This is a genomic window from Photobacterium leiognathi (assembly GCF_030685535.1).
In the GTDB taxonomy this organism is placed as follows: Bacteria; Pseudomonadota; Gammaproteobacteria; order Enterobacterales; family Vibrionaceae; genus Photobacterium; species Photobacterium leiognathi.
Genome location: NZ_CP131601.1, coordinates 2,076,172 through 2,191,514 on the forward strand (window position 1 = coordinate 2,076,172; position 115,343 = coordinate 2,191,514).

Consider the following 115,343-nt stretch of genomic DNA (forward strand, 5'->3'; position numbering starts at 1 on the left):
TCAACTTACATTTCCCAAAAACCTAGGCTAATCTTTTTTTTTGTAGTCTTATTTGCTTGGTTATTGGGCAAGAAAGCGGATTGCTAGAATAAAAAGCAAGCGAATAACGATTTAATTACGCATAGCTATGTTCTGATTGACATAAGTAGTGCTATAATCCGCCACCTCACATGTGACAGTAATTGTTTATAGAGAAAAACAATGACAGATTTATCTAAATACAGAAACATTGGTATTTTCGCGCACGTTGATGCGGGTAAAACTACTACTACCGAGCGTATCCTTAAGCTTACTGGTAAAATCCACAAGATCGGTGATACTCACGACGGTTCAACTACTACTGACTTCATGGAGCAGGAAGCTGAGCGTGGTATTACAATCCAGTCTGCAGCAGTTAGCTGTTTCTGGAACGATCACCGTCTAAACGTTATCGATACTCCAGGACACGTTGACTTCACAGTTGAAGTTTACCGTTCTCTTAAAGTACTTGACGGCGGTATCGGTGTATTCTGTGGTTCTGGTGGTGTTGAGCCTCAGTCTGAGACTAACTGGCGTTACGCTAACGAATCAGAAGTATCTCGTCTGATCTTCGTTAACAAACTTGACCGTATGGGTGCTGATTTCTACCGCGTTGTTGACCAAGTTAAGAACGTACTAGGTGCTACACCTCTAGTTATGACTCTACCAATCGGCCGCGAAGAAGACTTCGTAGGTGTTGTAGACGTTCTAACTCGTCAAGCTTTCGTATGGGATGACACTGGTCTTCCAGAAAACTACTCAATCCAAGAAATCCCTGCGGATATGGTTGATGACGTTGAAGCTTACCGTGAAGAGCTAGTTGAAACTGCTGTTGAGCAAGACGACGACCTAATGGAAGCTTACATGGAAGGTAACGAGCCTTCTATCGAAGAGCTTAAGCGTTGTATCCGTAAAGGTACTCGTGACCTAGCATTCTTCCCAACTTTCTGTGGTTCTGCATACAAGAACAAAGGTATCCAGCTTGTTCTTGACGCTGTTGTAGATTACCTACCAGCTCCAGACGAAGTTGACCCACAACCTCTAACTGATCCAGAAACTGGTGAAGAGACTGGCGAAGTAGCAACTGTATCTGCTGACGAACCATTCCGCGCACTAGCGTTCAAGATCATGGACGACCGTTTCGGCGCCCTAACTTTCGTACGTATCTACTCTGGTAAGCTAAACAAGGGTGACACTATCCTTAACTCAGCTACTGGTAAGACTGAGCGTATCGGCCGTATGGTTGAGATGCAAGCGAACGATCGTAACGAACTAACTTCAGCTCAAGCTGGTGATATCATCGCTATCGTTGGTATGAAGAACGTTCAAACTGGTCACACTCTATGTGATGTTAAGCACGAGTGTACTCTTGAACCAATGATCTTCCCAACTCCAGTAATTTCTATCGCTGTAACTCCTAAGGACAAAGGCGGTTCTGAGAAGATGGGTATCGCTATCGGTAAGATGGTTGCAGAAGATCCATCATTCCAAGTTGAGACTGACGAAGAAACTGGTGAAACAATCCTTAAAGGTATGGGTGAACTTCACCTAGACATTAAGGTTGATATCCTTAAGCGTACTTACGGCGTAGACCTAATCGTTGGTCAACCTCAGGTTGCTTACCGTGAAACTATCACTCAACCTGTTGAAGATAGCTACACGCACAAGAAACAGTCTGGTGGTTCTGGTCAGTTCGGTAAGATCGACTACCGCATCAAGCCTGGCGAGCAAGGTTCTGGCTTCAAGTTCACATCAACAGTTGTTGGTGGTAACGTGCCTAAAGAATTCTGGCCTGCAGTAGAAAAAGGCTTCGAAGTCATGATGGACAACGGTGTTCTAGCTGGCTTCCCAACGCTAGACGTTGAAGTTGAGCTATTCGACGGTGGTTTCCACGCAGTTGACTCATCAGCAATCGCGTTCGAAATCGCAGCGAAAGGTGCATTCCGTCAATCTATGCCTAAAGCTGGTCCACAGCTTCTAGAGCCAATCATGCACGTTGACGTGTTCACTCCTGAAGATCACGTTGGTGACGTAATCGGTGACCTTAACCGTCGTCGTGGTATGATCAAAGACCAACAAGCTGGTGTTACTGGCGTACGTATCAAGGGTGATGTACCACTTTCAGAAATGTTCGGTTACATCGGTACTCTACGTACTATGACTTCTGGTCGTGGTCAGTTCTCTATGGAGTTCGCACACTACGCACCATGTCCTGCAAACGTTGCTGAAAAAGTAATCGCTGAGCAGAAAGAAAAGAACGCTAAGAAGTAATTTTTAATTACTCTAAGTAATCTTTTTAACCCCGAGGGCTTTGCTCTCGGGGTTATTTTTTGTCTGCAAAAATACGCTTTCATCACAATAACAAACCTATCATTAAGTCTTTTCTGGCATATCTTCTTTCTCTTCTTGTACACTCCTCTCCCACTGCAATAGGAAATGAACACAAAGGATAGTGTATGAAACATCGAAAACAGGTTGGCTTTACCTTAATTGAATTAGTCATTGTCATAACTATCCTCGGCATCGTCACTGTGACTGCAGCACCTAAATTTCTCAATATATCCAGTGATGCCAGAGTGGCCGTACTCAATGGTATTGCTGGTAGCATCAAAACAATCAACACGATTGTAAATACCAAAGCAATTATCCAAGCCGTACCTGATACAGGGGATGATAAAAACAGAACCATCACAACTAATTTAGGCCCTGTTGATACTTGGTATAAGTATCCGGAAAGTGTGGCAGAGAAAGGCAAAGGGTTGAGAATTGCAGAGCTCATTGAGCTTGAAGGGCACAATATTACTATCTTTAATGAAGATAAAAATAATCCGCAATGCTATTCGATTAAAATGGGTTATAACGAAACAACCTGCTACGTAAAATACACAGAAGCATGTAGTACAACGGTACCAGCCAAAGTCGAGACTATTTCAAGTCAGTGCTAACTCAGAAACACATATTTCAGATAGTAAAAAGGGACGCTAGACGTCCCTTTTATTTTTAATGTGCAACCTAACGTTTAACTGTTAATAAATGTTGTTTCCAATATCGCGACGGATTGATCAAAGATAGTTTGCAATAAACTTGAATCTAACCCATCAATCGAGCCTTCTTTAGCACCTTTTTCAAATTCTAAACAGATCTGATGTAACTGCATTAAGCCCATCGTACCAGCAGCGCCTTTTAATGTGTGCGCATCTTTTGCTACATCTTGCAGATTATTATCTACAATCGCTTGTTGTAGCTTGGACAATGTTTTATTAGAAGACTCACCAAATAAATGAATTAACTGTTTAACTTGTGCCTCACCCAATACTTTTAAGTCACTGCCTAACACTGACTCTTGTAGTAAAGGAATTGAGTTTTCAGTTTGCTCTCGCTCTATCACTTCGCCTCCAATACCTTTTTCTATTATCACGCGCTTCTCACCTTTTAAGATACTGTTCATCGTATCAATCAGCTGTTTTTCGACTAATGGCTTAGGTAAGAAACCTGCAAAGCCTGCATTTAAGTAAATTTCCACTTCTTCGCGGAAGACATGAGCTGAGAATGCGACCATTGGTGTCGGCTCTTCCCATGATTCATGGTTGTTATCTTCTAAGCGACGTAAGCGTGATAACAATTGTACGCCATCGGTATCTGGCAAATTAATATCTAACAGTGCGATATCAAAGCGTTGATTTTTATATATCTCTTCCGCTTCAGCACCGTCAGCAGCAGTAACAACCGTATGACCTAATCGAGTTAAGAAACCTTCTGCAACCATACTGTTTACTGGGTTATCTTCCACAAGAAGAATGTGAGCTGATGGCATACGAACACGTTGATCATCAGATTCTAATGAGCCTTCACCATGCTCTAACGGTAATGCAAACCAGAAACAGCTACCTTCACCAACAACAGAATCTAAGCCGATTTCACCATCCATTGCGGCAACAATATGCTTACTTATCGCAAGGCCTAAGCCTGTACCTTCGATGGACTTCCGCCCTGCTTCTGCCTGTTTAAAGGCACTAAAGAGTAGGTTTTGCTCTTCTTCATCAATACCGATACCAGTATCTCGTACCGAGAATAATAGTTCATCTGGCATATCTGGGTGAGGCTCTACGGTGATAGACACCTTACCGTTATCAGTAAATTTGATCGCATTACCAACAAGATTAACCAGCACTTGGCGAATTCGGCTCTCATCGCCATACCACATGCCCTCCACTTCAGGTGCAATGTGATATTCCAAACCAATACGTTTTACCATTGCTCGCCCTTCAAGCATATTGGCAACATCCGTCACCATACGTGATACCGAGAAGTCACTAGGTCGAATATCAAGATGCCCTGCTTCGATTTTTGAGTAATCAAGAATATCGTTAAGAATATCAAGTAGGGTTTCACCACTACGGTTAATTACATCAAGATAACGTTTTTGCTGTGGCGTTAATTGTGTATCAGCCAATAATGATGCCGTTCCTAGTACCCCGTTCATTGGGGTACGGATTTCATGGCTCATGGTTGCTAAGAACGATGATTTCGCACGGTTAGCTTTTTCTGCCTCATCACGGGCTTTATAGTGGTTATACACTTCCTCGTTAAGACGACTATTGATCTTCTCTAGCTCACCTGTGCGTTTTGCCACTAAGCGCTCTAAGCTTGCTTTATGTTGTTGTAACTCTTGACGAGCTTTCGATTCTGCTTGTGCCAAACGATACCTTTCATTAGCTGTATCACGAGCCACTAAAATCGCCCGTCCCATTTGCGCCAATTCATCATCACCGCGCACGTTAATCCGTACACCCAAATCACCACGGGTTAATGCTGATAGCGCACGGCTGTATTCATTAATTCGGCAAATCACACGAGCATAAACAAAGCGCCACATGATCAATACCAGTGCCATTAAACCAATCGCTGAAATCACAATCAGCGTATTGCGGGCAAGGGTTAAGGTATGATCAACGCGTTTAACCGCTTGTTGAGTATTCACATTGGCTGCATCAATGATGTCATCTACCGTGTTATTTAATTGCTGGAATAACACTAAATTTTGCTGATCGAGACGCTCTACATCTTGTTTGGCATAAATCAGTTGCTCAATCACACCAAACAACAAACGTCCACGGTTTAGCTTGGTGGTTAATTCTGTGAGTTGCTCTGAACGGCTAGGATCTTCGACCGATTTCACCCGCTGCGTCATAATACGAACCGCATCGTTATAACGTTTTTTAAGCGCCACTAACGATTTAATATCCGTAATACGATTTGAATCATCGAGCATATTGATCACTTGAAGTGATAAAAAGCGCAATTCAAACAAACGCTCAGATAAATCCATATCCACTTCAACCAGACTATCAAGCGCTTTATAAACAGCAGGCTTATTACCATCTGCTACAAGATCATAAATACGCGAAACGTTGGCAACCGCAATGGTATTAGCATTGGATACTTGCGACTGGGAAAGGTTATCGATTTGGTGAGTTGCCTTAGTCATGTCCGTCGTCAGCTTATCGAGCTGACTTTGAAGATCGATCTGTCGCCCCACCAATAAACCCAGTAAAGCTAAGTTATCAACAATGCGTTTTACATCATCTTCAAGCTTTACCATTAATGGCTGATCAAAAGAGTATTGCTCTAATGACTGTAAGCTACGGTTCAAAGCTTCAATATGAATCGTTAATGCTCGTCCTTGGCGCATTCGTTCAGATTCTACTTTCGATTTCGCGAGTACTTGAGCATTAAAAATAATACGAGAACTTAAATCAGAGAGTTGGCGAGCCTCTGCCAAAGAGGGAACAGCAGAGTTGATTACGGTTCTTTCTGTTTTAGCCACTAATGAAAAGCCAGCTACACCTATCATTACAGCGATGATCATAAGGCCAGCCATTGCGGAAAAGGCTAATAGCAATTTTGCTCCGATACCTTTTCGGGTAAACGTCATAAATAGTCTCTACATCAAAATGGTTGCAACCCATATATAATATCGTATATCTGTCGTTGCTCAGTCATGCTTTCTATTTCACCTCAGGAAATAAAGCGGTACTATTTTGCCAGCGATACCGCTTTAAACCTAAAATAATGTTGGTAAAAATGCGCATTTTTTGTCTTTTTATATTTCTATTATCGATCCAATCAGCTTTTGCTAGAGAAGTGATTTCATATCAACCGCCTTTTCAAGCAAATAAAAAAGCCACTAAAATTCAATATGATTTTTTAACATCCGTCACTAAGCCATGGAAGATTTGCGCAGTTTACCCGCATTTAAAAGATCTTTATTGGTTGTCGATCAATTATGGGATGGTTAAACAGGCAAAAAAATTAGGAATAACCTTAAAAGTGATGGAAGCAGGCGGCTACCCTAATTTAGATAAACAGACTTGGCAGTTACAAAATTGCCGTGAATGGGGTGCTGACGCGATTATTTTAGGCACGGTAGATAGCCAAGCGTACAACGGTAAATTATCCCAGCTAATTGGTGATATTCCGGTGTTCTTGATGACAAATAATATCGACTTTTCCGATCCTGACATTCGTGAACATGTTAAAGCAAAAGTGGGTGTCAATTGGTACGATATGGGTAAAGCTGCGGGAGAGTATTTAGCCAAACGTCATCCTAAAGGATCAGGTGTAGTGAAAGTAGCATGGCTACCAGGTCCTCAACTACGTGGTGGTACAAAACCTGTTTCTCGCGGTTTTAGAGATGCGATTAAAAACAGTGATGTAGAAATCGTAACTACCCTTTGGGGCGATAATAGTAAAGAGCTTCAACGCAACCTTATTCAACATCTGTTTACAACCAAAGAAGACTTTAATTACATCGTCGGTGGTGCGGTAGCTGCGGAAGTCGCGATCAGTGAGCTACGAACACACCATATTCATGATGTAAAAATCATTTCGACTTACTTAAGTCATGGTGTTTACCGTGGTCTGCGTCGTAATCGTATTTTGTTCGCGCCGACAGATAAAATGGCAGAGCAAGCAATGCTATCGGTCGACCAAGCTGTGCGTTATCTCGAACATAAGCCAGTGGTACTTGATGTTGCGCCATCCATTGTCGATTTAACACCAAACTACTTACCACCAAAAGTGATTGCGGAATCGCTATCTCCAGCAGAGTTTCGTCCATCATTTTATGTGAAAGATCATGAAGTAAAACATTAAGGCTCTCCCCTACGTGATCTTTTGATCACGTAGGAAAATACCTGTCTCAAATAATATCTGTGTCACCACAAAGATTTAATCTATTGTGTTTTACTCGTAACTAAGGTTCTGCTATTCATACGTGGCAACAGTTGAATATAGAACCTCTTCGCAAGGAAGTATGATGGATAGAACAACCCGTACAATGGCACGCTCAAAGCATATCGCTCTTGTTGCTCACGATAACTGTAAAAAAGATCTTCTTCGCTGGGTAGCTGAGCACAAAGATAAGCTCGCATCTCATGAGCTTTATGCGACAGGCACAACTGGTCATCTTCTATCGAAAGAAACGGGCTTACCAATTACCTGTTTGATCAGCGGCCCAATGGGTGGTGACCAACAATTAGGTGCACTGATCTCTGAAGGAAAAATCGATATGATGATTTTCTTCTGGGACCCACTCAATGCCGTTCCACACGATCCTGATGTAAAAGCACTACTACGTATTTCCGCCGTTTGGAATGTTCCTGTAGCAACCAATCGTGCGAGCGCTAACTTTATGATCACCTCTCCACTGCTTGATCAAGAAGTAGCGATTGAAGTGCCTGACTACGATTCCTACCTCGCAGAACGCATTAACTGATCCCTTTCCTCTCTAAAGAAGCCTTTTATCGATTTCCTCATTGAAATAATCGTATAAAAGGCTTTATTTGCTTTTTCTATGTGAGAATCCTCTCATTAAGCTAAATTTCATTGTGTTTTAACACTTTTTCAACAACTTCATCATGAAAACCTGTGTAATGCGTTATATTGTTATTTAGATTAGCAGCATAGTAGAGGAAGTTGCCTATGAAAGCGTGGATGTTAAAACAGCCAAATGGAATGAGTGCACTATCCCTCGAAGAAACCGACAAACCAACACCCGCATCTAATGAAATCTGCATTAAAGTTGCCGCTGTCGGTGTTAACCCAATGGATTACAAATTAACGGAGTGGGGGTACGCAACATGGAGCTACCCTCAAGTCATTGGACTAGATGTGGCAGGTACCGTTGAAAGCATGGGGAAAGATGTAAAACAGTTTTCAACCAGTGACAGAGTGATCTTTTTTGCCGATCCAAGAACAGCAGGAGGCTTTGCCGAATACGCTTGTGTGAAGGCCTCTGCTGCCAGTCGTATACCGATGACATTATCATTTACTGATGCCGCGGCTCTACCTTGTGCAGGCTATAGTGCATGGATAGCAGTACACGACAAACTTCAAATTCAAAAAGGTCAACGCGTTGCCATCACTGGTGCTGGCGGTGGTGTGGGTGGATTCGCAGCACAATTGGCAAAAAAAGCAGGTGCGACCGTTTATGCAATCGCAGAGCGTCAACACCATCAACGCTTACTAAGCTATGGTATTGATGCGGTTATCGCTCCTGAACAAAACGTTGCACTAGAAATTATTAACCTGACTGAAGATCAAATGCTACACAGTGTGATTGATTGTGTTTCAGCCCGTTCTGGCAGCATGATGAGTGCCTTGATCCGTTATAACGGACATATCGTGATGGTGGCCGATCAATTTGACCAAGTGCCACTACTTGCTACGACCAAAGCACTGAGTATTCATGAAGTAGCGTTACACGGCACTTATGCCCATGGCGCACCAGAACATATTGCACATCTTGCCAATATTGGTAACAAACTCAGCGAACTTGTTGCAGATAATGAACTTAAAAGCATGGTGGAAAAGATCCTACCATTTGAAAAACTGCCTGAAGCACTGAACTGCATTAAAGAGAAAAAACATAGCGGAAAAGTGATCGTGTATGTTAACGGCTAAGACAAAACGATTATTTGTTAAAAGTACGTTATATACCCAAGTGACTTCAATATGCCTGATTCAGAGCGAAGTCACTGAGTTGAATTCAAGGAAGACAACGAAACGGAATAGCGAGCTCTTTCCGAGTTGTCTGACGCAAGAAGTCGGCTCAGTGACACGCTCCCAAAGGGCGAGCGTCCTTAGCTCTCAGACTTTGTTAACGATTCTCAATGTAGAACCACTATATCTTCGAATCGTTGCCGCGCCTGAGAACTAAGGTCGTCTCGCTGAACACTGCATCTTGAAGTTACTTGGGTATACAGGACTCTTGAAGAGTCCTTTTTATTTGCCTCCCTCTCCTACTTCTAAATCATCTCTATTCATCACCTATACCTTTTAAGCTTCGTAGAGCAAATATCCATACGCTAAAAACCATGAGCGAGTTAACAATTCAGATACATCAAATGATAATAAAATGCTCGAACGCTCATTTTTAATGTCTTTTTGTTTTCGAAATGTGAATATTGTGGAAAATACTTACCGTGCTCAACCAATAACGAAACATTCGGTATAACAAGGATAATAAAGATGAAAACAACGAAACATCCCTCACTCCTCGGCGAATGCATTGCTGAGTTTATAGGAACCGGACTGTTAATATTCTTCGGCGTAGGCTGTGTCGCCGCTTTAGTATTGACGGGGGCTGACTTTGGTCAATGGGAAGTCAGTATTATCTGGGGTTTAGGTGTCACAATCGCAATCTATTGCACTGCTGGCGTTTCTGGGGCGCACATCAACCCCGCCGTGACTATTGCACTCGCTGCTTTTCATGGGTTCAATAAAAAGAAAGTTGTTCCATACATTATTAGCCAACTTTTAGGTGCATTTTGCTCGGCAGCCCTTGTATATGCACTATATAGCAACTTATTTACCCAATACGAAATCACTCATCAATTTGTTCGAAGCAGTAATGAAGCCCTCGCTACTGCTGGTATTTTTTCCACTTACCCACATGCAAGTCTTTCATTCTTTGGTGCTTTTGCTGTTGAGTTTGTTATCACAGCTGTGCTGATGTTTGCCATTCTTGCTCTAGGTGATGAGCATAATGGTGCTTCTCGTGGTGCGTTAAATCCATTACTTATCGGTATTTTAATCGCTGTGATCGGCAGTTCTTTAGGTCCATTAACAGGATTTGCTATGAACCCTGCTCGCGATTTTGGCCCTAAATTGTTTGCCTATTTTGCTGGCTGGGATAAAGCACTGTCAGGAGGCTTAGATATTCCTTACTTTATTGTACCAATTTTAGCGCCAATTGCAGGAGCCTGCTTTGGTGGTTGGCTATATCCAAAAGTCATTTCTCAACATCTGCCACAAGAAGGCCAAGGATGTACGATCCCCAATCAATGTGAAGAAAACAAAGACGTAGAAGTTCGCGTATAAAACAAAAACGACTGACTAACTATAATAATAATGCTCTGAAATAAAGGACAAAACATGAACGAACAAAAATACATCGTAGCGTTAGACCAAGGTACAACAAGTTCACGCGCCGTTATTCTTGATCACGATGCCAATATCGTTAGTGTGTCACAACGAGAATTCACCCAAATTTATCCTCAGGCAGGTTGGGTTGAACATGACCCTTTAGAAATTTACGCGACACAAAGTTCGACACTCGTTGAAGTACTGGGTAAATCCGGCATTCGCAGCGATCAAATTGCAGCAATTGGTATTACAAACCAACGTGAAACCACTATTGTGTGGAACAAAGAAACAGGCAAACCAGTATATAACGCTATAGTTTGGCAATGCCGTCGTACGGCAGAGATCTGTGAAGAACTCAAAGACCATGGTTTAGAAGAATACGTCCGAGATAACACCGGTCTTGTTCTCGACCCCTACTTCTCTGGCACCAAAGTAAAATGGATTTTAGATAACGTAGACGGCGCACGCGAAGATGCCGAAGCTGGTAAGCTATTATTCGGTACCGTTGATACATGGCTAGTATGGAAGATGACACAAGGTCGTGTTCACGTAACTGATTACACTAACGCCTCTCGTACCATGCTATTTAATATCAACACATTAGAGTGGGATCAAAAGTTACTCGATGAGCTTGGCATTCCAGCCTCTATGATGCCAGAAGTGAAACGTTCATCTGAAATTTACGGCCAAACAAATATTGGTGGTAAAGGCGGTACCCGTATCCCTATTGCAGGTATTGCGGGCGATCAACAAGCTGCACTGTACGGACAAATGTGTGTAGAACCAGGACAAGCAAAGAATACTTATGGTACTGGTTGCTTCTTGTTAATGAACACTGGACAAGAAAAAGTCTCGTCAAACCACGGTCTTTTAACAACACTAGCTTGTGGTCCTGCAGGCGAGCCATCTTACGCGCTTGAAGGCGCGGTCTTTATGGGTGGCGCATCCATTCAATGGTTACGTGATGAAATGAAGCTACTGGCGGATGCAAAAGATTCTGAGTACTTTGCAACAAAAGTAGACACTTCAAATGGTGTTTATGTGGTGCCAGCCTTTACTGGATTGGGAGCACCTTATTGGGATGCTTATGCTCGCGGCACAATTGTTGGGTTAACCCGTGGCGTGAACTCAAATCATATTATTCGTGCAACCCTTGAAAGCATCGCTTATCAAACCCGTGATGTTATTGATGCCATGAAAGCAGACTCAGGGATCCAGCTTGCCGCATTACGTGTTGATGGCGGTGCTGTTGCCAATAACTTCCTAATGCAATTCCAATCAGATGTGCTTGATACTGAAGTACACCGCCCAGAGGTTACCGAAGTGACTGCTCTTGGTGCTGCTTATCTTGCTGGATTAGCCGTCGGTTTTTGGGGAAGTCTTGATGAGCTAAAAGATAAAGCCGTACTCAATCGCACATTCTACCCTCACGCATGTGACGATAAACGAGATCGTCGCTATAAAGGTTGGAAACGCGCGGTTAAATGTGCGCAAGTTTGGGCTGAAATGCATGATAGCGAAGATTAATCGTTAAAAATGCGCGTAAACGATAAAAAGAGCGTTCTTTGTAACGCTCTTTTTTCATTTGAGTACAGATAAGAGAATTGAATCACTTCAATGACAAGGAGAATTGACGCACAATGGATCAACGATAAACGAGCATTTGGCAATGCCAAGTCATACAAGGAATAGGTTTTGAAACAAATACCAAGACACCAAGAGATTGTAGAGTTGGTGATGAAACAAGGTTACGTTAGTACAGAAGAGTTAGTGGAGCGTTTTAACGTCAGTCCACAGACTATACGACGTGATCTTAATGAATTAGCCGACGCCAATAAAATACGTCGCTATCATGGTGGTGCTACAACACCGCTAAGTTCTGAGAATACCTCTTATAACACCCGAAAATCGCTGCACTTCAGTGAAAAAGATTTGATTGCCGCAAATCTGGTTAAACATATCCCTGACGGCGCTTCACTATTTATTGATATTGGTACAACACCCGAAGCCGTTGCACGCGCCTTATGTTTACAACACAAGCAATTACGTGTCGTCACCAATAACTTAAATGTTGCCACTATCCTACTCCCTAACCCCGAGGTTAAAGTCATTCTCGCAGGTGGTGAAGTCCGCGATCATGATGGCGGTATTATTGGCGAAGCTACCCTCGACTTTATCCAGCAATTTCGTCTAGATTTCGGCATCTTAGGTATCAGCGGTATTGATAATGATGGCTCTTTACTCGACTTCGATTACCATGAGGTTCGCGTGAAACAGGCGATTATTGAGAATAGCCGACGCGTATTCCTAGCCGTTGATCATTCAAAGTTTGGTCGCAACGCCATGGTAAAATTAGGCAATATTTCACAGGTTGATGCTCTATTCACAGATATGTCTCCACCTGAACATATTTTATCTATCATTAATGAACATCAAATCCGAGTTGAAGTGACCACTTCAAGCGACATGGATGAATAATTGCACCCAAATTCACGACTAAAATCGGTGCATTCTTTTATATAAATCACATAAACGAGCAAAAACGAACAATAAACGAAAACTTAACATGATCATAATCGAAACTTACTCTATGATTGAATCATGCTCATTTATGTTCGTTTGCTCATTTAAGGTCGATTTATGGATATCTCTAAAAACAAAAACGCAACAACTCTATTTGATATTATCGTTATTGGTGGTGGTATTAATGGTGCGGGTATTGCCGCAGATGCTGCAGGTCGCGGTTTGAAAGTAGGGCTATATGAATCCAACGACTTTGGCTCTGCAACATCGTCCGCAAGTTCAAAGCTTATCCATGGTGGTCTGCGCTATCTTGAACACTATGAGTTCCGTCTAGTTTCAGAAGCCCTTGCAGAGCGTGAAGTATTATTAAAGAAAGCCCCACACATCGCTCAACCAATGCGTTTCCGTCTACCACATCGCCCTTTTCTTCGCCCAGCTTGGATGATTCGCTGTGGTCTCTTTCTTTACGATAATCTTGGTAAACGAACAACATTGCCTGCCAGCAAAAAAGTAAACCTTGCTCAATCAGGCTTGCTTAAGCCTGAAATGAAAATCGGTTTTGAATACTCCGATTGCTGGGTTGATGATGCACGTTTAGTCTTGCTCAATATTATTGCGACCCAAGAAAATGGCGGCGAAGTTGCTAACTATTGCAAAGTAGAACGTGCTGTAAGAGAAGGTGATATTTGGCGTGTCACTATGGTAGATCAGCGCACAGGCGAAACCTTTGAGCGTTGTACTAAAGCATTAGTTAATGCAGCTGGTCCTTGGGTTAAGCAATTCTTTGATAATGGTTTAGATACTCCATCACCACGAAATATTCGTTTGATCAAAGGCTCACACATTGTCGTTCCTCGTATTCACAATGAAGAACAAGCATATATTCTACAAAATAAAGATAACCGCATTGTTTTTGTGATCCCTTACCTTGATGACTTTTCAATTATTGGCACCACGGATCTTGAATACAAAGGTGATCCACGCACTGTTGCTATTAACGACACTGAAGTTGATTACTTAATTGATATTGTGAATCAACACTTTGTTAAACAACTGGATCGAGAGGATGTGGTATGGACATTCAGTGGTGTACGCCCATTGTGCGATGATGAATCGAATTCCCCACAAGCCATTACGCGTGATTACACATTGGAACTTGAACAAGAATTAGATCAAGCTCCACTGCTCTCTATTTTTGGCGGTAAATTGACCACATACAGAAAACTGTCAGAATCAGCAATGAAACACCTAGCCCCTTTCTTCCCACAAATGGGCGCTTCATGGACTGCAACACAAGCCTTACCTGGCGGTAATTTCAGCTGTTCACGAGAAGAATTGGACAATAGTCTGCAACAGCGCTACCCATGGTTAACCACCAAACAAGCATTACGCTATGTAAAACAATTTGGCAGCTACTGCCACAAAATGCTTGCAAATGTGGACTGCATTGAAGATATGGGAATACAGTTTGCTGATGGTGTTTACCAGAAAGAAATTGACTACATGATCCATCATGAATACGTGAAAACAGCGGAAGACTTCTTGTGGCGTCGAACCAAGTTAGGACTTTATTTAAATCAAGAGCAACAAGATCATATTCAATCGTATATTGAAGCTAACGCCCCATCAAACAACATTGTGAGCTTACATAAAGTTAGCTAAAACAGACATTAGATTAATGAAAATAAAAAGCCGACCATCAGGTCGGCTTTATTATTACTTAATACGTTTGATCTTATTATTCACAGGGTACTTATCATCAATGAGTTCATTAACAAATGATGAGGTATTGTGTGAATTAGCACATACCCAAACATGTTTACGGGCACGCGTTAAAGCAACATAGAACAAACGACGCTCTTCTGCATCAGTGTAGTTCTCAGTACGAGGTTGCATTACAGCAGCAAGGCCTGTTTCACGATCCGGTGATGGGAAAATACCTTTGTTCACATCAACAATGAACACATAATCGGCTTCACGACCTTTACTTGCATGACACGTCATGTATTCCAAATTAAGTTGCGGCCACTGTGCTTTCCAGTCATCTAACTTCGCTGGTCGCTGTTTGTTATTACGACCTAAAATCAACACGGTTGTTTCTTTATTTTCATAAAGTTTGGCTAAACGTGTTAGATCTTGCAGCATTAGATCGCTATCTAGCAAGGTTACCGCTTTCTTACTTTGCTTAGTAAAGCTGGTAAGATCCTTTTTGATTTGGCTTGGGTTTTGTTGAATAAACAAGTTTGCTACTTCGCCAATCATGCTATTAAAGCGATATGTCGTTGATAACTCAGTAATATGAGATGAACCAAAACGACCTTCAAAGTCTGTGGTTAAGTTAACATCGGCTCCCGCAAAACGGTAAATTGCCTGCCAATCATCACCCACAGCAAACAGCGTTGGGGTTGATTGACCTTCTGGTTGCTGCTCACATATCGCTTCAATTAATGCTAAACGCTGCGGTGAAATATCTTGGTATTCATCAACCATGATAAAGCGCCAAGGTGAAGTAAACTTACCTTCTTTCACATACTTGGTTGCTACATCAATCATGCTGTTGAAATCAATTTGCTTCTTCACTTTTAAGTGCTGAAGGTATGCTTGATAACACGGCCACAATAGCTCCAGCTCACTCTTCATACGAGGGCGCATTGCTGGGTTATTGTTATTTTGGATCTCTTCAATAAGCGCTTCTTTACCAAGGCTTGATTGACCAAGCAACTCAATGTGACGCCAAATCCAAGCTTGTAACTGCTCGTTCTCAGCCTGCTGCTCCATTGAGTTTTCTTTACTGAAGCCCGGAACACGCCATTGCGTTAAGTGACGCTGCCACTTCTTCGCCGATTCCGTTTTGTTCCACTGCTCAATCAGCATACGCGCGATCCAAGCAGAACGAACGCGAGGATCAAGGGTAACCGCAGCAACGTTAGGCTTCTCACCTTCAACTTCAGTGATGATCTGCGAACCTAAGCTGTGGAATGTTGCCACTTTAACGCGATCACTGACTTTTTCACGCATACGCTCAGACATCTCTTCTGCAGCTTTTCGACCGAAAGCCAGCATTAAAATATCTTCAGGTACTGCTTGCTGGCTCGCAATCAAGTAACCAGCACGCGCTACTAATACGCTTGTTTTACCTGTACCAGCACCTGCTAATACAAGGTTGTGATCTTGGTTAATTAACGCAGCTTCACGTTGTGAGTCATTTAATGGTGAGCTTTCAAAGCTATCAAACCATGAACCCCACTTTTCAGATTGTTGTTGAATCCACTTAGTATTGTGCTCTTCAACCCAATCTTGATGTTCTTCTAACCAAGGTGAGATTTTTTCAAAACTACGAGGACGGAATGACGCAGCAAGCTCTGGCGTTAAATCTGTTTCAGCCAGAGAGTGATGTAAGAACTGATGCAAAGATTCATGCTCAGAACTACGTAAATATCCCGGTTGCGATGAGAACTTGCCAATACGCTGGAGAATTTCAGGCAGTACTGAATCAAGTTTATCAACACGGTTTCTCGCCCAATCTTGATAAGTTCGGATAAGGAAAGCTGCAAACGGTTTACATTCACCCCATGGCAAGCCATGAATAGTCCAACAATATTGTTGATCGGAAGAGGTAAGCTCTAACGCTCCCCATAATACGCCGCGGTGAATTTCAATTGAGCCATCCCAATCATCGAATGAGATCACTTCAGAACCCACTTGGCTGTCTAATACCAAGGAGTTGTCATCTAAAGCAATACTGTAATAATCACCCTGCACTAACCACTGTGCTAGCAAACTGGCACTTAATTGCATTGTCTCACCAACTTTTCCATATTCTTATATGGGTGTAATACTGAATATAGCCGCGTAAAATGTGCCGCTAAAATAGAAAAAGTCCAATCCGCCTTGGGATCGGAGTCCCCAAAATCGCTTGGGGTTATATCCCTATAGAGTACCAATAACTCATGCTCAGCCATAGCACTCTAGGCTTTATTTGCTGATTAATTCTTCGAGAAAAGTAAATCTACAATGGCTTTTGATCCCATGCTTTCAACAAAGTTCAGCAACTGAACAAATCTTATCCATTTTTACTAAAACTAATCTTTTCAGCCTAAATGGATCAAGTAACAAACGTTAAATTCTGTTATCGTTAACGCTGTTTTTTAACAACAAAACGCAAATAATTGGGTTATTTAGATAACCTTATTTGGAACAAGTTTATTACTAGATTATTCTAGTTGTTTCGTTGTAAGTCTTTATCAGAAGATTGTTAATATCTATATGCAAACTAACAGGTTACATCTTAATTTTCGCCGTTATTGGGTCAACGACAGAATTAATTATTCTATCCGAGTACTCATTGCATTAGTTGGCGTCGTTCTACCATGCTGGTATTACAATTCAAACAATGAAGTCACACCGTTAGTACTTGGTGTTATTGCTGCCGCATTGGCTGAAACCGACGATAACTTAATGGGTCGTATTAAAGCCCTGACCCTGACTTTACTGTGTTTTCTCATCGCTTCTGTTTCCATTGAAGTACTGTTCCCTTATCCGATTTTATTTGCGTTAGGATTATTTGCTTCAACCTTTGGTTTTATCATGCTGGGCTCTATGGGGCCGCGCTATGCCAGTATCGCTTTTGCTTCATTGTTACTGGCGGTTTACACCATGCTCGGTGCCGATCATAGTGTGAACTTGTGGTATCAACCAATGCTCTTACTAGGCGGTGCATTCTGGTATGGCTGTTTATCATTAACATGGCATATTTTGTGGCCTAACCAACCAGTACAACGCAGCCTTGCAAACGTATTTAGTGAGTTTGCCGATTACCTTGATCATAAAAGTCAGCTTTTTGAACCTGTTGCTGATTTAGTGCCTCAACCATTACGCTTAAAAGCAGCAAGCCAAAACGCGCGGGTGGTAAATGCCTTAAACACTGCGAAAGCGACCCTATTGCATCGTGCTCGCCGTGGACAGCCTAATACCACAGGCGATCGCTTCTTGACCATCTACTTTATGGCGCAAGATATACACGAACGTGCTAGTTCTTCGCATTATCGCTATCAAGATCTGGCAGCCAATTTTAACCGCAGTGATGTGCTGTTTCGTTTCCAACGTTTATTACGTTCCCAAGCGGTTGCATGCCGTGATATTTCAACAGCATTAGCTATGGGAAAATCATATACCCACGATGAGAAGAGCCTAAAAGCATTAAACGAGCTACAAGACTCACTGCAATATTTGCACGATCAAAATAAGCCTGAGTGGAAGATGTTGCTGATCCAGCTCGATTTTCTATTCAACAATTTAGCGACCGTTGAACGTCAGCTAATGAATATCAATAACCCTGATGCCACGCATACAGAAGAAGAAAATGATATCCAATTATCTGATAACGAAGCCCATGGTGTTAAAGAGTTAGCAAAACGTATCAGTGCGCAATTTAATACTGATTCGATGCTGTTTCGTCACGCTATTCGTATGGCGATTGCATTAACTATCGGTTATGGCTGTATTCAAGTATTAGATTTACAACGTGGTTACTGGATTTTGCTCACCACACTATTTGTGTGTCAGCCCAACTACAGTGCTACTCGCCAAAAACTTCGCCAGCGTGTGATAGGTACTATTGCTGGTATTTTAGCGGGTATTCCCCTGCTCTATCTATTTCCGGGGCAAGAAGGTCAGTTAGTGCTAATGGTGGTGGCTGGCGTGCTGTTCTTCTCGTTTAGAATGGTCAAATACGGTTGGGCAACGGCGTTTATTACTTTGCTGGTATTGTTCTGTTTTAACCAATTAGGTGAAGGTTATGCGGTTATTCTGCCTCGTTTAGGCGATACCTTGATTGGCTGTTTACTGGCAGTGTTAGCAGTAACCTTTATTCTGCCTGACTGGGAATCTAAGCGTTTACACAAAGCAATGTCTGGGGCGATTAATGCCAATAAAGATTACTTGGCGCAAATCATTGGTCAGTACCGTATCGGCAAACGCGATAGCTTGAGTTACCGTATTTCACGTCGTGATGCCCATAATACCGATGCACATTTAAATACTGCGATCAGTAATATGTTAGCAGAGCCTGAACGGTACCAAATTGACGCGAATGAGAGCTTCCGTTTCTTAACCTTAAACCATGCCATGCTGAGTTATATTTCGGCACTAGGTGCTCACCGAACACAACTTGATGATGATAAGACGCACCAGCTAGTGTCAGAAGCACACCGCATTATTCACACTCACTTAGAATGTTTAGCGGCGCAACTGGCAGGTAACGCATGTCAACAAGCACCTGCGCTAGATGTCGATTTAGATCAGCGTTTAGGACAGTGGCGTGATGAAGACTGCACCTCAGTACGTATGGTGTTGCAGCAACTTCACTTGATCCACCGTATGCTACCTGAAATGCACAAACTGGCAGATCAGCTTGCGCCTCAAGTGAAGAAGCAAGAAGTAACTGCGTAAAGCAAGTTAGCGAGATAAACAAAAGGACTGGATGGTGACATTCAGTCCTTTTATATTTAAACACCTATACAGGAACGCATACTACGTATAGCTTCGCTGAGCTTTTCTCTATCACTTATAGAAAAAACTTCATCAACAGCACGTTCAGGTTTAGACATAACAGTGGTTATAGAGTGAGTTGCAACTGTTTTAAGAGCACGAATATCAGCATCATTTATTGCTAAAGAACCACCAAAATATTTAATACCCCTTGGCTCCATTAGCCAACTTCTTGTTTGTAAATGTACATAAATAGCTTTGGTTAAACTTCCTTCATGAGCTATCTGAAGGCGGCGATCTGGGCGTAATGATGTTTTAAGAGAAAAGTAACCAACAATATCATCAAGCTCACATTTACCAACAATGTTTTGATAGATCTTATCAAGGTGTTCAAGTGATTCTTTTGTTAACTCAGTAATTTTTTTTCGTTCAAAATACTGTTCTAAACGAGTCGTATCAATAATTACGTAATCAGGATTAGATGTAATCATTTGAATATCTAAACCACTTTCAAGTTTACTACGTAAATCTTGGACAAAATCATAAACTTCAGCCACATATAGAGATGAAGAGTCAAACCTACTTATATTAGGTAAATTTAATAATAATAAATTATGGTTATGCTCAACCCAGTGATTATAAGCATCAACTGATACCATCCACTCAAACCAGGTACCTCTAACATTAGAGAAAGCCCCACTGGTTATAGAACGATCCTCATTAAGTATATTATTTTGTAAACACTCTAATGATTCTTTGTAATCCCAGTTATCTAGAGGAACAGAATTAATTAAATGAACAAAGCTTTCAGCAACTTTAATAGAAGGTTTATTATTTATATAAGTTAAGATTTCAGACACAATGCAAACTCAATGTAAAACAAGAAGCTACATTGTATCCGATATACAAAACTGTTATTTGATCTTGTCTATAAATTCATAAATTGTTTTCGCTACACCTAAAGCAGCTAAATACGGAACACCATTACCAATTGTCTTAAATTTATCACTTAACGTCATTGTGGCTGGCAACTCAAATTCAGCTGGTAATGACTGGATAGCTAATGCCTCTGCTGCGCTAAGACGACGAGCCTTATACGGATGTAAATGCACTTCGTTATTACCATAAGCGGCAGTTGGAGAATATCGCCAACGATGTAAACGTTTAAATGATTTTTTTCCAGTATCACCTTCATCAACAGTCTTAAATTTCTCAGACTTCGGAGTAAAAAAAGCATCTGCATTAGGGTGATTAAGTACATCATTTTTTTTAAACCAATACTCTATCGTTAATGCTTCAAGAATATTTGATGGCTTAGATGTTAACGAACCTTCGTTAAATGGCTCCGTTGTTGTGCACGATGGTTGTTTTAAAGCTTCTGTACGATCATATTGCATTTGAGACTCCCATGAGAATAAAGCCTCAGGAAGAAGCATATTTTTACAAGAAGTATCATCAAGGATAGAACTCATATACTCTTTTTTTATCCCAAACATAAGTATACGATCTCGATCTTGCGGAGCTCCATACTGAATACAATTTATAAGATGATCTGTAAGAATATATCCTGCGTCACGTAATTCTGATTTCAATTGTTCATAAAATTCACGATGTCGCTTTGTTCGCCACAGACCTTTTACATTTTCAAATAAAAAGAAGTCAGGTCTATGCTGGATAATCGTATCAATATACGTTTTAGATAATCGTCCGTTCTCTCCTTCTTGTCCTTTATTCTTCCCTCCAACAGAAAAGTCAGGGCAAGGTGGACCTCCTATGAAACCGACCATTTCACCATCAGTTCGAAGCTGTGCTAAATGTTCTTTTAAAGAGTCAACATATTTACCATCGTTAATAAACTCTTCAATGCTGCAATGATAATGTCCAAACATAGGCTCGGGAAGAGACATTACTTTTCTTGAATGTTTATAAGCATTTAAGAAAGGTGCATGATATTCATTTACTGCTGCAGTTTTAAATCCTGCTTTTTCAAATCCAAGATCGAGAAAACCTGATCCAGTAAAGAAAGAGAATATACTAGCCATGGAAACCTTTGATACAAAAAATAGTGGTGCGATTTTACACTGTATGTACATACAATACTAACATAGTCCCTAATTTTTTTAACCTTAGTGACTTTATACAAAAAAGGGACCTGATTTCTCAGATCCCCTTTCGGTTCTTGGCATTGCGTTTAACGCAAGCTATCTATTTTTCAACGAGTGATTTACTCAGTTGCTTGCTCAGCTACAGCTTCTGCTGGTGCATCTTTAGCGTGAGCTTGTAGATATTTAAGTAGTACACGCTCTTCGTTCTTATCAAGTGTGTAGTACTGTTGCATTGCTTTTAGACCATCAACCCATGCGTTTGCAGTTAGGTGTTTTGGATCTGGCGTTGCGTGACACTGATTACAGCTTGAATCTAGGATTTCTTTACCGTAACCCCAGATAGGTTTGATGCTTGCAAGCATGTCGCGTTGTGTCATCCACGCTGCAACTTGTACTTGCTGCCATACTTTGCCATCAGTCGCTGTTTGTGTGTTTAACACTTTCTGTGTTTTTTGTAGTTCAGGATCGATAGACGCAGTTTGGATTTGCTTCGCCATGTCTTGAACTAGCATGCCAGCTGTTGAACCTTTGATTTCCCAACCAGTGATTTCAACTTTTAGCATGTCGCCACTTTGACCAACCACTTTCACTTCAGATGCTGGGTATAGTTGACCTTGTGCATCGTCAGAAGCTGCATCTTTCACAAATAGTTGCTTAGATGTTAATGAGTAAAGCGTTGTTGCTTCAGGTGCTTTCGCTGCATTAATGCTTAGCTGCTTAAATGTTGCTTGGAAGTCGTTATTAATGTGAGGTAGCTGATGAGCAATACCTTTGTGACACTCGATACAGTTCATGTCTTTCGCTGCAGCACCTGTCATTGCAGCCGCTGCTGCTGGTGATTGCTTAGCGTGATCCATTGCTGAGTAAGAGTGACAGCTCTTACAAGGCGCTGAATTTGTATCTTTCATCATTTTCCAAACATTTTGCGCCATACGTAGACGGTTCTCTTCGAACTTCTTAGGCGTATCAATATCTTTACCAATGAATTCGCTATAGATATCGCCGATACCACCCATTTTCGCTTTCATGAATGCGATTGGGTTGTTTTCTGGGATATGACAATCACGACACTGAGCGCGTACACCATAAGCGTTCTTAAAGTGGATGCTTGTTTTATATTCGTTGTAGTTTTCCTTCATTGAGTGACACGACGTACAAAACTCGTTTGTTGATGTGAACTCAATTGATTGGTGGAATGTAAATACGCCTGCAAGTGTGATTAATATACACACAACAGCAATCGCTAATACAGAGTAGCGACTACTTGGCTTAATAAGAAAGTGCCAGAGCTTCTTCATTGGTGGTCCAAAATGAATTAAACGTCAAACTAACGTTAAAAGAAAATGTTATAGATAAAAATAGCAGTCGGATATGAATACGGCAACGCAATCTATTAATAAAAATAAATTTATCATTAATATAATTATTTACCTGCAATTAACGCATAATTATCATAGAAAAAAGCTTAGACCTCTAAATACTTATTTAGTGTCAATAGACTTTTACCATCTGTTACATAATGAAAAAACATAGAAACAACAACACATTTTAACCTTAAATATCATAATGTTACCGTTATTACGTTAGATATAAACTTTCTTATTTGATATAAATCAACATGTTATTGATAATGATTTTCAATTAAAGTTTGCTTAATACGCTAAATATTCTACGATTTATATCGACCATTAAACATATTGATATATAGCGATTAATAATGAAAACTAATTTTCCAATTCACCCTATAATATATTTCTTATTTCCGTGTAGCCTATCAAGAATTAATAAAAAAATAGGCATCAAAACCGAATAAATATTAAGCACTAATTGTGCTCTCGTTTATTTATTCCTCGGACTGTCTCGGAATTAAATTATGACCCTATCACGTCGAAACTTTTTAAAAGGTTCGGTAGCAACAGCGATTGCTGCTAACGGACTTACCCTTTTCCCAGCAGGTAAAGTATTTGCAGACGACACGCAAGTTATTCCATCTGCCTCCCACTATGGTCCGTTCAAAGCTGTTGTTAAAAACGGTAAATTAATTGGTGTTCAACCACTAAATGATGTTGACCCATTCCCAACAGAAATGTTGACTAAAGGTGTGTTAAGCCGTACTTACTCTGACACACGTATTAAGTACCCTATGGTGCGTAAGTCATTACTGGAAGATCCACTCGGTAATCACAACCCTCACCTACGTGGTAAAGAACCGTTTGTTCGTGTTGATTGGGACACGGCAATTGCACTAACTGCTTTCTGTATTGCACGTACAATCGAAAATCACGGTAATGAAGCAGTATTCAGTTCTTCTTACGGTGGTTGGTCTCACAGTGGTCTTAACCGTCCACAAACCCTACAGGGCCGTTTCTTCAACCTGATCGGTGGTCAAAGTATCTGTGCGGGTGACTACTCTGCAGGTGCATCTGAAGTTATTCTTCCTCACGTTATTGGTGATATGGAAGTGTACTCACCACAAACAGCGTGGAAGATTGTTGAAGAGAACACAGAAGCAGTTCTATTCATTGGTTGTGATCCTTGGAAAACAAACCGTATTGAATTCCGTGTTGCAGATCACTCAATGCAGAAACACTGGGAAGCGTTTAAAGAGAAAGGCATTAAGTTTATCTCTATTAATCCTCAGAAGACGCAAACTGACAAAGCCCTTGGCAGTGAGATGATCAATATCCGTCCTAACACGGATACTGCACTATTTACTGCAATGTCTTACCACCTATGTAAAACAGGTAAGAACGATCAGGCTTACTTAGATAAGTACACTGTAGGTTTTGATAAGTACCTTGATTACCTAATGGGTAAAGAAGACGGTATTGAGAAAACACCTGAGTGGGCAGAAAAGATCACTGGTCTTCCTGCAGCTAAAATCGTTGAGATTGCAGAGCTTTGTGTAACTAAACGTACTCAAATCGCAGCAGGTTGGGCACTACAACGTGCTGACCACGGCGAAATGATCCACTGGTCTATCATCAACTTTGCCGCTATTGCAGGTAAGATTGGTAAGCCGGGTGAAGGTGCAGGCTTTAGCTGGCACTATGGTAACGGTGGTATGCCAACGTCTGGTAAGCGTATGCCTATCGGTCTATCTCAAGGTCGTAACCCAATAACTAAAACATGTCCGGTTGTAATGATTTCAGACATGTTGAAAAATCCGGGTAAAGAATACACCCGTGATGGCGCGAACCTTAAGTTACCAAAAGCGAAATTAATCTATAACGCAGGTAACAACCTTCTTTCTCACCAGCAAGATACTAATGAGTTAATCCAAGCGCTTAACGAGAATATTGACACAATTATTTGTCAAGACCCTTGGTGGTGTGCAACAGCGAAGTACTCAGATATCGTGCTACCAACAACTACAACACTAGAGCGTGACGATATCACTTCTGGTGGTACTTACAGCAACAACAAAATTTATGCGATGCGTAAAGTGGTTGAGCCTGTAGGTGAAAGCCTAGACGACTACGAAATCTTCTCTCGTCTTGCATTCATGTTTAACGTACATCAAGAGTTTACTGACGGTAAAACCATGTACCAACACATCAAAGCCTCTTACGAAGCTTCTGATGCAACAGATGATTTCAAAACATTCTGGCAAAACGGTATTACTCACCTATCAACACCTGCTGATGCTAACAGCTTTGTTCGTCATGGTGATTTCTACGCCGATCCTGAGAAAAACCCACTTCATACACCAAGTGGTAAGATCGAGCTTTACAGTGAAACACTTGCGAAGTTTAAAGCGTTTGAGTGTCCACCAATGCCACAATGGATGCCTCCATTTGAATGGTTAGGTAATGCGAAGAAAGATCAGGTTCACGTACTAAGCCCACACCCATGGATGCGTCTGCACTCACAAATGGCTAACGCTGATGTGAATAGCTACGAGTCTGTTGATGGTCGTCAGATTGTGCTTATCAACAAAGATGATGCGGCAGCACGTGGCGTGAAAGATGGCGATGTGGTTGAAGTGTACAACGACCGTGGTGCGCTACTTGCAGGTGCACGCATTACTGATGAAGCAATGCCGGGTGTTATTTACATTCACGAAGGTGCATGGCTACAGCTTGATGAGAAAGGCCGTTGTAACTCTGGTTCTATCAACATGCTAACCAGCAGTAAAACAAGTAGTGGTTTAGCACAGGCAACCAGTGCGAATACCTGTTTGGCTTACTTCAAGAAATGTACTGATGTATTAACACCAAACAAAGCTTACGAGCCACCACAAATTGTTAAGTCTAAATTCCAAGTGGATATTTGGTCACTACAGTTAGGTAAGCGCTTAAAAGCGGTTGCAGCAGAGCAAGGTCCACAGCAATCTCCTGGTGAGAAACTGTTCTACGGTAGCTGTACTCTATGTCACGCAGCACCACACCCAAGTGATTTCACTTACAAGCAGTGGAAAGGTATTACAACAAGTATGTTCCCACGCGCAGGTCTAAACGATAAAGACCGTAAGCTTGTACTTGATTTCTTAAAAGAGAATGCAAAAAAAGAGTGATTTAACCCACTCTCTTTAAACGCTGAAATATTATCGGTAACAAGATAATAAAAACAAAACGCAGCCAACTTGGCTGCGTTTTTCTTTATCTCTAACACACTACTGATACGTTAAGATTCGTGAGCGTTAATGTTCTTTTTACGCTTTAGCTTTTGCACCATCAAATACACACTTGGTACGACAAACAATGGATCGACTATTCCTAATGCCATACCTGCGATAATAATGATCCCCAATGAGCCCATTGCATTCGCCCCAGGTCCTGCTTCCCACAATAATGGCAAAGAGCCTAATATCATGGTCAGTGAAGTCATTAGTATTGGACGCAAACGGGTTTTCGTCGCTTTGAGTATCGCTTCTCGCGGTGCTAACCCTTCTCCTTGCAGTTCATTAGCAAACTCAGTAATTAATATACCGTGCTTACAAATCAAACCAATGAGTGTGACCAAGCCTATTTGCGAATACACGTTTAAAGTGAAATCACTAAAATACAATGCCCAAACCGCTACAGATAAGGTAATCGGCAATGACAACATCACCACTAATGCATCAACCACACTTTCAAATTGCGCACTCAGTACCATGTAAATAAAAACAAGTGCAGCCACAAAGACAAACAGCATTTGTTGGTTTGCATCCAAATACTGTTTCGCCTCATCGACATAAGCATAACTTGCATTCGCTGGTAAAATATCAGGCAGCATTTGGTTTAACGCTGCAATCCCTTCTCCCATACTTACACCACCTTCTAAGCGAATAGATAACGATGCAGACGTAGCTCTGTCGTATTGCTCAAGTGAACGTGGCCCAACTTCATTTTCAATATTTATCAGCGCCGACATCGGCACTAACTGCCCTTGTTTATTGGCAATCATCAATTGTTTTAATGAGTCTGGGGTTAACGTAAATGCTGATTCTAGCTGTACATGCAACGGATAATTTGCCCCTTGATAACTCATATCATTACTGAAACTTTTACCACTCATCGCTAGTTTCAAGATTTGCTGAATGTTACGTAGTGGCACATCATATTGCGAAGCTAGTACCCGATTAATGGTGATCTTAAATTGGTTCTGATCGAATTTAAGGTTACTTCGCGCATTAGAAAATAGCGGTGATTGCTGAATTTTATAGGTAACTTCAGTGAGCTCTTTTGCCAGCACTTGCTCATCAACACTACTGCTAACATTAATGTCGATACCACCACTGTTACCTCGACGACCACCGCCGGTTTCAATAGCTGGGATCACATCGGTATAAACACGATTACCACCCTCTTTAAGCCTAGCGTTGATCATTTCACTGATTTTCTGTGCTGATAAATTACGTTCTTGCCACGGTTTTAACGTCACAAAACCACGGATAAAATCGCTACTAGTAAGGATAGCGACATGAGCAATATCAGGAATATGCTTTAACTGCGTATTCATGTTATCGATCATCTTTTGCTGACTGGCTTCATCACTACTTCCCACCAATGGCTGAAATAAAAAGATTTGCCCTGAATCCTCAGCGGGTAGCATTTGTGACGGTGTCTGAGTGAAAGGCCAATAACTACTCGCAAAAATAACGACCATAACCAACAATGTTGTTTTACGCCAATCAATGGTGGCAGAAAGCACATTATGATAAGCATGAGAAAGACGATCTAACTGTTTATTCACCCAATTTTCAAAACGTCCAGCAGGTTTATGATTCATCATTGTGCTGCACATCATGGGCGATAATGTCAGTGCAACAACACCAGAAATAATCACAGTACCCGCTAAGGTAAAAGCAAACTGCTGGAATAATTGCCCTGTAATACCGTCAACTAAACCCACCGGAATATATACCGCAGCCAGAGTTAAGGTGGTGGCAATAATGGCAAAACCAATTTGACGACAAGCCACTGCGGTAGCTTTAAATACCGAATCATGATGACTTAACTGACGGTGAACGTTTTCTACCACAACGATAGCATCATCGACCACCAGCCCCACGGCTAATAACATTGCGAGCAAGGTCAGGGAATTAATGCTAAAACCTGCCAACTTAAGAATGATAAATGAGCACGATAAACAAACAGGAATGGTAACAATTGGAATTAACGCAATTCGCAAATTACCAAGGAACAGCCAGATAACACCAGCAACCAGTATGACCGCTAGACCTATCGCAACATACACATCTTCTAATGCGGTAATAATAAAGGTCGATTTATCCAGTAATACCTTCGCTTGCATGCCGCTCGGTAGTGTCATTGACTCTAATAAATCATGTACTTGCTCAGATAATACAAGTGGATTTGCCGTGGCGGTGTATTGTGGGTTTAACACGAACAACATGGCATTTTTCTTCGAGAAATCCACCAGCGGCTTTACTTCACGTTGGCTACTTGGCGTGCCGATTTTTATATCAGCCACTTGCTCTAATCGGATAGGTTGCTGCTGATAAGTAGCAATAATGGTGTTTTTAATATCATCGAGGCTTGCGATCGCCCCTGTCGCAATCAGCTGATACTGGCTTTCTGTTCCTGAAGTTTTACCACTGATAGTTGTAATGCTATCAACATCGGTAATTTTATTAATCACGCTAGTTAGCGTTAAGCCATAAAAATAGACTTTGTCAGGATTTAAGGTGATCAGTACTGATTGCCCCGCACTCGGTGCCACACTTACGGAGCCTGCGGCAGGTAACTGCTCTAATTGTGGTAATAAGGTATCAGTACCATATTGATGAAATTCATATTCCGCTTGATGAGGGCCGGGGGTTAAGCCAATCAACATTGCAGGCATACCCTGATCGTCAGATTTGGTCACTTTCGGCAAAATATCATCAGGCAATTTATTTTCAATGTTACCAATGTCGTTATGAATTTCACTGACTAGCGTATCGATTTCACTGTCATTAATACTCGATGCCACATCAATAATGATATTGCCTCGCCCTTGTCGCGCTGTCGCAGACATATGGCTGATCCCTTCTGTTCCTGCAATGGCATTTTGAATAGGAATTAGCACTTCCGTCATCATGTTTTGTGCCGCTAGCGCGCTATCATGAACAGTGACTTGAATTTTAGATTGGCTGATTTGTGGGGTATAACGCCAAGGTAATTTTTGACAAAAAATCAAACCAATAAAGACAGGGATCAACCACAGCACAGTACATAGCACCGGACGACGCAAACACAGCTCAGTTAACTTCATTATTTACCTGCCGTATTTGACTGTAATGATTGCGTTGGTTGATCTTGTTTATGAGCAGAGAACACTTCAACTTTTTGATCGGTACGTAGGTAGTTTTGACCATTAACCACTAGTTGATCGCCAACCGCCAATCCCGACACGATCTGCACATAACCATCATAGTATTGCCCAACTTTCACATCACGTAGGCGTGCTTTGTTATTCACGACAATAAACACCTGTGCACCTTGGATATTAGTCATTAACGCAGCAGTAGGAATCGTAACTTGTTGTAATAAGTCTCGTGTTTGTTGAACCACTTTAACGTTTTGTCCTGGTGAGAACTGTTTAACATCAGATAACTGCGCTTTTAAACTCACCAACCCCAATGCAATATTAGGTGAAACATAGCTCACCGTACCTTGAGCGTGCTCTGTCGGTGTTAACTCTGAATAAACCGTCACTTGCTGCCCCAGCTTATAATCTGATTTTTGTACTGCTGGCAGTTGATATTCAATGGTTAACTGATCTGGTGTGTATAAGGTGGCAAGGGTGTTTCCGACTGTAATAACATCACCAACATGATAATCCGTTTGGCTAATCACCCCATCGAAAGGCGCTTTAATAGCAAGCTCAGCAAGCTGCGATTTATCTTGCTCTAATTGCGCTAATGCCTGTTTGTAATCACTCTCGCTATCATCATACGTACTACGAGCGACAACACCTTTATTCACCAACTCTTTTTGGCGTAACCATGTTTGTTTAGAGGCATTGAGTAAGGCTTGATCACGAGCAACTTTGGCTTTTGCGGCACTAGGATCAAATTGCACTAGCACCTGCCCCTTTTTAACCGTTTGCCCAGCTTTAAAATGAATAGCTGTAATTTGGCTGGTTTGCAGACTCTTTAACACAACGGAATTATGACTTTTCACCACACCATAACCCGTGATTTGTTCGGTGAGTGTACGTGCTGTCACAGGCTGCGTTTCTACCTGCGCAATTTTAGATGCGTGCTTCTTAGGGTGAGACGCTAATTGGCTATCCTTGTCACAGCCAACAAGCACTAAAGCCATAGCAGCGAAAACCATCGCCGGAATGCATTTTTGTTTCATCATGATCAACTTATCTGAAAATTAAACAATATAAGCAAGTCGCTGATATTAATTTCCAGCACCTCCCAACATACCTTTAAGGAATTATATATTAACAAGGCTGTTAAGTAGTTTAAGTCAGAGTTATGTCGCTTTACGTTTTTTTACATTTATCAATTCGAATACGCATAGAGTCATTAATAATAAATATCGTTACATCGCTTACATTCATCAATTTTATGTGTATCGAATTTATAAATATTGAATATTAAAAGTTATGAGCTAGTTATCAATAAGCTAATAACCAATATTTACTCCTACCGAGAGTCATTTATTTTATTGAAACCAATAAACTAGTAAGGGAATGACATGTTCAGTAAACGTGACAAATACGCACTTATCTTGTCGACGTTAATACTCGTAGGGTGTAACGGTTCCAGCTCTGACTCAACAACCACGACACCAACCGAACCTCCAATTGAAGATTCTGTTGGAAAAGATAAAACATTCACTTCAGTAGATAGTTTTGACAAATACATAGCTGAGAATGGAGAGATTAAAGCAGATCAAACCATAACGCTAGAGCTTGCTGACGGTGAGGCATACGTTTTAAACAAGGATTTAACGGTTAAAGGCAACTTAATCATCAAATAAGGATATTGATAATGACTAAACTTTTTTCTCTTTCTGCAATTGCACTACTAACAAGCCTATCGACTGCCGCCACTGCAGCTTCACTTGATGTTCATGGTGACATTAAAATCAATGGTAAGACAGTTATCGATGCTAAAGGTAATGTAATCCAAGATCAGAGCCACCTTATTAACATCGATGATTATGCGAATGCTGCACCTAATCGTGTTGTAACTTTAACAGCACCAACAGATGAAAATGGTATTTCTAAAGCATACAAAATTTACTACGACGAAACAGGAAGAGAATACAAAGAAGATGATTTCTATAATGATAAACTTGTATGGTCGATAAAGTGGGAAGAGCGTACAACTACACCTCTAGCTCATAAACGTACCGTCACTAAAGGATCGGGTGATACAACCACAACTACAAGCTATAAGGATGAGTTTACGACTTCATCCTCTTACCCATTAGCACAAATTGGTGTAACTATGACTCGTGCAGATATCTACACAAGTGAAGTTCTTGCCACTGACGATCCAGAAAGCAGCGTTGGTGAAATTACCAATAGTTCAGATTACCAAAAGTTAACGATTGTAGATGAAACATCATTTAAATTGGGCGATACGACAATCGAAGAATGTATTATCGTTACTTATAACGCTTCATGGCGAAACGATACAATTAAGCTTGAGGACGGTTCATCCAAAACACTATTACTAAAGAATGAATTCCGTACTTTCTGTAAAGGCTATGGTCTGGTGCAATTTGGTGATTACAAAGCAACTTCAGCTGAGTAATTCATACCTATTTGTAAAAACGACCTTAATCGTAATTAAGGTCGTTTTTATTTTTCTCAAACAAAACAATTAGAAAGTTAGTTACTGTTCTAATATCTGCTCCATGGCTTGGTGCGGAATATTGGCTTCCATAAACTCATCACCGTATGGCATGAAACCTAGCTTACGGTAAAAATCAACAGCATGGGTTTGTGCGCCTAGGTCCACGTGTGGGTAGCCTTGCTGCTGGGCATATTCTACTAACGCTTGAACAACTTTCGCACCTAAGCATTGTCCACGTGCTGATTTCATAATTGCAATACGACCAATATGACCGTCAGCTAAAATACGCCCCGTTCCTAATGGTTGCTCGCCATCCATCACCAGCACATGTACCGCTTCTGAGTCTAAATCATCAAATTCAATCTCAGGATCGATTTGCTGCTCTTGAATAAAGACCTGTTCACGAACTGTGCGGATCAACCCACGATGGGCGTCATCAAAAGCGACAATCTTAATCTCTACCATGATACTTTTCCGTTTTACTTCCTAGCCTAAGTTACCTGATGAATTTACAAGCCTTTCTTATATTGATGATAGATCGTGCCAACAATGGTTTGCTCTAGCGTTTCACGAGCACTCATATCACCGTGAATATACGCATTAAACAGCGATACTAGCGTTGCTTTATCAGCACTGATTTGTGTGTCCGTTTTAATATCACGAAGATCAATCATAAAGCGAGTAAACTTGTCAGGGAAATCTGTAACCGCTTGTAAGTTCATGTAGTTCTGCTGACTGTACAAGGCGTTATGCGCGCCTCTTTGCTTATCTAACACAAACGACGCATCTTTTAAGCTCAAGATAGAGGCAGACTTATCACACTTACGTAAGCACTTATTATCAAAACGCTTTTTCTTACAACCTACAGTTTGATGGAATAAACACTGACGGCTCATTAATATCATTAATGGATGATAGATGCTGTAGTGCAATTCAAAGTTTTCAGGGCACACCAACGGGTTAATTTGCTTACGATTGATCTCGTTAGAAACAAATGCACCCTTCGCGTTAAATTCATCAGCAATACACTGCAAACTAAAGGAGTTAGTTAGGTTCAGATAAGGACCTGCAATCCAATCAATACCTTGCTGGTAAGCAACATACGCAATGCCGTTATTGTTCGTAACGAGTCGAGTCGGTTTAACACGCTCGATAAACGCCACTGCCGCTTGATAGTTTTCACCAATTAAGATCGCAGGGAACCAAGGAATGAGGTGCGGATTTTCTTCAAACAGTGCGACGGTTTTCTCCAACTCCATTGATAAACCTTCAGCAATGGCGTAGTAAAGTGTCGCATCGTTATCTTGATTTAATGCCACATCACTTGGTTCTGAAATCAAAATAGCAAGTTTAGGCTTAATACCTGTAGGTTTACGATGATTTGCACTGTTACGTGGTTTTGGCGTATCAATCGGCGCAACAATCGCTACTTCACCATTTAATACATAACCAATTTGATCTTTAAGCTGCGCTAACTCAGCAAACGGAATCGATGTGTCTTCGGCTAAATCGGCTGTATTAAATTCAGTAATTTGGTATTCACCTTCATTGATCAAACTTTGGAAACGCTTTTCCAACATATCATGGGTTAAGGTGTGTTTATGGCTACCGATCAGTGCCGATTCAGATTGCAGCGTGATATTTTTTTCAGGCGCGGTTACCACAATCGTTAATGGTTGTCCTTCTTTACCACTAAAGACAATGCTTAGCGGTAACGAACTGACATCCATGGTTTTAGTCACATCTTCAACATTTTGGATAATTGCGGTTTTGTCGTCATACAGCTTTTGCTTAACGCCTTTCACATCATCAATGGTGGTCGCTTGATAAATTTGTGAGAAGTGCTTCACCGAGTTATCTCGTGGGTTATCAATAAACATGCTCTTATTGATATCGCCCTGTAGATACGAGTTAGAAAAGTCACGGTTAAAAACGGTAAACAGTGATGTGGTATCGGTTAATAGCGGCTTTTGCTCGCAGTAACTATCAATCTGCTGACGCCATTGATCCACTACGGTATAGACGTAGTGTGATTTCTTAATACGTCCTTCCACTTTTAGTGAATACACGCCAGCATCAGCAAGCTCCGCCATATTGCCGAACGCTGAGTTATCTTTCATGTTCAGTGGGAAGTCTTTACCCGCAGCGGTGGTTTGGTATTGATCGCGACATGGCTGACTACAACGACCACGGTTACCTGAGTTACCATTTTTCACAGAGCTGATGTAACACAGACCAGAAAATCCAATGCAGTAAGAGCCGTGAACAAAGACTTCCATTAACACATCATGCTGATGACCAAACTGCGCCAGATGTTTAATTTCACCAATATTTAATTCACGGGATAAGTTAACACGGCTTGCTTGTAGCTGTTTTAAAAACAGAATTTGACCATCGTTATGGGTATTGATCTGAGTAGAAGCATGCACATCCAAGGTAGGGAAATGCTTTTTAATGATGTGGAACAAACCTAAATCTTGCAAAATCACACCATCAACCTTGGTATTGACTAGCTTGTTTAATAAACGGATCACCGCAGGAATTTCGCTATCTAATACCACGATGTTTAAGGTCAGGAAGATTTTACAATTGTTCTGATGAGCTAAACGAATGATGCCGCTGAGAACATCAAAGGTTAAGTTAGTTGCTCGGTTTCGTGCGTTGAAACTGTCTAAACCACAGTAGATCGCATCCGCACCCGCAGCAATAGCTGCTTTAATGGATTCAATATCACCACCGGGTGCCAATAACTCAAAATTCTCTTTCATCGCAACATTGCTCATCAACAACTGCACCTTTATAACCGCATTTTTTGTATGGACGGCTATTTTACGCGTAAGCTTTTAACAATGTCCAATAGTGAGATTTAAATCACATTAATTTGTCATGATGTTTATTAACACTCATAACAGCAATGTCTGATTACAGATATTCCAACTGATAACTGATCTCGATATGATGAAGAAAATTGGCAAGTAAGCAGCTATCTACTCGCTTGTTCTCACTGTCTGTAGGATAAAAACAATGACAAATGCAAACCAAGTTGAATTAACAGAAGCACAAAAAGAAGCGATTGAAGATATGGTGATCAACCGTGTTAATGCGATGAACAACGACAAAGTGCTTTGCGATGCCATTGATGCCAAAGTTCATGAAATGGAAGAGCATCTAAAAGAATATTTCCACCAGCGTTTCCATCTCCACAGTAACAAAGCGTAATACGCTGAATTGTAAATGTACCAATATTAAAAAGATCACTTCGGTGATCTTTTTCTTTGTGTGTAACCACTGTCCTTACTTATCTCATAAACACCACTAGTAAAAATATTTGAAATGCCTCTTCCTGATCACTTGTTTACTATCAGTAAGCAATTTATCACCAACATTAACAACAACCACACATAAACCCACAAGAAAAGAAAAACACATACACAATATTCACAAAAAATTAAATTAAATAGAAATTAAAACCATTTTTTAATCAAAATGCATGAATTAATCACTATCGATAGGTAAAATACGTTCCCCTGCTCAACTTAGTTAAAAAGCCATGATTGATTTAAACGTATTACCCCTCTATTTAACTGCGGTTATCGCACTGTTATTAATTCCAGGTCCCGACATGCTTCTGATTGCCAGCTCAAGCCTAAGCTATGGGCGTAAGGTTGGTATCTTTGCCAGTTTAGGTAATGCGACATCAGGTATTCTATTAACCATCATGGCGGCTATGGGTGTATCTGCATTAATTGCTGTTAACCCAATCGCCCTTCAAGTACTTCGTCTATTAGGTGGTGCTTACCTATTAAAGATGGGGTGGGATTGTTTACGTACACCACCAGCAGATGCCCCTGAAGAGCTAAAGAAAAGCAATAAAATGGCAGTTACACTTTACCGCCGCGCTGTATTTAGTAACTTGCTTAATCCAAAAGCACTGATTTTCTTCGTTCTGTTTTTACCACAGTTTGTTTCGACTCATGTAACAGCGACTTCTGGTCAACAAATGCTGGTACTTGGCTTACTGCTTAACGTACTTGGCTTATTGTTTAACTTATTCCTAGTGACCACAGTCGGTACGTTTGGTAAATCACTACTGAAAAGTGAGAAATTCCGCGCTAACCAACATAAGTTCATGGGACTCGTTTTCTTTGTACTAGCGATCTGGCTATTAGCATCACAGCTACCTAACCCTGTGACTCACTAATTGAGCAAATAGCACAACGAAGCAACAGCTTATTATTTAATCTATAACGCCATCTTTTTTAGATGGCGTTATGCTTTTTAAGAGCATTAAATTGTTAATTAACAATAATGGAATACGTAGAGATCATTTATCGATATCTAATAATGAAAAATAAAATACCTGCGTGTTTTAGGCTTGAATTTCGCATTCAAAATCCTCATATAACCTATTAAAGTGTGCTGCGTGCCCCTTTATTCACTTCTCATTAATTAATGCGCGCACAAAATATGCCCCCATAAGAATTTGGCGCATTAAGGATTATTATGATTATTCATGTTGGTATTATTGATCAGGACCCCGTCCGTTTGATCACTCCCTTGCTTGATGAAGCAGTCCCCGTTCAGAAAATGGTATTTATCGGGACTGAAGTTCAGCGAGAACAATACGACCGCTTAGCTTCTATTTTGACACCAAGACACATCGATGTTGAATTCTTCGTTATTCCAGACATCATCAACATCACCCAAATTCGAGACAGAATTCACCAACTCGCCGAACAACTAAAAGACACGGGCTGTGAAATTTGGTTTAACGCAAGCTGCGGCTTACGTCACCGTCTACTTTCTGCTTACGAAGTATTCCGCTCTTACCACTGGTCAATTTACGTTATCGAACCTTACAGTGATGAGATGTGCTGGCTATTCCCATCTGATCGTGAACAACAACAAGTTCAAGACCGCATTCAAATTACCGATTACCTGACTATTTTCGGCGCTCGTTGTGAGCTATCAGAAAACCCAATGCCAGAATCCCTAAACGCACAGCTTTGGGAACTAGGACAACGCTGGGCAAGTTCAGCCCTTGAATTAGGCCCAGGTTTAGCGACCTTAAACTACCTAGCAACAACCTGTCGAAAAGAACAAATCCTGCATGTAGAACTGAGTGAAAAGCAGCAAGGCTACAAAGAGCTCGGTACACTATTAGCGGATTTAGAAGAAACAGGCTTAGCCACTTATAGCGATGGCGTTCTAACATTCAAACACGAAGAAGCGCGTCGATTTGCTAATGGCGAATGGTTAGAAAACCTTGTTCACAGCACAGTACGTGCGATTCAAAACGAACTGCCAACAATCCAAGACCACTCATTAGGTGTGCAGGTTTATCGTAAGATCGGTGAGCGTGAGGTACGTAATGAATTGGATGTGGCAACTATCGTTAATAACAAGCTACACATCATCGAATGTAAGACCAAAGGCATGCGTGACGATGGTGATGATACGTTATACAAACTGGAATCACTGCGTGACCTATTAGGTGGCTTACAAGCTCGCGCAATGCTAGTAAGTTTCCGCCCACTACGCCATCACGACTTAGTTCGCGCCCAAGATTTAGGTCTAGCAATCATTGGTCCTGATCAATTAGGCGATTTACAAACGCACCTTTACGAGTGGCTTAAAGGCGCAGGTGGTGAAGCACACATCCACAATCCTGCATAACCTTACGCTCAAAAAATAAAGCACGCATAAACAAAAAGACCTCACATGAGGTCTTTTTTAGTTTCTAACTTAAATTTCTGTTACTTAGATAACATTAAGCTACGCCATGCCCCTTTGAAGCTTCTAATAGGCGATACCATTGCTCATGGGTTAGATCGAGTTGCTGTGCTGCTACAGCGGTTCTCACACGCTCTATCTTGCCCGTTCCAAGTAATAACGCAGGTTTTGTTGGTAAACGCATTAACCATGCAAAGATCACCTGATCGATGCTGTCTGCATTTAACTCTTCTTTTAATACATTCAAAGTGTCACGCACACGACACGCTTGCTCTGAATCTCCGTTATAAATATCGCCACCCGCTAAGCATGACCACACCATAGGACGAACACGATGTTGCTGTAATTGCGCTAACGTCCCATCTTCAATCGCTTGAGTTTGTAGAGGGTTAATTTCGATTTGATTGGTTACTAATGGCTTTTCAACACGCGATTGCAATAAAGCAAATTCGTCTTTCGAGAAATTTGATACCCCGAAATGTTTCACTTTGCCTGCTTGATACAGCTTTTCAAACGCGCTATTAATTTCATCGGCATCCATTAATAAATCTGGACGGTGAATAAGCAGAATATCGAGGTTATCAACACCTAAGCGTTGCAGTGATTCATCTACAGAGCTCAAGATATGACTAGCACGACTATCGTAGTATGCCACCTGAGATGTACCATTTACCTCTTTGCCCGGCACAATGCCACACTTAGAAATAATGGTCAGATCATCACGTACACTTGGCTGTAACTTTAATGCTTCACCGAATAACAATTCACAAGATGGTTTGCCATAAACAGGCGCATGATCAACCGTTGTAATGCCCAGCTCCATATGCTGTTTAATAAAGGTTAATCGCTCTTGCGCTGTCATTCCCCACAGCGCCATGCGCCAATAACCTTGAATAAAGTCAGTAAACAAAGCGTCATTACGTGGTTGTTGGTTCTTCTCAGTCATCTTTACATCCATCTTGTGTTTATCGTCGGCACTATTTGCGCTCATCGAACGTAACACAGGGATACAATGACTAAAGTGACAGGTTTCAAAGAATGAAAATAGTTCGACATGCGAGTTAATAGAGAAAAAGCACTGATAACAGCGCTTTTTCATAACTATACAACTCGAAAATTAATCCGTTAATTTACTTTTCACTTCAGGATCACTGAAGATTTCAACTAATTGCTCTCTATAGGCTCGAAGTACATTATTCTGTGGTGACTCATCACCTTTTTCTTCAATTACATCACGCCCTGCAATTTGTTTTTCTAAGATCTGACCATCATTTACTTCATAAATTTTAACTAACGTATCAGTATCAAAATTAAAAGCAGACACCCAGTTTAAATTAATACTGAAATACCATTCATTAATGTTTAATTGCATTAGCTTATCTGCTTGATTATCAGCTAATAACGTCATGATCTCACTGTCACTTGCCCCCGAAGTAACCTTAACAGCCTCAACATTCCACCCCTGTTTTTGTAAGCCGTGTAAAATTCGATGCTCAAGAAAATCTGCTAATTTTTTCTCTTTGTCGCCTTCTTCAGTCGCTAAAACTTGAGATACATGCCAATCCACGGGAATTCCAAAGGTCGCATGAGCTACGCCAATAAAATCTTCTGGCTTACCTTCTTTTACTCGCTTACGTTGGTCATTGACGGAAATTAATACTTTCTTCGTAACGTTATAGTTAGTATCTGGCGCTTGTTCATGTAAGGGGATAGGACTTACACAGCCAGTAATAAAGAACGCTACCAATAATAAGAAAAAGTACTTCATTTTAATCATGTCAACTTCCATCCTTAGATTTAAAAGCAAAATAGAGCAGGCAAGTTAACATAGAGAGAAAAGCATTTAAGTGATAATTATCATAACATTAACAACTTTATTACTTAGCATTTTCAACTTAATTGATGATACCAGCTGTAAGTACGTCGTAACGTAAACACAGTCAACACTAAGTAATATACCGCTAATACAATCGCAGGTAGCGCGTCACGATCTGACACACTGATAATGGAATACCCACAGTACACCACAATAATAGCAGGAATAACCAAGGCAGGTTTTACCGAAGAATAAAGGTTGGTAGCAAGAAGCACCACATGCGCTATTACTAAAATCAGTGGTAAGGTAATCATCAAAAACCACAACATAATCAATCCCTTTATCTATCAGTGAGCTATACATCATAGCTCTGAACAAGGTTTGCGCCAATACGTTGTGGTTTGGTGATAGGTAACTATATCTAAGTGCTCTGGGTATAAAGGCAATTAAGCTACACCGTTGCCCCCCAAAGGTTATCTAATTTTGCTAATGGCTGATTTATATTAATCGATAATTCCACATAGCTGTGCGCTAACTTAATTTGGTGATCATCGTTAAAGTCACGTCCCCAGATATTTGGATCCGATAAATCAAATGGTTTTGATATCACCTTTTTTAACCCTGCTTCAGGTTTTCGATCATTAAGTTCTAATTGAATCAGTGATTGTTGCGCCGCTTGCTGTGCCAATTCTTTATAGCCTAGTTTATCGAGTAGAAATATTGCGTGAGCATGAGTAATACCATGCAATTTATCGCCAGAGAAAAAATGCTCATCAGTATTATGATGAAGATCTTGTGTGCTGCGAGTCACGGCAAGAATACAGAGTTGATGAATATCTATCTCGCCTTTATTTAATAAGCTTGTCGGCTGGTATTGACGGTAATCCGCTAAGCCATAATAACGCCCCCAATTATCATCCATACAATTAATAATAAGTTTGGCAATATTGGTAACCATACGCTCAGTAACAACAACGTTATTATTAGTAACAGCATTTAAAAACAATGCGCCATAAATGATCCCATGACCTGAATGGCATAACTGCTGTGCGTTGAGCGCAATGGCATTTACCACTTTTCTGTAATTGGTAGTTTTAGGGCTAGCTGCTAATGGATTCATTAAATGCTGATTATCATCAACAAACTGCGCTAATCTTTCTTGCAAACTCTGCTTAGCTAAATCATTAAGCGCCCCACTGTGAAGTAGTGAATCACCTGCCAGTAATGCTGCCCCAGTATGCCCTTGAAACCATGCGTTACTGTCAATTTCCACTACATTCGCTAACGCTAAAATCCCTTTATCAACAAACTGTGTCATTGTTTTTCTCCTTGCTTTAATTTCTGTAATTTCGCCACCAGCGAGATTGATTTAAAGCAAGGATAAAACCTCAAGTTAGATTGAGGTCAAAGGAAATATTCACAATTACCAATCTAAATAGAAGCTCAGTATTCATAAGCCCAACATCAACTGCATCTAAATTACATTTTTATCAATAAACCACAAAGACATTAACATTAACTTACAAAATCAATCAGCATCCCTTAAAGGAATAATGTATCGTTCTCTAAATAATTTGGAGGATAAATGAAATTAAAATACACACCTTTACTACTCAGTTTATTTCTAAGTCAATCTGCGAATGCTTCTGAACCTCAAGCATTTATTGGCTTTGGAATCAATGATGGCATTAGTAGTGTTCATACTGATTGGGTGTCTAACCCTAGCTTCAGAGTTGGCGCTAACTTTAGTGATAAACACAGGCTTTACAGTTACTTAGAGATAGACAAAGATATATACAACCTTGTTGGTTCTTATGATTATTTTATGCCAATTTCAGACAATAAAGACTGGAGATTCTTCGTTGGTGCAAGTACAGGCATTCAAGTCGTTGAATCACATAAAGATGATCTGATTTTAGGAGCACAAACTGGTATTAATTACCGAATAAATAAGAACTTTAATACCGAGCTTGGCTATAGAGTACATGATACAAGAAGGATTTGGAAAGAGCGTAATATGTCACAACTTGATACTTTTTATATTGCTATAGATTTTGCAGTTTAATCTTTAAATCATTTACAAGTCATGTCATAAACCCTTTTTAATTCCCCATTTTTATTCATGACTTTATTACCAAATAAAAAAGCCGCTCCGAAGAGCTAACACCTATCACTTAAGGTGTTTGGAACGAACTGGATAACGAGTTTTATTGATACGAACGGCTCTCTGCTTGGGCCGTTTTTTTCTTTCAGGTAATATGTAACGCTTTACTTGTTTTCTCATTGCTCTCAGTTTTTGAGGAATTGAACCTGGCGAAGCGATGGCACACCACATTAATTCATCTTGAATATCTCTTAACGCCATCATAAAACTTATCCGTAATGGTGAAACATTCGCTTCTGCCGCTATTCTACTTATTTCTAAGCGAACAAGATTATAAGCTATCAATATTCCCCATATTTCTTGCTCAATACCTTCTACTGATTGACTACGCAATAATATTTCATCTTCAAGCATGTCATGTTTTATTTCACCATAACTGTTTTCTATCTCCCAACGTTCGAAATAAACATCAAGCAAAGCTTGATAGCTATAATGCTCACCAACTAAGGAAGTAAGAAGCCCTTGGATATGATATTTTTGAGTTTTTTCTGGATAAAGCACTAATCGAGCTTGCCATTTTTCAGGAAGGCTTGGGTCTTTAGCTCTTGCATATTTGGATACATCCATTTCTACAATCAAATCTCGTCCTGCTTCATCAAGCTGCTTAATGACGGTATATCGCGTATTTGATTTAATTGGAGTCATCCAATGACTCGAATCATGCTGACGTTGCCAATTAATCATCAACTCGGCGCCAAGATAACATCGGTCAAAAATAGTTAAAGAATCTGGCGTTATTGAGGATATAAGCTGTTTAGCATAGTTCTCTTCACCAATATTGCTGGGACCAAATGCTACGTTGTGTATTAATCGACTACGAAGGGAGCATAAAGCACATAACCTGACGATAGGGTATTCTGTATGCTGTATCTTACCGTGTTTGACATACTGAAAGTGACTCGCTAATTCTGGAGTATCATGACTTCTAAATTGAGTTCCATCGACAGAGAAAAGGCGTAAGCCTTTCCATGTGTCTCCGCTATCTTCGGCTTTCGTCCAATATTTGGCAGTGAGTGAGAAAAGTGCTTTTAGAGGCTGTGCTGTCAATCGTTTTCGCGCCTGAGGGATAGCACTTGGTGCAATAGAATCACCTTGTGATCGCGATAATTGCAAATCAAGTTTATTCAAGACATCGGTTATCGATCTATTACGATATAGGCCAATTCCAACGATTAACCAAACAACCAATTCCGCAGGTAATTTTCGTCTGCGTATACTGGCCTTATTGGTTTCATCTAATGCTTGTTGAATCCACTCAAGAGGTAAGTCTCTTTGAAATAATGAGAGTGATTCTGGTGCTGCAAACGCATCTACATCAATGAGCCAATGTGACAACATAAAAAATACCCCCAGTTTTGCAAAACTGAGGGTATTTTTAACTATCTGAAAGATCGTGCAACCAATCAATTTCTTAAGTGATAGGTGTTAGCTCCGAAGAGCGGCTTTCTAATATATTATTTTAAAGAATTAAATCTTATTCAGCTAGCATTTTACGTGCAGCTTCTACCACAATCTTAATAGATTTCGCTTCTGTTTCTTTAAGCGTTGCGTGGTCTGGAATCTCTTTTTGAGTACGGTTGATAATAACACCTGCTACGCAACCTGCACGTAAGCCAGAGCTTGCACACATAGTTAATAGCGTTGCTGATTCCATTTCAAAGTTAAGCACGCCCATTTCCTGCCACTCTTTCATCGAGCCTTGGAAACGACGAACAACACGGCCAGAGAATGTGTCGTAACGCTCTTGACCTGGGTAGAAAGTATCACTTGATGCAGTTACACCTGTGTGTACTACCGCATGTGCTTCATCACACGCTTGTTTCATTGCAGTCGCAACACCGAAGTCTGCCACTGCTGGGAATTCCATTGGAGCAAAGTGCAGACTTGCACCATCTAAACGAACTGAGCCTGTTGTTACAATCATGTCGCCTGGGTTGATGTTTGGCTGGATTGCACCTGTTGTACCCACACGTAGGAACGTCGTTACACCAAGCTGTGCTAGCTCTTCTACTGCGATAGACGTTGATGGACCACCGATACCTGTTGAACATACCACTACAGATTTACCGTCTAGTTGAGCACGGAAAAGTGTGTACTCACGAGAACTTGCAAGAAACTCTGGGTTATCCATTAAGTTTGCAATCTTCTCAACACGTGCAGGATCGCCAGGAATGATGGCAAGCTCAGCACCATTAAGATCAGCTTTATTAACACCTAGGTGGAATACTTTATTGTCAGACATAATGTTACCCTTTAATTTAAACGGCTCTGTTGTAGGTTCAGAGAGGTTCCATGAAACGCATTATTAATAGAATGTTTTGATAGAAAGAGTCAAAAACATAGCAACATGCTCTATCAAAAGACCTAGTTACAATACCCAATGATTTAATGAGTTTTAGTGAGCCCGGTCACACCCGCAAAAAGCAACGAAAATTTTTGTTACATTTAAATATGATTAAAATCACAGGTAAACGTTATCTTATTGCAACAATCACAAAAAATTTTCTCATTCTGCTCGGTTATTTTTCTTAAATTCTCCACTTTTCTAACAAATCAGCTCCATAAAAAAACGGCATAACTCAGCGCTTTGCTCTGTCATGCCGTTTAAAAGATTAGCTCAATTGCTAATAACTATGGTTATTTTTTAGGTTTAAAACGAAGTAAGCGTAGTGCGTTTAACGTTACCAATGCTGTTGCACCACTATCGGCTAATACTGCAACCCAAAGCCCTGTAAAGCCAAGTAAGGTTGTCACTAAAAATACCGCTTTCAAACCAAGTGCTAAAGTGATGTTTTGACGAATATTGCTCAGTGTTGCGCGAGACAATTCAATCATCACTGGCAGCTCTGACACACGGTTATGGGTGATCGCCGCATCTGCTGTTTCTAGTGCTACATCCGTACCACCGCCCATTGCAACACCAATGGTCGCTGTTTTCATCGCTGGCGCATCGTTAATACCATCACCAACCATAGCTACTGTGTGATTGGTATTGAGTTTACGCACTTCAGAGACTTTATCCTCTGGCAGTAAACCTGCGCGGAAATCAATGTTGATCTCTTTCGCAATAGCAGCGGCTGCACGTGGGTTATCTCCTGTTAGCATCACTGAATCAACACCAATACGTTTAAGTTTGGTAATCGCTTCAAGTGCGTCACTGCGTAAGTTATCACGCCATGCCACAAGACCAACCGCTTGTTGATTACGTACGGTAACCACCAAGGTTTTACCTTCACCTTCCAGCGCAATAGCTTGTTGCTCTTGCTCTGCTGTTAAGCTAATAGTTTCTGCTAGACGATCAGCGGCACATAACATGAAGTGATCGCCTTCAGTTGTACCTTGAATACCACGCCCTGCTAATGCTTCACGATTATCGGCTTCAACTACTGGTAGTGATTTTTCTAGCGCAAGGTTCACAACCGCTGTCGCTAATGGGTGTAACGAGCCAGATTCAACCGCTGCAGCTTGACGCAATAGTTTGTCGTCATCGTTATCCCAGCTAATTAAATCAGTCACAACAGGTTTACCTTCCGTTAGCGTACCTGTTTTATCAAACGCCACGGTTTCAATATGACCCAGTTGCTCAAGAGCCGCACCACCTTTGATTAATGCGCCACGACGTGCTGCAGCCGCTAAACCTGAGGTGATCGCTGCTGGTGTTGAAATTACTAACGCACATGGACAAGCAATTAACAATAATGCTAAGCCTTTGTAGATCCACTCATCCCATGATTGACCAAATGCCAATGGCGGAATGATGATGACTAATGCTGCTAATAAGATCATCGCAGGCGTATACCAACGACTGAATTTATCAATGAAGCGTTCTAATGGCGCTTTACGTGATTCCGCATCTTCAATCATATGCAAAATACGGTCGATAGCGTTTTCACCTTGAGCTGAGATAATGGTTAAACGCACCACTTTATCTGACGCCATGCTACCTGCCATAACCTTTTCACCTGGTAGGCGTTCAACAGGTACAGATTCACAGGTTAATGCACTTTCATCAAAGCTCGCAACCACATCTAACACTTGACCATCGGCTGGTAAACGCTCACCCGGTACGACTTCAATCACATCACCCGGTTGTAGCTCGCTCGCTGGGACTTTTTTCTTTTCACCATTAGGAAGCACAACGTTGGCTTCTTCTGGTACTAACTCCATTAATGCTTTTACACCACTACGGGCACGAGAAGCGGCATACCCTTCTAATTGTTCACCAATTAAGAACAGTAAGATAACCATCGCCGCTTCGGCTGTTTCCCCTAAGTACAATGCACCAATGGCAGCGATACTCATTAGGGTTTCAATGGAAAATGGCGAGCCTGATTTACCTAAGCTAATCGCTTTTTTCACAATCGGTACTAAACCGACAATGGTAGTTAAGGTAAAGGCGACTAAACCAACGCTATGAGAGACTTGGTTAAGTAAGAAGGACACAAACATCATTGCCGCAATCACAATGACTTCTAAATGCGTTTGGATAAATGATTTTTTCGGCAACGCTTCTGCTGCCGCAGCATTAGCAACTAAAGTAAAGCCAGTATCTTGCGCTTTATCTTCAATGCGTTTTTTTAGTTGCTCTGTTGTCGCTTGCTGAGATGGCAGCATATTTACGATCAGTTTTTCTGTCGCAAACATCACTTTTGCCGTTTCAACTTCAGCAAGGCTTGAAATCGATTTTTCTAATTTAGCAGCACAGCTTGGACAATCCATGCCAACCACTTTCCAGCTAAAGGTTTGACCATGTGCTGATTGCGCCAGCGTTGCTTCGAGTGCTTGTTCTTGCTCTTTGGTCATACTCGGTGCAGACCATGAGCTACAGCTTTTAACTGCGTTTGAATGAGCATGATCATGCTCTGAATGCGCGTGCTGAGAATGCGTTGTTGCTGATGAAGTAGCAGAGGCTATCTTAAAGGCTGTTTTAGGTGACGCAGAATGGAGCGCATCAACCTGAGGTGATGTTTTCGATGAGCAACAGGAAGCGGGGCCGTCGGTATCAGATTCTCCACAACCTTCCGTGTGTTTTTTCACACCGTCAGCAGGTGTTGATGAGCAGCAAGACGCAGATTCACAAGATTCTACTGTCACTGTTGCTTTGGTTACTGCCGTTGGTTTTGCCGCGTGAATGTGCGGTTTCTTATTATGGCATTGAGCACACATAATCGTTCTCCTTGAGTGCTATTTTGATTATCTATGACTGACTATAAACCTTGGAGTTAAGTCTAAGGTCAATAAAAAAAGCCAAATATTTACTATTTGGCTTTTTCCGCAATCACACTCAAAGAGCTAAACGAGTAGCCTTAATATTAACGTAAACGGCGCAATACCGTAGTGTTATCTAACACTTCACCCCATTCTTGGTAATCAAACCCCATATCGAAAATGTATTCCGTCAACAGTGTTCTGGCGCAGCTTACTAAGGTTTCTGCATCCCACGGTTTTTCAAAATAGCTTTCAATACGTGCATGATTAATTGCAGCAATAGTATCTTGGTGAGTGGCTTGCCCTGTTAGTAGGATCTTTTTGGTTTTGATAAAACGGCTATCGTTAGTAACATCCGTTAATAACTCCACGCCATTTTTACCCGGCATAACATGATCTGAAATCACCAAACCAATGTAGTGCCCTTCCGCATCTAACTCATCCATTAGCTCTAGTGCTTCTTCACCTGAATCACACTCTTCAATCATAAAGGAAGCCTGTAACGGTGAGAGATCTTTTAGCACTGCGCTTAATACTTCTTGTTGATCATCAACACAAATAACGACTATTTTTTCCATAACTCATCCCTTAGATTATCGGTAGCTTAATCCGAAACGTGGTACGTTCTTCATCGCTTTTCACCACCACCGAACCGTCATAGCTTTGTATGATCCGTTGTACAATTGATAAACCTAATCCTAATCCAAACGATAACCCGCCTTTCTTAGTAGTAAAGTTGGGATTAAAGATCTGTCTGCGCGTTGCTTCATCAATCATAGGACCATTGTTGGTAATGGTGACTAAGATTTTATTCTTCACATGGCGTGTCACTATCTCAATTTGCGGTGCTGTGGTGTGCTCCATCGCATCACAAGCATTCTTGATCAAGTTTACCCACACCTGTACTAACTCAGTAGAGCTTGCCATTAATGGCGGCAATACAGCTGGGCGCAATATCACTTCGACAGGACGTAAATTGCTTTGTAGCAGTGCCAGAGATTTATGTAGCGTTTCATTAATATCAACATCAGGTTGTCGAACATGATCGCTACCACCTAGCTGTTTTACCGATTTCACAATGCTGGCAGAATGTTTCGCCGCCAAACGCATATCACGTAAATCACGCCCACAATCCCAATAGCGTAAAGCTTCATCCAAATGGGTTAACCACGGTGCTGGAACTTCACCTTCAGGTATTGCTCTGGCTAAGGTCTTGGCTTGCTCTCGTGGCAAATGATATTGCTTCATCAATACCTTGGCTCGCTCACGCACTTGTTGAGAGCCCGCCGTTTGCCCAACGTTAATACCATGTTGGAGAAAAGGAAGCATTTCAGGCTTTATTGCCGAAACAAAATCCATAATATCGGTTTGGATATTCTCGGTCTTACTGCTGATAACACCAATCGCATTATTAAGCTCATGGGCAATACCAGCTGCAAGTTGACCAAGGGTTCGCATTTGCTCACTTGAGTAAAGTTTTTGTAGCGCCTTTTCTTTCTCTAACGCTTCTATTCCCGTCAGCATTTGTCGACGCGCTAATTCATGTACCATCACAAGCATAAATTGCTCTGCCAGTGAACCATATGTTTCAGGCTCTACCGGTTGAGTGAGCAGATCAATCCATGCAATTTCGCTGTCTTTTTCCGCAACGACTGTAGTGGTTGCCATTAAGGTTTGGGCAAAGAAGCTATGAACCCCAAAGAACATCCCTTCTTTAACCACAAACACTTTGGCACTCGGTCCCTGCTCGTCATGTTTTAAATACCCCGATAGTTCACCGCTTTTCACCCAGTAAAGCTTATCGTTGTAGTCGTTCTGACGCAGCACTTACGTTCCTGCCGCTACTGACATGGTTCGCTCAGAATCACGGAAATAGGTATCAATGATCCGCGTTAATGCTTGAGGTTGAACCATTTTTGTATCCTTATGGTTAAGCAAATACTGAATCATTAAATATGATCAATTAAGTGCAAGACCCAAATCATAGCAAAGCTTAATACAACACCTATCACCCCAATGATCACCCCGACTCTCGCCATTTGGTTACTTTCAACATGGCCTGTTGCGTGTGCCAACGCATTGGGTGGGGTACTGATTGGTAATGACATACCTAGAGAGGCGGCAAAGGTAACAACCAAGATCAAAGTGATCTCTCCACCTAACGGCGTAAGAGAAGTCATAGATGTACCCAATGCTGCCATGATAGGCATCAACAAGTTCGCAGTTGCGGTGTGTGACATAAAGTTTGCCATCACTAAACACAGTGTCGCAGCACCGATTAATACTATATATGGCGAGAAGCTATCAAACGGAATACTGTTGACCACCAGCTTAGCTAAGCCTGTTTTATCTAACGCTAAACCTAATGCAATACCACCCGATACGAGCCACAACACATCCCAAGATATCTTCTTTAAATCTTCTTTATTGATGATCCCTGTCAGCGAGAAAATCGCCACCGGAATAAGTGCCACAGTGTATGAGTTCATACCATGAGTAGAGCCCATTAACCAAAGCAGGATCGTTAATGCAAAGGTGACGTATACCGTGATGGCTTTTGGTGTTTTTAAGAATTTACCTTGAATGGTTAGCTCGATTTTTTCTTGTTTAGCAGGGTAAAACGCATTGATAAGCAGCCATGCAAACACCAACAATACCGCCACAAATGGCACACCAAAGAACATCCATTCACCAAAGGTGATCATGTTCTCTGCTGACAAGTATTTAAGTGCAATTGCATTCGGTGGCGTACCAATTGGGGTGCCGATACCACCAATGTTCGCAGCCACTGGAATACATAATGCAAAAGCAATTTTACCGGGATCTTTCGCACCAAACAGCGCAATCACAGGTGCGAGAATGGATAGCATCATAGCTGTGGTTGCCGTGTTCGACATGAACATTGAGAAAATCGCGGTGATCAGCATTAAACCAAACATTACGTATTTCGGTTGATGACCAAAAGGCTTAAGTAACACTCGCGCTAAGTTGACATCTAAACGGTATTTGGTTGCCGCCATGGCAAGGAAGAAACCACCTAAGAACAGCATGATGATTGGGCTGGCAAAGGTTGCCATGATTGCACTGTAATCAAGCAGTTCACCAAAATGGGGTTGCCCGTGATCCATTCTAAACAGATACAAGCCTTTATTTGAAAGCAGTAACAATTCTAAAACGATGATCACAACAGAAGTCGCATAGATTGGAATTGGCTCTAATACCCAACACAAGGCCGCCAATAAAAAGATCGCAATAACACGTTGCTGAATAACTGTAAGTCCCTCAACCGGAAAAAACGAAGCCGGTAAAAGCAGGACAATTAATGGCAGCAAAATAGGTATGATGTAACGAAGACTTTGACGCATATAGCATTATTCCCTTAACAATAACTACGCCATCACCTTTTGATTCCAAACGTAAAAGATGAAGTAAGTGGCAAAATCACCAGATTGAATAAATGGGCACCAAATGAGACTTTCCCATCATAGTCAACACTGTGATTAAAAGCGTAATTATTGTGTAATGCTGATAGGCGAATTTCACCGCGTTAGATCAATAAAGCGGTGAAATTTAAGTTTTTTTGCAAAGTTTGCGGGCATTAAATTCGGCTTTTTCTGCCAATAAATGAAACGCCATAATTGAAAAATTTCGGTTCAATCACAGTTATCGATTTACTGTGATTGAACGCTACTTTATGACTTTTTTGTTTCACTCTTTTCACTGTCTATTTCTGTCTCGCTATTTATCACCTCTTCCAATACCCCATCAGTACCCATATAGGTACGAGAAGAACAAAATGGCGTAATAGGAACAGCAGGCTCTAAACTCTCGTTATCTTCAATATCTTGATGCTCATGAGCCACGCCCATTTTCTTCACTTGTTGAATAATTAAAGTGAAACCTAAAATACCAAACACAACCGAGCCAACAGCCTGACCGATAAGTACACCACTGGCACCCGCTAAATGACCACCAATAAGCACAAACGGAATCGTACCAATCGTCGCTTTACCCATATTTAATGCTGTTGACCATGTAGGACGGTTCAAATTATTAAACGCAGCATTTGCCACAAACAGTGCGCCATTAAAGATAAAGGTCACGGCAATAAAGGTACAAAATACCCCAACAATTTCAGCAGCATCACAGGTTAAGCTAAATATTGAAATGAGGTAGCCTTGTCCTGCCCATAGCGCCAGCGACACTACTACACAGTAGGCGGCGGTAAAGATCATCGCATCGCGTAAGATTAACTGAATACGATCCCAACGCTCAGCACCAAAGTTCTGCCCGATAATTGGGCCAACAGCGCCTGATAGCGAGAAAACCAAAGCAAAACAGACAGGCATAATTCGACCAATGACTGCGTAACCTGCAACAAAATTCTCACCAAACTGGGCAATATTACTGGTCACCACCGCATTACCAATCGGAGTTGCGGTGTTAGTTAAGATCGCTGGAAAGGCGATTTTAGCGACAGTCGGAATAGCTTGTTTGAATCCTGTAAAATCAGGTTTTGCTAATAGCTGATGTTTATAAATCACCGCATAAAGCGAAAATAGCATCACGGCTAAACGCGCAAATACAGAAGCTATTGCTGCACCTTGGATCCCCATTGAAAAACCAAAGATAAATAAAGGATCCAGCACAGCATTAACAGCGCCACCAATTAAGGTCGCAATCATTGAACGTCTTGCATCCCCCACACCACGCAATGCTGCACCTGCCGCCATGGAAACAGCAATCAGTGGTGCGCTAGGTAATAAAATCGTTAGGTATTGGCTGGCAGCCTCTGCCACATGCCCTTTTGCGCCAATAAGATCGAGTAACAACGGCAATTGCCATAGCATCAAAGAAACCATTACAACACTTATCAATACCGCAAACAACATGACATTAGTTGCCATACTTTTAGCATGTTCACGATCATTTCGACCAAGCGCACGGGACACTAATGCGCCAGCTGCGATAGATGTACCAATGGAAATGGATGTTGAAAAGAAAACCAGAGTACCCGCAAAACCAATTGCAGCGGCAAGTTCAACTTCACCTAATAAACTGATGAAGAACATATCAAGTAAATCGACCAGAAACAGTGCCATTAAGCCAATTGCGCCTGTACCCGACATCACCACGATATGTTTCATCGGTGATCCAGTCACAAACTTGGCTTGATGGGTAGACGCTGTTTCTTGTTCAGAATGCTGTTTCAATATAGACCTCTTTCTCACAAACTATCACTGATCTTTATTATTTTAATGACGCGACCAATGACGAAAAAAGGCGCTAATAAGCGCCTTCATTAACTTTACTGGGTTGTTAATGATAAACAATCATAAGGGATGTTTAAAGCTATCCCCAATTTGGTTACTAATGGCTGTGAGGACGTCTCGACGCGTGATCACGCCTTGAAGTTGCCCGTTATCTACAACAGGATAAATTTTCGGCTTTTGCCCTGTCATGATTTGGGCTAATTCAATAATTGAATCTTCCCCGGTCACGGTGAGTACATTGCTATGCATACAATCTTTCACAGTATGAGAGTCTTGGCAGTGGTAACCGACATGTAACAGCCTGTGAAGCATATCTTGCTCAGAAATAAACCCAACCACCTGTTTGAATTCATTGACCACAGGTCCGCCAATTTGTTTTGCTGTTAAAAGCTTGTCGAGCGCAACAGATAATGACATTGATTCGCTAAATGTCACTGGGCGGACATTCATATAATCTTTTACTTTTAATGATTCCATATATCCCCCAAACACCCTTTTGAGTAACGATTGACTGACAAGCTTTATTATTATTTTGGCTAAAAACCTGTCCCATACATACAAGTAAAGTCCATATTCTTTGAAATTACTAAATTAGAATTTGTATTTTTATCAACAAGTAATGTGATCTGACTCAAAAGTAATACATTTGCATACACTCAGATACAAAAAAGCGCCTCTAAACAGAGACGCTTTTCACGATAAAACCTACGTATTGATTAGTGCATCATTAACATAGATAGCATAGCCAATGGGATCTTAAGGCCAGAGCCAAAAACTAACTGTGAGTTTTCAATCTTCACTGTTAACTGGTAACTATCTTGATCTTCAGTGATCATTTTTTGCTTCAACAGGCTTGGAATTTGCTCTGCTAACAACGGTTCATTAGCAACAAAACCTTTTGGCATTGCAATATTCACATTACCCGCTAATTTACCTGGCAATGCCGCTAAGTTTTCTGACGCGCGCGCTAAACCAGGCTGAAGTTCAAGTAACAGTGATGCATTCACTTTACCTTGCTTCGTCATCACGCTGAGATCAGATAAATCAACTGTTGCACCTTTAGCCACCAGCAGATCAAGTGCCAACATGGCTTCTTGCACTTGCTGTTGTTGCTGCTCTTGGTTAGTCACTTCTTCCATTGCTGCTAAACGACTTATCGCTTTGTAGTTTATGTCTTTCAGTGCTAACGCAAAGTTAAAGTCTGTGTATTCATGACCATCAAGCGTCACAATTTTTTTCACTGACACATTATTAATGTTAGTTACTTGCTGAGTTTCTTCTGTTGGCGATTTCTCATCTTTTGGTTGGCTTAGCTCGTTCTTCATCACGACATTCATGCCATCAAGCTCAACGTGATGTTGATTATCAAAAGAAGCAAAGTTCGCTTTACCTAAAGTGAAAGTTTGCTCACCAATCCAGAAATTACCTTGCATGTGACCGTTGCCTTTACCATCAAGATTAGTCACTTGCATGGTCTCACCACTGTCTGTTTTCACATTCAGTGTTGGTAATGAATAGCTGAAATCACCTGCACCTTTGGTATCTGCACTACCTTGAAGTGTGAATGCTTGGCTCTTAACAGAAGCGTCTGCCTGTTGGTAATTAACTGGACTGATAGTCATGGTGAAATCAGTATTGCCCGTTAGCGATGAATCCGTCACTAAAGTGATTGGCTGAACATTCTCACCCCAGATCTCTTTAATAGTAGGCTCAACACTCTTATCAATCTCTAGCTCACTGGTAGATTTAACACCAAGAAAACCATTTTTAATATGATGCTTAACCAGCCATGTTGTTGGTAACCCTTCATTTTCAAACGTCGTTTTTAACGTATCTTTCAGCTCAATACGAGATATGGCATCAGACGATAAGTAACCACGCTCAAAACTTTGATTAGTGATCGTCATATATGGGCTGTGATAGTTCTTAATTGCGCCCATGTATAAGCTTTCACCAATTTGGCCTGTCGCCAATGGTAAACAAAGGATCACTGCAACCGCACCTGCTCCTGCAACAACGTTCTTCAACAACATATTGAATCCTGATTAATAAAATTTAAGTGCAAATGAATTGCCACATCATCAACTTTTTACAGGGCTTACGTCAACTAGAACTCACTGATTAATAAGAAAACAGATCAAGTTTGCAATTTGTCTTTTTGATCCTTTTTTATGTCAATAGTTGAGTTATTTGATATGGTATTGATAAATACAAATAATAATTATGTTTATTAAGGTAGTCAGTCTTATGAAAATCGCACTCTTTAGCGCCAAGAAGTATGACGAAGAGTCCTTCTCTAAAATGAATCAACAATTCGGTCACGATATTACTTACTTTGATTTTCCACTTAATGAACAAACCGCCAAAATGAGTGAAGGTTTTGATGCCGTTTGTGCCTTTGTTAATGATGATCTTAGTGCGCCAACCCTAAGGTGTTTAGCAAAAAAGGGTATTAAAGTCATTGCAATGCGCTGTGCAGGCTTTGACTTAGTCGATTTAGAAGAAGCGAAAAAACTGGGAATGCAGATCGTGCGTGTACCAGCATACTCGCCAGAATCTATTGCAGAACACACACTAGGCTTAATGCTGAGTCTTAATCGTCATATTCACCGCGCATACCAGCGTACTCGTGATGCTAACTTCTCCCTTGATGGTTTAACTGGTTATAACTTCCACGGAAGAACAGTCGGTGTTATTGGTACCAGTAAAATTGGTTTAGCTACGATCCGAGTTCTTAAAGGCTTTGGTATGAATATCTTAGCCTTTGACCCATACCCAAACCCTGCAGCGGTTGAATTAGGGGTTACTTACGCAAGCCTTGATGAGATTTACAAGGTAGCAGATGTGATCACATTGCACTGCCCTATGTCAGAAGAAAACTATCATATGCTTGATAAAGCGGCTTTCGACAAAATGAAAGATGGTGTCATGATCATTAATACCAGCCGTGGTGGACTAATCAATTCAAGCGATGCTATTGAAGCGTTGAAATCTCGTCGTATCGGCGCGCTAGGTGTAGACGTTTACGAGAACGAAAAAGATTTATTCTTCCAAGACAAGTCTAATGATGTGATCCAAGATGATGTCTTCCGCCGCTTATCATCTTGTCATAACGTACTATTTACTGGTCACCAAGCATTCTTAACTGAAGAAGCCCTTGGCAATATTGCAGAAACCACATTGCAAAATTTATCTGATTTTGAGCAAGATAAAAAATCAGATAACGAAGTATTAAACTAAGCTTATAATGCAAAAAAGTCGCTAACATTAACCTGTTAGCGACTGTTTATTACTCAGCTACAGACTGACTTTGTAACGCTTTAATTTGAATATTCAGCATTAATTTCGCTAAATAACCAGTCTCGAAATGCTTTAATTTTTGGCGTGTTCTGCATGTTATGTCGACACACAACATAGTAGCTAAACGGTGAGCTGGTCATCATATCAAACGGTATTACTAATCGTTGTTGGGCAAGTTTTTCTGCAATGAAAGATTGTCTTCCCATTGCCACTCCCATTCCACACTCTGCCGCTTGCAACGCAAGATCTGAACGATCAAAAGTACATTCAGATTCTGGCAATTGAATACCGTATTGCTCTGCCCATAATTGCCACTCATCATTACGTCCAGCTCTCGCCCACGGTGCTGCATCATGTAATAGTAAACAACTCATTAAGCTTTCGGGATGATCATATAAGTTATGCGCTACTGCATAATCATGACTACATACTGGCTGCATGGATTCATCCATCAACTTGCAAGTATGTAATCCTTGATATTCACCTTTGCCAAAGTAAATCGCACAATCAAAACTTTCCGTTTGAAAATCCACCAAATCGTTTCGTGTTCGTAAATGAATACGTAGTGCAGGGTAAAGATCGATAAAGGATTTTAAGCGTGGTAACAGCCAGGTTTGAGCAAAAGTGGGAGGAACAGAAATATTAATATCACCGCTTAATTCAACATTTTTTAGGTCGCGAATTTCATGGGCAATATCACCAAAATTAGCCGCTAACACTTGCTTTAATCGCACACCTTCATCAGTCAGGAGCAACTTACGAGGCTGACGAATAAAGAGCTGTACACCTAGAGCTTCTTCAAGGTTTTTGATTTTATGGCTTACTGCACTTTGTGTTAAAAATAAAACTTCAGCAGCACGGGTGAAGCTCATTTGCTCAGCTGCAATAAGGAAGCAATGTAAACCAGAGAGGACTGAACCAGACAGGTTAGAGAGTTGCATAATACCGCCACATAAAAAATCGTGTAGCAAGCATAACAAGAAAATGAACGGGGCTCAGCACTAAAATGCTATACCCCGACATTTATCAATTAATTAGCGACGCAGTGGTATTGCTCTAGTAGATTTTCTTTAAAATCATCGGTTAATAATTGCCAATGACAACCTTCTACCGCACCAGCAAAAATCCATAACAGCTTACGATCGAGCTCTTGTCCGTTATGTTCACACACTTTTCGGTAAACATTTAACGCACCTAACTCCAGAAAAGCAGCAACATCCAACACACCTGCTTTTTTCACCATACGCTCTAACGTCAATCTCATATTCGGTAAATCACGTAGACGCTTATTCGCACCAGACTGCTTATACGCTTTATCCTTACATGAGAACTCAATTGATTTAGCAACCAATTCACTACACGTTTGTGGATCTTTTTCAAAAAGCTCTCTTATCTCGTAGTAGTTCACGGTTGCAGTTTTACTTTTTTTAATATGTTTAAACTTTGAGCATCCTAACTTTACTAATTGTGGATCCAATTTTTCGCCGCCACGGATATACATAGACGCTGGGGTCACAATGGCAAACATTGCCCCATCAATAAACACACCCGTACCACCAAACATGGATCGCTTTTCTTGTTCTCCGAATTTATTTAAATAGTTTAAGTAATCGTCCTTAAGTGATGTCACAACTAATTCTCCATAACTCGGTGATAATCAATTATTCCAAACACGTCAAATAACCTAGCCAAACAATAGATTACATTGTCAATTATTCGACGGAGCAATTGTATGCTTTTACATACAATGGATTAAATAACCATCACTCAAATATGAGATTACTCGCATATTTTTTGTCGCAAAATAATGTAATCAAAATAGATTTGCAGCTTTTATCACGCAAGAATCAATAATCGGTTGCATCTCTTATCATCATTATTATCAGCGACGACTATCTTTAAAATATTCAGTCTTATTAATGGTATTCGCTATAGCTATGATGAAAATCCCTCTTCTTCCCCATACCGATCACCTTTTACCCAAAGGACGAGCCAAGCTAACCATCGCTCAAGCCCGTCATATAAGGATGGTAAAGGAAGCCTTATCGTCCAATGAGGGCTTTTTGATGGCGATGATTGATAGCAATCGAGAAGAGAGTGAAATAACTGAAGTTCCTGCGCTGACAACCCGTGTTCAAATTATTGACTTTCATCGTTTAGAAGGGGATTTGCTGGGGATCACCGTTGAGGGCATTGATATTTTAAGGATCGCGAAGATCCATGTGGATTTTGACCATCTTCTTATCGCAGATTGCGCCCCTTATTTTGTTTGGCCGCCGTTCCCTGCTACTTCAGCAAATCAATACTTAGCAGATAAATTAAAGCAGTTACATGCTACCGTTCCTGATCTAGGAGAGCTTTACGCAGAGCCCAAATACAGTGACATGACATGGGTCTGTCAACGCTGGATTGAAGTCCTTCCTATTGATGTGAAATACAAACAATTATTGATCCATCAAGAAAACCCGAAACTGGCTATTCGCTTCCTCATGAAGTTGCTACAAGATAAAAATTTGATTTATTAATGAGATATCAATCCGTAATTTGTTAATTATAAGCAACTCACTTCAAATAAATTACGTGACAAACTACTCGATAACTCGAGAAAACGTTAGAATTTCGAAAATGTCTTATAATATTAGTTTTACATGTCACATTTATCTTTTTTCTGGTTAAAGCATAGCCGTGATCATCAAGTAAAAGCGCTAGAATCTGAGTTTTGTAACTTGGTAAAACAATCTGCGCAACAAAATAAACTTACCCTTCCTCCGATCCCAAATGTTTTAATCAAGCTGCACCAACTTTGTAATAACGATGATACAACGATCCATGATGTTGCCGATTTACTGCTCGACGATCCTGCTTTAACTGCCACCATTATTCGTACCTCTAATACTGTTTTATTCAATCGTCGCAATGTTGTTTGTAATGATTTACTGACTGCCGTTTCTCGTTTAGGTTTACTCCGTGTCCGAGATATTGCAACCGCTCAAACCATTGCTGAATTACGAAAAAGCCAGACAGAAAATATAGAATGTAACCAGCTACTTAACCAAAGTGCGATACGCTCCCGTCTGTTTGCTGGCACCATGGCACTGATTTGCCAAACACTGATTAAGCACAGTGAAAAACCACTTAAGCTTGAACCTGAAAAAGCCCTACTCACTGGTTTATTAGCTGATATTGGTGTCTTTAGTTTGATTTATGAATATCTAAACTATTTAAAAGATGGTAATTACTTAGACATTAATATTGCCAAATTTATCTTCAAAGAAACCTGTACGCAGACAAGTTTGGTGGTACTTAAAGAGTGGGGATTTGATGATGACTATCTTGAAATCGCCTCGAACAAACGTATGGCGTACAGTACACAACAAGACTCACCGACTTATCTAGATATTGCCCGTATGGCTCACCATTTGTTGTTGTTCAAAAATGATGATGAAGCCATTGATGAAAATGACGTCGAGCTGGATTTACTCGGCGCTGAAGTCATGTACGAGCTAACTAATCTCCCTAATGAAGAATTCCACCAGCGAGTTAAAAACATCGCTCGTGAAAGCGGTTTTTAATGCTCTAGCCCATCTATCGTGATGGGCTTTTTATTTACCCACCAGCTTCTCCCTCTATACTCACACTTCGCTGCTGTGTTACATTTCCATTATGTTAAAAATGTAAACAAAGCGCATCAATATCACTGCGTTAGCTTGTTTAGATAAACACATCCACTATCACAGACCATCACACCCGATGATTACATTTAAGGATTGATATGTTTTCAGGGATCTTATTGATTTTTTTGCCACTTATTATTGGCTACCTCATTCCTGTCCATAATAAAAAGCACCTCGACTTTATTAATACTCAAACAAGTCGACTGGTTCTAGTTATTCTAACGCTTATGGGATTAAGTCTTGCGGCACTTGATAATCTTAGTCAAAACCTGAGCCAAATATTGATTTATACCGCTACGTTCTTTATTGCAATTAGCGTGTGTAACTTAGCAGCATTACCCTTTTTAGACCGCTTATGGCCTACCGCAACCGTTGATGGTCATCACCATCTACCCATGAGCAAAATGATGATGGAATCGATTAAGTTAGTCTTTGTTGTTGCGGCAGGATTAATTGTCGGCTTAGTGCTTGATATTGATTTAAGTTGGGTTGATCAAGCCAGTGAAGCGATTTTACTTCTTTTGCTTTTCTTTATAGGGATCCAGCTGCGTAACAGCGGCATGACACTCAAACAAATCGTACTAAACAAAAAAGGCATCATTATTGCGGCAGTGATCATTGTGACTTCGTTTACTGGCGGGATCATTGCTGCGCTGATCCTTGATATTCCAATTACTCATGGTTTAGCCATGGCATCAGGATTTGGTTGGTATTCACTGGCAGGTATTTTGATTGGTGATGGTTTAGGAAGTGTATTTGGTGGTGCCGCTTTTCTTAATGAACTGCTACGTGAAATGCTTGCACTTATGCTGATCCCACTGCTTATTCATCGCTACCCTAATACAGCAATTGGCTATGCAGGGGCAACGGCAATGGACTTTACTCTGCCTGTGATCCAAAACACGGGCGGTGTTCGTTGTGTGCCAATTGCGATTGTCAGTGGTTTTATTCTTAGCTTGCTCGTGCCTGTATTTATTCTGTTTTTCTTATCTCTCTGAACCCGCTTCCCAATAAATACAAATATAAAAAAACCGCAGCTCTTGCTGCGGTTTTCATTTTAACGCTCTACCACATTAGTATGATTTTTCTTGTCATGCCAAGGTGGATTGGTAAACGTAAGGTATTGCACACCAGCGTAGAGGGGGTACAAGCCCAGTGTAGCAATACAAAGATAAATCTTATCAAACTCACGTTTTAAGTAACGTTGCTTAGTGAGTAGCTCATCGTCACTAGATACCACTTTCACGCTTAACAACGCACGTGATAATGACGTACCTAGTAAACGGTAACACAACCAGTGATAACCCATAAAGACACCAATAAATAACGCCATGATGCCAATAATTAACAGTAACAACACTGGTAGCGCCATCGTATCGTTAAGCGATAAGGTGACCCCTGTGCCATTGGTGATATAACCAATCACACCAAGGAAGATATCTTTGGCAATCATTGCAAACATCTGCACGATAGCCATATCAATCATGAATGTACCGACACGCCTATATTTTAACGAAAAGCTACTCATCACTAATTACTTACCTAGTTTCGAGTTAATTTGTGCTTTAAAGCCAGCCGCTTGTGCACCGTAGATAGCTTGGATACCTGTACCACCTACTTTCACTAAGCCTTTCGCACCTAGGTTTTCAGTCCAGTACTTGTTGTCTTTAACCAAGTCACCATCTTTAACTGTGATACGTAGACGTGTAATACATGCATCAACGTCAACGATGTTATCTTTACCACCTAGCGCTTCGATCATCTCATCAACTTGACTGTCGTCAGCACCGCCCGCTTTTGCTTCTTGGTAATCTTTCTTACGAACAACCGCTACAGCACTACCTTTACGACCAGGCGTCTTGATATCGAACTTCACGATAAACCAACGGAACAACAAGAAGTACACAGGACCGTAAATTAGACCTAGTAGTGGGATGTAGTACCAATGGTTCTCAGTACCCGTTAGGCCAGGAAGCATGCCGAATAGTGCGAAGTCAATGAAACCACCACTGAACGTCATACCTACTTTCACGTTTAGTAAGTCCATGATCATGAATGATAGACCTGCTAGTGGCACGTGGATGAAGTAGTAAAGCGGTGCAGATAGGAATAGGAATGTGAACTCGATTGGCTCTGTAATACCTGTTAGGAACGCTGTTAGCGCAACAGAGAACAATAGACCACCTACTTCTTTCTTATTCTCTTTATCAGCTAGTGTGTACATTGCGTATGCAGCAGCTGGTAGACCGAACATCATGAATGGGAATTTACCTGTCATGAAGTTAGTTGAAGAGAACTGAGAGTAATCACCATTAGCTAGAGAGCCAAAGAAGATGTTTTGTGTACCTTTGTAAACTTGACCAGCGATTTCAGCTGTACCACCGATCTCTGTCTGCCATAGTGGAAGATAGAATACGTGGTGTAGACCAACAGGGATAAGCGCACGCTCAATAATACCGAAGATGAATGATGCAATGTAACCGTGACCAGATGCAGTCATTTCACCCAGTGTTGCACCGATAGAACCGAATGCAGCACCGATGTAAGGCCATACGAATACTAGCGCAATACCGTAGAACAATGCAGAGAATGCACTTACGATAGGAACGAAACGCGCGCCACCGAAGAAGCCTAGGAATTCAGGCAGTTTAACGTCATGGTATTTGTTATGCAGAATAACAGTGATACCACCAGCGATCAGACCGCCAAACACACCCATACTTAGCGTATTTTGAATGCCTAGTACGTCTGCTAACACGCCAGCGTAATGGTTACCCATTAACACAACAGTGTTGTTAGTGGTATCTACCATGCCAGCAACAGAAAGCGTTTTCGCAATTGCAACGTTCATTACTAAGTATGAAATTGTTGCTGCTAGTGCTGCTGCACCTTTTTCAGCACGCGCAAAACCAATAGCAATCGCTAATGCGAACATTAATGGTAGGTTTGCAAAAACGATACCGCCCGCTGCGGTCATAACCTGTAAGAAACTATTTAAAAGTGTTCCGTCTTGCAAAATACCAATGTTGTATGCGTCGATCATACTTTGGTTGGTGAAGCTACCACCTAGGCCAAGCATAATACCGGCTGCTGGTAGTAGTGCTATCGGCAGCATTACAGCTTGCGACAGTTTACTAAAGAAGGCTTTCATTACCTTATCTCCTCGATATGGGATCTAAACTTGTATCAAAAAATAACTCAGACTTGATTGGTCTTTTTTAACATTATTTTTACTTCAATAAGCGTAGTAATGAACACTTACGTATACGAGACAAGCTCAAATCACCGAGGCGAATTGATACGTTAGTGAACATTGTGCTCCTGAGTACAATATTGGTTGAAATAACATAGACACTAACGACATACCCCCGTAGTCATAATGTTAGTCTCTATTTTTTGCTATTTCGGCATCAGTATAGGATGCGGCGGCTAATATAACTTGATGAATGTCATATTTACTAATTACATCGATGACTAATATTGCAAAATATAAGCATGATCACAGCCAGTTACATCTGTTAAAAACAAGGAGTTAAAATTTAAGGTGTTGATAATTAAGAAATTAATAATAAATAAAACAATAATGGAACTGCATATTTATTTCACAAAAGCAACAATTGTAACGCTATGTAACATGAAGGATTGTTTTATCAATTTAGAAGGCGTATTAGGCGTGAATAATTAAGAAGAGCGTTTAATGAATAGCTAATATAGTATCATAGTTCTTTCATTGCCAATATTTTATAAATAGTACAAATATCCCCCTATAGATTAACTCAAACACCTATAAGTACTATAAATATCAATTGCTTTAATTAACATATATACCCAGGTAATTTGAAGTGGCTTGGGTATAAAAGAAGGTCGCATTACGCGACCTTCTTAATTTATTGTCTTTTCAACTCAAAGCCATGCTTCAAGCTTGAACCTTGACAATAAGATTTATTTTTTGTTTTCAGCCACTTTTTCTTCTGCCGTACGGTAGTCGAAGAAGAAGATAAGTAGCATAGGTACTGCAAACGCCACTGCAATCGCAATTGCGTATACCCACATAGGGTTAAATACAGGGATGGTTAGCAGTGAAGTAAATGCAAACGCAGTTGTCTTCACACCACCGTATGGTGCACCAAGAATAGCAATCACAAGACCACCCGCTAGACAGCCTGGAAGCATACGAGAGTACACTTTCTTAAAGCGTAGGTGGATACCGTATAGTGATGGCTCAGAGATACCACCGAATAGACCAGCCGCTAGTGCACCTGATGCTGTTTGACGCATTACTGCATTCTTCTCACGTAGTGCAATCAGTAATACACCTGCTGTTGCACCGAAACATGCAAAGTTCCAAACACCCATAGGACCTTGAATGAAGTCATAACCTAATGTCTGAATATTCATTAGCATTAGGGCATTTAGCGGCCAGTGTAGACCTAGTGGTACTAGGAATGGGTATAGTAATGGGATCAGAATCGCAAACACGAATGGTGCGTTAGTATTCAACCATGCTAGACCTGTACCTAGGTAAGTACCAATCCAAACACCTAGAGGACCAATCAAGAACGCAGTTAGCGGTACCATGATAATTAACGACAAGAATGGTACGAATACCATGTGTAGATTATCAGGAATGATTTTCTTTAAGAAACGGTAAACAAGCGCTAACACAGCCACCATGATCAAAGGTACGAATACGTTACCAGAGTAATCATTTAGCTGCATTGGTAAGCCAAAGATATGCGCAACATGGTCAACAGTACCTAATGTTGCATCTTTTACTGATGTCGTTGACGCTAATGTTGATAGCTTGTGGAACTCAGGTGTCATTAATGCACCCATGATCGCAGCACCTAGCCACGGATCCACATTCAGTTTCTTCGATGCGTTATAAGCAACCATGATTGGCAAGAAGTAGAAAACCGCATGCCACATTGAATCAACGAAAATCCAACCCGCTGACTTTTCACCACGGAAATCAACGATATGAAGCGCATCTAGCACTGAAGCCAATGCGATGATCAGTGATGCACCTAGTAAAATACCTAAAATTGGGCGGAATGAATCTGAAAGGTATTCAAAAAAGCTATCAACCCATGCCACTTTGCCACGAATACCTTCTGAGCGCTTAGCAGCTTTAATATCATCAATAGATTTTTCATTATTGGCAGGTGCTGCTGGTGCTTCACCGCCTTCACCTGATTCAATCATTTGCTTTAGCGTGTTATGCATAGATGCAACACCGCCACCCACAACGATTTGGTAACGATCACCACTTTGTGGAATGCTACCCATAACTTCAGGGATGGCATCTAATGCTGCTTTATCAACAATAGATGAATCATTTAATTCAAAACGTAAACGTGTAGCACAGCACGACAAGAACTTAATGTTACTTGCCCCACCAATACCTTTCAGAATTCCTTCTGCTGCAACTTTATTGCCATTCGACATAACTTTTGCCTTTCTATTTAAACCATAACTAATAAGCCAATACGGCTAGTTAATTAAACCTAATTATCATTTTAGCTTGTTGATAAGTATCGAATTATTTATATGCTTATTTACATGAATAAATTCTAGGGAACTCAATGAGTATTAGCACAATATTACCAGCAAGCAATAACAAACTTGATAATAACGATATAGCGACTCGTTAAACTAATTACTGCATTTTACTCATTATAATATCGAATAAAATAAACTCGATTCAGAGTGTGCTCGACAATATACATCAAAGATTAATTTAAAATATAAAACATTGATCACAATAAAATAAACACAGGAAAACATTAAATCATAACCGATTGATAAGAATAAGCTTTTAAGTCAAACCATGACTGAAAACTATTTTTACAATAATGAAAACAAGGTGATTTATATATTTCTCTATTTTTATTATTAAGAAATTTATTTTATTTAAGATACGTTACCAACCAAATAACCATAAAATAAACACTATGCTCATAAATTACACAGCACTGTGAGTGATGTTTATTATCAATAATAACGTCAGAAGATATTCGATAACATTTTTATTAAAAAGTTACATCTGTTACATAAGTAATAATTAAGTATAAATAAGTGGCATTTGATTTTATATTTTAAGTAAAAAAAGAGAAGCCTAAGCTTCTCTCTTGTTTGTTTCATCTGCTAATTAGCGTTGTGCTAATGAAAATAGCGTAAAGAAGTTATTGGTAGTAGCTTCTTCTACTTCTTCAACTGATACACCTTTCAATAACGCAATGTATTGCGCCACTTCACGTGTATAAGCAGGTTGATTTTGCTTACCACGGTATGGAATCGGAGCCAAGAATGGTGAATCGGTTTCAACCAGTAAACGATCAAGAGGTAATTGGCTCACCACATTTTTCAGATCACTTGCTGTATTAAATGTCACAATTCCTGAAATTGAAATGTAGAAGCCTAGCTCAATCGCATCTAACGCCATTTCTAATGATTCGGTAAAACAGTGAAGTACACCGCCACATTTTTCAGCCCCCTCTTCACGTAAGATACGCATAGTATCTTCACGTGCCATACGGGTATGAATGATCAAAGGCTTATTAAGCTCAACGGCTACACGTACTTGCTGGCGGAAAATCTCTTGCTGCAGTTCAGCTGTCTCAGGCTGGTAATGGTAATCCAAACCTGTTTCACCAATCGCAACAACCTTTTCGTGTTGAGCAAATGCCTTGAACTGTTCGTAGTTATAGCCTGACTCAACATCTAATGGGTGAATACCGCAAGATGCAAAAACGTTATCGTAAGGGGCGATCATCTCCATCATTTTTGGAAATGCTGCAAGTGTTACCCCAACAGAAAGAAAGTATTCAACGCCTCTTTCTTTCGCTTTATTAATTACATCATCAATCCCTGTGTGTAACTTTTCATAATCGAGTTTATCGAGATGACAATGTGAATCGACTAACACGGGCCTTCCTCTTTTATTTCAGAATATTGCTTATATAACTATAAATGCTAATGAGTAATATTACGCTTAATCTTGAATAAATCCAGTTAACCACTCAACAACAAGCAATTCAATATTCAACCCAGTATGCTGTTCAAGCTTGCGATACAAGGTATTAATCTTACGTGATTGATCAATTAATAGCGCTGTAGGTACGCTTGATGCCACCTGCTGCACTGATGCAAAGGATTCAACATGAACAAAATGATCGCTCACACCTTGCTGATACTTTATACAATCAACCAAGAAGTAACTCAGCCATTTTAGCGTTACGATACCGTCAGCCGTACACAGTGCCGTCACATCATAGATACCTAAATTGGGCGGCTGAAGAAAATCAGCAAACGCTTTGATCAAATTACCATGACGAATATCCATGCCACTTTCAACAAACGATAATGTGGAAAGTGGCGCACCACTATTAAGGCGGATTGACTCCTGTTTAATAGATTGCATGAGCTTATGTTCAACCCATTGCTTTACATTCACTTCAGCAGGAATAGGTAAACGCCATTTGTTACAACGGCTAACAATGGTTGGTAATAGGCTATCTAAACTTTGGGCGGTTAGAATAAACTGGCAACCTTGCGGTGGCTCTTCCAATGTTTTTAGAATCGCATTCGCACCCGCTTCACCCATGGCATCGGCATGTTCAATTAAAATCACACGTTGACCATTAAGCTGAGATGTTTCCGTTGCCCAGCGGTTACATTGACGTACCGCATCAACACCGATTTGCTTGCCTTCTTGCTCTGGTTTAATCACATGAAAATCAGGGTGGCTACTAGCTTCAAACAATTTACAGCTATGGCACACGCCACAAGGCTCTGTTTCACTGTTTTGGCAAAGCACCGTTTTAGCAAGTTGTCGAGCTAAGACATCACGCCCACTTCCCTTCACGGCTAATAATAAAATAGCGTGGTGTAAGCGACGTTGCTCCAGTAACTGTTGCCAGTTTTGCCATAAAGATTCTTGCCATGGGTACAACATATTATTGTTGCTCCAACCAAGTGTTAAGTGCAGAGCGCAGATCGGTTGTTACTTGTTCTAAGGTTTGGCTTGCATCAATGATGATCACGTTAGGTTGATTTTCAGAAAGCTCAAGAAAACGCGCGCGTGCACGATGGAAGAAATCGATATTCATTTGTTCAATGCGATCTAATGCACCACGACCACGTGCTCGTTGCAGACCTAACTCAGGATCAATATTCATATAGATAGTCAGATCAGGACGAAAATCACCTAATACCGTATCACGTAGATTTTCCATCAAGGCTTTATCAAAACCACGGCCACCACCTTGATACGCTTGTGATGACATATCATGACGATCGCCTACCACCCATTTGCCTTGGTTTAGCGCAGGCTTAATAACATTATCAACAAGCTGAATACGTGCCGCATAAAGAAGTAGTAACTCTGCCATATCTGTTAATGGCTCATCAGGATGCCCTTCTTTAACTAACGCACGCATTTGCTCTGCTAGCGGTGTACCACCCGGCTCACGAGTTGACACAGGATCATTAATGCCATGCTGAGCTAATGTATCCATCACCTGATTAATTGCTGTACTTTTACCAGCCCCTTCTAGGCCTTCGATGACAATAAATTTACCGATCATTGTGCTTGTTTTCTTAATGTTTGCAGGTATGCACGAACCGCGCGGTTGTGCTCAACCAAAGTTGTAGAGAATTTGTGTCCACCTTTACCATTGGCAACAAAGTAGTAATAGTCGCTGGTATCTGGGTTCACTGCCGCAAATACTGATGCCTTACTCGGCATAGCAATCGGCGTTGGTGGTAAACCTTTCATGGTATACGTGTTATACGGTGTTGGCGTTCTTAGATCTTTTTTACGAATATTACCGTCGTACTTATCACCCATACCGTAAATAACAGTTGGATCGGTTTGTAATGGCATGCCTTTACGAAGACGATTCATAAACACAGATGCCACCAAACCACGCTCGGCAGGGACTGCAGTTTCTTTTTCAATGATCGATGCCATGATTAATACTTGATAAGGATCTTTTAACGGCAGATCTTTTTGACGTTGATCCCACGCACTCGCTAGCTCTTTATTCATTGCTGTATAAGCACGTTTTAAAATCGCCAGATCAGTGGTACCAGCAGTGTAATGGTAGGTATTCGGTAGCAAATAACCTTCCACTTTCACATTATCAATACCTAATGCCTTAGCAATTTCAGGCTCTGTCATGCTATCTGTAACATGCTTTAATTCTGGTGCTGCTTGGATCTGCTTTAGCCATTCACTAAAACGTTCACCTTCAACCAAGGTGATCGAATATTGAAACTCTTTACCAGAAGTAATAAGTGCAAGCACCTGTTTCAATGTTTGCTTTGACTCAATACCATAAGTACCAGCTTTAATATCCGTTAAGCTTGGATCGAGTTTACCCACCCAACGTGTCCATGATGATTCAGTGATCACCTTATCTGTAACAAGCTGATTAATTAATCCTCTAAACGATGTCCCTGTTTTAACTGTTAACATTACCTGCTCAGTATTAATTACGGGCTTAACCAGCTCGTTCTTCACTTGGGTATATGCCCAACCAGCAGCACCTGCCGCTAGCGCAGCAAGAATGAAAACAATAAGAATCAACTTCTTTAACACGTATATAGCCTCTTTTGTAATACGTCGAGTAGTAACTGTTCTTGAAAGTGAGTAGTGCTGATGGTGTTCACTGGCACTAGCTCCATTAGCGCATTGGTTATAAAGACTTCATCAGCACAAAGCAAATCAGCTAATGAATAATCACCAAACTCTAACGAATATGGCAACGTTGAAAGCAATTCAATGATGTGTCGACGCATCACGCCTTCAACGCCAGATCCGCTTAAATCCGGCGTATAGACGACATTCCCTTTACGCCAGAATAAATTAGATGCAGTAGTTTCGACCACATGCTGATTCGTATTAAGTACAACAGCATCTAACCACTGATTTTGTTCGACTTCTTGTTTTAAAAGCACCTGCTCTAAGCGATTTAAGTGCTTCATACCAGCAAGCATAGGGCTATAACCTATATGCTGCTGACAAACGCCAAGGGTTATCCCCTCTTGCTGCCATTGCTGATAATGAACAGGCCATGAAAAAGAAGAAAAGATCACTTGAGTATCACAACAACCTACTGGGCTATAACCTCGGCCACCACTCCCTCGGCTAATTAATATCTTAACCCCACCACGTTCAGTGAAAGATTGAGCGAGTTGATTAGCCTTTAGAAATACTTGCTCCCAATCAGGCTCTGTAATACCTAATCGTTTTAGCGTGGTCTGCAAGCGCTCAAGATGAAAAGGCCAAAGCAATAACTTTCCTTGTTTAACGCCTATTGTAGTAAAACAGCCATCGCCATATTGTGTCGCGCGATCGGTGATCGCTAATTGCGGCTGTTGCTGACTGTTAATAAACGTCATAAAACATCCTTTTTCAGATAAAAAACAGCCCGGTATCTATAAAGAAACCGGGCCGCTTATAATATCAGGTTATCAAAGGATTTTCCTGATGGTATTTGTTACGAATGGCGATTAAATCTTCTTAAATAGTAGAGAGCCGTTCGTACCACCGAAACCAAATGAGTTACATAGTGCATACTCTAGGTTTGCTTGACGCGCTTCACCTGGAACGTAGTCAAGATCACAACCTTCACCTGGATTTTCCAAGTTAATTGTTGGCGGAACTACTTGATCTACAAGGCTTAGAATAGTGATGATTGATTCTACAGAACCTGCAGCACCCAATAGGTGACCTGTCATAGATTTAGTAGAAGACACCATTACATTATCAACTGCGCTACCCATAGCACGTTTGATACCTAGTGTTTCAGCAACGTCACCTGCAGGTGTTGATGTACCGTGTGCGTTGATGTAGCCAATTTGGTCAGCATTAATGCCAGCATCACGAATACATGCTTCCATTGCTAGTGCACCGCCTGAACCGTCAGCACTTGGTGAAGTCATGTGGTAAGCGTCACCACTCATACCAAAGCCTACAAGCTCAGCGTAAATTTTAGCACCACGTGCTTTTGCGTGTTCGTACTCTTCTAGCACGATAACACCAGCACCATCACCTAGAACGAAACCGTCGCGATCTTGGTCCCATGGACGAGAAGCCGCTTGAGGATCGTCGTTACGAGTAGATAGTGCTTTTGCTGCTGCGAAACCGCCCATGCCTAATGGCGTTGATGCTTTTTCTGCACCACCAGCAACCATCGCATCTGCATCGCCGTAAGCGATCATACGCGCTGCATGACCAATGTTATGAAGGCCAGTCGTACATGCGGTAGAGATTGCGATATTTGGACCACGTAGACCGTACATGATAGACATGTGTACAGCGATCATATTTACAATTGTTGAAGGAACAAAGAACGGGCTAATTTTGCGCGGACCTTTTTCCATTAAAGCTTGATGGCCAGCTTCAATTAGACCTAAGCCACCAATACCAGAACCGATAGCAACGCCAATGCGTGCTGCGTTTTCTTCAGTAACTTCAATACCAGAATCTTTAAATGCTTGTACGCCAGCAGCGATACCGTATTGGATAAATAAATCCATTTTACGTGCATCTTTTTTAGACATGTAATCTTCACAATTAAAGTCTTTTACCATACCAGCAAACTGAGTCGCGAAACCGCTAACATCAAAATGTTCAATAGTGCTGATACCGCTAGTGCCTGACTGTAAAGCTTTCCAAGAAGATTCAACAGAATTACCAACCGGGGTCAGCATACCCATGCCAGTTACAACTACACGACGCTTCGACACGATTAATTTCTCCGGGAATTGAGGATAAAACAGGTAGTATAAAAAAATCAGGCGGTCATGAAGACCGCCTGGAGGTGTTCGTTATTACTGTGCGCTGTTAACGTAGTCGATTGCAGCTTGAACAGTAGTAATTTTTTCAGCTTCTTCGTCTGGAATCTCTGTATCGAATTCTTCTTCAAGAGCCATTACTAGTTCAACTGTATCTAGTGAGTCTGCACCTAGATCGTCAACGAAAGATGCTTCGTTCTTAACTTCTGCTTCGTCTACGCCTAGTTGCTCAACGATGATTTTTTTTACGCGTTCTTCGATGTTGCTCATACTAATATATTTCCTTAACAAGAATTCGCTAATGCGATTTGCTGTAGTTTATTCATTACGACAAAAGTTGCAACACTCATAGTGCTGGTCAAACCACGATTTTATCATAAAACCCAACCAGTTTGACGTGCGTCATCAAGTATTGCAAATCTTTTGCTTAAATCATGTACATACCGCCGTTAACGTGCAAAGTTTCGCCCGTTACGTAAGCTGCGTCATCAGAGGCTAAAAATGCAACAGCTGCTGCAATTTCACGCGGTTCACCTAGGCGACCAGCAGGTACGTTTGCAAGCGTTGCTGCACGTTGGTCATCGTTAAGTGCTTTAGTCATATCTGTTTCGATAAAACCAGGCGCAACTGCATTCACTGTAATACCACGAGAAGCCACTTCACGTGCCATTGATTTAGTGAAACCTAATAGGCCAGCTTTAGCAGCTGCGTAGTTCGTTTGACCCGCATTACCCATAGTGCCTACCACAGAACCAATGCTGATGATACGACCATTGCGCTTTTTCATCATTGCACGTAGTACTGCTTTAGATAGACGGAAGATCGATGTTAAGTTGGTATCAAGAATATCTTGCCACTCATCGTCTTTCATACGCATCAGTAGATTATCACGTGTGATACCAGCGTTATTCACCAGAATGTCAACATCGCCAAAATCCGCTTTAATTTGCGCAAGAACAGATTCAATTGATTCAGGAGAGGTTACGTTTAACGCAAGGCCTTTACCTTTATCACCAAGATATGCACTGATAGCTTCTGCACCACTTTCAGAGGTTGCAGTACCGATTACCGTTGCGCCACGCTCTGCTAGAATTTCAGCAATAGCACGACCAATACCACGGCTTGCACCTGTAACTAGTGCAACTTTACCTTCCAGGCTCATTATTATTCCTCTTTAAAGCTGAATGATTACTTAGCCATTGCTGCTTCTAATGAAGCAACGTCATTAACTGCAGCACCGCCAAGTGCACGATCAATACGCTTAGTTAGGCCAGTAAGCACTTTACCAGGCCCCATTTCAAGTAACTCTTCGATACCTTCAGCAGCCATACGCTCTACAGATTCAGTCCAACGTACTGGGCTATATAGTTGTTTAACAAGCGCAAGCTTAATCGCTGCTGGATCAGTTTCCGTCGCCACATCTGCGTTATTAATAACAGATACAGATGGTGCGTTAAATTCGATAGATTCTAGTGCTACTGCTAGTTTATCTGCTGCTGGCTTCATCAATGCACAGTGAGATGGCACAGAAACCGGAAGAGGCAATGCACGCTTAGCGCCTGCTTCTTTACATAAAACGTTTGCACGCTCTACAGCTTCTTTATTACCTGCAATAACAACTTGACCTGGTGAGTTGAAGTTCACAGGAGAACAAACTTCACCTTGTGCTGCTTCCTCACATGCTTTCGCAATTGCATCGTTATCAAGGCCGATAATTGCAGACATAGCACCAACACCTGCTGGTACTGCTTCTTGCATAAGTTGACCACGTAGCTCAACCAGTTTAACTGCAGCTTTAAAATCGATAACGCCAGCACATACTAGTGCTGAGTATTCACCTAGGCTGTGACCTGCAAGAACAGTTGGTTGCTCACCACCTTGTTGTTGCCATACACGCCAAATTGCAACAGATGCTGTTAACAATGCAGGTTGAGTGCGTTGAGTTTGGTTTAAATCTTCCGCTGGGCCGTTTTGAACTAGTGCCCAAAGATCGTAACCTAGCGCATCAGATGCCTCAGAGAACGTTTCTTTAACCACATCAAATTGTTCTGCTAACTCAGCTAGCATACCAACGGTTTGAGAGCCCTGACCTGGGAAAACAATCGCGAACTTAGACATTCGAGAATCCTTCTTTATTGACTAGTCATTAGTCGATTAATATGCATTAAAACTAATATATCGCTTACTAGTTTTAATGCACTAAAAAATAGATGCAATTTAGCTATTTGGAAGGTTTTATCTTACTAGATTAAAACTTCACCAATGCTGAACCCCAAGTGAAACCGCCACCAAACGCTTCTAATAATAAAGTTTGGCCTCGTTGAATACGGCCATCACGTACCGCTTCATCTAATGCTGTTGGGACTGTTGCTGCTGACGTATTACCATGACGATCAAGCGTCACTACAACTTGATCCATCGACATTGATAATTTTTTCGCTGTCGCTGAGATAATACGCATATTCGCTTGGTGAGGTACAAGCCAATCTAACTCTGACTTATCCATGTTATTTTCAGCAAGCGTACTTTTTACTAAGTTCGATAACTGTGTTACCGCCACTTTAAATACTTCGTTACCTGCCATGTAAAGCCACTTATTTGGATCAAAGTCTTTACCATGTTCAGGAACAGCAAGGCTTAATAAACCACCAAAATGGCCATCCGCATATAAATGCGTTGAAATAATACCTGGCTCTTCACTTGCGCCAATAACAACAGCACCTGCAGCATCACCAAATAAAATGATGGTTGAGCGATCTTCAGGATCACAGCAATGAGATAATGCATCAGAACCGATCACTAACACATTTTTTGCCATACCTGTTTTAATATGCTGATCTGCAACACTTAACGCGTAAACAAAACCAGTACATGCCGCAGATAAGTCAAATGCAGGACAGCCTTTAATATCTAACATGCCTTGCACTTGGCAAGCTGCTGATGGAAATGTGTGACTTGCACTCGACGTTGCAACGATAATCAGATCGATATCTTCTTTATCAATGCCCGCCATTTCAATTGCTTTTAATGATGCTTGGTAGCCCATTACTGCAACAGTTTCATCTTCAGATGAAATACGGCGCTCACGAATACCTGTTCGTGCTACGATCCACTCATCACTTGTTTCTACCATTTTTTCTAAGTCCGCATTAGAGCGTACTTGTTGCGGCAGGTAGCTGCCTGTTCCTAGAATTTTGCTATACATGAAGACTAATAGTGCCTCTCGAGTAGGACCTCTTCTAAACGGTCACTGATTTTGTTCGGTATCTGTCGTTTAACTTCGTAAACCGCTTCGCTTATCGCGTTGGCAAAAGCGACAGTATCAGCACTTCCATGGCTTTTCACCACAATACCGCGCAATCCTAACAGACTTGCACCGTTATACTGGTCGGGGTTCAACTGTTGTAAACCATCAAATAGCTCACTAAACAGCCATTTAGCAATAATACGTCGAACGGGGTTACGACCAATGGCGTGTTTTATTCGTTCAATAAATAAATTTGCGACCCCTTCACTGGTCTTCAAACTCACATTACCGACGAAACCATCACACACGATCACATCCGCTTTATCGGAATAAAGCTGATGTCCTTCAACGTAACCAACATAATTAATATCAGGAGATTGGATCAACATCTCTGCACAACGTTTGACCAAATCATTACCTTTGATCTCTTCTTCACCAATATTTAGCAAAGCCACACGCGGTTTTTCGCCTAATGATTGTTCCGCCAATACAGATCCCATCACGGCAAATTGGAATAAAGTATCTGAATCACAAGAGACGTTAGCCCCTAGATCAAGCAACCATGTAGGATGTTCACCACGATTAGGAATAGCAGAGATTAATGCAGGTCGTTCAACGCCAGGTAATTGCTTTAACACATAACGAGAAAGTGCCATTAGCGCACCTGTATTACTGGCACTAACACAAGCATCAGCTTGACCACTTGCCACCGCATCTAGAGCCATACGCATGGATGAACCTTTGCTATGACGAAGAGCTTGTGATGGTCGTGTTTCGTTGGCAATGACGCTATCGCAATGCACGATAGATAGCCGAGGATGATTTAGCTTATTGAGGAGAGTTAGTTGTGCTGTGATTGCACTCAGATCACCAAAGAGAATAAGTTTGAGCTCAGGCGAATGCAACAGTGCCTGCACGGCGGCAGGCACTGTTACTTGAGGACCGAAATCCCCGCCCATTGCATCAAGTGCAACGGTAAGACCCATCAAGGTTCAACCTTACTTGTTGATAACCTTGCGGCCACGGTAGAAACCGTCAGCTGTCACGTGGTGACGTAGGTGAGTTTCACCAGATGCTTTATCTACAGAAACTGCTGCTGTAGTTAGCGCATCGTGTGAACGACGCATACCACGTGCTGCACGTGATTTTTTGCTCTTTTGTACGGCCATTAACCCTACTCCTGTTAAATTTAACTCTTAAGATTTTTCAATACTGCAAACGGATTCGGACGCTCATCAGCAACGGGGATCTCACCAAAAGACATGTTTTTCGAGCCGATATTACAATCAGCATCGTCGTGCATTGCGACTTGTGGTAATTCCAGAATCAATTCGTCTTCAACGAGTTGAATCAAGTTGATCTCGCCATTTTCGTCGACAATAGCCTGCTCATAGGCTTCCGGTAACTCATCTACGGCTTCTTCGTTGCGAACCGGACTATAACAGAATTCCACATGAATATGATGTGGAAACTCTCCCTGACATCGCTGACAGGTCAACATCACGTCTACATCGGCGACACCGCTGATGAAAGGGATACGACGTTGGTCAAGGTCAAAAGACAAGTTGACGTTTGCATCACTTATTACGCTCTGGGTTGATTCAGCTAAACGAGACAAAATCTCGGCTTTGATGATGCCATCATAGTCGAGTCTTTTTTGTGCTGCGCGAACCGGATCTACCGTTAGCGGCAATTTTACCTTTTGCATAGGGCGCGAATATTAGCCTTATAGTCTGTTTGAGTCAAAGGAAATGTGTGTGAATTAACAGCTTTTGACCAATTCTCATGCTGTGATGAAAATTACAAAACGCTTATACAGCACATCTCAGTAATAAAATTATAAATGTCTGCCACTCAACCACTTGATGACATCATTATAATCGATGAAATAACACTCACCTTTGCTTAAAGGATAGCCAAATGTCAGCGTAATCTGCTTTAAAACCGGACTTATACATTGTCACAAATTTAACAAAAATCAGCATCACCGAATTATGTTCGCGAACATACACCGAAACGTAAGCAGAGACAACAAACTCTCAGTGATCACAGCACAACAACTTCGGATACAAAAGATACCGCCTAAAGCTTTTGAATTCAGCTATGATAGCGTTAATCTCAATCCTAATCATTTGTATCCTAAGCTTATGACACAACCATTATTGCTTGCTTCTACTTCCCCATTTCGTAAAGCATTATTAGAAAAATTATCGCTGCCATTTGAAACCGCAGATCCACAAACGGATGAAACCATACTAGATAATGAATCAGCGCAAGACTTGGTATGTCGCCTTGCCGAACTAAAAGCAAAGGCATGTGCTAGTCGTTACCCTGAACATGTAATCATCGGTTCAGATCAAGTCTGTGTCATTGATGGCAAGATTTTAGGCAAACCGCACACAGTTGAAAATGCATGCTTACAGCTCAAAGCAGCCAGTGGCAAAACCATTACCTTTTATACTGGGCTTTGTTTATACAACGCAAAAACAAATCAAGCGCAAGTAATATGTGAGCCTTTTCATGTTCACTTTAAATCTCTAACCGAACAGCAAATTCAAAACTATGTAGAAAAAGAGCAACCACTGTATTGCGCAGGTAGTTTTAAGAGCGAAGGCTTAGGCATTGCTCTATTCGATAAGTTGGAAGGTCGCGATCCCAATACCTTAGTTGGGTTACCTTTGATTGCACTGACTGAAATGTTAGCCAATGAAGGTATCTCTGTTTTGTAAGAGACAAGTCTCGTTCAGATAATAAAAAGGCGAGCATTGTAGCTCGCCTTCTTGTTTTACATTTGACGCAATTTTGCTAGACAGCGCTCAAGTACAGGCTCCATTGGCGCGCTAATATCCATTGTTTCATCCGTATTCGGGTGAGTAAATTTGATATTCGCCGCATGTAGGAATAAACGTCCTAATCCTGTTTTCTTTGTGTAAGCATCAAATCGTGGATCACCATAACGATCATCCCAAGCAATTGGGTGACCTTCATATTGGCAATGCACACGGATCTGGTGCGTACGGCCTGTCACAGGGCTTGCTTGTACTAATGTCGCCTGAGGGAAACGCTCTAATACTTTAAAGCGTGTATCAGACGGCTTACCTTGTGGGTTAACGCGTACGATACTATTCACTTCATTTTTCAACAGTGGCGCAGTGACTTTCTTGCAGCTTGCCTTCCATTCTCCCATCACTAAGGCAAAGTAATATTTCTGCACCGTTTTATTTCTAAATTGCTCTTGCAGTTTGCGCAGCGCAGAACGTTTCTTCGCCACCAGTAAAATACCAGAAGTATCTCGGTCAATACGGTGAACCAGCTCCAAGAAACGTGCATCGGGACGTAATGCTCGTAATGCTTCAATCGCACCAAACTTTAAGCCACTACCGCCGTGAACAGCTGTTCCTGATGGTTTATTTAGAATCAGCATGTGATCATCTTCATAAATGATGCAATGCTCTAATTCTGCGACTTTGTTTAATTTAGTGCTCACCTGCTCTTGTTCTTCTTTCTCAGGAACAAAAATTGGCGGTACGCGTACTAGATCACCATCCTGCAATTTATATTCAGGTTTAATACGTTTTTTGTTTACTCGCACCTCGCCTTTGCGCAAAATGCGGTAAATCATGCTTTTGGGTACGTTTTTAAGCCTTGCGCGGAGAAAATTATCAATCCGCTGGCCTGCAAAGTCATCGTTAATGTCGATGAATTGCACTTTAGGTTTATCTTCTGTCATGAGTCTGATTGTATCACGCAAATAAAGCAGATTGCCGCAAAAAAGTGAGCCTGCTATCATTGTGTGCTGAGGTAGGTTTTTTTGCCTATTTCACTGACAAGGCGAGCATGAACTCACCTTTATGGCTATTTTTTATACAACTCAGATAATAAACGCAGCAGATGGCGTAAGACGTTAGGGTTATCAGAGTTTTTTTTAGTACGTCAAATTACACTTTTTTTTGATGTGACAGATACAACCACGTCAATGTGGTGATACCAGCTGTATATTTCAGATCTAACCATCTCACATGCAGTTGGCTGATAAGTGTGGCTAAAGAGCACTCCTGAATTTCCAACCGTGAGGTTGCAACCGTACAATCAGTCTTGGAGTCCGGCGCCATCAAAAAACAGATGTAACTAGCGTACTAATACAACGACAATAAATGAGTACAATATAATGAAAAGAATGTTGATTAACGCAACTCAGAAGGAAGAGTTGCGCGTCGCATTAGTTGATGACTAAAAGCTGTTTGATCTTGATATCGAAAGCCCAGGTCACGAATCTAAAAAAGCAAATATCTACAAAGGCCGCATCACTCGCATCGAACCAAGTCTGGAAGCAGCGTTCGTTGACTATGGTGCAGAGCGTCATGGTTTCCTTCCTCTTAAAGAAATCGCGAAAGATTATTTCCCTGCCAACTATTCTTACCAAGGTCGCCCTAACATCAAGGAAGTCCTAAAAGAAGGCCAAGAAGTTATCGTTCAAGTCGATAAAGAAGAACGCGGAAACAAAGGCGCAGCCCTTACTACTTTCATTTCTTTAGCTGGTAGTTACCTTGTTCTAATGCCTAACAACCCTCGTGCTGGCGGTATTTCTCGTCGTATCGAAGGTGAAGAGCGCACCCAACTTAAAGCAGCACTAAGCACGTTAGAGCTACCACAAGGTATGGGGCTAATTGTTCGTACTGCAGGCGTAGGCAAATCAGGTGAAGAATTAGAGTGGGATTTAAACGTTCTACTTAACCACTGGAACGCAGTAAAAGAAGCAGCAGATTCTCAACCTGCACCGTTTCTAATTCACCAAGAAAGTAACGTTATTGCACGTGCTATTCGTGATTATTTACGCCGTGACATCGGTGAAATTCTGATCGATAGCCCGAAAATCTTCGACCGTGCACGTGATCATATTAAATTAGTTCGCCCTGATTTCTTATCTCGTGTTAAACGTTACGAAGGCGAAGTACCACTATTTAGCCACTACCAAATCGAAAGCCAAATCGACTCAGCGTTCCAGCGCGAAGTTCGTTTACCTTCAGGTGGTTCTGTTGTTATTGACCCAACAGAAGCGTTAACGTCTATCGATATCAACTCTGCTCGCGCAACAAAGGGCGGCGATATTGAAGAAACAGCACTGCAAACTAACCTAGAAGCCGCAGATGAAATTGCACGTCAATTACGTTTACGTGACTTAGGTGGTCTTGTTGTTATCGACTTCATTGATATGACACCTGTACGCCATCAGCGTGAAGTTGAAAACCGTTTACGTGAAGCTGTTCGTATGGACCGTGCACGCGTTCAAATCGGCCGTATTTCTCGTTTCGGTCTACTTGAAATGTCGCGTCAACGTCTAAGCCCTTCTCTTGCAGAAGCAAGCCATCACGTTTGTCCTCGTTGTACAGGTACTGGTGTTGTTCGTGATAATGAATCACTATCACTTTCAATCCTACGTCTGATCGAAGAAGAAGCACTGAAAGATAACAGCTCACAAGTACTAGCGATTGTACCTGTACCTGTTGCCTCTTACCTCCTAAACGAAAAACGTCGTTCAGTACAACACATTGAAAAATACCACGGTGTTCGTGTTATTATCGTTCCGAATTCTGATATGGAAACGCCGCATTTCGAAGTGCTACGTATTCGTGAAGGTGAAGAGCAAGATACGCTTTCTTACCACATCCCGAAAGCACTAGAAGCAATGAAGGAAGCTGAAGCAATTGAATCACCACAGCCTGAGCGTATCGTTAAGAAACGTGAAGAGCCGGTACTTCAAGGTTTCACTGCGCCAAAACAACCAGCACCAGTGGCAAAACCAGCAGCTAAGCCTGCAACTGCAGCAACAACTAAGCCTGCAACAGCACAAAAGCCTGGTTTACTAAGCCGCTTCTTTACTGCTTTAGCCTCTTTTTTCTCTGGCAGTGCAGAGCCACAGCAAGAGAAGCAAGTAGAAGCGAAGCCAGAGCAAGACAATAACCGCAACAACAACCGTCGTAACAATAACCGTCGTAATGACCGTAACGACAACCGTCGCAATAATAATCGCCAAGACAATCGCCGTAACAATCGTCAAGACAACGACGTAGATAATAACGGTGATCGCCAAGAGCGTAATAACGAGCAACGCCAGAATCGTCGTCGCAACGACCGTAATGACAAAAACCGTCAAGACCGTCAGCAGCAAAACGATAAGGCAGCAAAAGCACCTCGCCAAAACCGTAATAACGACGAGGCGAAAGAGCAAAAACGCCAAGCTCGTAAAGAAGAAATTCAAGCTCAAAAGCAACAACGCCAGCAACAAAATGAGCAAAAAGCAGCGGCTCAAAACACTGCAGATACGCAACGTGACAACGAAGAGAAAGCCGTTAAGGTGAAACAACGTCGTCAACGTCGTCAACGTCGTCAATTACGTAAAAAAGTACGTATTACCGATGAAGTAGAAACGCGTGTTGAGCAGCAAAATGTTGTTGAAAACGTTGAAGCCACCGTAGAAAAAACACCTTCTCCACTAATGGCACTAGGTACAAGCATTGCTAAAGAGGCACAAAGCCAACCTGAGCAAGAGCCTACTACTGCAAACGAGCAAGGTGAAAATACTGAGCAAGAATGTACTCAACGTCGTAACCGTCGTTCACCTCGTCACCTTCGTGCAAGCGGTCAGCGCCGTCGCCGTATGCGTGATACTCGTGTTGAAAAACCTGAGTTTGCAAACGCTGAAGCGCCAGTAGAAAACAAGGTTGCTGATACTGTAGAGCATGCTGTTGTTGATGCCACTGATTCAATCAGCGATATGGTGAATGTGGTTTCAATTGTTGAGAAACCAAAAGCGGCTCGCCCAGCAACTGGCGTAGCATCGCCTGAAATGGCAATGGGCAAAGTTTGGTCTCGTATCAAACCTTCTATTGAAGCGCCTGTTGTAGAAAAAGCAGTAGAGCAAACACCAGAAGCACCACGTGTTGAAGCTGAGATCATTGATGAAGTAGAAGTTAACGACATCATTATCAACACGCCTGTTGTAGAGCCTAAAGCTGAAGTAAAAGAAGCACAGCGCCCTCAACTTTCTGGTGTTGCAATGCCTGAAATGGCGATGGGCAAAGTATTCCCTCGCTTTAAGGCTGATCCTGCAGCGGTTGAAGTAGCAGAGACAGTGGCGACTGAAACAGTAACAGAAGAGCCAACTCCTACTATTGTTAAACAATCAGAAGTTGTTGAAGCGGTAGTGGCTGAGCCTGAAGTTATTGAACCAGAAGCAGTTGAACCTACAGCACCTGTTGAAAAAGCAAACAACAACGTTGTTGAGCTTGCAACTAAAGCTGCGGTTATGGCAACTTCTCCTCGGGGTTTCCATGCGGTATCTGGTATGGCTAAAGCGCCAGCACCAGAAGAGAAGATTGTAGCGACTATCGTTGAAGCGGCACCATTACGTGAGCTTGCAAACGCACGCCCAGGCAGTAGCCAAACCGCAACGAACCGAGCTGCTGCACCAATGACGAAGCCTTTATTTGATTAAGCGCTAAGTTAACACTGACAAAAAAGCCATGCTTTTGCATGGCTTTTTTATTTTCTAAATTTGAGTCAATTTCAGCGCACTTTCTGTTTGATTATTACATATACTTCTAAATTTTTGCTTGTAACCAGAGTAAATGTCGTAATAAGACAACTAAAGTTGATGCTAATAACAACTTTCTGTAGCATTCTGTTAACCAAAATGCGCCCATTTCATACAGCGAATAATAGAAGAATTATTAACTCTCATGCTAGATTTTCCCCAAAAAACACATCAATCCGTCAAAAATGACGTTCTTTCAGGTTTGACCGTTGCGCTTGCATTGGTGCCTGAAGCCGTTGCTTTTGCCTTCGTTGCAGGTGTAGACCCAATGGTTGGTCTTTATGCTGCATTCATTGTTGGCTTAGTCACTGCTATTTTAGGTGGTCGTCCTGGTATGATTTCAGGTGCAATCGGCGCTATGGCCGTTGTAATGGTCAGCCTTGTTGCAGAGCACGGAATCCAATATTTGTTTGCCGCTGTCATGCTTGCAGGCTTACTGCAGATCCTTGCTGGTGTCTTCCGCCTCGGTAAATTTATCCGCATGGTGCCACACCCTGTCATGATAGGTTTTGTAAATGGTCTTGCGATTGTTATTTTCTTAGCCCAGTTAGGTCAATTTAAAGTACCTTCTGTTAACGGTGGCTTAGAATGGATGCACGGCACACAGCTTTACATCATGTTAGGCTTAGTTGCGCTAACCATGTTTATCATTCACTTCTTACCAAAGCTAACCAAAGCGGTACCCTCTTCGCTTGTTGCCATTCTGACCGTGACTGCGTTAGTTCATGTATTAGGTTTAGAATCTCGTACCGTAATTGATTTTGTTCGCACCATGAGTGGTGATAACAATGCAACACTTGCTGGCTCTCTCCCAACGTTTGCTTTACCTGATGTAGGCTTTAACCTAAAGACTCTAAAAATCATCTTGCCATATTCATTAATTTTGGCAGCTGTGGGTTTAATTGAATCACTACTAACCCTGACAGTAATTGATGAAATGACTAATACCCGTGGTAAAGGTAACCGTGAATGTGTTGGTCAAGGTGTTGCAAATATTACATGCTCAGTATTTGGTGCGATGGGTGGTTGTGCAATGATTGGTCAGTCAATGATCAACATTAACTCTGGTGGCCGTGGTCGCTTATCAGGTATCACAGCTGCCATCGGTTTACTGTTGTTCATTCTATTTGGCTCATCATTTATTGAAATGATCCCACTTGCAGCACTTGTTGGTGTGATGTTCATGGTTGTGATCGGCACATTTGAGTGGGCAAGCTTTAAGATGATGCGTAAAGTGCCTAAGCATGACTTCTTTACCATTATTCTCGTAACAGGTGTAACCGTTATTGCTGACCTTGCTGTCGCGGTATTAGTCGGTGTGATTTACTCTGCACTTGTGTTTGCTTGGAACCATGCAAAACACATCTACGCATCAAGCTACATTGATGAAAATGGTGCAAAAGTTTATCAAGTAAATGGCCCACTATTCTTTGGCTCTGTTTCGCATTTCCTAGAGTTGTTTGATGCGCCGAATGATCCGAAAGAAGTGATCATTGACTTTGCTAAATCACGTGTTGCAGACCACTCAGCTATCGAAGCGATTGATACCATTGCTGAACGTTACGCTAACCGTGATAAAACAATCCACATTCGCCATTTAAGTCCTGAGTGCCGTAAGCTACTACAAAAAGCAGGTAACTTAGTAGAAGTGAATGTTCTGGAAGATCCAACCTATAAAGTCGCTTCTGACGTACTAGGTTAATATACCAATCAGCCCACTACCTCAGTGGGCTGTTTTCTATCTATTATTTATCTTTTCATTCATTTGCTTTATTCCTTCTCCCTTTCTGTTACTTTTTCTGGAACAATAACTGCATTAAACAATTAATAGTGAAACATTCGGCAAAGGATACTGACAGCTTTTATCGAACTAATAATATGTTTGATCTATAGATATTATTAGCAACTGCTGTATTCACTCTTCTTGTATTACCTTGGCCGATTGCCATTATGTTAGCAATTATAACTCTGCTAGTACGACAAGGCTGCGGTTATTGGTTCCAACGTCAGCTTGGTGGTTATACTGGTGATTGTTTAGATATCACACAACAACTTGCAGAAATCGCAGGCTATCTGACATTATTAGCTATTGCGACCCATTATCATTTTTAAGGAATTTCCATGACAGATACAACGAGCAAGGATGATCGTCATAAAGCTCGCCAACAAAAACTCAAAGAACAAGTAGATGCCAAAGTTGATGCCGCCCAAGAAGAAAAAGGGCTCGTGCTGATCATTACAGGTAACGGTAAAGGTAAATCAACCTCAGGCTTCGGCATGGTGGCACGTGCTGTCGGTCATGGACAGCAATGTGGTGTCGGGCAATTTATCAAAGGTACATGGGATTGTGGTGAACGTAACTTACTAGAGCAACACGGTGTTCAGTTTGCTGTGATGGCAACAGGCTTCACCTGGGAAACCCAAAATAAACAAGCTGATACCGAAGCAGCGCAAGAAACATGGCAACAGTGTAAAGCGATGCTTGCAGATGAAAGCCTTGATGTGGTGCTGCTTGATGAGCTGACTTATATGATCACTTACGATTATATCGATTTAGAAGAAGTGCTCCACGCGATTGAAAACCGTCCCGCGATGCAATCGGTGATCATCACAGGCCGTGCTGCCCATCGTAAGCTTATTGAAATTGCAGATACGGTATCGGAAGTACGCAACGTAAAACATGCATTTGAAAGCGGTATAAAAGCACGAAAAGGTATTGATTGGTAATTTGCTACAGCCATTAAAAGTGATAGATACTTTTAATGGCTAAATATCACACAGTTAATACTTATTTTACATTTATTTACTATCCGTAAAACTATAGCTCCATATAATAGCAGTAGACTTATACCAATCTTGCCTTTAGTTGGAGCTATCATGCCTTCGCACTTACCTAAAGCGTTTAGCAAACCTTTTCTTAAAATTTTTCATATTCTTGAAGCCATTCTTTTAGTTGGCATCACCCTTTCTACTGTCGTGGCTATGTTTAATGAATTTATGCATGTGATTGTAGAAAGAAAGATTTTGCTTACCGATATTCTATTAATGTTTATCTATTTGGAAATTTTAGCCATGGTTCAGCAATTTGTTGCGAATGGTAAAATTCCGGTGCGATACCCTATTTATATCGCCATTATGGCAATCGCTCGCTATATCACCCTTGGCATGAAAGAGCTCGATGGTCCCTTTATTATCTGGCTATCATTAGCAGCTTTTGTTCTCGCTGCAGCAACAGTGCTTATTCGTGTTGGTCATCACTACTGGCCGTATGATACGCCGGAAAATCCACGTCTCAAGCAAACAGATGATTGATAAAGAACATTTAACTCATAATAAAAAAGGCACCTGATTGGCTGTCTCTTATACACAAATCCCTAAGCCAATGCTTGGGGATTTTTTTGAACTAATTTTATGTTTCATGATCTGATCATCTAAGCAATGATAAGGATGATTATGATGACCTATATAGAACCAACTCTTTGGGCTCAAAAACAATTCGGTCAAGCCGATCTTAATGACCCAAGACGAACTCAAAGACTCGTTGCTCTAGCTACCTCTCTGGCTGAACAACCTGGTATCCCTATCTCAAAACTCATCATCTCCCCAGCCGATATGGAAGGGGCTTATCGCTTTATTCGTAATGACCAAATCAAAGCAGAAGATATTGCAGAAGCTGTATTCTATGTCACAGCACAAGAAGCTTTAGAGCAACAAACACTGCTTGCATTGGAAGATACCACTTCTCTAAGTTACTCACATCACAGCATACAAGATACACTCGGGCATTCCAATCAAGGTAATCGACACCGAGCAATGTTCGTTCATTCAACATTGCTTTTTGCTCCCGAAACTCACACTGTGGTTGGTTTAATCGAACAACAACGCTGGACCCGAGATATTGAAAAACGTGGTCAAAGACACCAGCACGCAACTCGACCATACAAAGAAAAAGAAAGTTATAAATGGGAACAAGCATCTCGCCATGTTGCAGAGCGACTAGGCGAGAAAATGTCAGAGGTTATTTCTGTATGTGATAGAGAAGCCGATTTATTCGAGTACCTCACTTACAAGCACGAGCAACAACAACGATTTATCGTTCGCTCAATGCAAAGTCGCTGTATCGAGGAGCATGATAATCTTCTTTATGACTACGCTTCCAAGTTGTTATCAGCAGGAAGCAAAGAGCTAAAAATACCGCAAAAAGGCGGTCGTAAGTCCCGCACGGCTCATCTAGACATCAAATATGCTCCCGTGACACTTAAGTCTCCCGCCAATAAAAAAGAGTTCGATAATATCTCTCTCTACTATGTTGGATGTATAGAGCAAGGTGAGAGTGACGACAAGCTCGCATGGCATTTACTGACATCAGAGCCTGTAACGAACAAAGAGGAAGCACTTAACATCGTCAGTTATTATGAGCGTCGTTGGCTGATAGAAGATTTTCACAAGGTTTGGAAAAGTGAAGGCACGCAAGTTGAACAACTGAGAATGCAAAGTAAAGATAACTTAGAAAGGCTCAGTGTTATTTTGGCATTTATTGCTACTCGTTTACTCCAGTTAAGATTTATGAACGAATCTAAAGAGTTATCTAGTAGCTGTTGTGAACGGGTGTTAAAAGGTAAAGCGTGGAAGCTTATGTGGTTAAAATTGGAGAAGAAAAAGCTGCCCAAAGAAGCACCAAATATATCGTGGGCTTACAAAAGTATTGCACGGTTAGGTGGTTGGAAAGATACCAAGCGGACGGGTCGCGCTTCTGTAAAGACATTATGGCAAGGATGGTTTAGGTTACAAACCATCCTTGAAGGATATGAACTAGCTAAGTCTATTGAACACAATGACTTGTGATCAAGAGACAGCCCATAGGATGCCTCTAAAAGTGTCATAAACTCTTATTAAATAAGCACTTGAGCAATGGCATAACCAATACAACAAGCTGATACAACACCAATTAAGCCAGGCATCATAAAGCTATGATTAAAGTACCATTTACCAATTTTCGTTGTGCCCGTTACGTCAAAGTTAACAGTTGCAATGTCTGACGGGTAATTAGGAATAAAGAAATAACCGTATGTAGCAGGCATTAAACCAATCAATAATGCTGGACTTAGCCCCATTGCTAAACCAACAGGTAACATCATACGTGCAGTTGCCGCTTGTGAATTAACGACCACTGAAACAATAAATAATGCCAGTGCAAACGTCCATGGATACTGCTGAACCATTTCCGTAATGCCTGATTCAAACGATGGCATGGCATACTGGAAATAAGTATCACTCATCCACGCAATACCGAAGATAGCAATAGCCGCGACCATACCAGATTTAAATACCACACCTTCAGGCACTTTCTGCACATTGGTACGCGTTACTAATAAAATTAAACCACCGAAACCTAACATCATCATTTGAATAATCAATGACATAGAAATAGGTTTTGCATCACCAATAGTGCGAATTTCCGGCACCATCGCGACAATGACAATCGTGATTAACGCTAAAATAAACAGCATCACCGCATGCATCGCAGATTTAGGTAACTCTTCATTTAATGATGTTGAAGTAGTATGAAGAATTTGATCGCGCCAAACAGGATCGTTTAAACGACGTTGATACTCAGGATCATCAGCAAGTTCTTTACCTCGACGCAAGCTATACAGTGACAGTAATAACGTACCGCCTAAGGTCGCAGGCACAGTTACCATCAAAATAGATAACAGGCTGATTGATTCATTAATGCCCGAAAGTTGAGCAAGGTAATACACTACAGCGGCAGAAATAGGACTTGCCGTGATCGCTAATTGCGATGCGACAGAAGATGCAGACATTGGTCGCTCAGGACGAATGCCATTTTTCAGTGCCACGTCACCAATGATTGGCATGATTGAGTACACTGCGTGACCCGTACCTAGCATGAATGTCATCACGTAAGTGACTAATGGACCTACGATAGTCACACGTTTTGGATTGCTACGTAGAATGCGCTCTGCAACTTGCAACATGTACTTTAAGCCACCAGCGGCTTCAAGGATCGATGCGCATGTCACTACCGCCAAAATAATCAACATCACGGTGATCGGTGGTGATGTTGGTGGCATACGGAAGATAAACACTTCCACCAACAAACCTAATCCAGATACAACACCAAGCCCAATACCACCGAACCGACTACCGGCATAAAGCACGATAAGTAGGAATATAAACTCAAGGTACAACATTACCCTTCTCCCTGTTAATTCAATATAAAATCCATCTCTAGGGGTAAGGTCGCAATATTTCGCTTAGTGTTTATTGATAACAATCACAGTCTAAACAGGTGAAAAAATAGGCTTTCATCTCTGTGACTCGCACAGCGAAAAAAGCCTATTAGCATTACTAAATCAACACATAAGAAAACAGTTAAAGAAACGTTATATTTACGTTTTTATAACAGTGTTACTGGGACATTCATTGATATGGCATAGATCGGCATTCACATCTCGGCTGCCTAATAGACGTAGCCATAATGCAGGAAGGTGCTTGGGTTTCACTTTTCGCTCTTCCATTTTTACAGGTGCTATTAATTGCCAACCTTGCTGCGGTGACTGTTTGGCAACGATAAAGCGAAATGGCAAATATTCGATTAATCCTAACCGCAGATCTGTCACCACTAATTGATCATCAATCGTTTGATACTGAACAAAATCACTAGCAAACTTGGTTAGCATTGCAACATGCTCTGAAGGCTGCTTTAACGGTAACCTGCCTCGCTCTCGTTGCGCCCATTGTATAGGGTAACCATCATCATCTTTTGGATCGAGCAAAGATGAAAAGCCCTCATAATATTTATCATCATCAAGAATAATAAACCGCCACAATACCGTATTAAACGGAGTTGGGCTGATAAACATGGGCTTATTGGCTAACGGAGTGTGCTTTAACTCTTGCTCAATACGGTGCTCTATAACCTTATAAGCAACGACTAACCATGCTAAGTAAGTCGTTGAAATGATAAGTCCAATACTACAGAGTTTTGCCATTTTCTCTCGCCACATCAAGCTTGCTATCAGCATGATAAGCAAAGGCAATGTATAGAGTGGATCGATAATAAAAATACTCGATACCGCAATACTGTTATCTAAAGGCCAAAACAGTTGCGTGCCATAAGTGGTAAAGGAATCAAGTAATGGATGTGTGATCAAACATGCGGCAACTAAGAGCCATAATCGACCAAATGATAATACTGTAGGTCGATAGTGATGCCACAATGCTGTGAGTAATAAAGAGAACGGTAACAACACAAAAAGTGAATGGCTAAAACCACGATGCTTCACCGTATCTGAAATAGGATCACCATAATCAATAAAAACATCTAAATCAGGTAACGTCCCTAACGCAGCACCAATCAATAATGTTTTAGGCTTACAGTGACGTCCAGCCACAACCGCTGCAACAGATGCCCCTAATGCAGCTTGAGTTATTGAATCCACATACACTCCTTTGTATTTAACTTCATATCTAGCATGAAAAACTATTGCTATAAATACAGAATCATTATTAATATATTAATCAGTTAACTATACCATGACAAAGTTTTTACATTACTCAGTCAAACGATACTGCTACCTTCAGTAATATGACACCACTGATATAGACAAGGATGTAGTTCGCATATCTGGCGTTGTAAGTCTATTAAAGGTAATAAAATGAAGAAAACTTGTCCTTGCTGTCAGCATAAAACCTCAGTACCAACACTCAACCAAGATACCCTCTCTTTTACCTGTGAGAACTGTGGCATCCATCTCCAACATAATGAAAACCAAGTGATCGGTTATAGCATCGCCTATATTGGTATTGTTAGCCTTGTTTTAATTGTACTCAATATCAATGCCTTTATTGCCATCGCTATTGCAACAGTCAGCTATGCCATGATTCGCCGTAAGTTCATCGAGCCAAGAATGGGTCTTCAAGTTAGCCAAATCAGCCATTTTCTAAAACAACTCAATATTGCAGAGTGTAATAAAAAAGGATGACATAGCGTCATCCTTTTTTATATTCATCACAGAATAAAGTCGTTATTCTTCATCAGTGATCGGCGTAATACGATGTTCATTCGCTGTCGCAATCCAAGCGGCGCAAAATAGTGTTAATCGTGCAAAAAAGTAGAAAAACGCCATCAAACCTATAATTGAACCAAAGGCAGCTCCTGATGGAGAGCTCGCTAATTTAGGTAACATAAAGGTCATTGCAAACTTAATCGCTTCAAAGCCAACAGCAGCTAATAACGTCCCTTTCATGAGTGCCCAACGATTAAATCGACGTTTCGGCAGCATCCAGAAGATCCATAAGAACATTAAATAGTTAGCACAGATAGAAATGGTTAATGCTGTTGCCGTTAACACCGGACGTAGCCAAGTAATATCTTCAAGCCCTAATGCATGTACGATGGTTGCTTGAGCAGAACCTGCTACTGAAGTTAACACAACGGTGAAGATCAAAGCGGCAACCAGGCCAGTCAAACCAACAAAATCTTTTAGGTATTGCAGAAGGAAATGATCTTTATCTTCAGGTTTACGCTCCCATACATCACGGGTTTGAGCACGAATTGCTTCTCGTAGATTACCCATCCAACTCACACCAGAATACAGCGCAATAGCTAAACCACTTAAACCTACTGTTGTACGCTGGCTAATCGCTATATTTACAGTATTTTTCAATGTTGTTGCTAAGCTAGGATCTGTTACTCCCGCTACGATTTTATCGATAATGCTATTCAGCAATGAAGCATTAGACGCAAGAATAAAACCGGCTGCAGCAAACAACACCATTAAGATTGGGATTAATGACAAAAACGAGAAATAGGTAATGGCGGCACCGAACTGGCTACCTAAGCGGTCGTTGAAGCGATCTGCAGCTCGAATAAAATGATCAATCGGTGGAAACGCTTTGATCTTGTCTACAACAAAAGTAACAACTTTCATTACTTTTGCCATCAACGTTGTCTTTTCATCGCTTGACGTTGGTTTATCTATCATAGTCCTTCACTATGGCGTCATTTAATACATAATCGGTAGCACTCTATAAGCTACCGTTATTGTTTTTATTACAAAGTCGCCATTTACTTTATAATTTAACTACATACAAAATAGAAAAGGCTTGCCTAATGAAGCAAACCTTTTCATTCATAACGTGAGTAATCTTCAATTAACTCAGTTAAATAGCCCTTTTAGTAGCTGATCAGCAACATTCTTGATCTTTTCATCTTTGGCTTTATCACCAAATAACTTTTCTAGACCACGATTGAGCTCTTTCTTTGCTTTCTGCTCTAATTCGCTATTTTGTTTAAATAAATTCTTTAGATCTAACTGGTATGTTGGCGCTTGCCATGTTCCTTTTATTTTAATCGGAACAGTAATGCCTTTCAATTCATCAAGACCTTTGCCACTAGCAACAATTGCAGTATCGACAGAAAAATCCATTGATTCATTATTTAAATCAGTAACACCACGACCATTAATATCAATCAGCGGTGAAGCAAGATGCAAGTTATCAACCGTTGCCTTGCCTTGACCTAACTTGAGTAACGCAGTTAAAGAAGAGAAATCTGTTTTTTTCTCTTTCTTGTCATCAGCTAATTTCTTGCCCTTCAAACGTGCTTTTGCACTGCGGATCATCTCTGAAATATTAACGCCATAAACAGCACCATCAGTAAGCTTGACATCTATGGTTCCTACAACGCCATTACGTAAGTGCGCCGCAGATAAACCAGTACCTGAAAGATTAGTCGTAATATCGGCACGACCTGCTAATTGTTTATTATCCGCAATATCTTCCAATAATGGTTGTATTTCGACCCCATTGATTTGGTTATGGAATTGATATGTAGCCAGCGGTGTATTTACGTTTAATTTACCCGATGCGGCAATTGTGCCTTGATACAGCTTGGCATTTAATTGACTCAGCTCTGCAATACCATTTTTAATCGACAATGCTAACTGCACATCAGATAAGTGAGCATGAACAACAACAAATTGTTTCGCACTAATAGTACCTGCAACATCAATCCCTTTTAATACAGATAAATCAGGCTCGTGGTTTGCTTTATTAGCTGGAGCAGTCGGTGCTTTCGCCTTAGCGGGTGCAGCACTACTAGAAGTCGCAGGTGCAGCGTTGTTAGATGCTGTTTCTGGTACTTTCTTTTGCTCAGTAGGTGCTGAAGCCTCAGCATTCATCCAGCGATCAAGATCAATCTTATCACTTGAAAAATTAAAGCGGATAACAGGCACATCATGATTAACAAATGATGCATTACCCGATACAGCTAACTCATCAGCATTCGCACTGAACTTCGATAAGGTTGCAGTCTTCGTTGCGACATCATAACTCGCATTGGTTTTCAGGTTTACCTGCATGTTAGGGCGCGGTAATGTTTTACCCGATAGGCTGTTTTCTAACGACAAGTTCTCAAGTGTTAAAATATTTTGATCAGAAGATAAGCTTAATTGCGTCTGGCCTTTGGTTGCAAAAGCAATATCAGATAATTTACCTTCAGCCTGCAATGTTAATGTCGCCCATTCACCAAACTTAAAGTGATCGACATTAATTTGCGCATGCTTGATGTCAGTCTTCGCATCTTTCGCGGTTAAAGATAACTGTAAATCTTTTAATTCACACAGCTTGTATGACGCAGACAAATTGATCTCAGTGCTACCTTGAGTGGTGAACTGTAGTCCATTAGCCACACCTGCCATATCAAATTGTGCTTTAGTCCAAATATTAGGCGCTAGTGTATCTAAGGTGAAGTTCACCTTATTTAAAGCGATATTTGAACCTGTTTTCTCATTGACGACATCAACACTCGCATTCAGTAATTTAACGCCAGCTAATGATACCTGCCATGACTTTTCAGCAGCTTTTGAAGCTGTCTCTTTTGCTGGCTTAGACGCTGGTGCTGCTGTACTTTCTTGCTGAGTAGTTGACGTTGACTGTTTCGTTAAATCGTCAAGATTACTGCGGCCATCTTTTAGGGTTTGAACAAAAACATGTGCGCCATCCAAACTGACTGTACCAATATCTAACTTGTGAGATAACAAAGGTAAAACAGCAACAGACAGCTCAGCTTGTTTAAACTGAATTAAATTCGGTTGTGCGAAGCCTTGTGGGTTTTTTAGTGCGGTTTCACCAACATTCAATCCTAATGTTGGGAAAAAGCGCCAGCCTATATCACCGCTGATCACAAGATCACGACCAGTTTGTTCTTTCACCTGCTCTGCAATAACAGGCTTAAATTGATTTGGATTGACTAGCGTCACTAACGCAACAATCCCAAGTACTACAACAATGATAATACCGAGCAACACATACAGTAATTTTTTCATACTCGCCTCTTTTCACCACAGCACTTATCAATTGTTGTACTGCACTGAAAATTTCTATCCATAAACCTACGAACGATAATTATTTACTGCGACAACAGTAAATCACCTTGCTACGACAACTATTTATAATGATAGTTTCATACGGAACATCTTGTATCGACAACAAAAAAGGCAACCCATTGGATTGCCTTTTCATTTCTTCATTCGCTAATGTTTTGACTTAGCTTGCTTTATCGTCTTCGTTAATACGACTAGCAACGGCACCCTGCTGATTTTTGTATTTTGCATCAACACGCTTGTTATACGGCTTTTCTGCTTCACCAGATAGGGTTTCAAAACTTAGTGCACCAATTGGCATGTGTGGACGTAGCGCCAATGGCAAACGACCTGAGTTATAAAACTCAAGTACAATACGACCAGACCAACCTGGATCAATTCGGTGTGCTGTTACGTGAACCATTAGACCTAAACGTGCTAATGATGAACGACCATCTAACCAACCTACAATGTTTGCAGGTAGTGTTACTGATTCATGTGTAACAGCCAGTGCTAATTGTCCTGGGTGAAGGAAGAAAGCTTCTTCTTCGTCCACAACAATTTCATCACTCATTACTTTATCAAGCTGCGCCGCAATATCTTCTTTCTTTCCTGAAAGATCGATAAAAGGAGCACCATGATCGTTAAAAATACGGAATTTATTACCAAGGGTCACATCAACCGTTAAACCACTAATACAGTCATCTGACGGACGTGGGTCAATGCTGATCTTTCCTTCATCAAGGTACGCCTTGATATCCTTGTCGCAAAGTCTCATTTGAGCTTTCTCCTGAATAGCAAAACACACGTAATATCAACAAAATATAACCTGTGTAGGCAAATCTTAACAGGGTTTCCCCAAAGATAAAAATAAGGCTGGCAATTGCCAGCCTTATAAAACATTAAGAACGTAATAACTTCGCTATATGCGCTTTCAATACGTCGATTGCAATTCGGTTTTTACCACCGCGAGGAACGATGATATCAGCATATTGTTTTGACGGCTCAATAAATTGCATGAACATAGGGCGTACCGTCTTTTGATACTGAACTAATACTGATTCCATAGTACGACCACGCTCTGCAACATCACGTTGTAGACGACGTAGTAAACAGATATCAAGTGGTGTATCCATGAATACGCTAGCGTGCATGATTTCACGAAGGCGTGGATCAGTAAGTAGTAAGATACCTTCTAAAATGATCACCTTCTTTGGTGTCATTTGCGTGGTTTCTTTCATGCGAGTATGTTCGCTATAGCTGTACTGAGGTACTTCTACTGCTTCACCCTTCATCAATTGCTCTAGGTGATCACAAAGTAAATCATGATCCAGTGCGTTTGGGTGATCGTAGTTAGTTTTGACCCTCTCATCCATGGTCAGGTGGCTTTGATCGTTGTAGTAACAATCTTCAGTAATAACACCGATCTGATGATCGCCTACTTTTTCTTTTAACTCTTTGTATACAGTACTGGCAATCAGACTTTTACCAGATGCAGAAGCACCTGCAATACCAATAATTACGCATTGGTGTGAATTTTCAGACATATCAGAAGGCACCTGTTAGATCACGTGGCGAGATAAATAATTAAACCGCCTGATTATAAGCAGTTGTGATGTCAGATGCCAACAAAAATGAGACATCTGACACATTTGACTACAAAACGGACGAAGCCCATCTCATAAATTTGTTACATAGTACGAATAGTAATCTGTTCAACAGCGGTTTTACCCTGCCAGTAAAGTCGACTAGCAACAGAAGCTGCCAAATCAATATACGCAGCAGCTTGTTCTGAGTTCGGCGATGCAGCCACTGTTGGCTTACCATTATCAATATCTTGGCGAACTTTAATATCAAGCGGTAACTGTGCCAACAAGGGTACTGAGTACTCTTGTGCCATTTTCGCCGCACCACCAGTACCAAAGATATTTTCATGATGACCACAGTTACTACAAATGTGGTAACTCATGTTCTCCACAATACCAAGCACTGGCACATCCACTTTATTAAACATGCTGATCCCTTTAATGGCATCGGCTAATGCTAAATCTTGTGGCGTAGTAACCACTAAAGCCCCTGTAACAGGAATTTGTTGGGATAAGGTTAATTGAATATCACCTGTACCCGGTGGCATATCAATAACAAGGTAATCCAGATCAGGCCACCAAGTTTCACTGATAATTTGAGCAAGGGCTTTAGATGCCATTGGACCGCGCCAAATGGTTGCACTTTCTGCTGGTACTAAATATCCCACCGAGTTGGTGTATAAACCGCAAGACTCAATTGGCATCATCATTTTGCCATCTGGTGATTGTGGTTTTTGATCCATAGTACCAAGCATCATTGGTACTGATGGGCCATAAATATCCGCATCAAGTAATCCAACTTTAGCCCCTTGTTGCTGAAGACCTAAAGCTAAATTAACTGATGTTGTTGATTTACCAACCCCGCCCTTGGCAGAGCTCACTACGATAATGTTTTTCACACCACGTAAAGGTTGCTTGTTTTCAACCGCCAGCGTTGCCACTTTACAGCGCACATTAAAAGCAGCATTTGCTGCAATTGCGCCACTGCTTTGTTGGCTTGAAATCCAATCTTCAAGCTCATTAATCAGCTCAGCGGCTGCAAACGGGATGGTGATACTAATCAAGCCATCAGCAGACACAGAAACCAAATTCGGCACATCCGCCCACTCGGGATTAAGAAGAGGGTGTTCAAATAAATTCAGCCATTGGCATATATCACCAACACTCTGAAAACGATGAGTGACATCGTTAGTCATGTTAACGCTCCACATAATGTATTAGCAATTAAGCAACAAATTGATGTTAATTAAAGCAATTAACCCACTGTTGCATCGCTATTTTTACTTGTTTTACTCAATGCTACCATCAAAGCAATACCACTGCCCTATCTCACGTGTTTTTAAACAGAGAAAACCGTATCTGATGCTAGGAATAACGCCTGCCATCAGGTAGTATTTACAGCTACGTTTTTTACCCATCATGAGCGAAATAAGTAATTATGGCTGCAAATCCAAGAAAAATTCTGGTTACCTGCGCCCTACCGTACGCTAACGGTTCTATCCACTTAGGTCACATGCTTGAGCATGTACAAGCGGATATTTGGGTGCGCTACCAGCGCCTTCGCGGCAACGAAGTTCATTTCATCTGTGCAGACGACGCACACGGTACTCCAATCATGCTTAAGGCCCAGCAGATGGGTATGGAACCTGAGCAAATGATTGCAGAAGTTAGCAAAGAGCACCAAGCTGATTTTGCTGGCTTCGATATTGATTTTAGCAACTACCACAGCACGCATTCACCAGAAAACCGTGAATTAGCGTCTTTTGTGTACACTCAGCTAAAAGAAAAAGGTTTTATCACTAGCCGTACTATTTCTCAGCTGTTTGACCCTGAGAAAGAAATGTTCCTACCGGATCGTTTCGTAAAAGGTACTTGTCCTAAGTGTAAAGCTGAAGATCAATACGGCGATAACTGTGATAACTGTGGCGAAACTTACAGCCCAACAGATTTGATCAACCCTAAATCTGCTGTATCTGGTGCGACACCAGTAATGAAAGATTCAGAGCACTTCTTCTTCGACCTGCCTCAGTTTGAAAGCATGTTAAAAGAGTGGACAAAATCTGGCGCTCTTCAAGACGAAACTGCAAACAAAATGCAGGAGTGGTTTGAGTCTGGTCTTCAGCAGTGGGATATCTCACGTGATGCACCATACTTCGGTTTTGAAATCCCAGGTGAAACTGGCAAATACTTCTACGTATGGCTAGACGCACCTATCGGTTACATGGGTTCATTCAAAAACCTATGTGACAAGCGTGGCGATCTAAACTTCGATGAGTACTGGAATAAAGACAGCTCTACAGAGCTATACCACTTCATCGGTAAAGACATTGTTTACTTCCACAGCCTATTCTGACCAGCAATGCTAGATGGTGCAGGTTTCCGTAAGCCAAACAATGTATTCGTACACGGCTACGTAACCGTAAACGGCGCGAAAATGTCTAAGTCTAAAGGTACTTTCATTAAAGCTGGTACTTACTTGAAGCACTTAGATCCTGAATGTCTACGTTACTACTACGCTGCGAAACTAAACAGCCGTATTGACGATCTAGATTTGAACCTAGAAGACTTCACACAGCGTGTTAACAGTGACGTTGTAAACAAGATTGTTAACCTTGCTTCACGTAACGCAGGTTTCATCGCTAAACGTTTTGACGGCAAGCTATCAGACAACTTCGTAGAGCCTGAGCTATACGCAGAATTCGTTGCAGCTGCTGATCGCATCGGTGAACTATACGAAAGCCGTGAATACGGTCGTGCTATTCGTGAGATCACAGCGCTAGCTGATAAAGCAAACCAATACGTTGATGAGAAAGCACCTTGGGTTGTTGCGAAACAAGAAGGCAAAGATCAAGAACTACAAGAAATTTGTACTGTTGGTATTAACCTGTTCCGCGTGCTAATGGCTTACCTAAAACCTGTAATGCCAAAACTTGCAGAGCGTAGCGAAGCATTCCTAAACGAAACACTAACGTGGGAATCAATTGCTCAGCCACTAACTGCACACGAAGTAACGAAGTTTAAAGCACTATTTAACCGCATCGATCCTGCACACGTTGCTGCGATGGTTGAATCATCTAAGGAAGAAGCAGCAGCAGATAAGGCAGCGGCTGAAGCTGCAGCAAAACCTACAAGCCCGCTTACAGAAGAGCCAATTGAAGCTGAAATCGAATTTGACGATTTTGCTAAAGTTGATCTACGTATTGCTAAAATCGTCTCTTGCGAATCAGTACCAAAAGCTAACAAACTGCTTAAATTCCAATTAGATATTGGCGGTGAAATGCGCCAAGTATTCTCTGGTATTAAGGCAGCTTATGAGCCAGAAGAGCTTGTAGGTAAACTAACAGTTGTTGTTGCTAACCTAAAGCCTCGTAAGATGAAGTTCGGCATGTCTGAAGGCATGATCTTAGCGGCAGGGCCTGGTGGTAAAGATCTTTGGATCCTTGAACCACACGAAGGTGCACAGCCAGGTATGCGTGTAATGTAAGTTATTCTTACATAATGATAAGGGCACATCATGTGCCCTTTTTTATTGCCATAATTTACTCTATTCATTTTATTGAATTTTTATGCCTTCTTGTTTTGCCACATAATTGTTAATTTATAAAATATAGCCATTAAGATCTTTCTATAAGACTAAATTACATGACGATTCTCAGACGATGAGACTAGTCATGTCACATATTGCAAAGTAATGAATAGTGAAAATACGTGATATATCCTAAATAAAAACAACCCAATTGTTAATTTTTGGTTATAAAAACCACCAAATAACTTTAATAAAATATAAAAAACGTGACGAGAGCCATATAGTTATATTTTGATCTTATTTTTACTTAGGTTGATAGATTGAACTCCTGATAGTCTCTTTGTGGCTCTGATATACAGATGGACAGAGTGCATAATTATAAGGAAGATCCCATGTCAACAACAAAGAAAAAAATGTCTCTTACATCCCGAGTGATCCTCGGTATGCTACTAGGTATTCTCACCGGATTTTTAATTCGCACCTTTTTTGCTGATATCACTTTTATCCATGAATACATCGTTAACGGTCTGTTCGATGTGGGTGGAAAAATTTTTATTGCCAGCTTAAAGATGCTTGTTGTTCCACTCGTGTTTGTATCACTTGTTTGCGGTACGAGCTCGCTTAAAGATATTGCAACACTAGGCCGCTTAGGTGGTAAAACTGTAGCGTTTTATTTAGCAACCACAGCCATTGCAATTACCCTTGCACTATTTCTAGCTAACGTTTTCAAGCCAGGTGCAGGTGCCGATCTAAGTGCTGCAACGACCTTTGTTGCGAAAGAAGCACCTACGCTAGGTAGCGTAATCGTAGGCATGTTCCCAACCAACCCAATTAGCTCAATGGCAAACGGTAACACCCTTCAAATCATCGTATTTGCTGTGTTATTCGGTATTGCTATCAGTGCTGCGGGTAAACCTGGTGAACGTATTGCCGAAATCTTCAAAGATCTTAATGAAGTGATCATGAAGCTAGTTGCGCTACTGATGAACATTGCCCCATTTGGTGTGTTCTTCTTAATGGCAAAACTGTTCACAGGTTTAGGTCTAGATGCCATCTTTAACCTAATTAACTACTTCTTAGTACTTGTTGCTGCATTACTGATCCACGGTTTAGTCACCTACAGTGCTATGCTAAAAATCTTCACAGGTTTAAGTCCAATTACTTTCCTGAAGAAGATGGAAGATGCCGTGATGTTTGCATTCTCAACTGCATCGTCGAACGCAACGATTCCAGTAACTATGGAAACAGCAACGAAGCGTTTAGGTGTTAACAATAAAATTGCATCATTTACTGTACCGCTAGGTGCGACCATCAATATGGACGGCACAGCAATCATGCAAGGTGTGGCGACAGTATTCATCGCTCAAGCCTTTAACATTGATTTGAGCATGGGCGACTATCTAGCCGTTATTGTTACAGCAACTTTAGCTTCTGTAGGTACTGCTGGTGTACCAGGTGTTGGTCTAATCATGCTTGCAATGGTACTGAACCAAGTAGGTCTACCGATTGAGGGTATCGCTATTATCATGGGTGTTGACCGTCTACTTGATATGATCCGTACAGCAGTGAATATCACTGGTGATTCAGTTGTATCGTGTATCGTTGCTAAAACTGAAAACGAACTTGATATTGAACGTTTTAATGACCCACAAGCCGCAGTTGAAGACGAGAAAGTTAACTTCCATCCTCTAAAGCAAGAATCATAGAAGATCATAAAATTCTTCATCTATAAATAAGGCGCCTTGATGGCGCCTTTTTCCTTACTGCTCTTACCTTATCTCAAACGCGCTATCTTGGTGCAATTGAACAGATATCGTTCAACAAATCGCTTGCAAACTTATTCCGAAACTCTTAATTCATTGTTTTTAAATGATTTTTAAAATAGGCACAAGGATTGCCTATTTAGTAAAAACACATTAGATATCGAGGGAAGCATTATGTGGTTAGTAGGAGCTCTGACTATTGCACTGTTGGCTATTTATTTCTGGTTTCAAAAACTACAAAAAAATAATAACCAATTAAAAAGACAATTTGAACAAATAATGATGCTACGACAATTGATAGAATTCATTCGCTATCACCGTCGTTTTTGCCACCAGAAGCTGGCTCATCCAAACAAAAACGTTGCATTTGATGAATCCGCCAACGTCAAAACGCATATCATGAAGGAAACCTTAACATCATTAATTCATCTGGCTGACAGTAATCACAAGCCCATGTTTCGAATCTTACGTAAAGAGATACAAACCTTATTAACTGAATGCCATGAATATACTTTACAGCGCAGCCAAACCATTCATGGACGTATTATTCGCCATATTATGTATCTTATTGATGATGTCGTGAGCTCTGCCCTATTAACCTCAGAGAAAGATCATGCGTTCGAGCACTATCAAGCGGCTTGGCCTATTATTTTAAACTCGCTAGATAATCTTCACCGTTTTCGATGGACGATAGATCACTACCCAATCAAAAGTAATATTTATCAACGTGAACTTAAGACCCATATCAAAATGATCCAACGGCGTTTAGGGCAAATTCAAATGCTAAGCCAACAACAACCACCGACTTGGCCGATTGAAAAACTGCTCCCTAACTTTTTAGCACTTTCTTTTGAAACGCCTGATGAGAAAGGATTAAAGGAAGGACTGTATCGTTGCTCATTTCAAATCTCAGACACGATTTTCCAGTATTTTGATTTGATCTTAGCGGATATTGCCGATGAACTTACCATTGAAGCTCCGAGCTTAACAGCATGTCTCGCTGATCATGACTGTCAAAAATAAAAAAACCCAGCACGATGGCCTGTCTCTTATACACAAATCCCTAAGCCAATGCTTGGGGATTTTTTTGAACTAATTTTATGTTTCATGCTCTGATCATCTAAGCAATGATAAGGATGATTATGATGACCTATATAGAACCAACTCTTTGGGCTCAAAAACAATTCGGTCAAGCCGACCTTAATGACCCAAGACGCACTCAAAGACTCGTTGCTCTAGCTACCTCTCTGGCTGAACAACCTGGTATCCCTATCTCAAAACTCATCATCTCCCCAGCCGATATGGAAGGGGCTTATCGCTTTATTCGTAATGACCAAATCAAAGCAGAAGATATTGCAGAAGCTGTATTCTATGTCACAGCACAAGAAGCTTTAGAGCAACAAACACTGCTTGCATTGGAAGATACCACTTCTCTAAGTTACTCACATCACAGCATACAAGATACACTCGGGCATTCCAATCAAGGTAATCGACACCGAGCAATGTTCGTTCATTCAACATTGCTTTTTGCTCCCGAAACTCACACTGTGGTTGGTTTAATCGAACAACAACGCTGGACCCGAGATATTGAAAAACGTGGTCAAAGACACCAGCACGCAACTCGACCATACAAAGAAAAAGAAAGTTATAAATGGGAACAAGCATCTCGCCATGTTGCAGAGCGACTAGGCGAGAAAATGTCAGAGGTTATTTCTGTATGTGATAGAGAAGCCGATTTATTCGAGTACCTCACTTACAAGCACGAGCAACAACAACGATTTATCGTTCGCTCAATGCAAAGTCGCTGTATCGAGGAGCATGATAATCTTCTTTATGACTACGCTTCCAAGTTGTTATCAGCAGGAAGCAAAGAGCTAAAAATACCGCAAAAAGGCGGTCGTAAGTCCCGCACGGCTCATCTAGACATCAAATATGCTCCCGTGACACTTAAGTCTCCCGCCAATAAAAAAGAGTTCGATAATATCTCTCTCTACTATGTTGGATGTATAGAGCAAGGTGAGAGTGACGACAAGCTCGCATGGCATTTACTGACATCAGAGCCTGTAACGAACAAAGAGGAAGCACTTAACATCGTCAGTTATTATGAGCGTCGTTGGCTGATAGAAGATTTTCACAAGGTTTGGAAAAGTGAAGGCACGCAAGTTGAACAACTGAGAATGCAAAGTAAAGATAACTTAGAAAGGCTCAGTGTTATTTTGGCATTTATTGCTACTCGTTTACTCCAGTTAAGATTTATGAACGAATCTAAAGAGTTATCTAGTAGCTGTTGTGAACGGGTGTTAAAAGGTAAAGCGTGGAAGCTTATGTGGTTAAAATTGGAGAAGAAAAAGCTGCCCAAAGAAGCACCAAATATATCGTGGGCTTACAAAAGTATTGCACGGTTAGGTGGTTGGAAAGATACCAAGCGGACGGGTCGCGCTTCTGTAAAGACATTATGGCAAGGATGGTTTAGGTTACAAACCATCCTTGAAGGATATGAACTAGCTAAGTCTCTTGAACACAATGACTTGTGATCAAGAGACAGGCACGATGGCTGGGTTTTCAAACAACAAATCAGAAATTAACCGATGTGTGTCATACCGTTCATGTACTTACGTAGCACTTCAGGGATTTCGATACGACCGTCAGCTTGCTGGTTGTTTTCTAGGATAGCAACCATTGTACGACCAACAGCAAGACCAGAACCGTTTAGTGTGTGAAGCAGCTCAGGCTTCTTCTCACCTTTACGGCGGAAACGCGCTTGCATACGACGCGCTTGGAAATCCCACATATTAGAGCAAGAAGAAATTTCACGGTAAGTCTCTTGAGCAGGAACCCATACTTCAAGATCGTAAGTTTTGCATGAACCAAAGCCCATATCACCAGTACAAAGTACTACTTTACGGTATGGAAGCTCTAGAAGCTGAAGTACTTTCTCAGCGTGGCCTGTTAGCTCTTCTAGTGCCGCCATTGAATCTTCAGGCTTAGTGATTTGAACAAGCTCAACTTTGTCGAACTGGTGCATACGGATAAGACCACGTGTATCGCGACCGTAAGAACCTGCTTCAGAACGGAAACATGGTGTATGTGCAGTCATCTTCACTGGAAGATCAGCTTCATCAGTGATGGTGTCACGCATCATGTTTGTAACAGGCACTTCTGCTGTTGGAATTAATGAAAGCGTACGTGGCTCTTCATCATTCACTTTTTCAGTCAGTGGCTGAGTGTGGAATAGATCTTCACCAAATTTTGGTAGCTGACCTGTACCGAATAGGCTGTCTGCATTTACTAGGTACGGTACGTACATTTCTGTGTAACCGTGCTCTTCAGTGTGAAGATCTAGCATGAACTGTGCAATTGCACGGTGTAGACGAGCAAATTGACCTTTCATTACGATGAAACGTGCGCCAGTGATTTTTACAGCACTTGCAAAGTCAAGGCCACCAGCCATTTCACCTAGATCTACGTGATCTTTCACTTCGAAGTCGTAAGTTTTTGGCTCACCCCAACGAGAAATTTCTACGTTCTCTGACTCATCTTTACCTACTGGCACAGAATCATCTGGAATGTTTGGTACAGATTGAGTGATAACATCCAATTCTGCTTGTAGTTCAGCCAACGCTTTTTTCGCTTCATCAAGCTCAGAACCTAGGTTACCTACTTCAGCCATGATACGTTCAGCTTCTTCGTGATCGCCTTTCGCTTTTGCCTGACCAATCGACTTCGATCGCGAGTTACGTAGAGCTTGAAGCTCTTCTGTCTTAACCTGAAGGGACTTACGCTTCTCTTCAAGGTTACGTAAAGTTTCAACATCAAGGGTAAAACCACGACGCGCGAGTTTTTCAGCTGTTTCATCCAGCTCTGTTCGAAGTAATTTAGAATCTAGCATGCTAATCCTGTGCTCTTAATATTCTGAAATGCACGTTATTTAGGCTATTTTAGTGAAAATAGCCTGTAATGTAGGAAGGCAGTTCTCTCATGTCACTGCCAGTGGTTTAACGATACCCAAAAAGCCTTATTATTGGTAGCGCTTTAACGGGCTTTTTGCATCTAAAGAAGCAAGATAATCCAACTTTTCGGATATTTTCATTTCTAAACCACGGTTTGACGGCTGGTAATAAACTCGATCGCGTATTTCTTGCGGTAAATACACTTCTCCTGCCGCATAGGCGCCTGGCTCATCGTGAGCATAACGATAGCCTTCACCGTAACCAAGCTCTTTCATTAGCTTAGTTGGCGCATTACGCAGGTGATGTGGCACTTCAAAGTCAGGAAATTCACGAGCATCGGCTTTAGCTTGATTAAACGCCACATAAACCGCATTACTTTTGGCAGCACATGCTAAATACACAATCGCTTGAGCAATTGCTCGCTCACCTTCGTAAGCACCAACACGGGTATAACAATCCCATGCAGATACAGCGACTTGCATTGCACGAGGATCGGCATTACCAATATCTTCCGAAGCTATCGCTAACAAACGACGTGCGACATACAAAGGATCACAGCCAGCTTGCAGCATACGAGCAAACCAATATAAAGCACCATCAGGGTTAGAGCCTCGAATTGATTTATGTACCGCAGAGATCATGTCGTACCAAAGATCGCCTTTGTTATCAAAACGTGCGACTTTTTCACCCGTCACTTCCGCTAATAGCTCAACCGTAATCAGTTTAACGCCTTTGTCATCTTCTTCAGCCATATCAATGAGCTGCTCCAGATAGTTTAAAGACATTCGCGCGTCACCACGGACAAACTCCGCTAGCTTTTCTTTAATATCATCAACGAAGTGCAAGTTTTTTTCCGTCACACCACGTTCTTGATCGGTGAGTGCTTGCTCTAACACTTGTAATATTTCACTATCTTCCAGCGATTTAAGCTTATAAACACGGGCACGAGACAACAATGCGTTATTAAGCTCAAATGATGGATTCTCTGTGGTAGCGCCGATAAACGTTACTGTGCCATCTTCGATATGCGGTAAGAAGGCATCTTGCTGGCTTTTATTAAAGCGATGCACCTCGTCGACAAACAAAATTGTACGACGCCCTGCCATTTTGTTATCACGTGCTTTGTCAATTGCAGCACGGATGTCTTTAATACCCGATGTCACGGCAGAAACGCGCTCTACCTCAGCATTGGCATAATGTGCCGCCACTTCTGCTAATGTGGTTTTTCCTGTCCCTGGTGGTCCCCATAAAATCATGGAGTGTAAATGACCGGCTTCTAATGCTCGGCGTAAAGGTTTTCCCTCACCTAAGATATGTTGTTGACCGATATATTCTTCTACTGTTCGTGGTCGCATTCTTGCTGCTAGCGGTCTGAAATCAGAAGAAAAATCAAGGCTGAAGTTATTCAAAATAACGACTCCCATAAACAGAAAAAGGTGGCTGTATAGCCACCTATTAAATTCGAATGAAACAATGATGTTAGGCGAAGAGCATTTACCTATTCATTGATTTATCATTGTCGCTGATCATCCAGTTCAACCCCTTTAGGTGGAGTGAACTTAAATAAACTTGCCGCAGGTGTGGTGCGGGTAAATTTCGATAATGTGTAATTGCTGCGTTGACCGTCACTTTCGATCACTGAGAAGTTACGCACTTGTCCATCTTTCGCTACTGTCACAATAAACTTATCCATGGAAGATGTCTTCTCTTTCGGCGTTAGTGTGAAAGTATCAGCAAGTTGTTGAACATTGTAGCGTGCCCAGTCTTTAGGGCTATTTCTTGTTAATAAAACAAATGGCGTTTGCTCTGTCGCATCTTTTAGCCACATTGCAGTTACTTGCTCAACAAATGGGCTGTAATACCAAACAGTTTTACCATCAGATACTAATAAGCTTTCATCTGGTGTTTTAGTATCCCAACGAAATAGATTCGGACGTTTAATAGATAAATCACCCGTTCCATCAACCAGTGTTTCACCCTCAGGGCTGATCACTTTTTGGGTAAAGTTAGCGCTAAATGCATTCACTTTATCAAGGCGGCTACTCAATGCTTGTTCTGGTGTCGCCCAAGCATTGGCTGTTGCCAACATAGGTACGGCAACTAACATACTTAGCCATAACTTTTTCATCATATTCGCTAACCTCTATTAAAGTAAACCGCCGAACATAAATGTCACAGCGGTTTAAGTTACGCTATAAAATCATTAACAACAAGTTGTCGGTGACTTCATTAATCATGTATTTGTACTGGCGCTGGCGCTAATACTTCTCGGTTGGAGTTATGTCCTGGCGGGCTAACAATGCCATGCGCTTCTAATTGCTCAACAATGCGAGCGGCACGGTTATAGCCAATCTTAAAGCGTCGCTGAACACCTGATACCGATGCTCGACGTGTTTCCGTTACAAACGCCGCGACTTCATCAAACAGTTGGTCAATATCATCATCACCACCTGTCGATGTTTCACCAGGAAGTAAACTTTCTGCACCTTGATCGGAGCTTAAGATACTGTCGATATATTGTGGCTTACCACGTGCTTTCCAATCGTTAACCACATTATGAACATCATCATCTGATGCAAATGCGCCGTGAACACGCGTGGTGTGACTTTGACCCGGTGGAAGATACAACATATCACCCATGCCCAGTAGTGACTCTGCACCACCTTGGTCAAGAATGGTTCGTGAATCCGTCTTGGTTGATACAGTAAACGCCATACGTGTTGGAATGTTAGCTTTAATTAAGCCCGTAATCACATCCACAGATGGGCGCTGAGTCGCAAGTACTAAGTGAATACCAGCCGCACGTGCTTTTTGTGCCAGACGTGCAATCAGCTCTTCAACTTTCTTACCTACAACCATCATCAAATCAGCAAATTCATCGATGATCACCACAATACTTGGCATTTTTTCCAGTAATGGTGGGTATTCATCCATGGTATCGCCTGGTTGCCATAATGGGTCATGGATCGGGTGACCCGCTGCTGCTGCTTCTTTTAGTTTCTCGTTGAAACCAGCAAGGTTACGAACACCACATTTCGCCATTAGTTTGTAACGACGTTCCATTTCACCCACACACCAACGAAGTGCATTACCCGCATCTTTCATATCGGTAACAACTTCAGTCAGTAGGTGAGGAATACCTTCATAAATTGAAAGCTCCAACATTTTCGGATCGATCATGATGAAACGACAATCTTCTGGCTTACATTTATATAGCAAGCTTAGGATCATTACGTTTACACCCACTGATTTACCAGAGCCTGTCGTACCTGCAACCAATAAGTGTGGCATTTTGCTTAAGTCAGCAACGACAGCTTCACCAGCAATATCGCTACCTAACACGATTGGTAATGAGCCATTCATGTTCTGGAAGCGATCGCTCGCCACCACTTCTGACATATATACCGTTTCACGACTTTTATTTGGCAGCTCTAAACCGATGTATGGCTTACCAGGGATCGCTTCTACTACACGTACAGCCATCACAGATAGCGCACGAGCCAAGTCCTTAGACAGGCCAGAAATACGGCTAACTTTCACACCCGGCGCAAGATCTAATTCAAAACGAGTAATAACAGGACCAGGGTAGATCCCTTTCACTTGCGCTTTAATTTTGTAATCGGCTAATTTTGATTCAATTAACGCAGCAGTGGCCTGTAGCTCTTCTTCAGAAGCAGGCTCAACAGTACGACGTGCTTCTTGAAGCAAATCTAATGTTGGCATTGGTGAAGTAGGAACAGGAAGATCCACTTCCGTTTGCATTAAGAATGGGTTATCAAGCCCCGCTAAATGCGCCTGCTCTTTTTGAAGATTACGAATATTATTTAAAAAGGCTTCTTGATCCGCTTTCTCTTGCTCTTCTGGTGTTAATGGTGCTTCACCGCGCTCAAGTTCAGACATACCGTCTTGAACCCCAATTTCAATATCGCTGCTTGGCGTTGGTTGGGCAGCAAATGATGGTGTCATTGCAGGTTGAACCGTTGTTGACGCTACAGGCTGAGCCTCAACATTGTGCTCTGATACGGGAGTGACAACCGCTGATTCTGCTGCATTAATTGCACTTTGCGTATATTCATCAACAGGAACAGTAAAATCTTCATTCTTATCAAGTTCACGCTCTAGCTCTTCAATTGACAATCCACGAGGCTGAGATGCTTGAGTCGCTTGCGGTTGAGCCACGGGTTGAGAAACCATTGGTTGTTGTACTGGTGCTTGTGGTTGTGGTTGTGCCGCAGATTGAGAAACCAATGGCTGTTGCACTGGCGCTTGCGGTTGAGCCGCAGGTTGAGAAACCACTGGCTGTTGAACTGCTGCTTGTGGTTGAGCCTCAGGTTGAGAAACCACTGGCTGTTGAACTGCTGCTTGTGGTTGAGCCTCAGGTTGAGAAACCACTGGCTGTTGAACTGGCGCTTGCGGTTGGGCCGCAGGTTGAGAAACCACTGGCTGTTGAACTGGCGCTTGTGGTTGAGCCGCAGGTTGAGAAACTACAGGCTGTTGAACTGGCACTTGTACTTCTGGTTCAGTAATCAGCGTTGATTCAAGTAGAGGATCTCGTGTGCTTGCAGTGTTTGCACGCACAATCTTATAAGGTGATGGTTGGTCTTTTTTCTCTGTCGAGGAGAAATCATCAGAGTAAGAAGATAATAGAGGATCATCTTCAGCATCGAACTCATCTAATTGCGCGATATAAGGCATTTCAGATTCATCAGGAATTTCGGTAGCAAAAGGTCGCATCACCTCATGCTTATCAGAACGGAATTTATTTAAAAACCACGTTAATGATGAAAGAGTCTTCTCGCCAAGAGTATCTGCAACTGATGTCCACGAAACACAGGTAAATAGCGTAAAACCAATAGCCCAAATCGCCATCAATACTAAGGTCGTACCCAGTACATTCAATAATGGCATAGAGATATTTGACACCACATCCCCGACGACACCGCCAGATGAGAAATACCAAATATCATCAAAGTTTAGATCGGCAAGACCACAACTGGTCAGTAACAGTAAAAGAAGACCTAAAATGCGTGTACCGTAGACCATATAGTCGTGAGATAAACTTTTTGAACGTCTACGGAATAGATAAGTACCGAGTAATACAATTAAGGCAGGGAAAACATAGGCTAAAGAGCCAAAACTGAAGAAAAATGTATCAGCAACTAAAGCGCCTAATGCGCCAGCTTTATTCTGTACAACCCCATCCCATGCAGTTTGTGACCATGATGGATCAGCTGGGTTAAATGTTACCAATGCCACCATTAGATAAATAGCGGCTAAAATACTGATGATTAAAAAACCTTCAATGATGCGTTGTGTACCTGACAATCGCATCTGGGACAGTTTTTTACCTTTAATCTTCCTCAAGGATAACTCCGATGTCTCTATAAAAACTCAAAAATTTGCCAGAAATCTAAGACATTCATCGACCAATAGTAACCTTCATAACAGAATGCGCTATAAAGCTTAGCCAAATATCAAAAATACAATGTCATTGTCTCAATGCCACTATTCTATACTAAATGCGCACATTGTCTGTGTACCGAAAAAACTTTTTAGTGAAATATTTGCCTATTGTCCAACAATAACTAAATACAAATAGTTCATATCAAAATCTTATTTTAGACGGAGAATAGATAAAAAAATTCATCATTATGTCAATTTGAAGAACCGTTCGCCCAATTAAACAACAGTGCGTAACAATTTAGGTTTAATAAAAACAAAACGAGCGGCCATAGCCGCTCGTTCATTCCATTATCTCAACGTTTCGCAATCGCTTATCGTGTTTTGATAACGAGATTATTTGATTGTTTCACTTCTTCCATCACAACGTAAGTACGAGTGTCGTTTACTCCAGGTAGGCGAAGTAGTGTTTCACCTAATAGCTTACGGTATGCTGACATGTCAGATACACGTGTTTTCAACAAGTAGTCAAAATCACCAGAAACTAAATGACACTCTTGAATGTCTTCTAGCTCTTGTACTGATTTATTAAATTGTTCAAATACGTCTGGTGCGCCACGGTTTAGCGTAATTTCAACAAACACTAGTAGCGAAGCATCAAGAAATTGTGGGTTCAAAAGTGCTGTATAGCCACTAATGTAACCCTGACGCTCTAATCGACGAACACGCTCAAGACAAGGCGTTGGAGATAGACCAACACGCTTAGATAGCTCAACGTTAGAAATTCGACCATCTTTTTGAAGTTCATTCAGTATGTTACGGTCAATGCGATCCAATTCCTTGGACGGTTTCTTTTTGGTATCTACCATTTTTTATTCCACCTTCTTACTTCCTTGCAAAAAAATATACTACATTCTATCTATTTTTAGAATCAAATACTGAATAAGTCAAAAATAAGAGTAAATAATCACAGCTAACAACTTATATCTGACGAACATGCCTTCTCGCTCTAAACTATGCAGTAAAGTAGATCTTGCTATACCTCTACTCTACATTCCTCGCTAAGTTCGTCACTAGGCAACATTTCCACATTACTCTAAAAAGTGAATACTTATCATTTACTCACAATACAAAATAAAGTGAGGTTTTAAATATAGTTATAGAAATTTTTACCAGATAAGAAAGGATTGTCAAAGTAAAACCTTAGTAAATAAGGTAATAATCACGACGAAAATGTGCTTAAAACTCATTAATCTTATATCTTTAACTTCGCCTCAATTGCAACAAAGTGCACTAATCTTTGCATAAATAAGCGAATAAAAATGCGTTAGTTATGCTTTAAGTCATCATCTGTTTGCTAATAAGCAACCTCAATTCTCTAATTTTCAAATCAGAGCCTCAGAGTTAAAAACTGCAAAATCAATATGTTACAAATATTTTGCTTGTTTGTTTAAATGATTAACAACCTGATGTGTACTGAAAAGACACTAATAAAAAGTAAAAATCAACATGTATAAAAAGACGATCTGATTTTGCAAAATTAACCAATTAAAGCATTCATCATCTTTCGCTTTTTTTTGTGATGAAGATAACATTTTATTTCTTAACTTATTTAATCCTGTTTTGTGATTTTTTGTTATATCTCAGGACGAATTGACAACAAGCTATTCTTAATTCGACTCTTCCTTTACGCCTGCAATTTACCTACAATCAATCTTCTATAACAATAATCTCATTCAGCCTGGAGAAGAAATGAGTAACGTAAAACATTGTAATCTACTCATCCTTGGTTCTGGTCCAGCAGGTTATACTGCTGCGGTTTATGCTGCACGTGCAAACTTAAATCCTGTGATGATCACAGGCATGCAGCAAGGTGGTCAATTAACCACAACAACAGAAGTTGAAAACTGGCCTGGTGATGCGGATGATCTAACCGGTCCTGCACTAATGGATCGCATGAAAGCTCACGCAGAGAAGTTCAACACTGAAATCATCACTGATTACATTGTTGAAACCGACTTTAGCCAACGCCCTTTCCTTCTAAAAGGCGAAAACAGCACTTACACATGTGATGCATTAATTATCTCAACAGGTGCATCAGCAAAATATATCGGTTTAGAATCTGAAGAAGCATTCAAAGGTCGTGGTGTATCAGCTTGTGCAACGTGTGACGGTTTCTTCTACCGCAACCAAAAAGTGGCTGTTGTTGGTGGTGGTAACACTGCTGTTGAAGAGGCGCTTTATCTTTCTAATATCGCTTCTGAAGTTCACTTGATCCACCGCCGTGATACATTCCGTTCAGAAAAGATTCTAATTGATCGCCTAATGGATAAAGTGGCAAACGGTAATATCATCCTTCACACTGATTGCACACTTGATGAAGTGCTAGGTGATGATATGGGCGTAACAGGTCTTCGCTTAAAAGACACTCACTCTGATGCAACAGAAGAGCTAGAAGTAATGGGCGTATTCATTGCAATCGGCCACCAGCCAAATACCGCTATTTTCGATGGTCAATTAGACATGGAAAATGGCTACATCAAAGTGCAATCAGGCTTGAATGGTAATGCTACACAAACAAGCATTGAAGGTATCTTCGCTGCTGGTGATGTGATGGATCATAACTACCGTCAAGCTATCACATCAGCAGGTACAGGTTGTATGGCTGCGCTAGATGCTGAACGTTACCTAGATGCAAAAAAATAAGTAATACCTCTAAACCGCAACCTTTGTGTTGCGGTTTGTTTATCTCATCGTTAAGTGATGCTCACCATTTAACGATGAGCGACCCACCGTTAACCCCCGTAATGAAAACCATATATGGATAAACAATTACAGCGTGATTTAACCAAGTGGCTTAAATCTCAAAGCAAGTTAGCTAAACGTTGGCTATTGCTCAGTGTCGGATTAGGCTTTATGTCTGGTTTGCTGCTGGTTGGTCAAGCGGCTTTACTTGCCAGCATTCTGCATCAACTAATCATCGAACATGTTGATAAGTATTCTCTTATTAACCAATTCGTTGGCTTATTTATCATCATTGGTTTACGTGCGCTATGTAGCTGGGGAAGAGAAATTTTCGGCTATCGTTGTGGTGAACAAATACGCTTACATATCCGACAACTGATATTAAACCGCCTCCAAAGTTTAGGTCCGGCATATATAAAAGGAAAACCAGCAGGAACATGGGCAAGCTTAGTGCTTGAGCAAGTAGAAGAGATGCAAGACTTCTTTGCTCGCTATCTGCCTCAAATGTCCCTATCCGTGCTGATCCCTGTTGTTATCTTATTTGCTGTATTCCCACTCAACTGGGCAGTAAGCCTTATCTTTCTTCTCACCGCTCCCCTTGTTCCACTATTTATGGCATTAGTTGGGTTAGGTGCAGCAGATGCAAACCGCCGTAACTTCAAAGCATTACAGCGTTTATCTGGTCACTTTTATGACCGCTTACAAGGCCTAAGTACACTGCGTTTATTTGACCGTGCAGAAGCTGAAGCAGAAAACCTGCATGCTGCTTCACACGTATTGCGTAAACGCACGATGGAAGTCTTACGTTTAGCTTTCTTATCTTCGGCAGTGTTAGAGTTTTTCTCTGCTATTTCCGTTGCAATCGTGGCTGTTTACTTTGGTTTTGCGTTCATTGGCGAACTAAACTTCGGTAACTATGGCATTCCAATTAGCTTATTTACTGGTTTGTTCATTCTGGTTCTTGCCCCAGAGTTTTACCAACCACTGCGAGATCTTGGTACGTTTTATCATGCTAAAGCACAAGCTATTGGTGCAGCAGAGTCTATCGTTGAGTTTCTAAATATTGAAGCCGACGAAATGACAGATGGTTCAAAAGCATTAGCAAATCCTGAGAAAATTCAAATCTCGGTTACCGATTTAGAAGTGCTAAGCCCTGAAGGTCAAAAACTTGCAGGTCCTCTAACATTCGATATCAATGCCAATGAGCATGTAGCGTTAGTTGGCCCAAGTGGCGCGGGTAAAACCAGTTTGTTAAACGCATTACTGGGTTTCCTCCCCTACCACGGCAGCATCAAAGTTAACGGTATTGAATTAAAAGAGCTTAACCACAGCGAGTGGCGTCAAGCAATTAGCTGGGTAGGTCAAAACCCGTTACTTGTTCACGGTACAATTTACGACAACATCACGTTAGGCAATCCATTAGCAGAGCAGGCACAGGTGACCCAAGTAGCCAAAGAAGCGTACGCTGATGAATTCATTAATCGATTAGAAAAAGGCTATCAACATCATGTTGGTGATCGCTCTGGTGGTTTATCTGTAGGACAAGCACAGCGTATTGCGGTTGCTCGTGCCATGTTACAACAAGGTGCGTTTTGGATTTTAGATGAGCCAACAGCCAGCCTTGATGCGAACAGTGAACGTTTAGTGCTTGAAAGCCTAGATCGTGCCGTTCAACAACACACTACATTAATGGTTAGCCACCGTTTAGATCAGCTTCATGCCATGGATCGCGTTCTTGTGATGGAAAATGGCAAGCTTGTCCAAAATGGTGCGTTTACCGAAATCAGTCAATATGGCCTGTTAGCCGATATGCTAAGCCATACAGATAAGAGGGATCTCGATGCGTGATTTAATCCCTTACCTAAAGCTTTACCGTAAACACTGGTTTGGCTTAACACTTGGTATGATCTTAGGCTTAGCGACAATCCTTGCTGCTATCAGCCTATTAACCCTATCCGGTTGGTTTATTGCCGCTTCTGCCGTTGCTGGTTTGACTATCGCCCGAGAAACATTTAACTACATGCTGCCTGGTGCTGGTGTACGTGGTTTCTCAATGGCACGTACTGCTGGTCGTTGGGGTGAGCGTGTTGTTAGCCATAACGCAACCTTCAAGTTACTTGCTGATCTGCGTTTATTCTTCTTTAGAAAACTAACGCCGCTTATTCCTGGTCGTCAAACCAATCTACGTGATGCTGATTTGCTTAACCGCTTAGTAGCAGATGTTGACGCAATGGATCACATCTACTTACGACTGGTTAGCCCGTTAGTGATTGGTGTATTAGGTATTGCAGCAATCACAGCGTTTCTCGCTTGGTTCGACCTGACAATTGGTTTGACCTTAGGTGGTATTTTATTGGTGTTAATGATTGTTTTACCGATTATTTTCTACCGTTTAGGCAAACGTAATGGTGAACAACTCACCTTTGCCAAAGCAAACTACCGCATAAAACTGCTTGATTGGCTGCAAGGCCACGCAGAGCTGTTACTGTTTAATGCAGAATCACGTTACCGCCAACAAGCAGAAGCAGAGCAAGATCAACTGCTAGCTGCTCAGCGTAAAATGGCGAGTTTAACAGGCTTAGCTAACGGTATTTTAATGGCAGCAACAGGCTGGACCTTAGTTGTGATTCTATGGATTGCCGCTGATGGTATTGGTGGTCATGCGCCAGATCCATTTGTGGCTATGGTCGCTTTTGCAACAATGGCAAGCTTTGAAATGATGATGCCAGTCGCAGGTGCTTTCCAATATTTAGGTCAGACCTTAACATCTGCAAAACGCCTGAATGAAATCATCGAAGCAACACCTGATACTGCATTTGATCCAAATGGTTGCCATGGTGATGCACAAGGTGCTCTGAAGATCGAAAATGTCAGTTATACCTACTATGGTAGTACTCAAGCTGTTGTTAAAAATGTCTCTATCGATTTGAAACAAGGTGAAAAACTCGCACTATTAGGTCGTACTGGTTGTGGTAAATCTACACTATTACAACTTATTACCCGTAGCTGGGATCCTCAACAAGGACAAATTCTACTTGATGGAAAGCCACTACCTGAGTGGAGTGAAGCTTCACTGCGTAAAGCCATTACGGTTGTTAGTCAGCGTGTTGATATCTTCAACGGCTCATTACGTGAAAACCTCGTATTAGCGAAGCCTAACGGTACTGATGCTGAATTTACCGAAGCCTTGGTTCAAGTTGGCTTATCTGCATTACTTGAAGATAAAGGCTTAGATACCTGGTTAGGTGACGGTGGCCGTCAGATCTCTGGTGGTGAACGTCGTCGTTTAGGTATCGCTCGTGCCCTTCTGCATGACGCACCTATCCTACTAATGGATGAGCCAACCGAAGGACT

General features: G+C 41.3%; 87 protein-coding genes and 2 pseudogenes (1 of these 89 running past the window's edge). 36 read left to right on the forward strand and 53 right to left on the reverse strand.

The genetic code is table 11. The features are described from left to right. Positions 1-201 precede the first annotated feature (201 nt). Entirely contained in the window at positions 202-2,289 is a 2,088-nt protein-coding gene (gene fusA / locus Q7674_RS16650) for an elongation factor G (protein ID WP_107229661.1), read from the forward strand. Positions 2,290-2,474: 185 nt separating this feature from the next. Then, positions 2,475-2,963: a pilus assembly FimT family protein gene (locus Q7674_RS16655; RefSeq protein WP_052679885.1), complete on the forward strand. Its 489-nt coding sequence runs from the start codon at positions 2,475-2,477 to the stop codon at positions 2,961-2,963. 74 nt (positions 2,964-3,037) lie between these two features. Here the strand turns inward: Q7674_RS16655 and torS are convergent, their stop codons facing one another. Beyond that, the gene (gene torS / locus Q7674_RS16660; protein WP_305422873.1) at positions 3,038-5,953 is read right to left on the reverse strand and encodes a TMAO reductase system sensor histidine kinase/response regulator TorS; all 2,916 of its coding nucleotides are present in this window, start codon (positions 5,951-5,953) and stop codon (positions 3,038-3,040) included. Positions 5,954-6,102: 149 nt separating this feature from the next. Here torS and torT point away from each other — a divergent pair, with 149 nt between their 5' ends. The 7 genes from torT (at position 6,103) to glpD (ending at position 14,631) form a co-directional block, all read left to right on the forward strand. Next, positions 6,103-7,173, forward strand: a complete 1,071-nt coding sequence (gene torT, locus Q7674_RS16665; RefSeq protein ID WP_305422875.1) for a TMAO reductase system periplasmic protein TorT — start codon at positions 6,103-6,105, stop codon at positions 7,171-7,173. Between the two features lie 163 nt (positions 7,174-7,336). Next, positions 7,337-7,795: a methylglyoxal synthase gene (locus tag Q7674_RS16670; protein ID WP_045064678.1), complete on the forward strand. Its 459-nt coding sequence runs from the start codon at positions 7,337-7,339 to the stop codon at positions 7,793-7,795. Positions 7,796-8,001: 206 nt separating this feature from the next. Beyond that, positions 8,002-8,982, forward strand: coding sequence for an alcohol dehydrogenase catalytic domain-containing protein (locus Q7674_RS16675; RefSeq protein ID WP_305422877.1), 981 nt, complete (start codon positions 8,002-8,004; stop codon positions 8,980-8,982). 567 nt (positions 8,983-9,549) lie between these two features. Continuing rightward, a complete protein-coding gene (locus Q7674_RS16680) occupies positions 9,550-10,401 on the forward strand; it encodes an MIP/aquaporin family protein (RefSeq protein WP_008987438.1) in 852 nt (283 codons plus the stop codon). 54 nt (positions 10,402-10,455) lie between these two features. After that, on the forward strand, positions 10,456-11,973 hold the full coding sequence (glpK, locus tag Q7674_RS16685; RefSeq protein ID WP_045064680.1) for a glycerol kinase GlpK: 1,518 nt from the start codon (positions 10,456-10,458) through the stop codon (positions 11,971-11,973). A gap of 168 nt (positions 11,974-12,141) precedes the next feature. Further along, complete coding sequence (locus Q7674_RS16690) at positions 12,142-12,924, forward strand: DeoR/GlpR family transcriptional regulator (RefSeq protein ID WP_008987440.1); 783 nt, start codon at positions 12,142-12,144, stop codon at positions 12,922-12,924. A gap of 162 nt (positions 12,925-13,086) precedes the next feature. Continuing rightward, the gene (glpD, locus tag Q7674_RS16695; protein ID WP_305422881.1) at positions 13,087-14,631 is read left to right on the forward strand and encodes a glycerol-3-phosphate dehydrogenase; all 1,545 of its coding nucleotides are present in this window, start codon (positions 13,087-13,089) and stop codon (positions 14,629-14,631) included. A 54-nt stretch (positions 14,632-14,685) separates the two neighbouring features. Here the strand turns inward: glpD and helD are convergent, their stop codons facing one another. After that, positions 14,686-16,767: a DNA helicase IV gene (gene helD / locus Q7674_RS16700; RefSeq protein ID WP_045064683.1), complete on the reverse strand. Its 2,082-nt coding sequence runs from the start codon at positions 16,765-16,767 to the stop codon at positions 14,686-14,688. Positions 16,768-17,235: 468 nt separating this feature from the next. On the opposite strand from helD, the gene yccS reads away from it, so the two are divergent. After that, the gene (yccS, locus tag Q7674_RS16705) at positions 17,236-19,419 is read left to right on the forward strand and encodes a YccS family putative transporter (protein ID WP_045064685.1); all 2,184 of its coding nucleotides are present in this window, start codon (positions 17,236-17,238) and stop codon (positions 19,417-19,419) included. A 56-nt stretch (positions 19,420-19,475) separates the two neighbouring features. On the opposite strand, the gene Q7674_RS16710 is transcribed toward yccS, so the two are convergent. From Q7674_RS16710 to torC, 3 genes are all read right to left on the reverse strand, one after another. Then, entirely contained in the window at positions 19,476-20,318 is an 843-nt protein-coding gene (locus Q7674_RS16710) for a Cfr10I/Bse634I family restriction endonuclease (RefSeq protein WP_107229664.1), read from the reverse strand. 54 nt (positions 20,319-20,372) lie between these two features. After that, a complete protein-coding gene (locus Q7674_RS16715; protein ID WP_305422885.1) occupies positions 20,373-21,500 on the reverse strand; it encodes a DNA cytosine methyltransferase in 1,128 nt (375 codons plus the stop codon). Positions 21,501-21,682: 182 nt separating this feature from the next. Then, a complete protein-coding gene (gene torC / locus Q7674_RS16720) occupies positions 21,683-22,861 on the reverse strand; it encodes a pentaheme c-type cytochrome TorC (RefSeq protein ID WP_045064688.1) in 1,179 nt (392 codons plus the stop codon). Between the two features lie 575 nt (positions 22,862-23,436). Here torC and Q7674_RS16725 point away from each other — a divergent pair. After that, on the forward strand, positions 23,437-26,079 hold the full coding sequence (locus tag Q7674_RS16725; RefSeq protein WP_008987448.1) for a molybdopterin-dependent oxidoreductase: 2,643 nt from the start codon (positions 23,437-23,439) through the stop codon (positions 26,077-26,079). A gap of 110 nt (positions 26,080-26,189) precedes the next feature. Here Q7674_RS16725 and Q7674_RS16730 read toward each other — a convergent pair whose 3' ends face one another. Next, complete coding sequence (locus Q7674_RS16730) at positions 26,190-29,267, reverse strand: efflux RND transporter permease subunit (RefSeq protein ID WP_305422886.1); 3,078 nt, start codon at positions 29,265-29,267, stop codon at positions 26,190-26,192. Beyond that, positions 29,267-30,361, reverse strand: a complete 1,095-nt coding sequence (locus Q7674_RS16735; RefSeq protein ID WP_237156650.1) for an efflux RND transporter periplasmic adaptor subunit — start codon at positions 30,359-30,361, stop codon at positions 29,267-29,269. Before Q7674_RS16735 ends, Q7674_RS16730 begins: the two co-directional genes overlap by 1 nt. A gap of 345 nt (positions 30,362-30,706) precedes the next feature. On the opposite strand from Q7674_RS16735, the gene Q7674_RS16740 reads away from it, so the two are divergent. Both Q7674_RS16740 and Q7674_RS16745 read left to right on the forward strand, forming a co-directional pair. Continuing rightward, positions 30,707-30,991, forward strand: coding sequence for a hypothetical protein (locus Q7674_RS16740; RefSeq protein ID WP_045064691.1), 285 nt, complete (start codon positions 30,707-30,709; stop codon positions 30,989-30,991). Positions 30,992-31,002: 11 nt separating this feature from the next. Continuing rightward, positions 31,003-31,773: a hypothetical protein gene (locus Q7674_RS16745; RefSeq protein WP_045064693.1), complete on the forward strand. Its 771-nt coding sequence runs from the start codon at positions 31,003-31,005 to the stop codon at positions 31,771-31,773. An 81-nt stretch (positions 31,774-31,854) separates the two neighbouring features. Here Q7674_RS16745 and Q7674_RS16750 read toward each other — a convergent pair whose 3' ends face one another. Together Q7674_RS16750 and Q7674_RS16755 are read right to left on the reverse strand one after the other, a co-directional pair. Further along, the gene (locus tag Q7674_RS16750; protein ID WP_045064695.1) at positions 31,855-32,280 is read right to left on the reverse strand and encodes a GNAT family N-acetyltransferase; all 426 of its coding nucleotides are present in this window, start codon (positions 32,278-32,280) and stop codon (positions 31,855-31,857) included. A 44-nt stretch (positions 32,281-32,324) separates the two neighbouring features. Next, positions 32,325-34,583 carry a peptidase U32 family protein gene (locus Q7674_RS16755; RefSeq protein ID WP_439788131.1) on the reverse strand — a complete coding sequence of 753 codons (2,259 nt, stop codon included), beginning with the start codon at positions 34,581-34,583 and terminating at the stop codon, positions 32,325-32,327. A gap of 256 nt (positions 34,584-34,839) precedes the next feature. Between Q7674_RS16755 and Q7674_RS16760 the strand changes: the two genes are divergently transcribed. The 3 genes from Q7674_RS16760 (at position 34,840) to Q7674_RS16770 (ending at position 37,491) form a co-directional block, all read left to right on the forward strand. Next, positions 34,840-35,034: a hypothetical protein gene (locus tag Q7674_RS16760; protein WP_045064699.1), complete on the forward strand. Its 195-nt coding sequence runs from the start codon at positions 34,840-34,842 to the stop codon at positions 35,032-35,034. Positions 35,035-35,365: 331 nt separating this feature from the next. Next, complete coding sequence (locus tag Q7674_RS16765) at positions 35,366-36,016, forward strand: LysE family translocator (RefSeq protein ID WP_023931737.1); 651 nt, start codon at positions 35,366-35,368, stop codon at positions 36,014-36,016. 302 nt (positions 36,017-36,318) lie between these two features. After that, positions 36,319-37,491 carry a Card1-like endonuclease domain-containing protein gene (locus Q7674_RS16770; RefSeq protein WP_305422892.1) on the forward strand — a complete coding sequence of 391 codons (1,173 nt, stop codon included), beginning with the start codon at positions 36,319-36,321 and terminating at the stop codon, positions 37,489-37,491. A gap of 94 nt (positions 37,492-37,585) precedes the next feature. On the opposite strand, the gene Q7674_RS16775 is transcribed toward Q7674_RS16770, so the two are convergent. The 4 genes from Q7674_RS16775 to Q7674_RS16790 all read right to left on the reverse strand — a co-directional run bounded on the left by Q7674_RS16775 (position 37,586) and on the right by Q7674_RS16790 (position 40,682). Continuing rightward, positions 37,586-38,494 (reverse strand): aldo/keto reductase, encoded by a 909-nt coding sequence (locus tag Q7674_RS16775; RefSeq protein WP_107229665.1) that lies wholly within the window; start codon positions 38,492-38,494, stop codon positions 37,586-37,588. Positions 38,495-38,665: 171 nt separating this feature from the next. After that, positions 38,666-39,325, reverse strand: coding sequence for a hypothetical protein (locus Q7674_RS16780; RefSeq protein WP_045064703.1), 660 nt, complete (start codon positions 39,323-39,325; stop codon positions 38,666-38,668). A 113-nt stretch (positions 39,326-39,438) separates the two neighbouring features. Next, positions 39,439-39,693 carry a hypothetical protein gene (locus tag Q7674_RS16785; RefSeq protein WP_045064705.1) on the reverse strand — a complete coding sequence of 85 codons (255 nt, stop codon included), beginning with the start codon at positions 39,691-39,693 and terminating at the stop codon, positions 39,439-39,441. A 122-nt stretch (positions 39,694-39,815) separates the two neighbouring features. Continuing rightward, positions 39,816-40,682, reverse strand: a complete 867-nt coding sequence (locus Q7674_RS16790) for a hypothetical protein (protein WP_045064707.1) — start codon at positions 40,680-40,682, stop codon at positions 39,816-39,818. A 267-nt stretch (positions 40,683-40,949) separates the two neighbouring features. Between Q7674_RS16790 and Q7674_RS16795 the strand changes: the two genes are divergently transcribed. Further along, positions 40,950-41,429, forward strand: a complete 480-nt coding sequence (locus Q7674_RS16795; protein WP_023931727.1) for a hypothetical protein — start codon at positions 40,950-40,952, stop codon at positions 41,427-41,429. Between the two features lie 105 nt (positions 41,430-41,534). On the opposite strand, the gene Q7674_RS16800 is transcribed toward Q7674_RS16795, so the two are convergent. From Q7674_RS16800 to Q7674_RS16840, 9 genes and pseudogenes are all read right to left on the reverse strand, one after another. Next, complete coding sequence (locus tag Q7674_RS16800) at positions 41,535-42,866, reverse strand: IS4 family transposase (protein ID WP_045066500.1); 1,332 nt, start codon at positions 42,864-42,866, stop codon at positions 41,535-41,537. A 136-nt stretch (positions 42,867-43,002) separates the two neighbouring features. Then, positions 43,003-43,770 (reverse strand): uridine phosphorylase, encoded by a 768-nt coding sequence (gene udp / locus Q7674_RS16805; protein ID WP_008987464.1) that lies wholly within the window; start codon positions 43,768-43,770, stop codon positions 43,003-43,005. Between the two features lie 395 nt (positions 43,771-44,165). After that, positions 44,166-46,694 (reverse strand): zinc/cadmium/mercury/lead-transporting ATPase, encoded by a 2,529-nt coding sequence (locus Q7674_RS16810; RefSeq protein ID WP_305422897.1) that lies wholly within the window; start codon positions 46,692-46,694, stop codon positions 44,166-44,168. Between the two features lie 146 nt (positions 46,695-46,840). Further along, the gene (locus tag Q7674_RS16815) at positions 46,841-47,314 is read right to left on the reverse strand and encodes a response regulator (RefSeq protein WP_045065393.1); all 474 of its coding nucleotides are present in this window, start codon (positions 47,312-47,314) and stop codon (positions 46,841-46,843) included. Between the two features lie 10 nt (positions 47,315-47,324). Further along, positions 47,325-48,650 (reverse strand): annotated as a pseudogene (locus Q7674_RS16820) (ATP-binding protein). A gap of 35 nt (positions 48,651-48,685) precedes the next feature. Next, positions 48,686-50,101 (reverse strand): SLC13 family permease, encoded by a 1,416-nt coding sequence (locus Q7674_RS16825; protein WP_045065397.1) that lies wholly within the window; start codon positions 50,099-50,101, stop codon positions 48,686-48,688. 327 nt (positions 50,102-50,428) lie between these two features. Continuing rightward, entirely contained in the window at positions 50,429-51,865 is a 1,437-nt protein-coding gene (locus Q7674_RS16830; protein ID WP_305424149.1) for an MATE family efflux transporter, read from the reverse strand. A gap of 204 nt (positions 51,866-52,069) precedes the next feature. Next, positions 52,070-52,486 (reverse strand): CBS domain-containing protein, encoded by a 417-nt coding sequence (locus tag Q7674_RS16835; protein WP_045065399.1) that lies wholly within the window; start codon positions 52,484-52,486, stop codon positions 52,070-52,072. 239 nt (positions 52,487-52,725) lie between these two features. After that, positions 52,726-54,042, reverse strand: a complete 1,317-nt coding sequence (locus tag Q7674_RS16840) for a DUF945 family protein (protein ID WP_305422901.1) — start codon at positions 54,040-54,042, stop codon at positions 52,726-52,728. A gap of 214 nt (positions 54,043-54,256) precedes the next feature. Between Q7674_RS16840 and Q7674_RS16845 the strand changes: the two genes are divergently transcribed. Next, on the forward strand, positions 54,257-55,249 hold the full coding sequence (locus tag Q7674_RS16845; RefSeq protein ID WP_305422903.1) for a 2-hydroxyacid dehydrogenase: 993 nt from the start codon (positions 54,257-54,259) through the stop codon (positions 55,247-55,249). Between the two features lie 80 nt (positions 55,250-55,329). On the opposite strand, the gene dsdC is transcribed toward Q7674_RS16845, so the two are convergent. Then, positions 55,330-56,250, reverse strand: coding sequence for a DNA-binding transcriptional regulator DsdC (dsdC, locus tag Q7674_RS16850; protein ID WP_045065404.1), 921 nt, complete (start codon positions 56,248-56,250; stop codon positions 55,330-55,332). An 89-nt stretch (positions 56,251-56,339) separates the two neighbouring features. Continuing rightward, positions 56,340-56,939, reverse strand: coding sequence for a TfoX/Sxy family DNA transformation protein (locus Q7674_RS16855; protein WP_008987474.1), 600 nt, complete (start codon positions 56,937-56,939; stop codon positions 56,340-56,342). Positions 56,940-57,246: 307 nt separating this feature from the next. Here Q7674_RS16855 and Q7674_RS16860 point away from each other — a divergent pair, with 307 nt between their 5' ends. The 3 genes from Q7674_RS16860 to Q7674_RS16870 all read left to right on the forward strand — a co-directional run bounded on the left by Q7674_RS16860 (position 57,247) and on the right by Q7674_RS16870 (position 59,981). Beyond that, positions 57,247-57,834, forward strand: coding sequence for an LON peptidase substrate-binding domain-containing protein (locus Q7674_RS16860; protein ID WP_045065405.1), 588 nt, complete (start codon positions 57,247-57,249; stop codon positions 57,832-57,834). 123 nt (positions 57,835-57,957) lie between these two features. Further along, a complete protein-coding gene (locus Q7674_RS16865; RefSeq protein ID WP_023931716.1) occupies positions 57,958-58,881 on the forward strand; it encodes an HDOD domain-containing protein in 924 nt (307 codons plus the stop codon). A 200-nt stretch (positions 58,882-59,081) separates the two neighbouring features. Then, complete coding sequence (locus Q7674_RS16870) at positions 59,082-59,981, forward strand: LysO family transporter (RefSeq protein ID WP_045065407.1); 900 nt, start codon at positions 59,082-59,084, stop codon at positions 59,979-59,981. A 59-nt stretch (positions 59,982-60,040) separates the two neighbouring features. Here Q7674_RS16870 and Q7674_RS16875 read toward each other — a convergent pair whose 3' ends face one another. The 16 genes from Q7674_RS16875 to yceD form a co-directional block, all read right to left on the reverse strand. Beyond that, positions 60,041-60,469 (reverse strand): RDD family protein, encoded by a 429-nt coding sequence (locus Q7674_RS16875; protein WP_230625706.1) that lies wholly within the window; start codon positions 60,467-60,469, stop codon positions 60,041-60,043. Between the two features lie 48 nt (positions 60,470-60,517). After that, positions 60,518-62,134, reverse strand: a complete 1,617-nt coding sequence (locus tag Q7674_RS16880) for a PTS transporter subunit EIIC (protein WP_045065409.1) — start codon at positions 62,132-62,134, stop codon at positions 60,518-60,520. A gap of 791 nt (positions 62,135-62,925) precedes the next feature. Further along, positions 62,926-64,431 carry a PTS transporter subunit EIIC gene (locus Q7674_RS16885; RefSeq protein WP_305422906.1) on the reverse strand — a complete coding sequence of 502 codons (1,506 nt, stop codon included), beginning with the start codon at positions 64,429-64,431 and terminating at the stop codon, positions 62,926-62,928. Between the two features lie 703 nt (positions 64,432-65,134). Then, the gene (locus Q7674_RS16890; RefSeq protein WP_045065412.1) at positions 65,135-65,911 is read right to left on the reverse strand and encodes a TatD family hydrolase; all 777 of its coding nucleotides are present in this window, start codon (positions 65,909-65,911) and stop codon (positions 65,135-65,137) included. A 66-nt stretch (positions 65,912-65,977) separates the two neighbouring features. Next, the gene (gene holB / locus Q7674_RS16895; RefSeq protein ID WP_045065414.1) at positions 65,978-66,940 is read right to left on the reverse strand and encodes a DNA polymerase III subunit delta'; all 963 of its coding nucleotides are present in this window, start codon (positions 66,938-66,940) and stop codon (positions 65,978-65,980) included. Position 66,941: 1 nt separating this feature from the next. Then, a complete protein-coding gene (tmk, locus tag Q7674_RS16900) occupies positions 66,942-67,571 on the reverse strand; it encodes a dTMP kinase (protein ID WP_045065416.1) in 630 nt (209 codons plus the stop codon). Then, complete coding sequence (mltG, locus tag Q7674_RS16905; protein ID WP_045065418.1) at positions 67,568-68,587, reverse strand: endolytic transglycosylase MltG; 1,020 nt, start codon at positions 68,585-68,587, stop codon at positions 67,568-67,570. Before mltG ends, tmk begins: the two co-directional genes overlap by 4 nt. Continuing rightward, complete coding sequence (pabC, locus tag Q7674_RS16910; RefSeq protein WP_045065420.1) at positions 68,581-69,390, reverse strand: aminodeoxychorismate lyase; 810 nt, start codon at positions 69,388-69,390, stop codon at positions 68,581-68,583. The genes mltG and pabC overlap by 7 nt, the downstream gene beginning before the upstream one ends. Before the next feature lie 111 nt (positions 69,391-69,501). Beyond that, positions 69,502-70,740, reverse strand: a complete 1,239-nt coding sequence (gene fabF / locus Q7674_RS16915; protein WP_305422909.1) for a beta-ketoacyl-ACP synthase II — start codon at positions 70,738-70,740, stop codon at positions 69,502-69,504. Between the two features lie 84 nt (positions 70,741-70,824). Then, positions 70,825-71,058, reverse strand: a complete 234-nt coding sequence (gene acpP, locus Q7674_RS16920; RefSeq protein ID WP_004406112.1) for an acyl carrier protein — start codon at positions 71,056-71,058, stop codon at positions 70,825-70,827. A 157-nt stretch (positions 71,059-71,215) separates the two neighbouring features. Beyond that, the gene (fabG, locus tag Q7674_RS16925) at positions 71,216-71,950 is read right to left on the reverse strand and encodes a 3-oxoacyl-ACP reductase FabG (RefSeq protein ID WP_045065422.1); all 735 of its coding nucleotides are present in this window, start codon (positions 71,948-71,950) and stop codon (positions 71,216-71,218) included. A gap of 26 nt (positions 71,951-71,976) precedes the next feature. Then, complete coding sequence (gene fabD / locus Q7674_RS16930; protein WP_045065423.1) at positions 71,977-72,906, reverse strand: ACP S-malonyltransferase; 930 nt, start codon at positions 72,904-72,906, stop codon at positions 71,977-71,979. Positions 72,907-73,036: 130 nt separating this feature from the next. Further along, positions 73,037-73,993 carry a beta-ketoacyl-ACP synthase III gene (locus Q7674_RS16935; protein WP_008987489.1) on the reverse strand — a complete coding sequence of 319 codons (957 nt, stop codon included), beginning with the start codon at positions 73,991-73,993 and terminating at the stop codon, positions 73,037-73,039. A gap of 5 nt (positions 73,994-73,998) precedes the next feature. Beyond that, positions 73,999-75,024 (reverse strand): phosphate acyltransferase PlsX, encoded by a 1,026-nt coding sequence (plsX, locus tag Q7674_RS16940; protein ID WP_305422910.1) that lies wholly within the window; start codon positions 75,022-75,024, stop codon positions 73,999-74,001. A 9-nt stretch (positions 75,025-75,033) separates the two neighbouring features. Further along, the gene (gene rpmF / locus Q7674_RS16945) at positions 75,034-75,204 is read right to left on the reverse strand and encodes a 50S ribosomal protein L32 (RefSeq protein WP_005368719.1); all 171 of its coding nucleotides are present in this window, start codon (positions 75,202-75,204) and stop codon (positions 75,034-75,036) included. Between the two features lie 20 nt (positions 75,205-75,224). After that, complete coding sequence (gene yceD, locus Q7674_RS16950) at positions 75,225-75,743, reverse strand: 23S rRNA accumulation protein YceD (RefSeq protein ID WP_305422912.1); 519 nt, start codon at positions 75,741-75,743, stop codon at positions 75,225-75,227. A 439-nt stretch (positions 75,744-76,182) separates the two neighbouring features. On the opposite strand from yceD, the gene Q7674_RS16955 reads away from it, so the two are divergent. Continuing rightward, on the forward strand, positions 76,183-76,764 hold the full coding sequence (locus Q7674_RS16955; RefSeq protein WP_008987492.1) for a Maf family protein: 582 nt from the start codon (positions 76,183-76,185) through the stop codon (positions 76,762-76,764). 56 nt (positions 76,765-76,820) lie between these two features. Here Q7674_RS16955 and rluC read toward each other — a convergent pair whose 3' ends face one another. Beyond that, positions 76,821-77,765: a 23S rRNA pseudouridine(955/2504/2580) synthase RluC gene (gene rluC, locus Q7674_RS16960; protein ID WP_045065428.1), complete on the reverse strand. Its 945-nt coding sequence runs from the start codon at positions 77,763-77,765 to the stop codon at positions 76,821-76,823. Positions 77,766-78,272: 507 nt separating this feature from the next. Here rluC and rne point away from each other — a divergent pair. From rne to Q7674_RS16990, 6 genes are all read left to right on the forward strand, one after another. Beyond that, positions 78,273-81,530, forward strand: a complete 3,258-nt coding sequence (gene rne / locus Q7674_RS16965) for a ribonuclease E (protein ID WP_305424151.1) — start codon at positions 78,273-78,275, stop codon at positions 81,528-81,530. A 244-nt stretch (positions 81,531-81,774) separates the two neighbouring features. Further along, positions 81,775-83,331, forward strand: a complete 1,557-nt coding sequence (locus Q7674_RS16970; RefSeq protein WP_305422914.1) for a SulP family inorganic anion transporter — start codon at positions 81,775-81,777, stop codon at positions 83,329-83,331. Between the two features lie 248 nt (positions 83,332-83,579). Continuing rightward, positions 83,580-83,741 (forward strand): adenosylcobinamide-GDP ribazoletransferase, encoded by a 162-nt coding sequence (locus Q7674_RS16975; protein ID WP_237156794.1) that lies wholly within the window; start codon positions 83,580-83,582, stop codon positions 83,739-83,741. Between the two features lie 9 nt (positions 83,742-83,750). Next, on the forward strand, positions 83,751-84,356 hold the full coding sequence (gene cobO / locus Q7674_RS16980; protein ID WP_045065433.1) for a cob(I)yrinic acid a,c-diamide adenosyltransferase: 606 nt from the start codon (positions 83,751-83,753) through the stop codon (positions 84,354-84,356). Positions 84,357-84,506: 150 nt separating this feature from the next. Continuing rightward, positions 84,507-84,941 carry a phosphate-starvation-inducible protein PsiE gene (locus tag Q7674_RS16985; RefSeq protein WP_008987499.1) on the forward strand — a complete coding sequence of 145 codons (435 nt, stop codon included), beginning with the start codon at positions 84,507-84,509 and terminating at the stop codon, positions 84,939-84,941. A 144-nt stretch (positions 84,942-85,085) separates the two neighbouring features. Further along, positions 85,086-86,474, forward strand: coding sequence for an IS4 family transposase (locus Q7674_RS16990; RefSeq protein WP_305424153.1), 1,389 nt, complete (start codon positions 85,086-85,088; stop codon positions 86,472-86,474). Between the two features lie 47 nt (positions 86,475-86,521). Here the strand turns inward: Q7674_RS16990 and Q7674_RS16995 are convergent, their stop codons facing one another. Both Q7674_RS16995 and Q7674_RS17000 read right to left on the reverse strand, forming a co-directional pair. After that, positions 86,522-87,844 carry an anaerobic C4-dicarboxylate transporter gene (locus Q7674_RS16995; RefSeq protein ID WP_045066258.1) on the reverse strand — a complete coding sequence of 441 codons (1,323 nt, stop codon included), beginning with the start codon at positions 87,842-87,844 and terminating at the stop codon, positions 86,522-86,524. Between the two features lie 198 nt (positions 87,845-88,042). Then, on the reverse strand, positions 88,043-89,095 hold the full coding sequence (locus Q7674_RS17000; protein ID WP_107229733.1) for a metal-dependent hydrolase: 1,053 nt from the start codon (positions 89,093-89,095) through the stop codon (positions 88,043-88,045). 216 nt (positions 89,096-89,311) lie between these two features. On the opposite strand from Q7674_RS17000, the gene Q7674_RS17005 reads away from it, so the two are divergent. Beyond that, positions 89,312-89,638, forward strand: coding sequence for a hypothetical protein (locus Q7674_RS17005; RefSeq protein WP_045066256.1), 327 nt, complete (start codon positions 89,312-89,314; stop codon positions 89,636-89,638). 42 nt (positions 89,639-89,680) lie between these two features. On the opposite strand, the gene yhjD is transcribed toward Q7674_RS17005, so the two are convergent. The 5 genes from yhjD to apbC form a co-directional block, all read right to left on the reverse strand. After that, positions 89,681-90,640: an inner membrane protein YhjD gene (gene yhjD / locus Q7674_RS17010; protein ID WP_045066255.1), complete on the reverse strand. Its 960-nt coding sequence runs from the start codon at positions 90,638-90,640 to the stop codon at positions 89,681-89,683. 174 nt (positions 90,641-90,814) lie between these two features. Continuing rightward, complete coding sequence (locus Q7674_RS17015) at positions 90,815-92,983, reverse strand: AsmA family protein (RefSeq protein WP_045066253.1); 2,169 nt, start codon at positions 92,981-92,983, stop codon at positions 90,815-90,817. 220 nt (positions 92,984-93,203) lie between these two features. Then, entirely contained in the window at positions 93,204-93,797 is a 594-nt protein-coding gene (dcd, locus tag Q7674_RS17020; protein WP_305422920.1) for a dCTP deaminase, read from the reverse strand. A 124-nt stretch (positions 93,798-93,921) separates the two neighbouring features. Continuing rightward, positions 93,922-94,566, reverse strand: coding sequence for a uridine kinase (gene udk / locus Q7674_RS17025; protein ID WP_008987508.1), 645 nt, complete (start codon positions 94,564-94,566; stop codon positions 93,922-93,924). 143 nt (positions 94,567-94,709) lie between these two features. Continuing rightward, entirely contained in the window at positions 94,710-95,801 is a 1,092-nt protein-coding gene (gene apbC, locus Q7674_RS17030) for an iron-sulfur cluster carrier protein ApbC (RefSeq protein ID WP_045066251.1), read from the reverse strand. A gap of 242 nt (positions 95,802-96,043) precedes the next feature. On the opposite strand from apbC, the pseudogene metG reads away from it, so the two are divergent. From metG to Q7674_RS17050, 4 genes and pseudogenes are all read left to right on the forward strand, one after another. Next, positions 96,044-98,089: pseudogene (gene metG, locus Q7674_RS17035) on the forward strand (methionine--tRNA ligase). A 434-nt stretch (positions 98,090-98,523) separates the two neighbouring features. Then, the gene (locus Q7674_RS17040) at positions 98,524-99,837 is read left to right on the forward strand and encodes a dicarboxylate/amino acid:cation symporter (RefSeq protein WP_305422923.1); all 1,314 of its coding nucleotides are present in this window, start codon (positions 98,524-98,526) and stop codon (positions 99,835-99,837) included. Positions 99,838-100,068: 231 nt separating this feature from the next. Beyond that, a complete protein-coding gene (locus tag Q7674_RS17045; protein WP_045066246.1) occupies positions 100,069-100,917 on the forward strand; it encodes a hypothetical protein in 849 nt (282 codons plus the stop codon). Between the two features lie 122 nt (positions 100,918-101,039). Continuing rightward, positions 101,040-102,428 (forward strand): IS4 family transposase, encoded by a 1,389-nt coding sequence (locus tag Q7674_RS17050; protein WP_305424155.1) that lies wholly within the window; start codon positions 101,040-101,042, stop codon positions 102,426-102,428. A gap of 47 nt (positions 102,429-102,475) precedes the next feature. Here Q7674_RS17050 and serS read toward each other — a convergent pair whose 3' ends face one another. From serS to lrp, 5 genes are all read right to left on the reverse strand, one after another. Next, positions 102,476-103,783 (reverse strand): serine--tRNA ligase, encoded by a 1,308-nt coding sequence (gene serS / locus Q7674_RS17055; protein WP_008987513.1) that lies wholly within the window; start codon positions 103,781-103,783, stop codon positions 102,476-102,478. Positions 103,784-103,912: 129 nt separating this feature from the next. Then, complete coding sequence (locus tag Q7674_RS17060) at positions 103,913-105,253, reverse strand: replication-associated recombination protein A (protein WP_045062763.1); 1,341 nt, start codon at positions 105,251-105,253, stop codon at positions 103,913-103,915. Positions 105,254-105,357: 104 nt separating this feature from the next. Further along, the gene (gene lolA / locus Q7674_RS17065; protein ID WP_042117193.1) at positions 105,358-105,972 is read right to left on the reverse strand and encodes an outer membrane lipoprotein periplasmic chaperone LolA; all 615 of its coding nucleotides are present in this window, start codon (positions 105,970-105,972) and stop codon (positions 105,358-105,360) included. Between the two features lie 101 nt (positions 105,973-106,073). Continuing rightward, positions 106,074-109,175, reverse strand: a complete 3,102-nt coding sequence (locus Q7674_RS17070; protein WP_305424157.1) for a DNA translocase FtsK 4TM domain-containing protein — start codon at positions 109,173-109,175, stop codon at positions 106,074-106,076. Positions 109,176-109,618: 443 nt separating this feature from the next. Next, a complete protein-coding gene (gene lrp / locus Q7674_RS17075; RefSeq protein WP_005368765.1) occupies positions 109,619-110,113 on the reverse strand; it encodes a leucine-responsive transcriptional regulator Lrp in 495 nt (164 codons plus the stop codon). 883 nt (positions 110,114-110,996) lie between these two features. Between lrp and trxB the strand changes: the two genes are divergently transcribed. The 3 genes from trxB to cydC form a co-directional block, all read left to right on the forward strand. Beyond that, the gene (trxB, locus tag Q7674_RS17080) at positions 110,997-111,950 is read left to right on the forward strand and encodes a thioredoxin-disulfide reductase (protein WP_045062759.1); all 954 of its coding nucleotides are present in this window, start codon (positions 110,997-110,999) and stop codon (positions 111,948-111,950) included. Positions 111,951-112,064: 114 nt separating this feature from the next. Further along, positions 112,065-113,837 carry a heme ABC transporter permease/ATP-binding protein CydD gene (gene cydD / locus Q7674_RS17085; protein WP_305422927.1) on the forward strand — a complete coding sequence of 591 codons (1,773 nt, stop codon included), beginning with the start codon at positions 112,065-112,067 and terminating at the stop codon, positions 113,835-113,837. Continuing rightward, on the forward strand, positions 113,830-115,343 hold the 5' portion of the coding sequence (gene cydC, locus Q7674_RS17090) for a heme ABC transporter ATP-binding protein/permease CydC (protein WP_023931681.1). It continues 208 nt past the right edge of the window; the window shows 1,514 of its 1,722 coding nt (coding positions 1-1,514); its start codon is at positions 113,830-113,832; its stop codon lies beyond the right edge, outside the window. Before cydD ends, cydC begins: the two co-directional genes overlap by 8 nt.

Coding starts and splice junctions, on each gene's coding strand:
- fusA (WP_107229661.1), top strand. CDS start 202: ATGACAGATTTATCTAAATACAGAAACATTGGTATTTTCGCGCACGTT.
- Q7674_RS16655 (WP_052679885.1), top strand. CDS start 2,475: ATGAAACATCGAAAACAGGTTGGCTTTACCTTAATTGAATTAGTCATT.
- torS (WP_305422873.1), bottom strand. CDS start 5,953: ATGACGTTTACCCGAAAAGGTATCGGAGCAAAATTGCTATTAGCCTTT.
- torT (WP_305422875.1), top strand. CDS start 6,103: ATGCGCATTTTTTGTCTTTTTATATTTCTATTATCGATCCAATCAGCT.
- Q7674_RS16670 (WP_045064678.1), top strand. CDS start 7,337: ATGGATAGAACAACCCGTACAATGGCACGCTCAAAGCATATCGCTCTT.
- Q7674_RS16675 (WP_305422877.1), top strand. CDS start 8,002: ATGAAAGCGTGGATGTTAAAACAGCCAAATGGAATGAGTGCACTATCC.
- Q7674_RS16680 (WP_008987438.1), top strand. CDS start 9,550: ATGAAAACAACGAAACATCCCTCACTCCTCGGCGAATGCATTGCTGAG.
- glpK (WP_045064680.1), top strand. CDS start 10,456: ATGAACGAACAAAAATACATCGTAGCGTTAGACCAAGGTACAACAAGT.
- glpD (WP_305422881.1), top strand. CDS start 13,087: ATGGATATCTCTAAAAACAAAAACGCAACAACTCTATTTGATATTATC.
- helD (WP_045064683.1), bottom strand. CDS start 16,767: ATGCAATTAAGTGCCAGTTTGCTAGCACAGTGGTTAGTGCAGGGTGAT.
- yccS (WP_045064685.1), top strand. CDS start 17,236: ATGCAAACTAACAGGTTACATCTTAATTTTCGCCGTTATTGGGTCAAC.
- Q7674_RS16715 (WP_305422885.1), bottom strand. CDS start 21,500: ATGGCTAGTATATTCTCTTTCTTTACTGGATCAGGTTTTCTCGATCTT.
- torC (WP_045064688.1), bottom strand. CDS start 22,861: ATGAAGAAGCTCTGGCACTTTCTTATTAAGCCAAGTAGTCGCTACTCT.
- Q7674_RS16725 (WP_008987448.1), top strand. CDS start 23,437: ATGACCCTATCACGTCGAAACTTTTTAAAAGGTTCGGTAGCAACAGCG.
- Q7674_RS16730 (WP_305422886.1), bottom strand. CDS start 29,267: ATGAAGTTAACTGAGCTGTGTTTGCGTCGTCCGGTGCTATGTACTGTG.
- Q7674_RS16735 (WP_237156650.1), bottom strand. CDS start 30,361: ATGATGAAACAAAAATGCATTCCGGCGATGGTTTTCGCTGCTATGGCT.
- Q7674_RS16740 (WP_045064691.1), top strand. CDS start 30,707: ATGTTCAGTAAACGTGACAAATACGCACTTATCTTGTCGACGTTAATA.
- Q7674_RS16745 (WP_045064693.1), top strand. CDS start 31,003: ATGACTAAACTTTTTTCTCTTTCTGCAATTGCACTACTAACAAGCCTA.
- Q7674_RS16750 (WP_045064695.1), bottom strand. CDS start 32,280: ATGGTAGAGATTAAGATTGTCGCTTTTGATGACGCCCATCGTGGGTTG.
- Q7674_RS16755 (WP_439788131.1), bottom strand. CDS start 34,583: ATGAAAGAGAATTTTGAGTTATTGGCACCCGGTGGTGATATTGAATCC.
- Q7674_RS16760 (WP_045064699.1), top strand. CDS start 34,840: ATGACAAATGCAAACCAAGTTGAATTAACAGAAGCACAAAAAGAAGCG.
- Q7674_RS16765 (WP_023931737.1), top strand. CDS start 35,366: ATGATTGATTTAAACGTATTACCCCTCTATTTAACTGCGGTTATCGCA.
- Q7674_RS16770 (WP_305422892.1), top strand. CDS start 36,319: ATGATTATTCATGTTGGTATTATTGATCAGGACCCCGTCCGTTTGATC.
- Q7674_RS16775 (WP_107229665.1), bottom strand. CDS start 38,494: ATGACTGAGAAGAACCAACAACCACGTAATGACGCTTTGTTTACTGAC.
- Q7674_RS16780 (WP_045064703.1), bottom strand. CDS start 39,325: ATGATTAAAATGAAGTACTTTTTCTTATTATTGGTAGCGTTCTTTATT.
- Q7674_RS16785 (WP_045064705.1), bottom strand. CDS start 39,693: ATGTTGTGGTTTTTGATGATTACCTTACCACTGATTTTAGTAATAGCG.
- Q7674_RS16790 (WP_045064707.1), bottom strand. CDS start 40,682: ATGACACAGTTTGTTGATAAAGGGATTTTAGCGTTAGCGAATGTAGTG.
- Q7674_RS16795 (WP_023931727.1), top strand. CDS start 40,950: ATGAAATTAAAATACACACCTTTACTACTCAGTTTATTTCTAAGTCAA.
- Q7674_RS16800 (WP_045066500.1), bottom strand. CDS start 42,866: ATGTTGTCACATTGGCTCATTGATGTAGATGCGTTTGCAGCACCAGAA.
- udp (WP_008987464.1), bottom strand. CDS start 43,770: ATGTCTGACAATAAAGTATTCCACCTAGGTGTTAATAAAGCTGATCTT.
- Q7674_RS16810 (WP_305422897.1), bottom strand. CDS start 46,694: ATGTGTGCTCAATGCCATAATAAGAAACCGCACATTCACGCGGCAAAA.
- Q7674_RS16815 (WP_045065393.1), bottom strand. CDS start 47,314: ATGGAAAAAATAGTCGTTATTTGTGTTGATGATCAACAAGAAGTATTA.
- Q7674_RS16825 (WP_045065397.1), bottom strand. CDS start 50,101: ATGCGTCAAAGTCTTCGTTACATCATACCTATTTTGCTGCCATTAATT.
- Q7674_RS16830 (WP_305424149.1), bottom strand. CDS start 51,865: ATGTCGGGTACAGGCGCAATTGGCTTAATGGCACTGTTTCTGGTCGAT.
- Q7674_RS16835 (WP_045065399.1), bottom strand. CDS start 52,486: ATGGAATCATTAAAAGTAAAAGATTATATGAATGTCCGCCCAGTGACA.
- Q7674_RS16840 (WP_305422901.1), bottom strand. CDS start 54,042: ATGTTGTTGAAGAACGTTGTTGCAGGAGCAGGTGCGGTTGCAGTGATC.
- Q7674_RS16845 (WP_305422903.1), top strand. CDS start 54,257: ATGAAAATCGCACTCTTTAGCGCCAAGAAGTATGACGAAGAGTCCTTC.
- dsdC (WP_045065404.1), bottom strand. CDS start 56,250: ATGCAACTCTCTAACCTGTCTGGTTCAGTCCTCTCTGGTTTACATTGC.
- Q7674_RS16860 (WP_045065405.1), top strand. CDS start 57,247: ATGATGAAAATCCCTCTTCTTCCCCATACCGATCACCTTTTACCCAAA.
- Q7674_RS16865 (WP_023931716.1), top strand. CDS start 57,958: ATGTCACATTTATCTTTTTTCTGGTTAAAGCATAGCCGTGATCATCAA.
- Q7674_RS16870 (WP_045065407.1), top strand. CDS start 59,082: ATGTTTTCAGGGATCTTATTGATTTTTTTGCCACTTATTATTGGCTAC.
- Q7674_RS16875 (WP_230625706.1), bottom strand. CDS start 60,469: ATGATTGATATGGCTATCGTGCAGATGTTTGCAATGATTGCCAAAGAT.
- Q7674_RS16880 (WP_045065409.1), bottom strand. CDS start 62,134: ATGAAAGCCTTCTTTAGTAAACTGTCGCAAGCTGTAATGCTGCCGATA.
- Q7674_RS16885 (WP_305422906.1), bottom strand. CDS start 64,431: ATGTCGAATGGCAATAAAGTTGCAGCAGAAGGAATTCTGAAAGGTATT.
- holB (WP_045065414.1), bottom strand. CDS start 66,940: ATGTTGTACCCATGGCAAGAATCTTTATGGCAAAACTGGCAACAGTTA.
- tmk (WP_045065416.1), bottom strand. CDS start 67,571: ATGATCGGTAAATTTATTGTCATCGAAGGCCTAGAAGGGGCTGGTAAA.
- pabC (WP_045065420.1), bottom strand. CDS start 69,390: ATGACGTTTATTAACAGTCAGCAACAGCCGCAATTAGCGATCACCGAT.
- acpP (WP_004406112.1), bottom strand. CDS start 71,058: ATGAGCAACATCGAAGAACGCGTAAAAAAAATCATCGTTGAGCAACTA.
- fabG (WP_045065422.1), bottom strand. CDS start 71,950: ATGAGCCTGGAAGGTAAAGTTGCACTAGTTACAGGTGCAAGCCGTGGT.
- fabD (WP_045065423.1), bottom strand. CDS start 72,906: ATGTCTAAGTTCGCGATTGTTTTCCCAGGTCAGGGCTCTCAAACCGTT.
- Q7674_RS16935 (WP_008987489.1), bottom strand. CDS start 73,993: ATGTATAGCAAAATTCTAGGAACAGGCAGCTACCTGCCGCAACAAGTA.
- rpmF (WP_005368719.1), bottom strand. CDS start 75,204: ATGGCCGTACAAAAGAGCAAAAAATCACGTGCAGCACGTGGTATGCGT.
- yceD (WP_305422912.1), bottom strand. CDS start 75,743: ATGCAAAAGGTAAAATTGCCGCTAACGGTAGATCCGGTTCGCGCAGCA.
- Q7674_RS16955 (WP_008987492.1), top strand. CDS start 76,183: ATGACACAACCATTATTGCTTGCTTCTACTTCCCCATTTCGTAAAGCA.
- rluC (WP_045065428.1), bottom strand. CDS start 77,765: ATGACAGAAGATAAACCTAAAGTGCAATTCATCGACATTAACGATGAC.
- Q7674_RS16970 (WP_305422914.1), top strand. CDS start 81,775: ATGCTAGATTTTCCCCAAAAAACACATCAATCCGTCAAAAATGACGTT.
- Q7674_RS16975 (WP_237156794.1), top strand. CDS start 83,580: ATGTTAGCAATTATAACTCTGCTAGTACGACAAGGCTGCGGTTATTGG.
- cobO (WP_045065433.1), top strand. CDS start 83,751: ATGACAGATACAACGAGCAAGGATGATCGTCATAAAGCTCGCCAACAA.
- Q7674_RS16985 (WP_008987499.1), top strand. CDS start 84,507: ATGCCTTCGCACTTACCTAAAGCGTTTAGCAAACCTTTTCTTAAAATT.
- Q7674_RS16990 (WP_305424153.1), top strand. CDS start 85,086: ATGACCTATATAGAACCAACTCTTTGGGCTCAAAAACAATTCGGTCAA.
- Q7674_RS16995 (WP_045066258.1), bottom strand. CDS start 87,844: ATGTTGTACCTTGAGTTTATATTCCTACTTATCGTGCTTTATGCCGGT.
- Q7674_RS17005 (WP_045066256.1), top strand. CDS start 89,312: ATGAAGAAAACTTGTCCTTGCTGTCAGCATAAAACCTCAGTACCAACA.
- yhjD (WP_045066255.1), bottom strand. CDS start 90,640: ATGATAGATAAACCAACGTCAAGCGATGAAAAGACAACGTTGATGGCA.
- Q7674_RS17015 (WP_045066253.1), bottom strand. CDS start 92,983: ATGAAAAAATTACTGTATGTGTTGCTCGGTATTATCATTGTTGTAGTA.
- dcd (WP_305422920.1), bottom strand. CDS start 93,797: ATGAGACTTTGCGACAAGGATATCAAGGCGTACCTTGATGAAGGAAAG.
- udk (WP_008987508.1), bottom strand. CDS start 94,566: ATGTCTGAAAATTCACACCAATGCGTAATTATTGGTATTGCAGGTGCT.
- apbC (WP_045066251.1), bottom strand. CDS start 95,801: ATGACTAACGATGTCACTCATCGTTTTCAGAGTGTTGGTGATATATGC.
- Q7674_RS17040 (WP_305422923.1), top strand. CDS start 98,524: ATGTCAACAACAAAGAAAAAAATGTCTCTTACATCCCGAGTGATCCTC.
- Q7674_RS17045 (WP_045066246.1), top strand. CDS start 100,069: ATGTGGTTAGTAGGAGCTCTGACTATTGCACTGTTGGCTATTTATTTC.
- Q7674_RS17050 (WP_305424155.1), top strand. CDS start 101,040: ATGACCTATATAGAACCAACTCTTTGGGCTCAAAAACAATTCGGTCAA.
- serS (WP_008987513.1), bottom strand. CDS start 103,783: ATGCTAGATTCTAAATTACTTCGAACAGAGCTGGATGAAACAGCTGAA.
- lolA (WP_042117193.1), bottom strand. CDS start 105,972: ATGAAAAAGTTATGGCTAAGTATGTTAGTTGCCGTACCTATGTTGGCA.
- Q7674_RS17070 (WP_305424157.1), bottom strand. CDS start 109,175: ATGCGATTGTCAGGTACACAACGCATCATTGAAGGTTTTTTAATCATC.
- lrp (WP_005368765.1), bottom strand. CDS start 110,113: ATGGTAGATACCAAAAAGAAACCGTCCAAGGAATTGGATCGCATTGAC.
- trxB (WP_045062759.1), top strand. CDS start 110,997: ATGAGTAACGTAAAACATTGTAATCTACTCATCCTTGGTTCTGGTCCA.
- cydD (WP_305422927.1), top strand. CDS start 112,065: ATGGATAAACAATTACAGCGTGATTTAACCAAGTGGCTTAAATCTCAA.